At 46.7% G+C, this 115343-nt stretch carries 94 protein-coding genes, 4 pseudogenes and 1 riboswitch (2 of these 99 running past the window's edge); of the genes and pseudogenes, 16 read left to right on the top strand and 82 right to left on the bottom strand.

Translation table 11 applies throughout. From position 1 onward, the window contains the following. The 10 genes from J2X61_RS18340 to J2X61_RS18295 form a co-directional block, all read right to left on the bottom strand. Positions 1-2006: the 5' portion of a YjhG/YagF family D-xylonate dehydratase gene (locus J2X61_RS18340; RefSeq protein ID WP_396135463.1), read on the bottom strand. Its footprint begins 28 nt before the window's first position; the window shows 2006 of its 2034 coding nt (coding positions 1-2006); its start codon is at positions 2004-2006; its stop codon lies off the left edge, out of view. A gap of 24 nt (positions 2007-2030) precedes the next feature. Next, positions 2031-2816, bottom strand: coding sequence for an SDR family NAD(P)-dependent oxidoreductase (locus J2X61_RS18335; protein ID WP_274470479.1), 786 nt, complete (start codon positions 2814-2816; stop codon positions 2031-2033). A gap of 26 nt (positions 2817-2842) precedes the next feature. Then, entirely contained in the window at positions 2843-3814 is a 972-nt protein-coding gene (locus tag J2X61_RS18330) for a sugar phosphate isomerase/epimerase family protein (RefSeq protein ID WP_310189600.1), read from the bottom strand. Positions 3815-3838: 24 nt separating this feature from the next. Then, positions 3839-4600: an SDR family NAD(P)-dependent oxidoreductase gene (locus J2X61_RS18325; protein ID WP_310189599.1), complete on the bottom strand. Its 762-nt coding sequence runs from the start codon at positions 4598-4600 to the stop codon at positions 3839-3841. 165 nt (positions 4601-4765) lie between these two features. Continuing rightward, entirely contained in the window at positions 4766-6403 is a 1638-nt protein-coding gene (locus J2X61_RS18320; protein ID WP_310189598.1) for a response regulator, read from the bottom strand. Positions 6404-6409: 6 nt separating this feature from the next. Then, positions 6410-8182, bottom strand: coding sequence for a sensor histidine kinase (locus J2X61_RS18315; RefSeq protein WP_310189595.1), 1773 nt, complete (start codon positions 8180-8182; stop codon positions 6410-6412). Positions 8183-8247: 65 nt separating this feature from the next. Further along, positions 8248-9534 (bottom strand): ABC transporter substrate-binding protein, encoded by a 1287-nt coding sequence (locus J2X61_RS18310; RefSeq protein ID WP_310189593.1) that lies wholly within the window; start codon positions 9532-9534, stop codon positions 8248-8250. 134 nt (positions 9535-9668) lie between these two features. After that, positions 9669-10511, bottom strand: a complete 843-nt coding sequence (locus J2X61_RS18305) for a carbohydrate ABC transporter permease (protein WP_274470487.1) — start codon at positions 10509-10511, stop codon at positions 9669-9671. Positions 10512-10529: 18 nt separating this feature from the next. After that, the gene (locus J2X61_RS18300; protein ID WP_274470488.1) at positions 10530-11411 is read right to left on the bottom strand and encodes a carbohydrate ABC transporter permease; all 882 of its coding nucleotides are present in this window, start codon (positions 11409-11411) and stop codon (positions 10530-10532) included. 43 nt (positions 11412-11454) lie between these two features. Further along, positions 11455-12804, bottom strand: coding sequence for an ABC transporter substrate-binding protein (locus J2X61_RS18295; protein WP_274470489.1), 1350 nt, complete (start codon positions 12802-12804; stop codon positions 11455-11457). Between the two features lie 60 nt (positions 12805-12864). Between J2X61_RS18295 and J2X61_RS18290 the strand changes: the two genes are divergently transcribed. Further along, a complete protein-coding gene (locus tag J2X61_RS18290) occupies positions 12865-13125 on the top strand; it encodes a hypothetical protein (protein WP_274470490.1) in 261 nt (86 codons plus the stop codon). Between the two features lie 37 nt (positions 13126-13162). Here the strand turns inward: J2X61_RS18290 and J2X61_RS18285 are convergent, their stop codons facing one another. The 17 genes from J2X61_RS18285 to J2X61_RS18205 all read right to left on the bottom strand — a co-directional run bounded on the left by J2X61_RS18285 (position 13163) and on the right by J2X61_RS18205 (position 31408). Further along, the gene (locus tag J2X61_RS18285; RefSeq protein WP_310189591.1) at positions 13163-13888 is read right to left on the bottom strand and encodes a glycerophosphodiester phosphodiesterase; all 726 of its coding nucleotides are present in this window, start codon (positions 13886-13888) and stop codon (positions 13163-13165) included. A 62-nt stretch (positions 13889-13950) separates the two neighbouring features. Then, positions 13951-15321: an ABC transporter substrate-binding protein gene (locus J2X61_RS18280; protein ID WP_310189589.1), complete on the bottom strand. Its 1371-nt coding sequence runs from the start codon at positions 15319-15321 to the stop codon at positions 13951-13953. Positions 15322-15398: 77 nt separating this feature from the next. Beyond that, complete coding sequence (locus J2X61_RS18275) at positions 15399-16223, bottom strand: carbohydrate ABC transporter permease (RefSeq protein ID WP_310189587.1); 825 nt, start codon at positions 16221-16223, stop codon at positions 15399-15401. Continuing rightward, entirely contained in the window at positions 16220-17149 is a 930-nt protein-coding gene (locus tag J2X61_RS18270; protein WP_274470924.1) for a carbohydrate ABC transporter permease, read from the bottom strand. Before J2X61_RS18270 ends, J2X61_RS18275 begins: the two co-directional genes overlap by 4 nt. Before the next feature lie 370 nt (positions 17150-17519). Then, a complete protein-coding gene (locus tag J2X61_RS18265) occupies positions 17520-17969 on the bottom strand; it encodes a VOC family protein (protein ID WP_310189585.1) in 450 nt (149 codons plus the stop codon). Between the two features lie 174 nt (positions 17970-18143). Next, complete coding sequence (locus J2X61_RS18260) at positions 18144-18809, bottom strand: YoaK family protein (RefSeq protein ID WP_310189584.1); 666 nt, start codon at positions 18807-18809, stop codon at positions 18144-18146. Between the two features lie 46 nt (positions 18810-18855). Beyond that, positions 18856-20469 carry an ATP-binding protein gene (locus J2X61_RS18255; RefSeq protein ID WP_310189583.1) on the bottom strand — a complete coding sequence of 538 codons (1614 nt, stop codon included), beginning with the start codon at positions 20467-20469 and terminating at the stop codon, positions 18856-18858. Between the two features lie 264 nt (positions 20470-20733). Then, complete coding sequence (locus tag J2X61_RS18250) at positions 20734-20913, bottom strand: hypothetical protein (protein WP_310189582.1); 180 nt, start codon at positions 20911-20913, stop codon at positions 20734-20736. Next, positions 20897-21691, bottom strand: a complete 795-nt coding sequence (locus J2X61_RS18245; protein ID WP_310189581.1) for a helix-turn-helix transcriptional regulator — start codon at positions 21689-21691, stop codon at positions 20897-20899. Before J2X61_RS18245 ends, J2X61_RS18250 begins: the two co-directional genes overlap by 17 nt. A 122-nt stretch (positions 21692-21813) precedes the next feature. Continuing rightward, positions 21814-24018, bottom strand: a complete 2205-nt coding sequence (locus J2X61_RS18240) for a hypothetical protein (RefSeq protein ID WP_310189579.1) — start codon at positions 24016-24018, stop codon at positions 21814-21816. An 81-nt stretch (positions 24019-24099) separates the two neighbouring features. Next, positions 24100-25890: a type 2 periplasmic-binding domain-containing protein gene (locus J2X61_RS18235; protein ID WP_274470501.1), complete on the bottom strand. Its 1791-nt coding sequence runs from the start codon at positions 25888-25890 to the stop codon at positions 24100-24102. A 42-nt stretch (positions 25891-25932) separates the two neighbouring features. Beyond that, positions 25933-26901 carry a carbohydrate ABC transporter permease gene (locus J2X61_RS18230; RefSeq protein ID WP_310189577.1) on the bottom strand — a complete coding sequence of 323 codons (969 nt, stop codon included), beginning with the start codon at positions 26899-26901 and terminating at the stop codon, positions 25933-25935. After that, on the bottom strand, positions 26898-27821 hold the full coding sequence (locus J2X61_RS18225; RefSeq protein ID WP_274470503.1) for an ABC transporter permease subunit: 924 nt from the start codon (positions 27819-27821) through the stop codon (positions 26898-26900). Before J2X61_RS18225 ends, J2X61_RS18230 begins: the two co-directional genes overlap by 4 nt. A 353-nt stretch (positions 27822-28174) precedes the next feature. Further along, positions 28175-28444: a dockerin type I domain-containing protein gene (locus J2X61_RS18220; protein WP_310189575.1), complete on the bottom strand. Its 270-nt coding sequence runs from the start codon at positions 28442-28444 to the stop codon at positions 28175-28177. Between the two features lie 541 nt (positions 28445-28985). Then, positions 28986-29198: a twin-arginine translocase TatA/TatE family subunit gene (gene tatA / locus J2X61_RS18215; protein ID WP_274470505.1), complete on the bottom strand. Its 213-nt coding sequence runs from the start codon at positions 29196-29198 to the stop codon at positions 28986-28988. A 21-nt stretch (positions 29199-29219) separates the two neighbouring features. Continuing rightward, positions 29220-29780: a RidA family protein gene (locus J2X61_RS18210; RefSeq protein ID WP_274470507.1), complete on the bottom strand. Its 561-nt coding sequence runs from the start codon at positions 29778-29780 to the stop codon at positions 29220-29222. Between the two features lie 20 nt (positions 29781-29800). Then, on the bottom strand, positions 29801-31408 hold the full coding sequence (locus tag J2X61_RS18205) for a flavin monoamine oxidase family protein (RefSeq protein ID WP_310189574.1): 1608 nt from the start codon (positions 31406-31408) through the stop codon (positions 29801-29803). A 223-nt stretch (positions 31409-31631) separates the two neighbouring features. Here J2X61_RS18205 and J2X61_RS18200 point away from each other — a divergent pair, with 223 nt between their 5' ends. From J2X61_RS18200 to J2X61_RS18190, 3 genes are all read left to right on the top strand, one after another. Further along, positions 31632-31868, top strand: a complete 237-nt coding sequence (locus J2X61_RS18200; RefSeq protein ID WP_167064274.1) for a MerR family transcriptional regulator — start codon at positions 31632-31634, stop codon at positions 31866-31868. A gap of 28 nt (positions 31869-31896) precedes the next feature. Next, a complete protein-coding gene (gene tatC / locus J2X61_RS18195; RefSeq protein ID WP_310189573.1) occupies positions 31897-32661 on the top strand; it encodes a twin-arginine translocase subunit TatC in 765 nt (254 codons plus the stop codon). 81 nt (positions 32662-32742) lie between these two features. Next, on the top strand, positions 32743-33669 hold the full coding sequence (locus tag J2X61_RS18190; RefSeq protein WP_274470511.1) for a LysR family transcriptional regulator: 927 nt from the start codon (positions 32743-32745) through the stop codon (positions 33667-33669). Here the strand turns inward: J2X61_RS18190 and J2X61_RS18185 are convergent. The 3 genes and pseudogenes from J2X61_RS18185 to J2X61_RS18175 form a co-directional block, all read right to left on the bottom strand. Then, positions 33614-34972, bottom strand: a complete 1359-nt coding sequence (locus J2X61_RS18185) for an APC family permease (RefSeq protein WP_310189572.1) — start codon at positions 34970-34972, stop codon at positions 33614-33616. The genes J2X61_RS18190 and J2X61_RS18185 overlap by 56 nt on opposite strands. 1510 nt (positions 34973-36482) lie before the next feature. Beyond that, positions 36483-36815: pseudogene (locus J2X61_RS18180) on the bottom strand (ABC transporter ATP-binding protein); the annotation flags it as partial. 291 nt (positions 36816-37106) lie between these two features. Beyond that, positions 37107-37298 (bottom strand): annotated as a pseudogene (locus tag J2X61_RS18175) (hypothetical protein); the annotation flags it as partial. Positions 37299-37410: 112 nt separating this feature from the next. On the opposite strand from J2X61_RS18175, the pseudogene J2X61_RS18170 reads away from it, so the two are divergent. Then, a pseudogene (locus J2X61_RS18170) lies at positions 37411-37564 on the top strand (peptide-methionine (R)-S-oxide reductase); the annotation flags it as partial. Between the two features lie 21 nt (positions 37565-37585). Further along, positions 37586-38128 carry a peptide-methionine (S)-S-oxide reductase MsrA gene (gene msrA / locus J2X61_RS18165; RefSeq protein WP_310189569.1) on the top strand — a complete coding sequence of 181 codons (543 nt, stop codon included), beginning with the start codon at positions 37586-37588 and terminating at the stop codon, positions 38126-38128. A 193-nt stretch (positions 38129-38321) separates the two neighbouring features. On the opposite strand, the gene J2X61_RS18160 is transcribed toward msrA, so the two are convergent. The 3 genes from J2X61_RS18160 to pdxR form a co-directional block, all read right to left on the bottom strand. Then, positions 38322-38993: an NAD(P)H-dependent oxidoreductase gene (locus J2X61_RS18160; RefSeq protein WP_310189567.1), complete on the bottom strand. Its 672-nt coding sequence runs from the start codon at positions 38991-38993 to the stop codon at positions 38322-38324. A 150-nt stretch (positions 38994-39143) separates the two neighbouring features. Further along, positions 39144-39794 carry a peroxiredoxin-like family protein gene (locus J2X61_RS18155; RefSeq protein WP_274470517.1) on the bottom strand — a complete coding sequence of 217 codons (651 nt, stop codon included), beginning with the start codon at positions 39792-39794 and terminating at the stop codon, positions 39144-39146. Between the two features lie 398 nt (positions 39795-40192). Further along, entirely contained in the window at positions 40193-41602 is a 1410-nt protein-coding gene (pdxR, locus tag J2X61_RS18150; protein ID WP_310189564.1) for a MocR-like pyridoxine biosynthesis transcription factor PdxR, read from the bottom strand. Between the two features lie 293 nt (positions 41603-41895). On the opposite strand from pdxR, the gene J2X61_RS18145 reads away from it, so the two are divergent. Both J2X61_RS18145 and J2X61_RS18140 read left to right on the top strand, forming a co-directional pair. Continuing rightward, complete coding sequence (locus tag J2X61_RS18145; protein ID WP_274470519.1) at positions 41896-42597, top strand: Crp/Fnr family transcriptional regulator; 702 nt, start codon at positions 41896-41898, stop codon at positions 42595-42597. A 324-nt stretch (positions 42598-42921) separates the two neighbouring features. Next, a complete protein-coding gene (locus tag J2X61_RS18140) occupies positions 42922-43266 on the top strand; it encodes an MmcQ/YjbR family DNA-binding protein (RefSeq protein WP_274470520.1) in 345 nt (114 codons plus the stop codon). A gap of 317 nt (positions 43267-43583) precedes the next feature. Here the strand turns inward: J2X61_RS18140 and J2X61_RS18135 are convergent, their stop codons facing one another. The 8 genes from J2X61_RS18135 to J2X61_RS18100 all read right to left on the bottom strand — a co-directional run bounded on the left by J2X61_RS18135 (position 43584) and on the right by J2X61_RS18100 (position 51837). Beyond that, positions 43584-44339 (bottom strand): thioredoxin family protein, encoded by a 756-nt coding sequence (locus tag J2X61_RS18135; RefSeq protein WP_310189562.1) that lies wholly within the window; start codon positions 44337-44339, stop codon positions 43584-43586. A gap of 209 nt (positions 44340-44548) precedes the next feature. Further along, the gene (gene trxA, locus J2X61_RS18130) at positions 44549-44860 is read right to left on the bottom strand and encodes a thioredoxin (RefSeq protein WP_310189560.1); all 312 of its coding nucleotides are present in this window, start codon (positions 44858-44860) and stop codon (positions 44549-44551) included. A gap of 56 nt (positions 44861-44916) precedes the next feature. Next, a complete protein-coding gene (trxB, locus tag J2X61_RS18125; RefSeq protein ID WP_310189558.1) occupies positions 44917-45846 on the bottom strand; it encodes a thioredoxin-disulfide reductase in 930 nt (309 codons plus the stop codon). Between the two features lie 382 nt (positions 45847-46228). Then, a complete protein-coding gene (locus J2X61_RS18120; RefSeq protein ID WP_310189556.1) occupies positions 46229-47326 on the bottom strand; it encodes a GerAB/ArcD/ProY family transporter in 1098 nt (365 codons plus the stop codon). Positions 47327-47365: 39 nt separating this feature from the next. Continuing rightward, on the bottom strand, positions 47366-48454 hold the full coding sequence (locus J2X61_RS18115) for a Ger(x)C family spore germination protein (protein WP_274470526.1): 1089 nt from the start codon (positions 48452-48454) through the stop codon (positions 47366-47368). A 20-nt stretch (positions 48455-48474) separates the two neighbouring features. Further along, positions 48475-49974 (bottom strand): spore germination protein, encoded by a 1500-nt coding sequence (locus J2X61_RS18110; RefSeq protein WP_310189554.1) that lies wholly within the window; start codon positions 49972-49974, stop codon positions 48475-48477. Positions 49975-50311: 337 nt separating this feature from the next. After that, a complete protein-coding gene (locus J2X61_RS18105) occupies positions 50312-51553 on the bottom strand; it encodes an MFS transporter (RefSeq protein ID WP_274470528.1) in 1242 nt (413 codons plus the stop codon). Positions 51554-51606: 53 nt separating this feature from the next. Continuing rightward, entirely contained in the window at positions 51607-51837 is a 231-nt protein-coding gene (locus tag J2X61_RS18100; RefSeq protein ID WP_310189552.1) for a hypothetical protein, read from the bottom strand. A 437-nt stretch (positions 51838-52274) separates the two neighbouring features. On the opposite strand from J2X61_RS18100, the gene J2X61_RS18095 reads away from it, so the two are divergent. Beyond that, positions 52275-52967, top strand: coding sequence for a Crp/Fnr family transcriptional regulator (locus tag J2X61_RS18095; protein ID WP_274470530.1), 693 nt, complete (start codon positions 52275-52277; stop codon positions 52965-52967). 188 nt (positions 52968-53155) lie between these two features. Here J2X61_RS18095 and J2X61_RS18090 read toward each other — a convergent pair whose 3' ends face one another. From J2X61_RS18090 to J2X61_RS18080, 3 genes are all read right to left on the bottom strand, one after another. Next, complete coding sequence (locus J2X61_RS18090; protein WP_310189550.1) at positions 53156-53794, bottom strand: FMN-dependent NADH-azoreductase; 639 nt, start codon at positions 53792-53794, stop codon at positions 53156-53158. 226 nt (positions 53795-54020) lie between these two features. Then, positions 54021-54683 carry an NAD(P)H-dependent oxidoreductase gene (locus J2X61_RS18085; RefSeq protein WP_274470532.1) on the bottom strand — a complete coding sequence of 221 codons (663 nt, stop codon included), beginning with the start codon at positions 54681-54683 and terminating at the stop codon, positions 54021-54023. Positions 54684-54910: 227 nt separating this feature from the next. Further along, a complete protein-coding gene (locus J2X61_RS18080) occupies positions 54911-55609 on the bottom strand; it encodes a peroxiredoxin-like family protein (protein WP_310189548.1) in 699 nt (232 codons plus the stop codon). A gap of 204 nt (positions 55610-55813) precedes the next feature. Between J2X61_RS18080 and J2X61_RS18075 the strand changes: the two genes are divergently transcribed. After that, positions 55814-57337 carry a redoxin domain-containing protein gene (locus J2X61_RS18075; protein ID WP_310189546.1) on the top strand — a complete coding sequence of 508 codons (1524 nt, stop codon included), beginning with the start codon at positions 55814-55816 and terminating at the stop codon, positions 57335-57337. An 84-nt stretch (positions 57338-57421) separates the two neighbouring features. Here the strand turns inward: J2X61_RS18075 and J2X61_RS18070 are convergent, their stop codons facing one another. Further along, positions 57422-58081 (bottom strand): HD-GYP domain-containing protein, encoded by a 660-nt coding sequence (locus tag J2X61_RS18070; RefSeq protein ID WP_274470536.1) that lies wholly within the window; start codon positions 58079-58081, stop codon positions 57422-57424. Positions 58082-58267: 186 nt separating this feature from the next. Here J2X61_RS18070 and J2X61_RS18065 point away from each other — a divergent pair, with 186 nt between their 5' ends. Beyond that, complete coding sequence (locus J2X61_RS18065) at positions 58268-59173, top strand: LysR family transcriptional regulator (RefSeq protein ID WP_310189544.1); 906 nt, start codon at positions 58268-58270, stop codon at positions 59171-59173. A gap of 524 nt (positions 59174-59697) precedes the next feature. On the opposite strand, the gene J2X61_RS18060 is transcribed toward J2X61_RS18065, so the two are convergent. The 27 genes and pseudogenes from J2X61_RS18060 to J2X61_RS17925 form a co-directional block, all read right to left on the bottom strand. Next, positions 59698-60606: a DMT family transporter gene (locus J2X61_RS18060; RefSeq protein ID WP_274470538.1), complete on the bottom strand. Its 909-nt coding sequence runs from the start codon at positions 60604-60606 to the stop codon at positions 59698-59700. Positions 60607-60641: 35 nt separating this feature from the next. After that, positions 60642-61274, bottom strand: coding sequence for a DUF1054 domain-containing protein (locus J2X61_RS18055; RefSeq protein WP_310189541.1), 633 nt, complete (start codon positions 61272-61274; stop codon positions 60642-60644). Positions 61275-61501: 227 nt separating this feature from the next. Continuing rightward, entirely contained in the window at positions 61502-62101 is a 600-nt protein-coding gene (locus tag J2X61_RS18050; RefSeq protein ID WP_274470925.1) for a nitroreductase family protein, read from the bottom strand. A gap of 165 nt (positions 62102-62266) precedes the next feature. After that, on the bottom strand, positions 62267-63211 hold the full coding sequence (locus tag J2X61_RS18045; protein ID WP_274470541.1) for an NADP-dependent oxidoreductase: 945 nt from the start codon (positions 63209-63211) through the stop codon (positions 62267-62269). Positions 63212-63997: 786 nt separating this feature from the next. Next, a pseudogene (locus J2X61_RS18035) lies at positions 63998-64424 on the bottom strand (sigma-70 family RNA polymerase sigma factor); the annotation flags it as partial. Between the two features lie 24 nt (positions 64425-64448). Then, positions 64449-65405: a formylglycine-generating enzyme family protein gene (locus tag J2X61_RS18030; protein ID WP_396135462.1), complete on the bottom strand. Its 957-nt coding sequence runs from the start codon at positions 65403-65405 to the stop codon at positions 64449-64451. Positions 65406-65487: 82 nt separating this feature from the next. Then, positions 65488-65667, bottom strand: coding sequence for a chromate transporter (locus J2X61_RS18025; RefSeq protein WP_274470542.1), 180 nt, complete (start codon positions 65665-65667; stop codon positions 65488-65490). A gap of 70 nt (positions 65668-65737) precedes the next feature. Beyond that, positions 65738-67066, bottom strand: coding sequence for a sulfatase family protein (locus tag J2X61_RS18020; RefSeq protein ID WP_310189538.1), 1329 nt, complete (start codon positions 67064-67066; stop codon positions 65738-65740). A 5-nt stretch (positions 67067-67071) separates the two neighbouring features. After that, entirely contained in the window at positions 67072-68712 is a 1641-nt protein-coding gene (locus tag J2X61_RS18015; RefSeq protein WP_310189536.1) for a sulfatase family protein, read from the bottom strand. Positions 68713-68725: 13 nt separating this feature from the next. After that, entirely contained in the window at positions 68726-70273 is a 1548-nt protein-coding gene (locus J2X61_RS18010; RefSeq protein WP_274470545.1) for a sulfatase family protein, read from the bottom strand. A gap of 38 nt (positions 70274-70311) precedes the next feature. After that, a complete protein-coding gene (locus tag J2X61_RS18005; RefSeq protein ID WP_274470547.1) occupies positions 70312-71166 on the bottom strand; it encodes a carbohydrate ABC transporter permease in 855 nt (284 codons plus the stop codon). 1 nt (position 71167) lies between these two features. Further along, positions 71168-72124, bottom strand: a complete 957-nt coding sequence (locus J2X61_RS18000) for an ABC transporter permease (protein ID WP_274470548.1) — start codon at positions 72122-72124, stop codon at positions 71168-71170. Positions 72125-72146: 22 nt separating this feature from the next. Next, complete coding sequence (locus J2X61_RS17995; RefSeq protein ID WP_310189533.1) at positions 72147-73661, bottom strand: type 2 periplasmic-binding domain-containing protein; 1515 nt, start codon at positions 73659-73661, stop codon at positions 72147-72149. 111 nt (positions 73662-73772) lie between these two features. After that, positions 73773-75230: a sulfatase family protein gene (locus tag J2X61_RS17990; RefSeq protein ID WP_310189531.1), complete on the bottom strand. Its 1458-nt coding sequence runs from the start codon at positions 75228-75230 to the stop codon at positions 73773-73775. Positions 75231-75388: 158 nt separating this feature from the next. Then, positions 75389-77584, bottom strand: coding sequence for a glycoside hydrolase family 3 C-terminal domain-containing protein (locus J2X61_RS17985; RefSeq protein ID WP_310189529.1), 2196 nt, complete (start codon positions 77582-77584; stop codon positions 75389-75391). Between the two features lie 149 nt (positions 77585-77733). Further along, a complete protein-coding gene (locus J2X61_RS17980; protein WP_274470552.1) occupies positions 77734-79533 on the bottom strand; it encodes a cache domain-containing sensor histidine kinase in 1800 nt (599 codons plus the stop codon). Then, positions 79530-80546 carry a response regulator transcription factor gene (locus tag J2X61_RS17975; RefSeq protein ID WP_310189527.1) on the bottom strand — a complete coding sequence of 339 codons (1017 nt, stop codon included), beginning with the start codon at positions 80544-80546 and terminating at the stop codon, positions 79530-79532. Before J2X61_RS17975 ends, J2X61_RS17980 begins: the two co-directional genes overlap by 4 nt. A gap of 241 nt (positions 80547-80787) precedes the next feature. Beyond that, the gene (locus J2X61_RS17970; RefSeq protein ID WP_310189526.1) at positions 80788-81462 is read right to left on the bottom strand and encodes an ABC transporter ATP-binding protein; all 675 of its coding nucleotides are present in this window, start codon (positions 81460-81462) and stop codon (positions 80788-80790) included. A gap of 69 nt (positions 81463-81531) precedes the next feature. After that, positions 81532-82233, bottom strand: a complete 702-nt coding sequence (gene sigK, locus J2X61_RS17965) for an RNA polymerase sporulation sigma factor SigK (RefSeq protein ID WP_274470555.1) — start codon at positions 82231-82233, stop codon at positions 81532-81534. A gap of 222 nt (positions 82234-82455) precedes the next feature. Next, positions 82456-84129 carry an ABC transporter permease gene (locus J2X61_RS17960; protein ID WP_396135467.1) on the bottom strand — a complete coding sequence of 558 codons (1674 nt, stop codon included), beginning with the start codon at positions 84127-84129 and terminating at the stop codon, positions 82456-82458. A 48-nt stretch (positions 84130-84177) separates the two neighbouring features. Beyond that, positions 84178-85188 (bottom strand): ABC transporter ATP-binding protein, encoded by a 1011-nt coding sequence (locus tag J2X61_RS17955; protein WP_274470928.1) that lies wholly within the window; start codon positions 85186-85188, stop codon positions 84178-84180. Between the two features lie 85 nt (positions 85189-85273). Beyond that, positions 85274-86386: an extracellular solute-binding protein gene (locus tag J2X61_RS17950; protein WP_274470558.1), complete on the bottom strand. Its 1113-nt coding sequence runs from the start codon at positions 86384-86386 to the stop codon at positions 85274-85276. 73 nt (positions 86387-86459) lie between these two features. Further along, the gene (locus J2X61_RS17945) at positions 86460-87278 is read right to left on the bottom strand and encodes an MBL fold metallo-hydrolase (protein WP_310189524.1); all 819 of its coding nucleotides are present in this window, start codon (positions 87276-87278) and stop codon (positions 86460-86462) included. A gap of 20 nt (positions 87279-87298) precedes the next feature. Further along, positions 87299-88441: a GntR family transcriptional regulator gene (locus J2X61_RS17940; protein WP_274470560.1), complete on the bottom strand. Its 1143-nt coding sequence runs from the start codon at positions 88439-88441 to the stop codon at positions 87299-87301. An 814-nt stretch (positions 88442-89255) separates the two neighbouring features. Beyond that, a complete protein-coding gene (locus J2X61_RS17935; protein ID WP_310189522.1) occupies positions 89256-91124 on the bottom strand; it encodes an S-layer homology domain-containing protein in 1869 nt (622 codons plus the stop codon). Between the two features lie 55 nt (positions 91125-91179). Further along, positions 91180-93771, bottom strand: coding sequence for an Ig-like domain-containing protein (locus tag J2X61_RS17930; RefSeq protein WP_310189521.1), 2592 nt, complete (start codon positions 93769-93771; stop codon positions 91180-91182). Positions 93772-93796: 25 nt separating this feature from the next. Continuing rightward, entirely contained in the window at positions 93797-98542 is a 4746-nt protein-coding gene (locus tag J2X61_RS17925; protein WP_310189520.1) for a pectinesterase family protein, read from the bottom strand. A 421-nt stretch (positions 98543-98963) separates the two neighbouring features. Between J2X61_RS17925 and J2X61_RS17920 the strand changes: the two genes are divergently transcribed. Then, positions 98964-99368: a VOC family protein gene (locus J2X61_RS17920; protein ID WP_274470566.1), complete on the top strand. Its 405-nt coding sequence runs from the start codon at positions 98964-98966 to the stop codon at positions 99366-99368. 3 nt (positions 99369-99371) lie between these two features. Further along, positions 99372-99509 carry a hypothetical protein gene (locus J2X61_RS17915; RefSeq protein ID WP_310189518.1) on the top strand — a complete coding sequence of 46 codons (138 nt, stop codon included), beginning with the start codon at positions 99372-99374 and terminating at the stop codon, positions 99507-99509. Positions 99510-100033: 524 nt separating this feature from the next. Here J2X61_RS17915 and J2X61_RS17910 read toward each other — a convergent pair. From J2X61_RS17910 to J2X61_RS17870, 9 genes are all read right to left on the bottom strand, one after another. Beyond that, positions 100034-101020, bottom strand: a complete 987-nt coding sequence (locus J2X61_RS17910; RefSeq protein ID WP_310189516.1) for a LacI family DNA-binding transcriptional regulator — start codon at positions 101018-101020, stop codon at positions 100034-100036. 24 nt (positions 101021-101044) lie between these two features. Beyond that, complete coding sequence (locus J2X61_RS17905) at positions 101045-101800, bottom strand: SDR family oxidoreductase (protein WP_274470570.1); 756 nt, start codon at positions 101798-101800, stop codon at positions 101045-101047. Between the two features lie 20 nt (positions 101801-101820). Then, positions 101821-102648, bottom strand: coding sequence for a phytanoyl-CoA dioxygenase family protein (locus tag J2X61_RS17900; protein ID WP_310189515.1), 828 nt, complete (start codon positions 102646-102648; stop codon positions 101821-101823). Between the two features lie 118 nt (positions 102649-102766). Further along, positions 102767-104305 carry an extracellular solute-binding protein gene (locus J2X61_RS17895; protein WP_310189514.1) on the bottom strand — a complete coding sequence of 513 codons (1539 nt, stop codon included), beginning with the start codon at positions 104303-104305 and terminating at the stop codon, positions 102767-102769. Between the two features lie 97 nt (positions 104306-104402). Next, positions 104403-105263 carry a carbohydrate ABC transporter permease gene (locus J2X61_RS17890; protein ID WP_274470574.1) on the bottom strand — a complete coding sequence of 287 codons (861 nt, stop codon included), beginning with the start codon at positions 105261-105263 and terminating at the stop codon, positions 104403-104405. Then, entirely contained in the window at positions 105257-106117 is an 861-nt protein-coding gene (locus J2X61_RS17885) for an ABC transporter permease (RefSeq protein ID WP_379240391.1), read from the bottom strand. The genes J2X61_RS17890 and J2X61_RS17885 overlap by 7 nt, the downstream gene beginning before the upstream one ends. 230 nt (positions 106118-106347) lie before the next feature. Continuing rightward, a complete protein-coding gene (locus tag J2X61_RS17880; protein WP_310189512.1) occupies positions 106348-108099 on the bottom strand; it encodes a sensor histidine kinase in 1752 nt (583 codons plus the stop codon). A 43-nt stretch (positions 108100-108142) separates the two neighbouring features. Further along, positions 108143-108931 (bottom strand): response regulator transcription factor, encoded by a 789-nt coding sequence (locus tag J2X61_RS17875; protein WP_310189511.1) that lies wholly within the window; start codon positions 108929-108931, stop codon positions 108143-108145. 171 nt (positions 108932-109102) lie between these two features. Continuing rightward, a complete protein-coding gene (locus J2X61_RS17870) occupies positions 109103-109834 on the bottom strand; it encodes an MBL fold metallo-hydrolase (protein WP_274470929.1) in 732 nt (243 codons plus the stop codon). Positions 109835-109934: 100 nt separating this feature from the next. Between J2X61_RS17870 and J2X61_RS17865 the strand changes: the two genes are divergently transcribed. The 3 genes from J2X61_RS17865 to J2X61_RS17855 all read left to right on the top strand — a co-directional run bounded on the left by J2X61_RS17865 (position 109935) and on the right by J2X61_RS17855 (position 114218). Beyond that, the gene (locus J2X61_RS17865) at positions 109935-111683 is read left to right on the top strand and encodes a sensor histidine kinase (protein ID WP_274470579.1); all 1749 of its coding nucleotides are present in this window, start codon (positions 109935-109937) and stop codon (positions 111681-111683) included. Between the two features lie 74 nt (positions 111684-111757). Next, positions 111758-111856, top strand: a riboswitch (purine riboswitch). 58 nt (positions 111857-111914) lie between these two features. Beyond that, positions 111915-113348, top strand: a complete 1434-nt coding sequence (locus tag J2X61_RS17860; protein ID WP_274470581.1) for an NAD(P)/FAD-dependent oxidoreductase — start codon at positions 111915-111917, stop codon at positions 113346-113348. A 519-nt stretch (positions 113349-113867) separates the two neighbouring features. Then, entirely contained in the window at positions 113868-114218 is a 351-nt protein-coding gene (locus J2X61_RS17855; protein WP_274470582.1) for a LytTR family transcriptional regulator DNA-binding domain-containing protein, read from the top strand. Between the two features lie 827 nt (positions 114219-115045). Here the strand turns inward: J2X61_RS17855 and J2X61_RS17850 are convergent. Beyond that, a protein-coding gene (locus J2X61_RS17850) for a hypothetical protein (RefSeq protein ID WP_310189510.1) crosses the window boundary here: on the bottom strand, positions 115046-115343 show its 3' portion. 110 nt of this gene lie beyond the right edge of the window; the window shows 298 of its 408 coding nt (coding positions 111-408); its start codon lies beyond the right edge, outside the window — the gene reads right to left on this strand; its stop codon occupies positions 115046-115048.

The following is a 115343-nucleotide window of genomic DNA, read 5'->3' as shown; positions in this document are numbered from 1 at the left end:
TTACCGCCTCCGCTATTTTTCCGCTCGCGTTCCAGCATGTCCAAATACGTATGTCCGGCATTTAGTACTTCAATAATGCGATCGACATCGTAAACGCTCCCCCGCCACGTCCCCCCGCTTGCCGCTTGCAGCGCTGCCCATAGACGAGTATCATCCGGCAGCTTAGGATCAGGCGAGAGCTCAGGGTGGGACGAACGTTTGGCCAGTATGGCAGCTCCCTCCTCAGGACTAAAGCGCTCTTCTCCTTGACCGATAAAGTGGACGGTTCCTTCCAGCCGGGTTATATCGATTTTCACTTCTAGTAAATCCCCGTTACACAGCTTTCCGATCGGTCCGCCCGCCAGCGCTTCAGGACCTATATGGCCAATGCATGCCCCCGTCGATACGCCGGAAAACCGGGCATCCGTAAGCAATGTGACATATTTGCCGAAGGGCAGATGTTTTAATGCCGAGGTAAGCTGATACGTCTCTTCCATGCCTGTACCGGACGGCCCTCTGCCGATTAGCACCATAATATCGCCTTCGGAAATGCGGCCGTCTTTTATCGCTTTAACTGCCGATTTCTCCATTGTAAATACTTTCGCGCGTCCGGTATGGTGGTATACACCGTCTTCTCCTACAACTTCAGGGTCAATGGCGGTCGATTTAATGACTGAGCCCTCAGGAGCAATATTTCCGATAGGAAATGTCACTGTGGACGTAAGCCCCCTGCTCTTGGCCTTGGCTGAGCTCATAATAATATCATCCGCATCAATACCGTCCGTTTCCTTCAAATGCCGGCGTATCTGATGACGCCGCTCCGAGGATTCCCACCAATCCAAGAGGACGCCGAGGCTCTCGCCAGCCACCGTTGTCACCGATTCATCAAGCAGCCCCAGCTTCCTTAAGTGAAGCATGACTTCCGGCACGCCTCCAGCCATAAATACGCGAACCGTCGGGTGATATTCCGGACCGTTCGGCAGCACGCTTACGAGGCGCGGCACACTTTTGTTGATTCGGTTCCAATCGGTCACGTCCGGGATGCGGCATTTTGCCGCATGGGCAACTGCCGGGATGTGAAGCAGCAAATTGGTTGAACCGCCAAACGCAGCATGAACGACCATTGCGTTGTTGATGGCCGCATCGGTTAGGATATGGCTCATATGGATGCCTTTCGCCTGCATCCAATAGATGGCTCTCGCGGACTGTCTGGCGATATTGCGCCAGAGCGCCTGCCCTGACGGGGCCAGCGCTGAATGCGGTAAAGACATGCCAAGCGCCTCCGCCACGACCTGCGCGGTCGCTGCCGTTCCAAGGAACTGACAGCCGCCGCCTGGGGTGGCGCAGGTACGGCAGCCCATATCCGCCGCTTCCTGCAGCGAAATCTGCCCTTGCGAATAGCGGGCGCCAATCGTTTGAATCTTGGCGGCATCTTCACCGTTGGTGGGGGGCAAAGTTACACCCCCAGGGACGATAATGCCCGGCAAATCATGAATACCGGCAAGAGCGATCATGGTAGCAGGAAGCCCTTTGTCGCAAGTCGCGATGCCGATCACACCGCTGCGTGTCGGCAAGGATCGCACGAGCCTCCGGTACACGATAGCGGCATCGTTGCGATACGGCAGCGAATCGAACATCCCCGTCGTGCCTTGCGAACGCCCGTCGCAAGGATCGCTCACATAGCCTGCGAACGGAACTCCGCCAAGTTCGGTAATCTCTAGCGCCGCCTCTTTCGTGAGAAGACCGACTTCCCAGTGGCCGGTATGATATCCAAGGGCGATAGGCGTACCGTCCTCTGCGCGTAAACCGCCTTGTGTGCTGAGAATGAGCACTTGCTTCCCGTTCAAACGGTCCGGCTGCCAACCCATGCCGACGTTCTGGCTCAAGCCGAACAAATCGCCGCTCGGCCAGTTGAGCAGCATGTCGCTCGTCAACGGCAGCGAGCCTTGGGGACCCGCTGCATGGGTTTGCAATCGGTAGCTTTCGTGATCTTCCTGACCCATAATATATGTCCATGCATCACTCAACGCAATCCCCCCTCGCTCAACGCATTATTTCCAACAAACAATCGTCTCGCCCGTTAACGCATCGGATTGCGGGCCGCACAGGAACATGACGATATCCGACATATCCTCAGGTTGGGCAACTTTCTGCAAGCGCGAGCGGTCATCTTGCTCTGTGACCGTTCGCGTCGCCAGAAAACGAGCCGTGTAGGTCGGAGCTGGAGATATACAGTTAACGTTCACGTCGTACGGCCGCAGCTGCTCAGCTAAACTGCGCGTATATTGCGAGATGCCCATTTTGGCTGCTGCATAAATGATCCCCTCGCGAACGGGAAGATGACCGGCAATCGAGCCAACGTTCACAATTTTACCGCAGCGGCGTTCACGCATATGGAGACCTGCGAATTTACACGCATACATGGTTGACAGTAAATTACGATCTACGACGGAACGAATATCCTCCACAGAAATATCCAACGCATCATTGGGATCCGGACGCGGCGTACGCATGCCGATGTCTCCCCCGGCATTGTTCACTAAAATATCCAGCGAGCCGAGCGCTGCAATAGATTGCTCTATGAGCGCTTTGACTTGCTCCGGATCGGACAATTCCGCCGCGATAAAGTGTGCCTTCACGCCATGCTTAGAAGCGATTTCCTGCGCTACGGCACTGCCGGACGGCGCCTCATTAAAGCGCGCCGCTGCCGCTTCATTCACATCATGAATAATGACATTAGCGCCCGCACGCGCTAAATCAACAGCGTATTGCCTTCCAAGACCTCTGCTGGAACCGGTTACAAGAGCATTTTTACCTGTCAGATCGATCCATGTCATCCTGATCACCTCATGGGATTAGTGCGTTATGCATAACGCTTGATGATGCTCGATAAATAAGTCATGCCGGCATTCAATTCTTCCAACTCGTATGCGGCGATGACATCAGCCGGTGCGCCCTTCTCGAAAGGTGTTTGCCAATCCCCATTATTTCTCGCATGATTCTTGACAAACCGCAGCAGGCCAGTGAGCTGACGTGCCGAACGTTCCGGGTATTCGTTCCAGAAATCTTCCTGCAGCACACGTACATGCCTCGCTTCCAAAGCACCGTGTTCGACCGACATCGTAACCTGCGGATTCACTTCGTCAAAAATTCCCAGCAATTCGGGAAAGTTGATAACCCCTTGCCCTAACGGCTTCCGCACTAAGCGGTATCCTTCTTCGGAGGAATAAATGGCATATTCCTTGAGATGGACATTCTTCACATAGGGGGCTACCCGGCGAAAAAATTCGACCGGCTCCTCGGCCGTGGCCAGCGGATTGCCTGTATCGAGCGTGATGCCAAATTTCTTCGAACTGATGTTTTCGCATAACCAAAGCAATTCCTCAGAAGCCAAATCCTGGTGGTTCTCCACAGCCAAATTAGCGCCTGCCGGGTTTGCCGAATCCATCACTTCCTGTAAAGAACGAAGGATAGATTGCAAGAAAGGCTGCCAGGAGCCAACCATATGTCTGCGGTCCCCGCCGAACTTCGCCCCGCCCACAACCGTTCTCACCGTAAGGGCGCCAACCCGGTCAGCCATCTGCAGCGCATCCTTGAGGTGGCCGGGATCAAATCCTCCGGTGGCAACGTTTATGAACAGCCCTTTGTCACGTGCATATTCGGCCGCTTCGTCGGCATCGGTGCTTTGCAAAATATCATACGGAATTTCGCTGCCCTGAAGCCCGTATGACTCGGCCATCTGCAGCAGCTCTTTCGCCGTAATGCGTTTCCGGTCAGCTGCCGGGTGAATGCCCATCGCATAAACAGTTCCGTAAGCCGTAAGTCCGAATCTCATATGCATATGCCTCCTTTTGGATCCTTATTCAGATGTCCAACCGCCGTCAATCACGATCGCCGAGCCCGTCATGAAGCTGGACAGATCTGAGGCCAGATATACCATCAGCCCTGTTAACTCCTTAGGCTCCCCCCAACGCTTGATTGGCAGGTGATCCAAGAAAAATCGATTTGCTTCCGGATTGTTAATGACAGCTTGGTTGATGTCCGTAGCAAAAGGCCCCGGGCAAACGGCGTTGGCCGTTATGTTATGCTCAGCCCACTCAAGCGCCATGACCTTCGTCAATTGGATCAATCCGCCTTTGCTGGAGCAATAAGCGGACCGTTCAGGGAGGGCCACCGTCCCCAGCATGGAGGCAATATTTATAATTCTTCCGAATTTTTGTTTGATCATTTGCGGAACGACCGCTTTGGCGCACAAAAAAGGCGCTTTCAAATTCGTCGTCTGAACAAGATCCCAGCTCTGTTCGTCATAATCGAGAATCGGTTTGCGCACATTAACTCCGGCATTATTAATCAAAATATCCAAACGCCCGAAGGTGTTCACGATTGTGTGAGTTATAGCTTCCATTTGCCGAAAGTCCGTCACATCTGCGGCAAGCCCCAGCGTGTCTCTGCCTGTTTCCTTGCGAATCGCATCCGCTGCCGATTGCGCTTTGCGCTCATCCCGGCTTGTCACAACGACACTTGCGCCTGCATCCGCTAACGCACGAGAGAACTCCAGCCCAAGTCCCTGGCAGCCGCCAGTAATGAGTGCAACCTTCCCATTCAGCTTGAAATCACTCATAGGTTTATACATCCCCCTCACATACGTATTTCTTCTCGTTTTTAATTATAATCACGCGGGGATTGAGACTGAATGGAATATTTTTGGGCACATCCGTAAATTTTTTTGAATCCATACAATAAGAAAAACCCTTGCCTTCCTCCTGGAAGTTAAGGGCTTTGTTCGTCATGGTTGAATGATTTTGCTTGGGACGATTTGAAACTTCTTTTTGAAGCACTTGCTAAAATAGTAGGGATCCGAGTAGCCTACGCTTTGCGAGACGTCGACAATTTTAAGCGAGACCAGCCCTTCGGGCGGCACATCTCTCAGCATCTCCATAGCGCGATCCAGCCGCAAATCGGATAAATATTCCGTAAACGATTTTCCTGTTTCCTTTTTGAAAATATGGCTTAGATAGCTCGGGTTGGCGCATATACTGCGAGCTGCTTGCTGTAACGTCAACGACTCCTCGGCAAAGTGCTCTTCAATATACGCAATGGCTTTACTTACGATATCGGAACCTTTGAAATTCGCCAAATAGTTATCCAGCTCTGTAAACACAATTTGTTTAAAAAAGAGCTGGAGCCACTGCTGCAACCCGGAGATGGTTTCCAGGCTATGCATCTGCCTAAACAACGGATGACGGTCCGTCATCCATCCGCTCGGCAGCGTGCCCCCACGTTCCAGAATGACGGCGCTGCCGAGCGAAACACACTCCATCAAGACGAATACAGCGATCTCTTTGCTCGCCTGAATGATGACGAGTCTTGAACAAATCTTGTCGATTTTTTCGGCAATCGCTTCCCGATTCTTATTACGAATGGCCGTTATCCATTCCGTTCGATCTATTGGAAGAGAGAAGACGGCTTCTACCGGTTCTTCTTGATTTTGCGCGTATGTGATAACCCGGTTGCCGCCTTTCGTAAATTTATATTTTAAGACATACACCGCCTCCGAATACGAGAGGTGCACTTGGCTTAAACTTTCATACGTTTGCCCCAAAGCGAGCGTAACGCCAAGATGCATTCTTTGATCGATGAAGCTGCGGGCTTGGTCGCAAAGCTCAATTAACGCTTGGTCCTGAGCATGGCTGTGCCCGACCAACATTGCAATCTTTTTGTCCTCTCCGTCGATCACCGCGCAATAAATACCCGACGCTTCGAAGGTATCCTGTAAAATGTTCTTAACCACAAATCGCCACAGCTGCCGCTCTTGTTCCTTGGTATAACGTACATTTAGCTCATCGATTTCGACGACAAAGGCGGCATATCCTTGCGCATGCTGCGGAATGTCATAATACTGGGCATGCCGATACAGCGTCTCCGGACTGTCTGACGGCTCATAAAGCAGAAGTTGACGGACAAAATGGTCTCTTAACAAGGGTTTCGATCGTTCTACTTGTTCCTTCAGATCTTTAACGTTAAGAGAGGATTGCATGTCCTGTAAATGCTCTTGGCGAATTTCCGTTAAAGCTTGGCTAAGCTCATCTTCATCGACGGGCTTTAGCAAATAGTAAGACGCCCCTAACGTTATCGCAGCCTGTGCATACTCGAATATATCGTAGCTTGTTATAAATATCACTTTTGTCGCAATATGCGAAGATCTTAATGCTTCTACGAAATCTAATCCAGTCATGCCCGGCATGTTAATATCAGCGAGGATCAAATCATATTGCTCTTGTCGTGCAAGCTCCAGAGCTTGGGAACCGTTCTCTGCTTCTTGCTCGATGGTGTACCCGAGAGCCTCCCAATCAATCAAATTGATCAGAAGCTTACGGAAATAATATTCATCATCAACGATCAATACGCGTAATTTCGGGTTCATAGAGAGCTACCGCCTCTCCTCAAGCTCAGATTTTTCGAAGAAAACAGGAATCCGCAGCTGTACTTCGACACCTTCTCCCGGTTGCGAGATCATCGTGATACCGAATGGCTGCCCGTAACGAAGCCTGATACGTTCCTGTATGTTGTTGATGCCAAAGCTGGACAAACCATGATGGGATGGCTCGTGCCGCCAAATTCGCTGGAGTTTCTCCTCGTTCATGCCGTTCCCGTTATCCTTCACCTTGAAACATAGGACCTTCAAGCCATTCGTCTCTTCCATGCCACCGGTAATCTCACAGAGAGCGCCATTCTGCTTTTCTCTCAGTCCGTGGTAGATCGCATTTTCCACAAGCGGCTGCAGCAGCATATTCGGAATCCAGCATCCCTCGATTCTGCTATCGAATTCAATCCTGTACTGCATATGCTGGTATCGGATGGTTTGGATATAGAGATAGCTTTCGAGATGCTTCCTCTCCTGAGACACCGGAATGATCTCTTGCCCTCGATTAAGCGACATCCGGTAAAAATCGCCGAGCGATTTGACGACCTTGCCGATATCATGAGCTTGTTTCATTAAGGCCATAGATCGAATCATTTCTAAAGTGTTGTATAGAAAATGCGGTTTAATCTGCGAATATGATAATTGGAGCTCCAGCTTTCGCTTTTGCTTCTCTTCATGATTAATGGTGTGCATCAGGTCTTGAATCCGGCTTACCATTTCATTAAATTTATAAGCCAAACGGCCGACTTCATCGTTCGAAGCAACAATTGTCCGCGTATGCAGCTTGCCGTCTCCAACCGCTGTCATTGCTCTGCTTAGCTGCATAATCGGATTAGTGAGCCACTTGGAAAAAATAGTGGAAAGGATGAGCGCCAAAAGCAATCCTGTCAGGCCAAACCCTAAAATAAACAAGGTAATTTCCCACTGATCTTTCATCAATTCCTTGGTTGGAACCACATAGACGGCTCTCCACCCGTTCTTATCCATAGCTTTAGAAGAAACAAGCAGATTCGTCTTTCCATTATTGAAAATCGTTGAGCCGTTTCGATCCACAATCATCCGGCCAAACAAGTCATGCGTAGACTGGTAAACGATATCAGCATCATTAGCCGAAAGGATCTTACCTTCGGCGTTGACGATCATAATATTGCTCCTTAGGTCGTCATTGCTGTAAATATGGGATAACTTTCGCTCGTCGATGTTGATATAGATATAGCCCATGAGGAGCCCATTATCAATATTGATAATTCGTCTGCCTATAGACAGTAAGCTCTTATGCTGATCATTCACAAGAAACGTACTCTCGAAGGTTTCAATCCAGACTGCTGTGCCTTTCGCATCGATCAGCTGTTCTTTAGGATAGTCATTCATCGAGGAACCGGTCACATTCGACATATTGTCCGAATAGAAAACTTTTTCACCACTCGTCGATTGAATGACAACGGAGTCAATGTAAGGGTTGGATTCAACCATTGCATTCAAGCTTGCATACATCGATTGTATGTCGTCGAGCTTCTGAAGCTCGCTGTTCACATCATTCGTGTCCATCAATACGGATTGGTACGTTTTATTGATCATTGAGAGCTTTGAGAAATTTTCAATATCATTAAATAAGGTGTTAATCGTGTTCGTTATGTGTCCAATCTTTTGTTCCGAGCTGCGAAGAGCCCGCTCCTCTGCTTGATGCAGCGTCATTTGATAAAGCGTTATGGTCAGAAAAACGATACTGGGTAAAATGATGATCACATTAATGAGCTGAATTTTTTTGCGAATCGGCATGTCTTGAAAATATCGGAGCGCTTTAATACCTATCCCCTCCAGAAAAATCGCGGTGAACCCTCCGCTTACGGCTTCCTCATAATTTGCTCCATACTTTCTGTATACTGCGAAGATGACAATGTTCCCGTATACAATTTCTGGTTCAAATCCCGATACTCTTCCCCCTTAGACGTTGTCATTGTACTATACCAATACGATTGGATGAATTTGAAGTTTTTGAAATCCTTCACATACTCCGCATAAGCATCGTTGATTTTTCCTTCTGTTTTCGCTTCCGATTCTGCATAAGGAGCTTGACCAAGCTTGACGAGTTCGTGATTGATTTTCAGCGAATACCGGATTGCGAATTCCTTAGCTTGCGGCAAATGCGGGGATTGGACATTGACGAACAGCCCGTAAGGCGAGCTGCTTCGCTCCCCGGTGTTCGTAGAGAATGGATCCGCTGCCGCTCCTGTCTGGGGAAACTTGATATATCCCAAATCGTCGCCTAAGCTTGAGATGGCTTTATTGAAAATCCAAGAGCCGTTGATAAGCATTAGCGCTTTACCTTTGTAAAACAGATCGCGAGCTTCAAGATCGCTATGATTTAAAAATCCTTGCTGAAACGCGTCTGCCTGCACCAACTTAATGACTTTGTCGGCGGCATCTACAAATGGCTTATCGGTGAATTTGATCTCATGTTGAAGCGCTCGGTTGAAAGCATTCGGATCCTCGCGCAGCACTAATGTATTGTAGATGATATCTCCCGGCCAGCGGTCTTTGCCGCCTAAGGCGATCGGAATCACTCCGTTGCGGTTCGCAGCATGAATCACGGCAAGAAGTTCATCCCATGTTTTCGGTGGCTGAATGCCGAGACTAGCCATAAGCTTCTTATTATAGACAACGACTTGCGAATGCTCGGGACGGTAAGGTACGGAATAAATGCTCCCGTTCCCCGATTGAATCAAACTCCCTTGAGCAAATTTGGATTCCAGCCCTGTTGAGGCCAACACATCATTTAACGGAGCCGCCACATTGGCATTCAGAATTAATTCCCGTTCCGATTTACCTAAGTATTGCGAGAATACATCAGGCAGCTCGTTTGCCGAAATAGCTACTTTGATTTTGGTCTTATACCGTTCGGGATTAATAAATTCATAGTTCAGCTTAATGTTCATCTCTTCGGCTACCTCTTCGGCAGCCGGCTTCAAATAAATATCCGTATTAAACATCCATAAGGTCAAAGCTCCGCCTTTATTCGTTTCGTTCGCAGCTCCTAGAGCCTGATTGACGGAATCGCCATTACCACAACCAGACAAAAATACAAGACCAATCATCAACAAAGAGAAGAGACTTTGCTTCTTATGATTCATGTAAAATCCCCCAGAGATGTTGTATTGTGGTACTGCTTCATATAGCTATATTATAAGCTCATATTTCAGAGAATCATAGAGAAAAAGGTCAGCCGGATTACTCCGGATGACCTGACGTACAGGAACCCTATAGCTTAGTATTTAGCGCCTCCGTCAGTAAGTCCGCCGATGACAAAGGTTTGGGCGCCGAGATACAAAATTAAAGCAGGGATTGATGCGATCACCGAAGAACTCATGAGCAATCCCCAAATGAAGGAATCGGAGAATTTAAAACCTGCAATACCAACCATCGCCGTCAGCTGGCTTGGACTCGTCGTAACAACGAGCGCATACAAGAACTCATTCCAAGACATGGTGAAGGCGAAGGTCGCCACCACAGCTATACCTGGAGCAGCAATGGGGAAAATAATCTTCCATAACGTTTGCATTCGTGTGCATCCGTCGATCAGTGCCGCTTCTTCCAAAGAACCTGGAATGGCTTTGAAGTAACTAAGGAGCATGTAGCAGCAATAGGGGACAATAAAAGTCGGATAAATGATCAGCAAACCATACTTGTTGTCTGCAAAGCCGAGCTTGCTGACCAGTACGTACATCGGGATAAACAGCACCGCTGCCGGCATCAGATAGCATATAATAATGCTTCTCGTAATAAATTTCCTACCGCGAAACTTAAGGCGGGTCAGGCTGTAAGAAGCGAAAATACTAATGAGCAGCGAGATCAACGTGGCAAGCAGGGAAACGATTAAGCTGTTTTTCAGGTTGGTCATAAACTCCGTTTGGCTAAATAGATCCTTATAATGCTTCGTGGTTACCTCGGTCGGGATCAAGGAAGGTTTGGCATCGTACATAAGCGCGTCGGGGGTGAACGATGTTTTGACCATCCAATAGACCGGAAACAATGTCCAAATTAAGCCGATAACGACGATTGCATAGATCAACACTTTTTTACGAACGGCACGTACGGTGGATGCTCTCATCCTCGCTGCCTCCTCCTCTCAATCTTCCTTGGCCAGCTTTCGGGTCATAAAGAACATCAGCACCAGCAAGATCGGAATGATGGATCCGGCCACACTGAGCGATTTGCCCATATCATTTTGGAGAAAGGCGGTTTCATACGTATAGACAGAAATAACCGCCGAATTATACAAAGGTCCCCCTCCAGTAATCAAATAAATATTTTCGAAATCATTAAACGTCCAAATGGAAGATAGCATGGTCGTAATGACGAGCACCGAACTGATAGAAGGGATCGTGACCGAAAAAAACTGGCGAATAGGACCCGCTCCATCAATTTTTGCAGCTTCGTACATCTGCTTGTCAATCGTCTGCAAACCACCCAGGATGCTGAATAAGAAGAAAGGAATCCCTCGCCAAATGTTAACGATAATGACGGAGACTAATGCTATTTTAGGTCCGCTTAACCAAGCGACCGGATTTTCAATCAAACCTGTATCGAGCAGCAATTGATTGATGATTCCGTAAGAATCGTTGTACATCCACTTCCACGTCAGCGCCGACACCAGTCCGGAAATGGCCCACGGTACAAGGAACAACACCCGTACAATGGATCTGCCGAAAAACGCCTGATTCAGCGTCAAGGCAAAAATCATCCCGATCACCAGTTTAAAGAACACATCCGTCATAAAGTAAATGAACGTATTTTTGAGGACCTTCCAATACACCGGATCTGTGAATATTTCGCGATAGTTCGCAAAGCCTATAAAATGCGCTTCGGCTCCTACGGTTTTATCGGTTAAGCTTAGGTATAGCGCATTGATAAAAGGAATGCCGATCACCACGAAAATAACGATGATAACCGGCATGACCGACGTATACCCCAAAACCATTTCACTTCTTCGATTGGATGTTTGCAGCATGGTTTCACCTTCCTATGGGAAAGTACGCCTTTAATTTCATCTCTTATTTTTTCTCGTAAACTCGCTTGTAGTTTTTCTCGATTTCATCCAGCGCTTTTTTCGGATCTGTATTATTAACGACGATGCTTTGAACGGCCTTAGGAAGAATGTATTCGCTGATTACTTGGGAAGCGCGCGCATCCGGAGGTCCCGGGTCACCCAGCGGAACAATATTTTTTGAGGCGTCGAACCAGCCTTTGTTTTCCGGCTTCTGCCAAAACTCCGTATTTTCAAATCCGTTCAATACCGGCACAGCCAATCCATTCAACTTCTCGATCAGCTTTCCATAGAAATCTTTGTTGAAGAAATAATCAATGTATTTTTTAGCGTTATCAAGGTTTTTGCCTTTGTTGAACATGACGAACACGGTTCCGCCGCCTGAACCAAATTGTCTCTTTGGACCAGCTGGCCAAGGCATGACCTGCGTATTGTTAAGCAGCTCCGGCTTCTCTTTTCTCATCGCCGCATACACGCTGCTGGAGTTAAAAATGATTCCTACTTGACCGTTCAAATAAGCCGTATTGTTCCATGAATCATCGCCTGTTACCGCGCCTGGCGGCGTCAATTTCTCAGTGAAGAAGCTGGTGTCAAATTTGATGGCTTCCAAAGCCTCCGCTGTATTGACCGTAACTTTGCCGTCCTTATCTACCAAATCCGTGCCGTACGTTCGAATTAAGTTTTCGATACGACCATTCGAATCTCCGCCGCCTCCAAGCTGGAATCCAAGCCCATAGAAATTATTTTTCGGATCGTTTATCGCAAGTGCCACTTTTTTTACATCATCCCATGTTTTCGGAAGCTCAAGCTTCTTTTCGGCTACTTTATCTTTTCGCACATACATAACGTTCGGATTATGATAAACCGGAACCTCATACCAACCCTCTAATGCATAGGCGTATTTCTTGGAATCTTCCCTGAAATCATATTTCTTCAAAATATCCGAAATTTCCACCAATTGATTGTTGCCGACGAATTGCTTCGCGACAAAATCGTCAGCCAGCAGCAAGTCCGGCGGGTTCCCCGCTTCCACTGCCGCAAGCAGCTTCGTTTTTAAATCAGCCGGCGGAATCGCGACATACTCCACATCGACATTGAATTCCTTGGAGAATTGCGCCACTCTCTCTTTTTGCGAGTCATTGTATTCCTTCACATATTCCGATTTGTCCCAAAAAACCAATTTCGTCTTTTTGGTACTGCTCTGCTCCCCCGCATTTTGTGTAGTTGGAGCCGTCGTGCTGCCGCTCGCTGGAGTCGCACTCGAACTGGCACTGTTACTCGGACTGCTGCAGCCTGCGGCTGCAAAAACGAGTGAGAAAATAACCGGCAATGACATCGCTTTTTTTAATTTGGACATGTAGCTCCTCCTTAATGAATCCGTTTACATTTCTGATTATAGCCTGATGGGGGAGGCTGGATGAATGGATTATTTTTGGGCGCACCCGTAAATATTTTGTGGAAGAGCCACACTGGTATTCAGATTCATGAAATTATTTGCAAAAATCCCCTCCATTTTATATGGGCTGAACCGAAAATGTTGCATGGTGTAAACTTATATGGAAATGGATTTTCTTTAATAGGAAGGCAGAACAAATGGAGTCGAATTCAATTGGGGGTTGACGCTCCAAAACAAGAAGGCTCATTTCAGGTCCCCATTTCTCCAGATAATGAAAAGTAAAACCCCGGGGAACCGGGGCTTTACGCATAGAAAGTTATTATAGGGAATCCCGGTCTTGCAGCAAAGCTTTCAGCCTGCCAGGGAAATCCGTAATGATGCCCGAGACCCCCATATCAGTTAACTTCAGCAGATCTATTTCTTCGTTGGCCGTATAAGGGTAGACATAAAGCCCGTTCTCTTTCGCCTTCAGCACATCTTCGGCATCCAGCATTTGAAAGTAAGGATGAAGCGAGTACACATCCACATCAAAACTTCGAGCATAAGCGGTTGGATCCAGTAAATTGGATTGATACAAAAGCCCAATCTTGACTTCCGAATCCATTTGTTTGATCCTTCTGACACACTTATGGTCAAAAGATGAAACGATAACATGATTCAAACGCTTACGTCTTCGCAGAAATTCAACTAATTTACGCTCCATTCTGCCTTCGTATGCGTATTTTACTTCCACGTTAATCATAATGCTCTCGGGTACTAGATCAAAGACTTCGTCCAAAGTAGGCACGGTCTCCCCTTTGAACTCGTCGCCAATCCAGAGACCAGCATCATAGGTTTTGATTTCCGATAAGCTTTTCTCCACGATCAGACCTTTCCCGTTTGTAGTCCGGTCTAATGTCATATCATGGCAAACGACGATTTCCTCATCAGCGGTCAAATGAACGTCAAGCTCAATCCCTTCGCATCCCTGGCTTAACCCAAGCCGGAAAGCAGCGAGCGTATTTTCTGGGGCCATTCCTTTAGCCCCACGGTGTGCAATAATCATCGGTTTGTTAATAAGCATAACTGTTTCCTTTCCGGCTACTGAACTGGAGCCTTCTCACATCATTATTTGACTGTTTTGTTGTATGTTTGAATTTTTGAAGTGATTTCTTTTTCCGCTGCATCCAAAGCTTCCTTCGGAGTCTTCTTGTTGTTGAGCACTTCTTCGATTGAGACTTCAACAATTTGTCTTGCTTCAGGGAATACACCCATTACCGCACCCTGTGTTGCCGTGTTCAACTTCGTTTGGTGTAGTTGATCAATCGCCGTCTGGAACTGAGGGAACTTTTTCAGGTTTTCTTTTACAATGTCTTCGTCATAGGCTTTTTTGGTAATCGGGAAGTATCCCGTGTTGACGTGCCAGTAAGCCTGTTCCTTAGGTGTAGTCAAAAATTTGATGAAATCCCAAGTGGATTTCTGCTCATCATCTGGGCGGTTATTCATAACCCACAAGCTGGCTCCGCCGACAATAACACCGCCTTCTTTCGCATCTGCCGGCTTAGGTAAGGTGCTGGTCCCAACTTCGAATTTACCGCTTGCACTGTCAACTAGCCCCTTAAGCGCTGCTGTAGATTCCAGAATCATACCTACCTGACCTGCGGAAAATGCTTTTTTGGAATCGTCCGTTTTGCGTCCCAGATTGTTAGCCGCTTTGGTGTCGATAAGATCCTTCCACCAAGTCAGTACCTTCACACCTGGCTCCGTATTCACCAGCGATTGGGTTGCAAGAGAGGTCCGACCGTTTCCGTTGTTTACATATTCAGCACCTTGATTAGCAAAGAGCTGCTCCATGAACCAACCATAGATCGCAAAGTTTGCCCCCGTCGCTTTACCTGATTTGGTAATTGCATCTGCTGCAGTTTTCAATTCCTCGAAAGTTTTTGGAGGCTTCGCAGGATCAAGACCGGCTGCTTTAAACAAATCTTTGTTATAATAAAGGACCGGATTCGACGTGTTGAACGGCATTGAGTAAAGTTTACCGCCCAGTGTATAATAACCAGCAATGTTCGGTTCCAGCTGTGAAGAATCCCACTTATCCGAATCAATGAAGTTTTGCATCGGTGTAATTGCTTTGGAATCGATCATGAAGCGGCTCCCGATCTCATACATTTGGACAACCGAGGGGCCTTCTGTTGTACCCATCGACGCTTTCAGTTTGCTAAGCAAGTCGTCGTAGCTTCCTTGATACACCGCTTCTACTTTGATTTTATTCTGAGAAGCGTTATAATCTGCGACTAGTTGATCAACAACTTTCGTATTTGCTCCACCCATCGCATGCCAGAAAACGACTTTCTTAGGTCCGCTTGCCTCAGCTGCTCCAGATTTCGTTGCCTCTGGCTTCTTACTTTCTGTACTTTCCCCCATATTTATGCTGCATGCCGAAAGGAAAACCATTGTTGCCGCTAAAACTAAACCTGTTAATCTTTTTTTCCCCATTGTTTCTATCTCTCCTCGCTCAATGTAGATAAATATATATGATAAGCCTGTTAGGTAACAGACGGATCATCGCTCGCTTAACCTTTTACAGCGCCTGCGGTAATTCCACGTACTAATTGTTTCACACCTAAAGCCAATAAAAGGAAAGAAGGAAGCAGAACTATCGTAACTCCCGCCAAAATCAAATTCCACGACATAACTTCAGCATGCTGCAGCATAGAAACTCCGATTTGCACCGTTCTCATGGACGCCCTATTTGTTATTAATAGAGGCCATAAATAGTGGTTCCAGTGCGTAAGAAAGACATAAACCGCCAAAGTAGAAAGCGCAGGACGGGATAGCGGAAGTACAATCGAGTAAAAATTCCGGAGATGTCCGCATCCGTCAATTTTTGCCGCATCAAACAGCTCATTAGGTAGCTGAAGGAAAAACTGGCGAAGCAGGAAAACTCCGAAGGCCCCAGCCATAAAGGGAACGATCAGCCCCTGGTAACTGTCCATCCATCCCCAATTTTTGATGGTCAAATAATTAGGAATAATGGTGACTTCCCACGGAATCATCATGGTCGAAAGAAAGATGGCGAACAATACTTTCTTTCCTTTGAAATTCAGGAACGAAAAAGCGTAAGCGGCCAAACTGGACGTGATAACCTGACTTACCGTAATCCCCGAAGATACAATAAAGCTGTTCAGGATAAAGCGCACGATTGGAAAGCCCGAAATTGCGTTCTTGAAGTTTTCAAGATACAACTGAGAAGGAAATAATGGCGGTGGGAAGTTAGAAACTTCCTTCTCTGTCATGAACGACGAAGATACCGTAAATAACAGCGGATACAAAACGACAAGTGCCAGCACAATTAGCAGCAAGTAATTCAGGGTGGGTGCGATCCTTTTCGCAATCATTGATAATGCACCTTCTTTTCCAAAACTTTAAACTGCACCACAGTCAAGATCATGATAATCACAAAGAGAACCAAAGCCTGTGCACTGCCGATTCCGAAACGGAAATTAACAAAAGCGTCCTGATAGATGGAATAAACGATCACATTGGTTGAATTCATCGGACCACCCTTTGTCAAAATATGAATTTGTCCAAAGGCTTGGAAAGCGCCGATTACAGACACGATAAGGGCAAAAAATATCGTGGGCGACAGAAGCGGCAGAACGATTTGGATAAATGTCCGCGTCGGGCTTGAACCATCAATTTTAGCGCTTTCATAAATTTCTTCTGGGACCCCTTGAAGACCGCTGGACAGCACAATGAACAGAAACCCCATATTCATCCATATCGTCAACAGCGAGATCGAAACCAGCGCCCACGAAGGACTCGTTAACCAAGGGATCGGATCAATATGTGCAATGCTTAAAAAGTAATTCAGCATGCCTGCTGTCGGATGGAACAGCAAAAACCAGATAATCGACCCCGTACCTACCGAAATTACGATAGGCAGAGAAAATATGAACTGGAATACTTTCATGCCCCGCAGTTTGTTGTGGGTGATCGCTGCCAAAAACAGGGACCATACGATTGAAGTAGGTACCGTAAACAAGATAAACAGCAACGTCACTTTTAAATTCGAATAAAACTGTCCCGAGGCAAGTAAATCGCTAAAATTATCAAGCCCGACAAATTCAACGACCCTACCGCGAGGGTCAGTAAGCGTCATGCTCAGGTATACAGATTTGACCATCGGATAAAAAAGGAACGTAGCAAACAAGACTAAGGAAGGTGCAAGAAATAAATAGGCTAATATGTTCTCCTCCCACTTCTTTTTCCTTACTGATACACTTTCAGGTGTCCCCAGGTTTAAAGCGCTTTCATTTACCATCAAATAGCATACCCCTCTCTTTAAAAAGTTACATTTTCACGCTAAGGGCATTCGGTTTCCCTGTATCGCTTTTGGTAACTCGTTATTTTCCGTCTCGCTCATTTGGAGGAAACGGGTGAAAAGAGCGAAAAAAAATCACATAAATTGCCATGCCCGTTGACATGCAATCTACGTGAATCTCCTTGTCTCCATCACAATTATTAACTTGTTCATATCATACATGCTAGTAACGGATACTGTCAACCAAGATTTTCCACGAGTAATAATTTATTCAATTAGAGCAACCGTCGTGGCGTCTAAAGTTGACACTACCTATCCGTTCGCAATTCGGGACGTATGGAACGTAAATACTTCAGGCTTCTGCCCTCGATTACTTGAGCTGCTCGCTCAATCCGACAATGATGCCTTCGGGACCGCGGATGTAGGCGAGTCGATTCGTGTCCCCATATTGCACCACTTCGCCGACCTGTTCGGCGCCATGTGCCAGCAGGCGCGCGACCACGTCATCGATGTCATCGACGGCGAACATGATGCGGCGAATCCCGAGTTCGTTCACCGGAGCCTTCTCCGGTCCAGTTCTAATCGCATCCGGCGTGTGGAACTTGTCCAGCTCGATCCGTCCTTGGCCGTCCGGAGTGCGCATAAACACGAGGGTAGCATGGACGTTCTGAAGGCCAATGAGACGATCTACGGAGGAGCCCTCGACGGTCGTTTCGCCCTCCAACTCGAACCCGAGTTGGAGAAAGAAGGCTTTAACGGCTTCGAGATCGTCAACGACGATAAGGACGTTGTCCATTCGTAGTAATTTATTTTTTGCCATAGTTTTATCTCCTTGATGAAGAACAAGACTAGCAGCCAGTTAAGGCTTGCCGGAAAGGTGATTCATTGTGAAACAATCACTAGCGCAATCGCAGGAAAAATGAATAAATATGATTTTGGCCCTAGCAATTTTGTCTTCTTCATGCATACTCCTTTTGTATGAGTTCTACTATTTTTAACGGAAGCGAATTGCCGCCATTGTCACAAGTCCGACCAACAGACCGACCGGTATCCATATGGAAGCAAATAGCGCGTGCGGTTCCAAAATAGCGGTAATTACCGCACCCAGGCAATAGATCGCTACCGCCCATGTGCGTAACCATGCGTCTGCAGTAAATGGGGTGACTCCGCGAAAATGGGCAATCGTATCCTCGATGACATTCGCGAGGTTATTGGTCAAAACGGTCGTCGAAATCCCAGCCACTTTCAAATGCCTGGCGACTGTCGTTTGCATGCCCATCCCCACGCTCAATAATAGAATGAGTATATATAAATACCTGTCGCTGTCTCCCGCATAGGAGAGCAACGCTGCAATAAATAGCAGAAGACCTTCGATGCCTAATGCAATCGTTGCGCCTCTGGACCAAAGCTGATCTTCCCGATCTCGCTTCACAATCACAGTTGCGAGCGCAATACCAGCGATAAAACCAATAAACGCAAGAATTGATCGAAGCACAGCCAGCGGTTTTGCTTGTCCAATCGCGATTCCGATTAGCACAAGATTTCCTGTCATATTAGCAGTGAATACATGTCCCAGTCCCAAATATCCGATCACATCAACGATGCCTGCTATCAGGCAAAGTACCAGGACTGATCTGTTAAGGTGTGTACGTGTGGGCATAATACATCAATCCTCCCATCTATTAATATGGCTAGGATCTGTTAATTCATGCTTGAAGTAACGGCAGACGAATTTCTACTAAAGTCCCTTCATTCATTTTGCTTGAATAGGTAATATTTCCTTCATGCTGTTTAATAATCTTCTTGCAAATCATTAAACCAAGTCCAGTTCCCTTCTCTTTTAAACTATAAAAAGGCTCCCCTAACTTCGGCAATAGCTCCTCCGGAATCCCGCAACCGTGATCTTTAATGGATATCACACCATGATTCTCCCCGTCTTTGCGCAGACAAATTTGAATCTCTCCGCCTTCCGGCATCGACTCCATAGCATTCTTGATAATATTCAGAAACATCTGTTTTAACTGATTCTTTTCCCCGGTGATCGGGAAGTGTGTCGCTTCGTAACTCAATTGGATTTCAATATTTTTAAGAAGTGCTTCAGGGGATAAAATCTCAGTCGTGTATTCCACCAGATCACGCAGGTCTGTGACTGTAAGTTGTGTCAATTGAGGTTTGGCTAATGAAAGAAACTCGCTGGTAATGGCTTCAATCCGTTCGAGTTCGGATAACAACAAATCATTGTGTTTTCTCGAGTAATTTCCTTCTTTGTATACTTGTAGGAATCCTTTTATTGTCGTTAAAGGATTTCGAATTTCATGCGCAATCCCTGCCGCGAGCTCTCCGACAATTGAAAGCTTTTCTGACTGTAATAGAATTTCTTCCGCTTTCTTGCGTTCGGAGATATCGCGGCTGATGACGATGACATAACTGCTACCTTTGACGGGCTGGCAGCGCGATTCAAATTCCTTCCAATGTCCATCTTTATGTTTGAGGCGAATTTCCAATGAATAGCCTTCCTGCCCCCCAAGCAACTTCGAGATCGTTTGATTAAAAATTTCCAAGTCCTTCGGGTGCACTAGCCTGCACAATAGATTTCCTTCTAATTCATGGTGTTCAAACCCTAACACAAGTTCATGAGAGGGAGAAAAATAACTCACCGTATGGTTTTGCTCCATAACCATGATCAAGTCAGAAGTATGATTAGCGATCAGCTTGTAATTCGATTCGCTTTTTTCCAGCGTCGCTTCCATATATTTATTTTGCTTATTAATTCTTAAAAGTCGATCATTTGATTCAATCAGCAAACCGCCCAAAATGACGCCTAACATGACAAACAGGACATATTGCAAATGAAATAACGGCTCGTTCAACAAAATATGAAATGATAAAATCGTTATCAAATATCCCGCCACATAAGCCATGAAAAGTGAACCAGTTTTTCTGGTTTGTGAGCTGCGAGCCATATACTTATATACAACACACAAAATGGTCATATTGATCAGCCAACCAATGATTGCCGGGGCCCAATTACCGCCCGAAATAAGGCGTGTAAGCAGCGAGAATAACCCGGTTATCACCCCAGGGATCGGCCCAAAATAAGCAAAAACAAGGATAACGGGCGCATATCTAATATCGTAGGAATACCCCTGCTGCTTGATAGACAGAATGACGAGAATAACCGAAACAACCCCAGCATAAAGGCTCGCCCACAAACTAAAATACTTGATCGGCGTTTGGTGAATAAATGAGCGGATGACTAGAGGCGTACTGACAAGCAGTGAAAATATAGCAATATTGACTATGAAGTCAAATAAAATCATAACACCCTCACTTGTGTTAAATTCTTAAACTTGTTTGTGTATACTTCATATATTAAACCAAATTTGGAGCTTCTACCAGTAAAATAACAAGTTATGGGATTCATGTTTATTCACACGAAAAAGCCCATGAGCAAATCATGCTCATGGGCTTTAATCCAGTTTCATTCTGCTAGTGATATAAGGTAAAGTAAACGCCTTGCAGGACGACGACCAACCACCACCACCACAGGATTTACGTTCTTCTGTTCGGAGTCCCGGTCCTCACTACCCAACCTCGCTCAACTTCCCGTCCCGAAAATACACAACCCGCTTCGCCTGCTGCGCAATCGCCAGGTCGTGCGTAATCAACACAACCGTCCTTCCTTGCTCGTTTAACCGCTTGAATATATTTAAAATCTCTTCGCCCGTCTTGATAAATATCCCCTTTTCAAGTTTTAGCCCCACTCTTAACAGACACACTTTCCATCTGCTTGTGAAACTTTCTTGGCGTAATGCCCGTAATCTGCTTGAATTGACGGCAAAAGTGCTCCACGTTGTTATACCCACAGCGTAAAGAGACCTCCGCGATGGATAGTGAACCATGCAACAAATATTCCTTAGCCTGGCGGATGCGACTTGTAATCACGTCATCCATACAAGAAATCCCGAAAGTCTTCTTGTAAATTGCCTGTAAATACCCAGGACTGATGCGAATAGAGTCGGCCATTCTCGGAACCGCCCAATCCTGGCTAGGATTACTATAAATGGCGGTCCGAAGCGTCAACAAATTGTAGTATTGAGGCGTAATTACTTCTTGAAAGTAAGATTCCAGAAGCTTGTTAAACAGGATCCTTAGTAAGCAGTCAATGGATGATTCTTTATAATTTTTTTGAAAAGAGTGTTCGCTGACAAGGAGTTGGAAAATTTTATGGATATATTCAGGGTCATTTAACGAAAAGGGCACTCCGAATGGAAGCGAAGTTTCCATTACGTATGATTCTTTGGATTCAAAACGAATCCAGTCGTTCTTATACTGTTCCGCACATGCCCGGTAATAAATTTTTTGGTGAGGATGGAATAGAACCCCACTATGCGCTGGGTACTCCTTCAATTCTCCATTAACCCAAAACAGGGCAGGTGTATGGGTCACGACGAGCAGCCAACAATGATGGCCCTCTGGGATATCGAACACAAAATTGCTTGCGTGAGCGGCATCATACTCAACATAAAAAATGTTGGTCATCATGATCCTCCAGTATCCAAAAAATAACATTGCATCAATTATTTATTAGCATATATTACTGATTGAAAACAGTCAACGAAGCAAAGTAACGACGCTTGATCGGCGCTGTTCTGGTCAATGTGTCAAGAAAGAACGCCCCTTGTATAGGTATCATAGATGCGGTTTTTCTTCACCCGCTCCTCTGTACTGAGCTTTTGCGCATCTGCAATTTCGTAACCTCCGAAGGTGTCATACAACCTCGATGAGGGATCGACTTCCACATAGGTACACCACGGTAGCCAGTGGTAGTGGCTTTGCAGGGTTTGAGTCGTAAAGTTGCCGCTTTCATGACCCAAGCCGGGCATGACGTATCCGGCGCTGCCATCCACGTCGCTCGACTGCCTGGTATTTTTATGGATGAACTCGGCGAAGTCGAGATAATGTTCATCACCTGTAATGACATACAACCTGTAATAGGTGTATGAGCAAGCGGCCATATATACGTCGGCCCCCCCTCCGATCGTGATAATGCTTTGACCGCTGATCGAATAGTGGTTGAACGGATGTTTCGGCCAGAGTGTGCGTACTGGGAATGACCAGGCATAGGTCCACGTCTCGGTATAATCAGCGGCGCCAATCGTTCCTTCCAGCCACTTATCCTCGCCGGTCAGGTCGTATAGGGCAAGGAATCCGAATAAAGCATAAATGCCAGCCTCTTTATCCTGAATGTCGGAGTTGTCGCAGGTACCACCCCGATACTCCATATTTCTGTAATTACAATCAAAAGACCAATTTCCGGCACGGATCGCTGCGGCCTTATATCTCTCATCTCCGGACACAAGGTAGAATTGGACCAGGAAACGAATCACGCTGGGCGTATTGGCCTTCGAGTCCATACGGATGGAACTGTCGGTATGATAAGCCCGGTAATAGCTGCCGTCTTCGTTCTGTATTTGCACAAGCCAATCGGCCGTTTTTCTGCAAAATTCCAGCCAAGACGGTCGCAGGTCTCCTTTTCCGCGCAGGTAGAGAAAGGCGTCCAGGATCGGCTCGATCCCATCGGCCAGCATCCGGATGTAGTGGGGATACGGCTCAAATCCGTTGATGTTCGGGTTATAGCACATTTGCGGCAGGCCCGAATCCGTCATAGCCGTTCGCACCCAGAAGTCGATTACATTCACGCCTTTCTCAAACGCCTCAGGCACGCCATCTTTATCACCATAACGAAGCAACTGATATCCGATCCCGGGCTGCTGCCCAACGAAGCCGAACTGGAAAGAAACGCTAGAGATATCCATGTTGGGCAATTGGCAGGAAAAAGGCAAACCATACGAATCCCCGTATTGACGCGTAAATTTAGTCAGAATATTCATACAATTATGGAAATGCAGTTTATTATCTACCTCGAATAACTTGTCGCGCAGCCGGGAATAGGTGTCCCGCCAAATTTCCCTCATCATCGACTGGAAGCTGCCATAATGGCCAAATTGAATGCCGATGGCGTAATTTTGTTCAAAGCCAACCTCTACGGGATGGTTAATGCGTTGAAACCTCTTCGTTTTCTGACTGTAGTCCAGACCCTCATATTGATTTTTTCTAGGCATCTCGCCATCGCAGCCCGGATACACATAATCGATCGAAAGGCCGTCAATCTCTATCTCTAACGCCTTGCGTACACCAAAACCGTAATATAAATAGTTCAGTGTCTTGCTCTCCGGCTTGCTCATTCCAATGGCTCCGATGGTACACTTCGGGTCCGTGTTATTCTCGGACCTCACGATGTCCGAAGACTGCATGGTTACGTCCGCAGCCCAGCGAGAGAGAGCCGCAGCTTCTCCTGAAGCGATGTGTTGCATCGCGAACAACGGCAAGGCATAATTGGTTTCCATCCGCCAGAAATATTCGTTGTTCAGGTCTTTGCCCATTGCGTAATCAGGCGCGAATTCGTTCTGCTTATACCACACACCGGGTGCGAAACAGTGATAGTCATGAACGTCATCCGATTCCGCAATCGTCAAAGAAATCTTGGTAGAAAAGCCAAGGTCGTCTCCCGCTTTCAACACCTTGACATTCCTGCTTACCTTGAACCCTGTGTTGACCACTTCATATACGTCAGAGAAAAAGAATTCTGAGCCCGTCGGGACAATTAACGTACCTTCAGCCACGATTTTATCACCGTAAGCGGTGATTTTGGCGTATGCTTGGTCGTAAAACTCGTTGATGGCAAAGGCGGTCTTTACCGTTACGAACATCGGCCGCTTGTTATAATAGAGCCGCTTGCCATTTTTCTGAATCTCAACGCCACCCTCTTTGGAGATCAGGATATAGTTGCCGAATTCCAGCTTCATGAAACTTCCTCCTTAGAATTAGAAAATGAATAAGGGATATATAAGATCCTACATATCCCTCACTCATTAAAATTAGTTTTTTTACTTTTTAGCTAGTGCTTCAGCACGCATTTTAATAATCTTTTGTGCTTTTTCCGTATCTGAGGCAAAAACATCATTCCAACCTAGACCTATTACATCTTTCTTCATCATTTCCCAAAGTTTATCGAACTCTGCTTGATTCTTCGCAAATACCATTTTCCAAGATGTATTCTTTACATAGTCAGAAATCTGGCTGCGTTTGTTTTTAATTTCGGATGAATCGCTGCCCAGACTTGTATTGATATTGGGGACGATATCGATCATCTTATTTTTCAGGTAGTAGTCCGTTGCGTTTTCTGCTTTATAGGTGTTTTGCCACTCTGTCGTTAGCGCTGTCTTATTCGCTTCAATTGTTGCAGCCCAGTAATTGCTATTATAAAACTCCCCTGTCAATGGATCTTTGGCAAAATCGCTGATGATCATTGTATTGAGCTTGCTTTGTCCGTCCTGATATCCGCCTCCTCCGTACTGATCCGGAACAGGTGTATTTTTCTGGAATGCGGTTTGACCTACTTCGGTCAGCTTAAATTTGCCATCTGCCGTCTTTTCGTAATTGAAGCCTTCAAATCCGTTCACATAGTAGCGCAAGCCTTCAGGAGAGGCCAGCCAATCCATGAATTCCATGATCCGATCGGGATCATTGGCTTTGGAACCGATAGCAAACGCTCTTCCGTTACCGTAATAGGCATCGCTTGATTGAATGATGTGCGTGTCAGCGATCGGAATAGCAACATTCCCGTCACCCTTTTTACCTCTTTCAATCGTATTGTAGAACCCTGTTTCCCACGAGTACCACAAAAGAAATACCTGCTTGTTGGTCAGCTTTTCCGATACTTTGTTCCAATCCTGGGTCGGCGAGTCAGGGTCAACCAACCCCATCTGATTGGCCTTAAAATAGAATTGCAGAATTTTCTTGTACATACTGTTGTCATCGATGAGGGGAACGACGTCGCCTTTTGCATTCAACTGCATGGTCGTGGTTCCTTCAGGCTGCTCATAACCGTACCAATTGCTCAACCAGCGTGCATTTTCCATAGTGCCTCTGCTGTCCCAATCCTTCCACAACGTGATTGGAGCGATCGCTTTACCGTCCGGAGTCTTCGGATATTTCTCATGCATTTGTTTCAGTACATTCAAAAGGTCATCCAAATTGTTCAGCTTGGGAGCCCCGACGCCCTTATAATAATCCCATGGCATTATTGGGCTTGAGTAAGGGATTTGTTCCGAGTATGTCGTTGGTGAAGTATCAGCCTCAAAGGTCGGCAAAGCATAAATCTTGCCACTAGGATTTACCTTTTGGAATGCTTCATTGAAAGGTTTGAAATGATTGTCCACATATTTGGACAGGTTCGGCGTACTCTTGATCTTATCCGAGAGGTCCATAATCAGACCGGCTGGAATTAATTCTTCCAGCTGATTGTTGTTGACGATCAGGAGGTCGCCCAAATTACCTGCTGCCGATCTTGTCTTGTATAGCTGATCGCCGGCAATCTGCGGAGCAAGAATGTTCAGAGTGATATTGAACTTATCCTTAATAAGCTTTCCGTACCACCCTTTCTGCTCTCCTTGATAATTTGCTGCATTGTCAAAAACAGTGATGGTCAGCGGTTTACTGTGATCTAATGCCTTGGATGCAGCTTGAGTACCGGAGTTCGGTGACTTACTTGGTTCCGTTGATGCAGTCTTATTGCTAGATTCATCTCCACAGCCGGTCAATGCGATCGATACCATGAAAAGGCTAGCAAACAATAACAACGCCGATTTTTTTATTGCTTTACCACGTTTACGCATACTCAACCCCCATAATTTTTCAATTTATTAATCCGGTGCAAATTATCCTTTCACTGCACCGATCATAATCCCCTTGACAAAAAACCTTTGGAAAATCGGATATACCAACAAAATAGGCGCTACAACAATAACAGTCACCGTCATTCGAATGGAAGTCGTGGTTTGCTTCGTTGCCAGACTTGACATCGCTGTCGAACCGGCATTCTGCAGGTTTACCATGCTGGATAAGGAACTTGCCTGATTCATATAGTTATAAAGAATAAACTGTAAGCTATAAAGTTTGCTCTCCGTGACTAACAACAACGTGTCCTGGAAGGAATTCCACTGATCCACCGCTGCGAATATAGCAACTGTAGCTAATATGGGTTTACAAATAGGCAACATGATTTTGAAAAAAACGGTCATGGCCCCGGCACCATCGATACTTGCCGCGTCCTGCAATTCCTTCGGCGTTGACTCCACGAAAGTCTTTACAAGAATAATGAAAAATGGTGCTACGATTGTCGGCAGAATATAGGCCAAGAAATTGTTAGTCAGATGCAACGACCTCATTGTCAAATACCACGGAATAACCCCGGCATTAAAAAACATGGTTAAAACGGTATAGCGATACCATAACTTCCTCTTCCACATATCCTCCTGGGTAAACATGAATCCCAGAAAGGCGGATGCCCCTACCGTCAAAGCGGTTCCGACCACGGTTCTTGCTACAGATACAACGGCTGCATCCAACAGTCCCGGTATTTTAAATGCATCCACGTAGTTATGGAATTGGACTTGCACCGGGTAGAAGATAACATCTCCTTTGGCACTGATATCGTTTGCGCTTATGGTATTAATAATGATGGAGTAAAATGGGTATACACAAACAAAAGCATATAAGGAAAACAACACATAGATTAAAATAGTAATCATTTTATCTGTTGGACTGACCTTGACTTTGATTTTCCTAGTGAGATGGCGGCCAGGCACTTTATCATTCTGCACCAGCTCTGCTGCTGTATCACTCATACAATACTCTCTCCCCTTAGTCTTTTTGATAGTCCGTTCACAGAAAAGAGAAGTACAACACTAATCAAGCTCTTAAGCACACTGATCGCTACGGAAACGGAATAGCTGCCGCCTCCCATTGCAAGGTTGTACACGTATAAGTCTAAAACCTGTATGGAATCCTTGTTAAATGCATTTTGAAATACAAAGTATTGCTCCAAGCCATTATTCAAAAAACTCGCAATTTGCAGCATCAACAAAACGAAATAGGTCGGCACCATACTCGGCAATATGACATGCCAGATTACCCTCATCCTTGTCGCGCCGTCTACATAGGCCGCTTCATATAGCGAATCATCTATGCCCATAATGGCTGCTATATACAATATGGCTGACCAACCCAACGTTTTCCATGTTGTCCATATCCACATCATCATCCAAACATGGTCGGAATTTTGAAGAAGTAATATCGGGGAATCAATCAATCCAAGTTGTTTCAAAAGGCCATTAACTATACCTTCACTAGAGAACATTGAAAATGCCAGTGAATAAACCAATACCCAGCTGATAAAGTTCGGCAAGGTTGTTACCGTCTGTACAAACCTTCGGAACCGTACGGATTTGATCTCCGTCAGGAATATGGCAAAAATCATTGGAAGCCAGGAGAATAGCAGATTTAAGCCACTCATTCCAAATGTATTTTTGAGTATTTGAAGGGTTTGATCGATCTTTACTTGGTTTTCGACCAAGGTATGAAACCACTTCAAACCGACAAACGGCGATTGGGATAGCGGAATCGGCGGCGTATAGTCAAAGAATGCATAAACCCAACCATATAGCGGGTAATAGGCAAAGATACCAAGCAAAATCATAAAAGGGAGTATATATAGAAATTTTCTTATTGAACTGCTGGTCAGGCTGTTTTTTTGTACTTGCACCATGCAACACTCCCTTATTAATGATATATTCAACGTAATTATTGACACATTACGATATCTATAAATATATATGGAATGCCGAAATGGCAATTTCCTCTACTGTAGTGCAACAGGTCAGAGCGCAACAGGTCAATCGGTAGATTAAAGGATGCGCCTTCTGTTGACAGCGTTTTCATTCCGTTTCGTTAAAGCAATTATAAAATATCAATTTTTTCAAAACAATGACTTATCCTCATCGATTATTGATCTATTCTCATATAGCTCGGATTAGGGCTTCCACAACAAGCACAAAAAAAAGAAATGGCGGTCCAAAGTTAACTTCAACTAAGGCCACCATTTCTTTTTAATTCAGAATTTTACGTGCCAAGAATCGAGATATCAACGATGTCAATTGTGCCGCCGCCACTCAAATCCACCGCCTTGTACTGATTCCAATCTGAATCTTCTTTCTTTTTACCATAAGCAGAAGCAATAATCGCAAGGTCACCAATACTTACTTTATTATCGTTATTGAAATCTCCATCGATAGCTTTAATTCTTGAATCATTAAAGCTTTGCAGTGCCGCATTCAGGCTCAGGATCGCCTCTTCAATTTCAGCCTGGCTTACTCCCTGAGTCGATGCCACAACTTGAGCGGCATTGATTGCTGCCTGCAGGGTTGCTTTCGAACCTGATGGATATTGGCCAGGATATGTGCCTTCAGTTGGCGCATCATGCGCACTTTGCGCTTCCGCGATCAGCCGCAGTAAGCCGCACAGGGTCTTTTACACGCACCAGTACATACAGGTTATTATTGACCTATAACACTTTACCTGAGCCGTCTGTCGGACCGTTCGCCATTTTGTTATCTTCTGATTTGCTACATCGCGTACAACGGAGAGCAGCACTGCACCAACAAGTATAAGTCGAATATGCCCCACTATTTTACTTAAATCCTCCACGTAGCCCATGATAGCTCTCCAATCGAATGAATTATTACTTTAATAATTCCCACGCTGATTGAATTGCATTCATTGAACTAACGCCCTTTGGTTCCCATTCAAACAAAAAGAAGCCCCGCACCGGGGCTTCCTCTCTTTTTTCGATCATTTATTCACATTGGAGTTATACAAATTGACCGTATTAACGAGAATCAAAGGTACAGGTTTGTGTCATTCAACCATCCAATTAGGCTTTCGCCTTGTCAAGACGCTTATCATCCGGCTCCATATGGTCAGCCGATTCTTTGCCATCGGAAACTAGTTCCCTGGCTGAGCTCTTGAATTCGTGCAGCGTGCGGCCTACAGCGCGACCCAGCTCCGGAAGCTTGGATGGACCAAACAACACCAGAACAACCACTAAGATTAACATGAGACCTGGGAAGCCAATATTTTGCAGCATAAGATCATCAACTCCGTTTCATTAGTTTTGGTTATGATGCTTCGGATATACCGCCACAGCTTCGATTTCAATCAGCCAGTCAGAGCTGACGAGACCTGCAACGCCAACCGTGGAACGCGCCGGTTTAACAGGGTTCGCTTCCGTTCCGAAAAATTGGGCATAGGCATCAAACCAACCTTGAAAGTCGAACTTATTGTCTTTGGCTGCATCCGCCGTTACATACACACGAAGATAAGCGACATCGGCAAGCGTTAAGCCTTTCTCCATTAATTGCTTCTCAATTTCCTTCAAAATACCGATACCTTGCGTCTTGGTATCCCCATAGCGCTCATAAACCGTTTTGCCTTCTTTATTAATGACAGGCGGCACGGTTCCGCTTGTGAACAAATAAGAGGATCCCGAAGGGACGGATACGCCTGCAGCAATCGAGGAGGAAGGGTTTCCATAGAACTCGACTTCATTAATCGGCTCTGATGCATATTTGTTCGTCTTTTCGGTTCCCGCAGCATAAGCGCTAACACAAATGAGGCATGAACCTATGGTGGCAGCTGCTATTGTTTTCACTTTTTTAGTTAAGATCATCGTTCATCGCTCCTCTTTGTCTACTCTTTCATGACGCGCTCATGAATCTCGGTGACTACTTTTCTTGCAGACTCAATAGCACCTGCCTGCCAAGCGGTAATGTAGCTGATATGCTCCCCAGCCAAATAAATACGGCCATCCGGCTTGCATAAGGTCGGGTAATAATTTTTACGGTCATCCGCTGTATACGAAGCCCATCCGCCAAGGTTGTACTTGATCTTCTTCCAATCGACGGAGAACGAAGCTTCGAACTCTTTATAATACTGCGGATGAATTTTGGCGCCTTGGCTTAACGCGTAGTCTTCGCGCTGGGCCGGTGTCATTTTGCCGAGTTTATCCGCATTTCCGCCGAAGGCGTAGTACCCGAGCAGAAGCCCTTTTTTCGCAAAATAGTCGGTAGGCGGGTAATAGATGCTGGAAATATCCATATTCGTGAGCGTGCTTCCGCCGTAAATAAACTCATCTTCCTCCCAGAAGCGGCGCTTGAACTGAAGACCGATTTTGCCCGCGGAGGCATATGCGATCTTGGAGATAGCCGTTGACATTTCGGCGGAGAAATCAGCCTTAATATCTTTAAGAACAGGGAGCGGAATGGTGCAGATACAGAAGTCGCCTGAAACCTCTTTGCTTGCGCCCGTGTTCAAATCCTTATACAGAATGCGCACGCCTTCCGAAGATTGCTTAATTTCTTGAACTTCGGAATGGAACTCAATTTTATCGCCAACACGCTTCTCAAAAGCTTTCGCGATCATATCCATACCGCCAACCGGGTGGAACATCATCATTTGCTGATCATAGGAATATTCACTGCTAAAAAATTGTCCAAAACCGGAATTAATGATAGCTTTTAAGCTGAATGGATCTTTGCGGACGCCTGAGTCGAATTTACCGCCTGGCTCCTCCGTGTACCCGGCCCGTTCCGAACCTTTGTAGAACAGATCCGCATTCAAATCCCCTTCGGATTTCAAATACGCAACGAGTTTCGCTTTTTCTTCCGTTGTTAAGGGGATATCCAGCGCCTTTTGATTCACTGCTTTAGCCAACATTTCAGCCACGTAGCCTCTAACATCCGCTTTCGCTTGGCGTTTCGGAATTTTCACGCCTGACAGTTCGCCCACATTTTCGTTATAGTAGTAGCCGCTTTCGTTCACATTGTTAAATGGCTCGATCGCGACACCAAATTTGCGTGCATAGTCCAAAGTCACGTGAAACTGCGGGATCCTCATCGGTCCAGCGTTAAAATACATGCCATTATCAAAGCGTGCGACTTGTTTGCTTCCTCCTATTTCTGCAACCGTCGTTCCTCTGCGAACCGACCATGCCCTGCCGCCCACTCGAGCTCTAGCTTCTAAAATGGTACATTGATACCCCGCGTTTCCAAGTTCATAGGCAGCAGTTAAACCGGCAATCCCTCCGCCTAAAATGATAACTTTCTTGCCATTGCGATTCGTTGAGGTGAGATCCCAGCCTGAAGGAGGCGTATAGTCGGCAGCTTTCATTGTCTCTGGGGATAACAATCCTAACGTTCCCATAACACTAAAAAGTGCGGCTGAACCTCCTACTTTTCCGACAGTAGTCAAAAATTGTCTACGTGTAATTTGATCTTCTTTAATCGGTGTCTTCTCCATGCTCCCATCTCCTCGTTCATGTTTGGATAAACCGCACATTAAACATATCAAACGAAAAATGGTTTCGTCATTAGTTTGTGTCAGATTACATTACATAATTTAAACTTATACCAAGATAAAAATGGATTATTTGATCTAATTTTACCGTAATGATAGAGTTTACTTATATTTACGTCACGTACATGTTAATTTAACTAACATAAACGGAGGTTGGATAACGATGATGACGAAGATGACACAAAAGAAAGTGATCCAAATCGGTGTGGTCAGTGAATTGACCGGATTATCGGAAAGGCAAATTCGCTACTACGAAGATCGGAAACTTATCTTTCCGGAGAGAAGCAAAGGGGGCGTTCGCAAATATTCATTCGAAGATATTGAAATGATTATGGATATACATATAAAAATGACGAACGGCTTCCACACCGTCGAGCTCAAACGCATGTTGGCAGGTTCGTAAGGCAAACAGAGACTTGGAGGTGCCTTCTATGCAAATAAAAGAAATGATGTCACTGGTGGACCATTTATCCGAGCTCCGAACCCGCATTATTCGGGTCTTGATTGTTCTTGTTCTAACAATGATTGGCGGATTTTTCGCTGCTCAGAAAATTCTTCTATACTTCAAAGAAACTCCCCCGGCATCTAGCATGAGCTGGCACGTGTTCTCCCCTATGGATGGCATTCGCATCTATATGATGATTGCTTTCGTGATTTCGCTTACGATCACATTGCCTTTTATTCTTTTCCAAGTATGGGGCTTCGTGAAGGCAGGTCTTACCAAAGAAGAACAAAGCGCCACACTCCGCTATATTCCTTATACATTCCTTTGCTTCATGATCGGGCTTTCCTTTGCCTACTTTGTCGTCTTCCCCATGTGCATGACTTTCACGATTCGCATCACAGAAAATCTTGGATTGACCCAAACCTACGGCGTTGCTCAATATTTCAGCTTCATGCTCAACATCGTGCTGCCTTTATCCATCGCCTTCGAATTGCCTATCGTCGTCATGTTTCTGACGCGTATCAAGCTTCTGAATCCGAAGCTGCTGCACAAATTTCGCAGATATGCCTATCTTGTGCTCGTCATCACGGCAAGCCTTATATCGCCGCCTGACCTCATCTCCCACTTGATGGTCGCCGTGCCCTTGTTTGCTTTATATGAAATTAGCGTAGTGCTCTCCCGCTTCATATATAATGCACAAATTCGCGAGAACAACAAAATGAACGCTGAAGCGACTGCAACTTCCTATTAAAATAGGCCTTCACTATCATTGTCTTCCTTTGCCGTATGGGATATATTTACACCAATATATCCATCAGGGGCAGGGTGAAGTATGCGGATCGAACAACTACTGTATTTGATCGAGATTAACCAAACAGGATCTATTTCATTGGCAGCCGAAAAACTGCACGTTTCCCAACCGAACATCTCCCAAGCGATCGTCTCGCTAGAGGAAGAGCTTGGTGTCAAGCTTTTTAATCGATCGCGTTTTGGCGCCGTACCGACTGATGATGGCAAACTGATTATAAGTAAAGCTGAAGAAATTATTAGCAAAGTAGAGGAACTCCGGGAATCCGTCGGCCATCATGCCAAAGAGCTTTCCGGGCTCCTCTCCATTGCATCCGTACCAAGCTTGTGCCTAAGCGTACTCCCCCCAGCACTAGCGATTTTCAAAGAAAAGCACCCTGGATTAGAGCTGGAAATGCTGGAACTTGACTATCAGCAGATCAAGCAAGAGGTGCTTTCCGGAAACGTCGATATGGGCTTAATCGCTGTTTCGAGGCAGTACGAAGAGACCAATAAACAGTTAACCGTAGAAAAGTTAATGGATAACCGCGTTATGGCCTGTGTAGGCAAAAATTCGCCCTTTTCTGACCGGACAAGCATCTCCATTGAGGAACTTGCGAAACAACCGATCCTTCTAAACTCCGATTATTTGATTGAGAAGCTCAAAAAGCACGGGGAACCGAATATTTTATTCAAGTTGGGCAATTCGGAAGCGGCAAAGCGTGTAATAGCCGAGGGCATTGCAATTGGCTTTTATACAGAGCTCGGCTTAAAATATGACCCCTATATTCTCACCGGCAGCATAGTCGCCTTAGAAATTACCGGAGAGGACATGGATGTGTCCTTCTGTTCCATTAGATTAAAAAATCGGCATCAGTCCATCGCGTGCAGAGAGTTTACTAAAGAGTTGAAAGCCATTATTGCGACAAATGAATCTCGGATCTATCCCCCACAGCATGCTTGTCATTCGTAGGATCGAACTTTCGTCTCCCTACAATCTTTACATATACGATGAAACCTATGAACAGCACCATGTTTCCAACAATTAAAGGCGCTGATAACCGGCTGAGCAATAAATAACCTTGATAGACCAACAAAATGACGGCAACGGAGACCACCATATACAGAAGGGCAGGTTTCATGGTGAATGGCGCTTTACGATAAAGCTCAGGGTACTTGCGCGGAAGCTGTACTGCCGAGAGTACGGGGAAAATGCTGGAAAAAAGCAGGATGCCGACACCTAACTGGGAAATCGTCGTTAAAGATACGCCCGTCACAATCGGCACGACTCCGAGAATGTAGTAAAACGTCAGCAGCCAGTGCGGTGTGCCAAATCTGCGATTGACAGCGCCAAAGGCAGCTGGCAGCCAACCATCCCGGCATGCAACGAGCATCCCCCTCGTCACCCAGGAGAACGTCACGTTTAGCGTTGAGGCCAATGCGAACATCGCTCCCCCAACAATAAAGAACATAAACAACGGATTCGGCAAAATGGTCCTCGCAACATCTGTAAGTGATTCCCCAGCAACCTCACTAACCGGCAAAACGCCAGTCGCTACAATGCCAATGCCGATATACAGCAACGCGACGATACCACTGCTGATCAGGATCGCAAGCGGAATATCCCGATGAGGACGTTTCATCTCCCCTCCCAGTTCAACAACCGCATAAGCACCGCCAGAGGCGAAGGAAGTCATTCCTACTGCCGTAAGTAAGCCCGTCCAGCCATGAGGCATCATCTCAGCAGGTTGAAACACCGCGTAATCCACCTCTGTAACTCCCCAAGCGATAAAGACAAGCAGAGATATCAGTTTAATCACGACCAACATTTTACCCAATGATGACATGAACTTCACGCCGAAAAGATTAATCAAATAGAAAAATGTGAGCATGACGAACGCAATCAGCATAATGGGAGCTTCCGGCACAAGCCCCTGTAAATATTGCGCGAAAGAAATGGCATACACCGCTATGGTCAAATGACCGAACGTGAATAAGAGCAGATAAACAAACCCCGCGTTCGGAGACAGCAGCCGACTTGTGTAGGTGTACATGCCCCCTGTCGTTGGAAGCACAGAGCCTAGCACTGCAAGAGGGATCGTAACGATGAGCATAAAAATCGAGGAAAGCAGGAATGCGAGCGGAACCCCAGTTCCGGTTAAACCAATGGCGATCCCTGTAATGGACATGATGCCTGCTCCAATAATTTGACCAATTGCAATGCCAATCGCATCTTTTAACCCTAATACTTTTTTCAAATTCGCCTCATCATTCATCACGATGCCCCCTCGCAATTTCGATCGTAAAGTTATCATCCCAATTCTTCATGGATCTGAGATTCCCTGCTTATTTTCAGAATATTTATTATTTTTGTAATTTGGCATAAATCTCGCCCTTCTTTGCAAAGTTTATATAGTTGCTTCATATTGAAAGCCGCATGAAACTTTTACAGAAAATCATTTTGACTTGGGAAGGGAAGTTGATTTCGTATTCTTACACTTGAGCAAACCGAACAGATTGAAGCTGGTTGACCGAATCCGCAAGACGCCATTATTATCACCCTGCTCACTGATGGCATTGAGGCTCACGAAATTGTTTATTTGAAAAAGAGTGCCTTAGACGCAAAAAAGCAACTACTCACAGTCACGGATTCCTTTGGGGCGAAAAGACATGTCCACATATCAAGGAACGATTTTTCATACTCGTTTTGTGATGAATTTCATGAGCAATGAACAAGGCTACCCATCGTTTCCGATGCAGCCTTGTTCAAGTTCGTTATTCAATATCGTTTCTCCATAGTTTAATAAAGACGGACTACATGTGATAGATTGAATTCTTCATCGTCTTAGGCACCAGTACAATCAAATAGTTATTTACCCACATAGCATGAAATACGGTTAAGTTTAAACTTCATAAAAGGAAGTGGAATTCAATGTTTTTTATCCCACAACCGCAGGTGTACATGAGACAACCGCAATCTCCTCCACCTGCATTTATTCCCCCAAAACCTGAGGTATCCTATGTAGTTGACTGTTTATATGAATACACATATGTCTGGCTTCTGAATGGAGACAATTTCTGGTTTTATCCGACTCGTGTAGAGTACGGTGAAGTTTCAGGTTATAGGTGGAATGGAGTGTTTTGGATGTTTTATGGCATTGATCCAAGAATTATTGATGTCGTTGCGTGCCCCCCAATTCCTACCCTTTACTAAAAGATGATTATTATGGAGTTTCTGCACGACCTCCTGCCGAGTAGGAAAAGGCAGCCGTCCAAACTGTATCGGCTGCCTTCCTTGTTTATTCAGCTATCGTGTCCCGATAGTTTAATACTAAACGAATATCCAGAAGTATTTACTTCAGTCGTTTTTATCTTGATAAGCTTTTATAAGAGGAGCTATTGTCTCATACGCTTGGAGGAAATGAAATACAATCAAATCGAATTCTTCCTGTGATTATTTCGATTTCTTTACAAAACAACTCAATGTTTTCACTCTCATAATCATAAGCCTTATTTCGATAACTGCAATATCTTCATAAGGGAGTCGCTGCCGACCGCGGCGAACTGCTCCCTTAACTTTCCACTATCGTTCTCCTTTAGCTTAGTTGTCGTTTTCTTTCCGGTTTCGTTTTAATATCATTAGTAACGTAATAATTACAAACAACACCACAGAAATGATAGCAGTAACATTGAGGATTTCACTCGTTTTTTTCAACTCAGCTATTTCTTCAAGGTCATTACTAGCGAGTGATAATTCTTTTGTTCCTCCGCACCAAGTATCTGTCGCTAATCCCTGAAATACACAACCCGCTTCGCCTGCTGGGCAATTGCCAGGTCGTGCGTAATCAACACAATCGTCCTGCCCTGCTCATTCAATCTCTGGAAAATCCCCAGAATCTCCGTCCCGGTCTTCGAATCCAACGCCCCCGTCGGCTCATCCGCCAGAATTATCGCCGGATCCCCGGCCAACGTCCGGGCAATCGCCACCCGCTGCTGCTGTCCGCCGGACAGCTCGGACGGCAGATGCTGCCTGCGGTCCACCAAATCAACGGCGTCCAGCGCCTGCATCACAAGCGGCTCCCGCTCCTTCCTGCTCATCCCCCGGTAAATGAGCGGCACAAAATCCCATCAGCAGGAGGACGCTCAATTATGAATTTTAAATTTCAGGACAAACAAAATAGACTAGTTGAAAAAAATTAAGCTTTCAATTTGTTTTACAGAATGAAGAAAGGACGTCCCAAAGTCATCTATGACTTTGGGACAGCCCCATTCTGGTTTATTGCCGCTATGTACCAAAATGCTCCACATGGCTGTTACCGCCTCCGCTATTTTTCTGCTCGCGTTCTAGCATGTCCAAATACGTATGTCCGGCATTTAGTACTTCAATAAATGCGATCGACATCGTAAACGCTCCCCCGCCACCGAAATACGGCCGTCTTTTATCGCTTTAACTGCCGATTTCTCCGTTGTAAATACTTTCGCGCGTCCGGTATGGTGGTATACACCGTCTTCTCCTACAACTTCAGGGTCAATGGCGGTCGATTTAATGACTGAGCCCTCAGGAGCAATATTTCCGATAGGAAATGTCACTGTGGACTCCAGAATTCCAAAGTAGGAGCCCCTTTCTTTTAGCTAGATATTACTATTTTTTGCCTGTAATTGTTCATGAATTTTCCAATACGGATTTGGGACATGCTAGACAAGGAGCATCGAGTCCTATGAGATGACAAGGACCGAGGTTAGATCCACTCACGGCGACAGCCATCTCGGTCACATCTTCCCGATTAGCTAATCGAGGTGGCCTACGCTACTGCATCAATTCCGCGTCGCTCCGATTCATCCATCGCGACGAAACGGAGAACGAGGGCACGACAAATATCTCGATCAGATTGAGGAGGTTTAATATGCATCAGCGCGCAGTACTCGCTGGGGGATGCTTCTGGGGAATGCAGGACTTAATCCGCAAGCTTCCCGGCGTCGTCTCGACTCGCGTCGGCTATACTGGCGGTGACACTCCGAACGCGACCTATCGCAACCATGGCACTCATGCGGAAGGGATCGAAATCGTCTTCGATACAGCAGAGACGAGCTATCGGCGCATCCTGGAGTATTTCTTTCAAATTCACGATCCTACGACGCGGAACCGTCAGGGCAACGATATCGGCACAAGCTACCGTTCGGCGATCTATTATACGAGCGACGAGCAGAAAAAGGTGGCGGAGGAGACGATCGCCGACGTGAACGCGTCGGATCTGTGGCCGGGCAAGGTCGTCACCGAAGTGATGCCTGTCGGCGACTTCTGGGAAGCAGAGCCGGAGCACCAGGACTATCTGGATCGCTATCCGAACGGCTACACCTGCCACTTCCCGCGCCCCAACTGGGTCCTTCCAAGGCGGGAGGCCGATGGCGCCCCGTCAAGTAGACAACAATGAAATAAGAGCACAAAGCAGCCTTAGTCCGGTACTCCGCCGGACTAAGGTTGTTTAATTTTTATTAAAAATCGCTTGTGGTTGCCCAAAAAATCCTACCTTTAAACACCATAAAAAAGGAGTTGCCGAACCCACAGCAACCCCCACTTTTTTAACTCAACAAGCATCTGATAACGAAGCATGTCCACTGATGCATTTATCGCCATTCAACAATCTCGTCGAGATGTTGTCTTGTTTGTGGACGTTTGGGATCTTTTTGACGATATCCGAAAGCGACCATACAGGATACACCGAAATCGTCGCCGTCAATGATACCTTCATTTTGTAAAATAGAAGTCACCTGCTTTTTATCAAAACCTTCGATCGGACAGGAATCAATACCAATTTGAGCCGCGGCTGTCATCATGTTCCCCAATGCTATATAGGTTTGTCTGATTGACCATTCAAAGATGAGACGGTCATTATCTTCGAGTTCTGTTTCCACGAAGTTCTTGTAGAAATCGGACCAATCTTGTACAACTTCTTCAGGCATATGATGTATGTCTCTAAACATTTTGTTCACGTGAACCGAGCCAAGCCGTAAGCCTTTTTCTCTTCTGGCCAGTATAACTACAAAATGGCTGGCAGTGGGCAGTTGTCCCTTGGCGCCGCCAGATACAGGGGATAATTTTTCCCGAAGAGCTGCATTCTGGATGATGACAAACTTCCATGGCTCGAAGCCAAATGAACTTGGAGACAATCTTCCTGTCTCCAAAATAAAATGAAAATCTTCATCAGAAATCTTTTTGTTGGAATCAAACACCTTGCAAGCATGTCTGAACTGGTAAGCTTTTAAAATTTCTTGTTTTTTACTCTCTGTTTTTATCATGTGGAATCAACCTTCCTTCTATTTTACTCTCTTTGATAACCGACCTTGTAATCATCACAACCAGTTTGTGGATTTATGTCTATTAAAGATACTAAAGCAGCAATAAGTCAGCATTTGATGAGATCTCCAGCTTGTCCCTTTCCCCGCACGTTAAAGCTTTTTTAACTCTCGCAAAATTTCCTCCGGGCTTTGACGCTGCATGAAATTCGGATTGACATAGGAGGAACGAATAATGGCGCTCTCATCAATCATGAAGGTAGCCGGAACCGGCAAAACCCATTGCGAAGTATTGTTGTATTCCGCAAGATCGACTCCGATACCTTCCATGAGTTCCCTTACTCCCGTCGGAACATCGAAGAGCAGATTGTACTTGGCCGTTACCAAGCCGTTCGGATCGCTAAGGACTTGAAATTTCAATCCTTCTTTTTCCTGAAGGGATAACGAATGATCCGGCTTTTGTGGGCTAATCGCTATAAGCTGCGCTCCTATGGCCTGGATTTCCGGTAATATCTGCTGGTATGCCCTTAATTGCATATTGCAATAAGGACACCATCCGCCTCGATAGAAGACCAGCACTACCGGTCCTTTCGCCAACTCTTCAAATAAAATGACATCCCGCCCTAGTGCATTTGTTAATTTAAAGTCCGGCGCTTTATCACCTGGTTGTTTTCCGGAAGCAATCCCCGATTTCTGAAGTTCCTCAATCATTTGACCGATCTTGATCTGCGCTTCAATCGGTGCATTGGCCTTAAACTGCTGAGCAGTTGCTTCCAACTGTTCGGTTAAATTTTGGTTGCTCATGTTCTTAAACCTCCAATTTCGAATGATAACTTGATTATAAATTTAAAAATATCGGAGTTATGTAATGTAGTTTACAATTCTCCATTTTTATTTTTGAGATTGGGTATACAGGCAAAACTGTATTAAGTATCGAGAACATGAAACCTAATATACTGTTGAATCACTACTGTCGCACCTAAAATGCTGAAAGATTCCCGGTTTCTATAACAATCGGAATAACTCAACTGTTTAGTAGCATTTGACTTCTTATCGTTCTGAAACCTCCAAATATGGATTGGATAGATCGATTACAGTTCTAAAAAAAAAAAAATGGAGTTCTGTAATGTTAATTACTGAACTCCATCGTATTTTGAAGTATGAAATTGAAGTAGATTCGGAAACAATTTCGATCGGTATGTTTATGACATATGTCTTAAGACACTCGCAATCGCCTTGATTCCCTCGAAAATGTTGTTTTCTTCCACATTGCCAAATCCCATAATAAGTCGATCTTCGTACTTCCCTTTAGTGATTGTGTATTTTTGTACGGGATATACTTTAATATGAAGTGCCTCAAGTTTAGCGACTACTTGGGAGTCGCAAACGCTTCCGGCCATTTCCGTAACCAGATGCAGTCCTGCGGCATCCCCAGATATTTTCACGCTGTTGCCGAAAATGTTGGACAAACCGGCGATGAGACATTTTCGTCTTTTGCTGTAAATGCGCTTCATATGGGCGATGTGGTGTTCTAGGTGGCGTTCGGCGATAAATCTTGACAAAGTGATTTGCGGTAAGATCGGACTGTGCATGTCTGTCAGATGCTTTAAACGAAGAAGAGGAGTTATCAGTTCATGCGGAACTACCATATAACCAATACGCAACGCAGGGAACAAGTTTTTACTGAAAGTCCCGACATAGACAATACGTTCCGAGTCAAGCTCTCGTAGAGCATGTACCGGCATTCCTGTATAACGGAATTCGCTGTCGTAGTCATCTTCGATAATATAACATCCGTTTTGACCGGCATAATCTATAAGCTGCAAGCGCCGTCCAATGGAAAGAATGCTGCCTAAAGGAAATTGATGTGAAGGAGTAACAAACACACATTTGGGGAGCCGATGAGTCGGTATCTCGTCAACGCGCAGGCCATGTTCATCTACCGGAACTGGTATAATATCAGCACCTGTCGATGCAAAAATCTGTTGAATGAAGGTTGCACTAGGATCTTCTACGACTACTGCGTCCCCCGGTTTCAATAAGAGCCGGGACAGCAAGGCTATGGCTTGAGTCGCTCCGGCGGTTATGATCACCTGCGAAGGTAAGCACCTAATCCCCTTGGTATGCAGTAAAAACCGACAAATATTCGCTCGAAGTTGCCAATGGCCTGCAGGATCATCGTCATAGCCAAATTCTATTGAATGAATATCTGCATATGCGGCAATGGCAGTTTCTTTCCATCTCTTGAAAGGGATGTGCTCTAAAGCTGGGAAACTTGGGCGAAAATCAATGCCCTGGAAGCGAGCCGGGGGTTCCGGAACAGTCGTTTCACAGGAATAATCGATTTCTTGGAGCTGAGAAGGGAATTGACGTTTACTTCCGCCTAAATCAACGACATAGCTGCCAGAGCCATGACGGCCCTCCAAGTACCCTTCAGCGATTAGCAGTTCAAACACGTCCACAAGGAGTGCCCGCGATACTCCGAATTCGTTTGCCAAATCCCGCGTGGATGGGAGTTTAACACCGGCTGCAAAAATACCTTGAATTATCTGTTCGCGCAGTAAGGAATAGATTTGTTTGGTTTTTGTTGCTGACAACGTGCGTCGGGGCATAAAACATGCCTCCCTCATTTCTATAAGTGGTATGCTGATTTTCAAATAAAAGTGGATCTGATGGAATCCAATTTTACATGCTAATGTGGATATTGCCAATGCAAAGTTTCAGATAGAAGATGAAACCGATGAACCTTACTTATTCGGACCCGTGAACGGAATGCGCGGCCGACTGGCTTCCAATCGCCGAACTGAAATATACGAAACCCCTCTTTTATGTTGGTTTATAAACAACCATGGTATCAAGGATCCGTATCCCGCTGGCTATCACTCATTTGGAGGCTCGATATTCAATGAACAAGCTTTGGTATTTATCGCAAATCAGCATTTTTGAAGAAATGTCGCGAGAAGAAATGAGAGAGATCGATCAGTTAGATACCATCCATCATTTCAATTGGATCACAAAAAACACATTGGTCCAAACCCCGGAGTCCACGCGCGAGGGACTTTATTTCGTCAAGGAGGGCAAGCTTAGACTCTATAAACTGAACGACAGCGGAAAACAGTTCACACTTGGCATTCTCACAAGAGGAAATATATTCGGAGAGTTAAATTCATTCTCGTTCGGAACTAGGCGAGTTTATATTGAAACGATGGAATCGTCGCTTCTTTGCACCATGTCCGAGCCTCAGTTCGAACGACTGATGATCAATCGACCTCAGCTCGCGTTCAAATTTCTTACAGCACTCAGTGACCGGCTAAAGGAGCGCGAGGATCAATTGGAACAGCTTGCGCTTCATGGTCTTAGAGAACGCGTGCTCCATCTCCTTTACACACTGAGCGTAAAATTCGGAGTCATTCAAGACGGATATGCCCTGATCGATCTGCCTCTTTCCCATCAAGAAATTGCGAATATGCTCGGTGCTAGCCGCGAAGCGGTCAGTGGCGTGATGAGCGAGCTTGCCAAGGAGGGCGTAGTTAAGACATCACGCATGTCTATTCAACTTGCTGTTACAATACTTGAAGAAAATCATTCCCGAAACTCTACACATTGATATGCAAAGACCCCCCGAGTTCAGGCAGTCTTTGCTGGATCATTCAATGGGACCGGACTGAGGCAGCAAGGGTTGACAGGCGGTGTTCGAGGGCACGCCTTTGCGGATCATCTATGCGAAGCAGTCGATCACTGGAAGGTAGTTGGCATACGAATAACTCAACAAGGTGTACTTGCGGAATCGGCAGCTTTCGATAAATAAAAGGATTCTAATTAAAAATTGGGAACGTTCGTTTTATAAAATAAAGATACTGAAGATGCTTACCAACCGTTTAGATAAACGGAGTGGACTATACGTTTTCATTTACCAGGGAGATGAGTCGATTTGTATAATAATATCATGGAATACTGTCTAAACAAAAAAGGAGCGAACTTAGATTATCCTTTGGGTGCGGGAACTGATCCAGTAGCGATAAAAATTGCAGGTAAAATATTTGCTCTTATTTATGAGAAAAAAGGGTATTTGGTCCTAAAATGCGACCCGGTGGCAGCGGAAAACTTGAGAGAGCAGCATGTAGACGTTCGACCGGGGTATCATATGAACAAACAGCACTGGAATACCATTAATCTCGAGGGTTCTTTGCCAGTCTCGGATATCTTTGAAATGATCGATCACTCTTACGATTTGGTTGTTAAACGTCTTCCTAAGAGCACCCGGGAGTCTATTTAGTTTTACCTAAGTCGCACTTCAAAATGCCCAAGTTAATCACAAAACATTTTTTTGGTTTTAACCAACTACTTTCATCATCTTCCGAAAAACTTCCATTTTTTTCACCGCTAGTATTTGTGGCCGTAGTCTTCGAGGCAAAATAAAGCTCCCCTTCCTGTAACAGGCTTTGTAGTTTACCTGTTAACTTTAAAGGGGAGCACCAGTCTCGGCGATCTGTAACTATTAAAATATAATTTTTGCATGAAATGACTGAAATACAAACAGTGCTATGTCGGCTCTTCGATCCAAGCATTTAATCCCATCAATCGGGAAAAAATTCACGAAGGGAAGGTAGTAAACAAATCTTTTAATTCATGAAGTATAACCCCCTGATATTCGTTGCCAGTATGATAGATCTCGCCGATCTCCCGATATATTTGGTTCAATTTCTCCTTATAATCAGGTTCCTGTTTATTTGGATTGTTCTTTTTAAACCTCTCCATCACGGCCTGAATATAGGCTGGACGCGCTCCCCATCTGCCTAGAACATCACCGGACCCATTCAAGAAAACAGCGATCGGCTGTGCCCGCCCTCCATCCGTGAGAAAGAGATCCATAGTTTCCATATGCTCTTCCATAAGCAACACTTCAGTCGAAATGTGACACTGCTCCATCACTCGAAACAGTATTGGGACGTTCCAGATGACGTCCGGACACCAGTCCGTGCATAGAATCAAACAGTGCAGGTCGGAGCGATTGTTTAATGCAGTATAGAATGCTTTCTTGTCTTCATGCGTCCATGCGAAATTATCGTAAACGGAGAAAAACAGATCTTTGGTATTCGGGATATTACTGAGTTCCATCGAACGAATCTGCATGTGATCCATGAACTGTTGAGGTGAAATCCCTTGACCGATTTTGTGTGCTAAATTCAATCGTGATTCCATTCCTTCATGCACCCTTTTCATTATTTTTGGGATATTGCGAACTGAGGATCTCCATAAAATAGTCTTTCGAAGAATCATTTTCAAAAAAACGAGTCCGATTGAGGCTTGATCCTGAAAGCCTTCAAGTTCTCCTTCAATCTCAGGCATTGCATAATACAAAGTGGAACATCTTCGACCGAACAGCTATTTATTACCATAATGATTGTATCATACCCACGTTACGATGAAATTCATGCAGTAATTTCACAACATATATTTCAAACGGGAGCTAATGTCCCTACCGTATATTTTTTTAATTCTGCATGTACACTGCTATTTGAATGGAAATATGGTGTATGGGTGTTGTTTACTGACTCTCAGGCCTGCTCGATAGCAGCCTTCAATCGATCTTTCGGCTGCACGCCGACGAGTTGGTTCACGACTTGCCCGTCTTTGAATATTAACAAGGTAGGGATACTCATGACGTTATATTTGGCCGCGGATTCCGGATTGTCATCCACATTGATTTTTACGATTTTGGCTTTATCGCCGATCTCGGCGGATAATTCGTCCAGTACCGGAGCGATCATTTTACATGGTCCGCACCAAGGCGCCCAGAAATCGACGAGCACGGTGCCCGCTGCGGTCTCATTTTGGAAAGTAGCATCTGTTATCGGTTGAATTGACATGGCATTTGCCTCCCTTTTGAATGGTTGAATGATTGAGATTCAGTTATGTGAAAATATTAAGCGTACTGCTCGGACAAGAACCGTTCCGCATCCAACGCGGCCATACAACCGCTGCCAGCCGACGTAATGGCTTGGCGGTAAATGCGGTCCTGCACGTCGCCGCAGGCGAACACGCCAGGGATAGCAGTTTGGGATGTGCCTGGAATGACTTGCAGGTAACCGAGCTCATCGGTTGGCAGCTGCCCGCCCAAGAAGCCTGTATTCGGCGTGTGGCCGATCGCCAGGAAAATTCCGTCGGCTTCCAGCAGCTCCTCTTCGCCCGTTTCGTTGCTGCGCACTTTCAGTCCGCTGACGCCCATCGGCCCCGCCGTTACTTCGAGCGGTGTCCGGTTCAGGCTCCAGGCAACCCTCTCGTTGCCGCGCGCGTGATCCTGCATGATCTTCGAAGCCTTCAGTTCATTGCGGCGATGCACGACGCGAACCTCGGACGCGAACCGGGTCAGGAATTGCGCCTCCTCCATCGCGGTATCTCCGCCGCCAATCACGATGATTTTCTTATTGCGGAAGAAGAAGCCGTCGCAGGTTGCACAGGTGCTCACACCTCTGCCGATATTCTCGGTCTCGCCGGGGATACCCAGCTTCTTGGCCGATGCGCCTGTCGAAATAATCAGCGAGTCAGCTGTCAATTGACCGCCGTCCTCCAAGAACAGCGTGAACGGACGCTTGGACAAGTCCACTGCCGTCACCCGTCCTGACTGAATCGTAGCGCCGAAGCGCAGCGCCTGCTTGCGCATGTTATCCATCAGCTCAGGACCCATAATTCCGTCCGGGAACCCCGGGAAGTTATCGACCTCGGTTGTTGTCGTCAATTGGCCGCCGGGTTGAATTCCTTCAATAATAAGTGGAACAACACTCGCTCTTGCCAGATAGATCGCCGCGGTTAGACCCGCCGGACCCGTACCGATAATAATCGTTTTATAATGCATAAGAAGGCCTCCTCTTGCGTTTTTAATACAACTTTCGTTCATTCCTATTATTAAATTACCACTCAATTCTCTGATTATCTGTAAAACAGATTACAATCGGCAAATACAATAGCGGTTATCCTCGAATCTTACTCGTCTAAGCATTTCATACGAACGGAATTCGACGTAAGGAGGGCCTCCTAGCGAAACTTTCCCCTCCCTCGACCCGACTTTCATCGGTTAAAAGATGCATGCCTCGTGAAATGAGAAAAAGAGCCTCGGTGGCCCATCATTCGAATCATTCTCAAAGGATGATCAACCACCTTGTCCCGTTTTTGAGTAATTACTTAACAACCTGGGTGTACTATTATTCATTCGTTTAAGGCTTCTATCAGCTGTATGATTACCCCTTATTCCATTTTTTCCTTACTTGTGTTGCAACGAACATAATCGGGATATATCCATAAATAAAATAAAGTCCGACGTCAGCATAAAACTTGGACATCCATCTAAATATACTGCGATCCTGCAAAAAATACTCTAATATCAGAATTCCGAGCAGAAAAATAAGCAAGCTCACACGCGGTTTGATCTGAAAAATGTTTTTCATTCCGCGGCATGCACTCCACAAGCTTAAAGATATACCAGACAAATTTTTAAGCAACCACAATGAAATCGCTAGATATTCTATTCTCTGGAACACTGGTCCTTCAACTATCTTGAGCATATTAAGCGTAGGCCAAGTGATTTCGCGCAGCTGCCCTTCACTGAAATACATAAACGTTATGATTATTACCATCAAATACAATAATGTAACAAAAAATATCATCAAATGTGCCCACTTTTGAGATTTTTCTGGTGATTTAATGAATGGGTAAAAGAGTAGAAGAGCTTCAAATCCCAAGAATTGATATAGCATACTTTTAGAAGAGAGTAATATATCGGTTATTGAATGGTTAAAAAGAGGCATCAAGTTTAACGGATGTGTATACGGCAAAACTGACATATTCTCTGGAATAATAAAAATAAGTGCCATTAGGAATCCCAAAAAACTTAGTCCTGTAACGCTCCGAAACCCGCCTGATACGGTATAGTATATAAACGATACCAAAAGGGTGCTTATGGGTAAAATTTTCATTGATGGAAACATCCAGACTTGTATAACTTCAATATAGGCTTTGAATTCAATATAAGCCCCGAAAAAAAAATAAAGAACGATTGCGAAATTGATTATGTTTCCTGCAATTTTCCCGAAACATGTTTTGTTGATTGCAGTTACATCTAGACCTTCTTGATTAGAACTTAAAATTTTATAAATCATCCATAAGATTAAATGAATGCTAATCCCCACTAAAACAACAGAGATATAAGCATTATATCCGGCATGTTCGGCCACTTCACGTTGGAAATTCAGAACTCCGACCCCGACCATACTGACATACATTAGAGGAACAATTAAGAAGGGAGATATTAGGTATTTTTCGTCAACAGCATTTTTCATTTACGAAACACCTCACTAAACTGTATTTCCAGACATCGTTCAAGCATTACCAGTATTAGCAATTTTAACTTGAACACTTACAGTTGTTTTTATTACTTGATAAATTTTTTCAAAATCTTGGGCACTCCAATTCATAGACCGACTTCTTACTAAGTCGCCAAAGCCGACTGGATCAACCTTATTTTCTTTCAATAGTGAAAGGAATTTTTCAATTTCTGTTTTTAAATAAGAACCCATCGTTTTTTCAAGCTGTGTAAGCTGCTCTTCTGATCTCAAATCCACCCAATCCGGGACATTCTGAAGTTCCGTCACCAATTTCAACCTAATTGAAATAGAAGGGATTGGATTAACATTGTTCACAATATAGTTTACATTTGAATGCATGCTTCTCAATAAAATAAAATCTTCACTCTGTTTGTCTGATGTTTTTCCTGCAACTGGAACCTTGTAGTCCCCGTTCTTCGAGTTCTGAATAAGCATTTTTAATAAGAAAGCGTCCTTCATGCTGATTTCAGTTATCTTTTGATCACTTCTAAATAAAGCCAGGCCATCGATTATTACTTCTCCGTGATCTATTTTAAAATACGGTAAAAACATGTCTCGTCCTTCACCATAATAATTAAACAAGGATACATGAAGGTTCATCATCGGTAAATTTCCGTTTCTCATGTTTTGCTCAATCATATCCGATAAAAAAAACGGTTCATGGGTTTTTTTGATGATTTCCAACAGTTCCGAAGCATCCCGATCCACGACTCCAAGCTGAAGCCTCGATGAAATTTTAGGATCGCGAAGAAAATGATGGATTTCAGCCCCAATCCCTTTTTCTGCACTCGTTTTTCCGAATAACATCATCCTTAGCTGTCCCCTTTCAAGGGGATCATTTGTCCGCGTATTTAGTCGTGGCAGAGCGCCAATATTAGAGTTGGATTCCGTATGTAGAACGTCTAGTTCTGTTTTTCCCTGTTCTTTAAAGTGAGAAATTAGAGCAGCGCTTTTTTTGCCATTCGCAACGGTATCAAAGCTAATTGCATGGACAAGACAAATCTGATTCACAATTTTTTGATCGGAACATGCCGATAAAACTGCACACAAAATAATAATTGGAAAAATTTTTCTCCTATCCATAATGGCCCTCTTTCCATAATTTATTCTTCATCTAAGACATTTTTCCGTTTAACTGGTTTAGGCAAATACTTAACTGAAGATTTTGGTCTTAAATGTTGAGGTCTTTTATTCAGAATTTGAAAAGATGAACGTATAAAACTGTCTTTAAAAGACATAATCCTGAAAGGAAAAATCGGAACAGCGTAAGGAGAGCCTAGTGATTTCAAACGAATAATATGGACGAACAAAATACCGATCCCGATAAATATGCCAATTCCCCCCCATATCGCTGACAGAATGATGATAGGAAAGCGTAAAAATCGTATCGCATTTGACATCTTATATATCGGTGTCGTAAATGAGGCTAAAGCCGATAGCGCGACAACAATTAATAAAATATTACTTGTTAAAGCTGCTTGGACCGCGGCTTGACCGATAACAATTCCTCCGACAATACCTAAGGTTTGGCCAATTTTTGTAGGTAATCTGGCCCCTGCTTCCCGAAGAAATTCAATGGTTATTTCTAAAAAAAGCACTTCAAAGAAGGGCGGAAATGGAACGTTTTGTCTGGAAAAAATAAGGGGGCTAAGCAAATCTTTTGGAATGACTTCATAATGGAATGTGGTTATCGCAACATACATTGACGTGGCAAACAACGAAAAAATAACACCTAAGATTCGAATCAATCGAAAAAAAGAACCTAATATCCATGGCAAATAATAATCTTCCGCGGAAATAAAAAAATCAAACAATGTAGAGGGTCCCGTCAGAATATAAGGTGATCCGTCGCTAATGACCGCGACTTGCCCGCTAATAAGTGAATACACCGCTCGGTCCCTGCGTTCCGTGGATACAAACAATGGAAATGGTGTCAAAGAATTATCTGACATCATTTGGTCCAGTAAGGACGAATCAAACACGAAATCGTAATCAATATCAGTAAGCCTTTGCTCAACAGTTTGAATATACTGTTCATTTGTCAACCCATCGATATAAATGATTGCGACTTTTGTTTTTGAAGTTGTTCCAAGGATAATTTCTTTTATAATCAAGTTTGGGATATTGATTTCTGCTCTTAGCAAACCGATGTTTGTATCCAGGTCCTCTACGAAACCGACTTTAGGGCCGACGACGCTAAACTCGTTTTCCGTATCATTGTTTTCTCGCATTCCATGATTGTCGGCTAAATTAACCAATGCACACTTTTGATCATTTTCATGAAGTTGAACGATCGCATAACCTTTCAGCAATTTGGATTGAATATTTGTTAACTCGTCGGTAATCTCTACATCATTAATGGGGATCCAAGCCTTTATATCCTCGATTTCCTTGATTTCGGAATCCAAAGCGCGATTTTGCATCACAAGAATCAAATGTTGCTGCATCCATTTCGTATCGATTAGGGTAGTAAAATAAAAAATACTCACTTCTTGTTTACCAAGTAAAATAACTGTTTTCTTAAAGTCACTCGATTTTCCGGATAATTTTAATAATTGATCGAGGTTTTTAAACTCTGTATTCATTGCAAATAAATCCTTCATGGCCAAAATCTCCCAATGCTCATTATTTTTCGTGTTATATTATGGAAAGAACGCCTTTACTATACATGAGGGAATAACAACATAAGGATAACCGAGAATTCAGGCAGGCTTCTACAGCTTCAAAAGGTTTAGAGGGAGTAAACCTGGTGCTCTCGGATGGGTTTCGCTTAAGAAATTTTCCTAAAGGGCATCAATAATCAAAAAGCGCAAGTTCTGAGGTGAATTTCCCTTTTGAACTTACGCTTTTCTTCGTGACTCGTAGAATAAACAACCTCATTCTTAATGTTCAAATGAGAAGTAGGTAATCAGAACGGAGATTATCCCCCGCGCTCATCCGTCAGGATTGCAAGGCCTGCGAACTCATCTTGGATGGAAGACCTTCCGCATGAGTATGCGATCCGTTTCTAGCGGAATAGAACCGCGCAAACCTTACGGAATAACCCAACATATAGATCACCACCAGGGAAGCGAGAACATTCAGGATAATCAGAGACACGTACAAGCCAAATAAGTAGCTCAGTAGACCAACGCCCACGATTGGAACAATAAACCCGATGTAACCCGCAAAGTAGAAAGTCGATATCACCTTCGCCCGCTCTGATGCATTCGGAAGCTCGCCGGCCAGCCGCAAACTGATCTGGAACGTCCAACCACTGCCCAGCGCCTGAACCATCACCCCGATCCACATTAGTCTTATGCTTTCCGACGTCCCTGATAGAACGACAAGCCAGGCTCCGCAAGCCAATAAAGCGATACCGATACGGAGGCGTACAACCGGTTGTTTGAACCAAGGCAGCATTTGCATCATCGTACCACCTCCCATTAGTAACAGAATCAGTAGACCAGACACGGCAAGGTTGGAAGTATGAATCACGTTTTTTACAAACGAAGGAATCAAGGAGAGAACGGTTCCGTTCAAGGTAAATAGCGTGAAAAAGGGCAGCGCACTAAAAGACCAGAAATGAGGCTTAATGTCGGTAGGCACCACAAGTGAGATCGATGCCGGCACCGTTCGACTGTGTTCCTTCCGCGCTTGAAAATCCTTGTCCTGCAGCGTCTCCAAGCCAACCCAACCGCTCAGTAACAGAAGGGTCAAAACCCAAAACGGCGTACGCAGGGGCATCAGATGCAGATACTGGATGATTAAACCTGCCAAAGCAGGACCTAGACCGAAACCAACTGAAACGGCCATACCCGATAACAGAATCGCTTTGCCTGCTTCCTCTTTAGACGATTGCTTTAGCAAAAACGCGACTGCGGTGCCCGTAAAGCTGCCGTAAGCAACTCCTTCCAGCATTCTCGCCACGTAAACGAGCCAGGCCTGCTGGCTTGCCATAAAGAGAAGAGTGGCCAGGATCGACAACAGGATGCTGATACGAAGAACCCGTTTCAGCCCCCAACCGCTACCTCTAGAGCCGACAATGAGCAAAGAGGGCAGAAGAAAGACCGCATATACGGCGAATAAAATGGAGATTTGAAGACTGCTTAATTGGTACTGCTCCTGATACAACGGAAATAAAGGCGAAGTAAAGGAAGTTCCGGTAGACATCATGAGAATGACCCATAACATTTTTTTCATTTAGAACGACCTCCTTTTTTTGAATTTTTCAATGCGCGGTTGGTTGAGTAAAATCAACCAATCCACAGCTCTTTAACTTCATCAAATCTGAAATTCAACGTTTGAGCTTTTAATTGCAGATCGTGTGAATCACCGACTTCATACCCTTTGTACTCAAGGTAGTCACGCATCTGCTCATTGGTATAATGAATTTGACCGATCCTGATCTGTGCTTCAATCGGTGAATTGGCCTTAAACTGCACAGTGGCCGCTTCCAACTGTTCGGATAAATTTGGGTTACTCATTGTTCTGATACCTCCAATATCGAATGATAGCTTGATTGTAATTCTAAAAAAATCCTAGTTATGTAATGCAATTTACAGTTCTCCATTTTATTTTTGAAATCGAGAAAAGAGCAGAATAATGTAAAGTAAATTACAGAAAGCTATTCGGTTGTCATGTTAATCTACAAAAACCAAGAAGCCTGCCATGGACAGTAAGCTATCAATTAGCTGCCAAGTGGGAGAATATTCTCTTATTCAAAAGAAATAAAACGTGAAAGGAGAATACGAATGTAGAAACTCGGTTTAGGAGAAACTACGTTATTGATCGCAGGCTGGTTGGTCTATTACCCGCGGAAGATCATGATATGACCATTTACAAAACAACCATGGGAGATGCATGTCAACTTATCAAGAATCCTTTTCCCGTTGGCTAATACTATTTGGAGGATACAAATTCAATGAACAAGCTCTGGTATTTATCACAAATAAGTATTTTTGAAGAAATGTCACGAGAAGAGATAAGAGAGATCGATCAATTAGATACCATTAATCATTTCAATTGGATTACAAAAAACACATTGGTCCAAACCCCGGAGTCCGCGCGCGAGGGACTCTATTTTGTAAAGGAGGGCAAGCTTAGACTCTATAAACTGAACGATAGCGGAAAACAGTTCACGCTTGGCATTCTCACAAGAGGAAATATATTTGGAGAGTTAAATTCATTCTCGTTCGGAACTAGGCGAGTTTATATTGAAACGATGGAATCGTCACTTCTTTGCACCATCACCGAGCCTCAGTTCGAACGTTTGATGCTAAATAGGCCTCAGCTCGCGCTCAAATTTCTTAAAGCACTCAGTGACCGGTTAAAGGAGCGAGAAGATCAATTGGAACAGCTTGCGCTTCATGGTCTTAGAGAACGCGTGCTCCATCTCCTTTCCACACTGAGCGCCAAATTCGGCGTCATTCAAGACGGATATGCTTTGATCGATCTGCCACTTTCTCATCAAGAGATTGCCAATATGACCGGTGCTAGCCGCGAAGCGGTAAGTAACGTGATGAGCGAGCTTGCCAAGGAGGGTGTCATTAAGGCATCACGTCTATCTGTTCAACTTGACGTTACAATGCTTGAAGAAAATATCCCTCCACATTGATAAGCAAAGACCACCGGATTTCCGGTGGTCTACCCAATTTTAGATTGCTGATTAACTACCGGTTAAGCTATCTGACATATTCTTAAATCCAGTCTTCTTTGCAAACAAGACGAGTTAGCGCGGCTTGGCGCCAATGGAGCGATCAACAAAAAAATCCCCTAGACAGGGGATTTTTCGCGTCCGGTTCATTACCAGGCCGCGGCAATCTTGACGGCCTGTTCCATTGCTGCCTGGACGATCTCTTTTGCGCGTTCCGGTTGAAAATCATGGCCTTCCACATACAATGCTTGTACGTCGCGAATCCCGACGATGCCGAGCACCTGGCGCAAATAAGGATGGCTGTGATCCATGACCGCTGCCGGCCCTGCGGAGTAAATTCCGCCGCTCGACTGGATGTGCAGCGCTTTTTTGTCGTGCAGGAGACCGACCGGCCCGCGTTCCGTGTAATAGAACGTTTTGCCGACGATAACAAAGGCATCGATGAACGCCTTGAGCCGAGGGGGAATCCCCCAATTCCACATGGGGGAGACGAACACGTATTTATCGGCACGAATCACCATTTCGGTAATGTCGTTGAGGGCATTAACTTTCTGCCGTTCCACGGGACTCAACTCGGAGAAGTCAAGGCGTTCTTTTCTCAATTTCTCCCATGCCCGCACGACATCACCGTCGACCGTTTGAAACGCTTCTTGGTAGACATCAAACAACCGTACGTCGTCGTTCGGATGAGCTTCCCGATAAGCTTGAAGAAACGCCTGTCCGACCTGTAGGCCGACTGAACGGTCCGGCGACTTGGGAGTAGCGGTAATATATAATAATTGAGTCATTTGTTGCCTCCTAGATTATAATGGGATTTGCGGTAATCTCCGAGTGCTCCATCGTAAATGTGAGAAAGGCGTTTAACGCAACCGGCGTCAGAGGCCCAATGTTTGTCCGCAGCCGATTCTGGACCCATTGACAAATTCACACAGTTACACAAAAATGGTAGTCCCCGGATTAGTTTGAACCCATTTCTGACATGCTTGCGAACCCTACAAATGCCGTCATATTATGTTATTTGACCCACTTCACAACATCATCAAACGGAAGCCGTATTCTCGGTCCCGGCTCTTTTTTACGATAACCGAAGGCAATCATAACCGAGATTGTAAAATGTCCGTCCTCCAGCAGCTCTTCCTCGTTCAACAACTGATTGATTTTCTCAATGTTAAAGCCTTCGATCGGACATGAGTCAATGCCGATTTGCGCCGCAGCCGTCATCATGTTCGCAAGCGGTATATACGTCTGCTTGATGGCCCAGTCAGTAAGAAAACGCTCATGATCTAGGAGCTTGAAATCATTTCTCTGGAACTCTTCAAAGATTTCAAGATGCCTTGCCAAGCGTTCCTCCGGAACGGCTTTAGATTGCTGCTCCTTCTGGTAGGCAGAGTCATATCTCATATCCAGCGGGGTCCGGGCCAGAATAATGACGAAATGACTAGCCTCCGGAAGTTTGCTGGCCGCACCATACGAAGCATTTTTTATTTTGTTCCGAAGCTGTTCGTTCTGAACAACAACAAATCTCCAGGGTTCACTGCTGAACGAGCTGGGCGAGAGCCGGCCCACTTCCAGTATAAATTTAAAGTCGTCGTCGGAAATGGTTTTACTAGGATCGAATTGTTTGGTTGCATGCCGAAAATGATGAACTTCCAAAATTTCTTCCTTGGTCATTGTCATGATAATATTCTCCTTTTTTAACTAACAGTTAATGCTGAAATTCAAGCAGCTTCTATTATAGGATGCACCGATTGTCGCTAAGCTCAGACATATTACTTACTCCAGTATCACCATGTTATATGGATATGCCAGTATTACCGTACGGATAATACAAGCGATATCCAATCTAAAGCCTCGGTTATTCAGAGTTAATTGATGATTCTGCTTACAAATGAATGGTGAAAACGTTACAGCTTTTTAAGTTCTCGCAAAATTTCCTCAGGACTTTGACGCTGCATGAAGTTCGGATTGACATAGGAGGAGCGGATAATGGCACTCTCATCAATCATGAAAGTAGCCGGAACCGGCAAAACCCATTGTGAAGTATCGTTGTACTCCGCAAGATCGAGTCCGATACCTTCCATGAGTCCTCTTACTCCCGGAGGTACATCGAAGAGCAGATTGTATTTTGCCGTTACCAAGCCGTTCGGATCACTAAGGACTTTAAATTCCAATCCTTCCTTTTCCTGAAGGGATAACGAATGATCCGGCTTTTGCGGGCTAATCGCTATAAGCTGCGCGCCTATCGCCTGAATTTCCGGCAATATCTGCTGGTAAGCCTTTAATTGCATATTACAAAAAGGACACCATCCGCCGCGATAGAAAACTAGCACAACCGGCCCTTTCGCGAGCTCTTCAAATAAAATGACATCCTGTCCTATTGCGTTTGTTAATTTAAAGTCCGGCGCCTTATCACCTGGTTGCTTCCCGGAAGCGACCCCCGATTTCTGAAGTTCCTCAATCATTTGGCCGATCTTGATCTGCGCTTCAATCGGTGAGTTGGCCTTAAACTGCTGAGTGGCCGCTTCCAACTGTTCGGTTAAATTTGGGTTGCTCATTGTTCTGAAACCTCCAATATCGAATTGATACCTTGATAATAAATCCAAATGAAAGGGGAGTTCTGTGAAGTAGATTACAAATCTCCATTTTTTTGAAATTGTGTAAAACGGCAGAACAATGTAATTTAGATGACAGATCCCGATTCGGTTGGCATGTTAATCTGTAAACTAAACCGCCAACTAGTTTTGTCCTCGATGGCAGGAGAAAATTCGCTCAATTAATAAGAAGTCAAACATGAAGGAGGAATATGGATGAAGATACTCGTTTTAGGAGGGACAACGTTTTTCGGTCGCCGTTTAGTCCAATTATTACTCGGGGATGGCCACGATGTGACCATTGCAACAAGAGGTCGGACACCGGATGATTTTGGCGACGCCGTGACTCGAATAAAGGTTGACCGAAAGAATCAAGAGGCCATGATGGAAGCGTTCGGAAATTGTAATTATGATGTCGTCTACGATCAAATCTGCTTTAATCCCCAAGATGCCAAAATTGCCTTGGAAGTGTTTAGAGACCACGTTAAGCGATATGTATTAACCTCAAGTATGGCGGTTTATAGCAGTAAAGATACCGAAATCACTGAAGAAGATTTCATGCCGGAACAATACAGCTATGATTTAGACGCTCAGAAATATGAGTATGCCGAAGGAAAACGCCAAGCCGAAGCTTATTTCTTCCGGAATGCGGTATTTCCTGTCGTTGCGGTTCGCGTAGCCATGGTCGTATCCGGAACCGACGATTATACAGGCCGTTTTGATTACTATGTGAGGCATGTTGCTGAACATAAGTCTATCGGTGTGTTGGAAGCCGAACATCCTATTACTTATGTGACAGCGTGGGATGCGGCCGAATTTCTTCATTTTATCGGAGCCAAATCCGACTTTGCCGGACCAATCAATGCGGCGAATAGCGGTTACTTAAGCATCCAAGAACTCTGTTATGAGATAGGGGACTGCTTGAATATGCCCCCGATGTTTCATGTAGGCCGACATGAAGAACAAACTTTATCCCCCTACGCCATGTTTCCTTATACTTGGAAGATATTAAATGCCAAAGCAGCATCTTTTGGATTTGAATTCCCGCCAATTCAACAATCGATTTCGCTAATGGTCCAGGACAGTGTTTCTCGATGGGAAAAAAGCTTAAAAGATGAACTTGATGCATTTCAGGCTCAACATCATATGTCGCCAGATGCAGCGGCTACATTTGCCAGATTGATTCAGGACCTTCGAGATCAAGGTGCAGGCAAAGGACTGAATATCGGAGATAAGGCTCCCGACTTTACCTTGGAAGATGCTACGGGCAAACTTGTCACATTATCTGAAGAACTAGCCAAGGGCCCCGTCATTATTGTGTTTTATCGGGGTGAATGGTGTCCGTACTGCAATTTGCAATTGAAGGCCTATGAGCGCATCATGAATGAGATTAAAGCTGCCGGTGCTCAATTGATTGCCATTAGCCCGCAAACACCAGATCATTCGCTTTCCATGAAACAAAAACATGAACTGAGCTTCTTCGTCCTTACCGATGCGAACAACAAAACTGCGGAAAACTACAATCTTAAATACAAGCTGCCTGACTTCATGCAAGCCGTTCAGAAACGATCTGGTATTGAGCTCCATCAATATAACGGTGACCATACGTTTGAACTTCCCGTCACAGCCACATACATTATCGATAAAAATGGAACTGTAATAGCAGGTGCTTCAGATTTAAACCATAGAATGCGTATGGAACCGTCAGAAGCCTTAAAAAAAGTCCGTTCACTGCAATAATGTTATGCAACTAATCGATGATGTGAGATTCTTTAAGAGATTCAATTTCTATAGTCATTGACTTGAACTCGAGCCCAATCGCTTCTATTTGGAATTACCGGTAAATACTTTACGTTCTTTCGTGATTTCTGAGCGGTTATAGAGAAAAGATTTGAGATTGTACGTGTAATTTCTATTGAGTTTGTCATCGTTTTTAAGTAAAAATTCTATAATCTCTTTGTCACTTAGACAATTTGAGCGGTAGCTACGTGGTAACTTTAATGCTGAATAAATATCAGAGATGGCAGCAATACACCCAATTTCACTCTGATTTGTCGTGCCTTGAGGATAGCCGCTGCCATCAAGTCTTTCATGGTGTGAGTAGCAAAAATGAAGGATATCCGAACCAAAGTCAAGTTCTTTTAACGTGTCATGCCCAACCTTCACATGTTCCAGAACCAACGATCTTTCTTCAATGTTCAGACGATGTGATGATTTCAAAATGCCATCCGGCATTGATAATTTTCCTATGTCATGTAACAAACCGGCGAGAAACATTCGTTCTGGATTACAGGAGGTACGACGAATGTGCCTAGTTAAGTTGTATGCAATAAATGCAACAACCAGTGAATGATTCGCGGTAGCCTGATCACGGCAATTCATGGAAACGAACAGTGCCCTGCCTTTCTCCCATTCCTGATCACCTTTGTATTTATTGAATAACTGAAGAAGCAAAGATTGAGAGTCCAGCAAAACATCGTCCATGTGTCGCCTCCTATCAAAAATATAAAAAATATTCTGCCACATCTATGAACCCTAACCTGAAAATTTTATTAATTATTTTCGAATAGGAAATTTCTCAAGGATTCGTTTGATCCCCAATCAAATATTACAATACATCAAACCGTAGATAAAATGACTATAACTTATTAGGAGCATACCAACTTTGATATGAATAGAGGGCTAATGCAATTAATTGTTAAGATTTCCGATACGAGAAACTTCACAAAAGCAGGAAAAGAACTCTATATGACGCAGCCTGCAGTCAGCCGTGCAGTGGCAGCACTTGAAGCTGAATTGGGGGTAAAGCTTATTGCCCGCAATCGTCGTCATTATGGCGTTCATTTCACTGATATCGGGGAACGTATTTTGGGATTTTTCAAAGAGATATTGCCTTACTTTGAGAGAATTGATCAAGAAATTGCTCGTGAAAAAGGACTTGATACTGGCATTGTAAGGATCGGTGTTTTTCCCTTAGCCTCTTCCTACTTCATTCCCAAAATCATAAGAAGTATTGTAGAGAAGTATCCGAAAATAGAATTTACACTTCATGAGGGAACCATTACTGAAATAAAGGAAATGCTTGAATCCGGAGACGTTGATGTTGGACTTATCGTACCTTCTGTCCATCACGATGAACTCATAACATTCCCTTTATACCGGGAAGAAATATACACAGTATTTAAGGAAAATCATCCTCTTTCCGCGAAGTCTGTTATTCAGGCGCGCGATCTCATGGATCAACCCTTGATTATTTGTAAATCCGGTTGCAAGCCTCCCGTAATGGATTGGTTTGAGCAATCCGGAATACAACCCAACATAAAATATGTACTCAATAATTACATGACAACAATGAATATGGTCCAAGAAGGATTAGGTATTGGTATCATGTCTGAACTGTCTACAATGAATCTTCCTTCTAACGTAATTTTTCGTAGGTTGGATCCGAAGTGGCATCGTGAAATTCATCTTGCCGTATCCTCATTAGAGGAATCTTCGATTGCTGTCCAATTGTTTATTAGAATGGCGCTTCAACTATTCGAAAGTCGCACAGGCCTCGATGTGAATCTACAATGACTTTAATATCAGGATGTGGAACCCAGTATCTTCTTTCTTCTAATTACAGTGAATTGCCCTTCTCCGTCAGCGAAAAATTTGAAAATCAAAAAAAACACCGGCCTATTGGTACTAGGACGAGTGTTTTTTTTGATTTTATGATTTGATATAGTCAACCTGCTTACATATTGATCCTTAGTGGTGTAGGAAATATGGTGATAATGCTTTCCCGTTAATGATTTGGCTGAAAGGCATGTATCATACGATATCCGGTCCATGTGCCACAATACGAGATCAACATTCCCCGCTAATTGTACCACAAACCACTAAGCAGGCTTGTGGATAAGACTTGGTTGTCAAAGGTGCAATGTCCGAAAGTACCACGAACAAATATATAAAGGAAAACCCGCTCCTAGGTTAATCATAAAGAGCGAGTCACTAGTGTTTTAATACTTACTGGTCAATCTTAGTTCGTCAAATTTAAATCGGTGCTGTAACAGCACATCCAGTCTTTAAGGATTTTAAGTTGTTTCTTTTGGACTTAGCTATTGAGAGGCGTGAGCGGTTATTTGTAATACCTGTTTCCGCTTTATTGCAATTAATAACATACCGGCAATCGTCATGAGTCCCCCGAGCATCTGCGACATCTCCAAAGCATGTCCCAAGGTAACCGAAATAATTGCTGTAAAGACAGGAATCAGATTCATCGTTATGCCGGCCTTGGTCGCACCTAGTATCTTAACTCCTTGATTCCAAAAGATAAACGAACCGACTGACGGGAACACTCCCATGTATATAACCCCTACGATCCCCAATGAAGTGATTTTGTCGGAGTGAATCGGCTGGAAAAGTAAAAAAGGAATCATCAAAATAGCACCGACCAGCGCAATCATCGCTACCAATGTTACAGGTGGAATACCTCTTGCTTTTTTTAAAAGCAATGAATAAGCAGTCCAACATAAAACGGCCAATAGCATGATCGCATCGCCCTCGTTAAACTGAGTATGAAACAACTGCAATAGGTTGCCTTTGGTCAACACAATCAGAACACCAATAAACGAGGTGATTAATCCAAAGAACTGAAAGACACTTACTTTGTCTCTTAGGAAAATCAACGAAAAGAGCATAATCAAGCCAGGAGTAAGGGTAGTAAATAGAGCGCTGTTCGTCGCAGATGTGAACCGCAATGAAGCATACGATAGATAGGTGTAGAGTACGATGGATAAGGCAGCCAGCAAAATGATTAACACCCAGTTATTCCTCCATAATTGCCCCCATGAAGGCTTCTCAATAAATTGAGCAATAGGAATAAGAAGTATTAGTCCGACGACCCACCTTAGAAAGACTGTCCATTCAGAAGGTAATTCACCTACAATCAATTTTCCAAAAATGATATTACCGGCCCAAAATAGATTAGCCCCGATCAAAAATGCCCATGCCTTAAACTTCACCATATTTTTCACCTTTTATCTTTAAAATTTTATTCTCACTATGATGCATCTACAGCCAGCTGATACAACAGGATGAGCTTCTCGAAGGTTTGTGTGACCAGTTGTTTGAACTCATCGGGCTTCGTCAACACCTGATCTTGGAAGTGTAGGTTGCGGCCGATCAGTAGTTCCGCCTTCTTCACATCCCGGAAATGAGCCAGTGCTTCTGTCCAGCCGCTGTTGTCCAATTCCGCTACAGGTGTGACGTCTTTTTTCATATGGTCAAACGAAATGACGAAGTTGGAAGGAACTTCCTTACGGATCTGCTCGAGATGCTTCATATAAGCAGTGGCTATGTTGCTTTTGTTCGGCAGCTCGTAAATCAAAGCAAGCCATATAAAGACTCGGTCATCAAACAGTCCAACCTGAAAGTGTGGGACTTGTTTGTAGCCCCGTTTGTTCGGGCAGATGGCCATCCAGGTATCCACAGGAGGATTAATTTTGCGGCGCAAATGTTTGGCGATATGCAAGTACATCTCGGTTCCGGCAAAGCTCGAGAGATCTTGCGTCAAAGAATCCCCTAGCTCCTTGAATTTTGGTTGAATGCGTTCACGTATTGCTTCCATCCGGCCATCAAGATTGTCTATGGCAAAGGTGTCAAAATCATGCTGTTTAAATCCGGTAAAACTCATAGTGGTATGCCTCATTTCACTTACGTTTATTAATATTTCAAGTGCAGATCCAGAAGCCTTCAGAAGAATCAGTAGACTCAATAATATGTTTAATGATGAATGACGTTCACAGCTTCATCATGTCTTTCGGGAATCGGCCGAAGTTAATGCGATATCCTTATTTATAAAAATGGGATATTATGCCATTAAATAAAGAGACTGTCATTGACACAGTCTCAAGGTTAAGTCTATTTAAAAACTTTTATACGTTCTTGTACGGGATTAAATTTCTTTTCACCTGCTGAGGCAGACGGTTTACCGAACGGCATTTGAGCAATCAGTTTCCAGCTTTCCGGCAGCTTCCATTCTGCTATTACCCGATCATCAATCAATGGATTGTAATGCTGTAGGTTTACACCTAGCCCTTCAGCTTCCAGTGCCATCCAGATCACCAATTGGTGCATTCCATTTGTTTGTTGTGACCAAGTCGGAAAGTGTTCTCGGTAAGATGGATATTGTTTCATAAAACTTTCAACAGTTGACTGATCTTCAAAGAAAAGAACTGTACCGTATCCGTTCCGAAATCCGTTCATTTTCTCCTGAGTAGAAGAAAATTGTTCGTCAGAAACGACTGCTTTGAGAACTTCGGTCGTAATATCCCATAACTTGTCATGTTGTTCACCCAAGAGCAGAACAACGCGGGTAGTTTGGTTGTTAAACGCCGATGGTGTATGTTTAACGGTTTCCTCGATTATTTCTTGGATTCTTTGGTCCGAAATTGGTGATTCTTTGCTAATTCCATAAATAGAGCGCCGTTCACGCAGTGCAGCGAATAAATTTTTCTCCAAATCCTTCATGATACCACTCCTTGACCTATTTTTAGATTTTCATCGACTGAATCCGGCGGTGATTTCCGAAGTGGAAGAGTTGCACCAGAAAGTATCGATTAATGTAAAGACTTAAGTGCAAATGATAACTACCCTACAAACATGGATGCACATTTTCCTTGTGCCTCACGGACGAACACGGATGATTGTCTTCCCCTTGACCCGGTCGGTAGAGTTGAAGGCGGCGATGGCATCGTCGAGGGTAGCGATTTTGCCGATGTTCATCCGCAGCCGTCCGTCACGCACTCGCTGGGCGATTTCACTCAATTGGGCGCGATCGGATACAACAACGAAGTCTACCGCCTTGCCGTTGGCGGGCAGTACCTCGGGCGGTCCGGCGACAGTCACCAGCATTCCTCCGGCTCGAACAAGACCCGCAGACCGATTCCCGATCTCGCCGCCGAAGACATCGAAAACCAGATCAACGCCACCGACGTCTTCCAACGAGTCGTTCTCAAGGTCAACGAACTCCTGTACGCCATAGTCGATCGCCGTCTGACGGTGGGCAGCACGTCCTGTGCCGATAACGTAGGCGCCGGCCTGACGTGCGAGCTGTGCCGCCATCGAGCCGACTGCTCCGGCCGCACCGTGCACGAGGACACTCTGTCCAGCTCGGAGGTGACCGTGCTCGAACAGACCTTGCCAGGCGGTCAGGCCCGTCATTGCGACTCCCGCGCCCACCGTGAAGTCAACATCACTCGGCAAGGGCGCGAGGTTTCGGGCCTCGACGACTACATACTCCGCGAGGGATCCGTCGCGCGTCCAGTCCGTAAGCCCGAATACCCGCTGTCCCACCGACAAGCCGGTTGTACCATAGCTAAGGGCGGTGACCACTCCGGCCACTTCGTGGCCGGGGATCGACGGCGTCCGGTCCCGCCCGAAGCGATCGATCCATGTCGAAGGCCACATCAACTCATCCCAGGTGAATCCCGATGCATGAACCTGAACAACGACATCACCGTAGCTCGCACCCGAGAGGCTGGCAAGCCTAGCCACGTCCGGCTCCGGCCGCTCCACCAGCTTCATCCCGGCCGTTCCCGCGGCCTCGTCCGTCACCACAATCGCTTTCATTTGGACACCTCCTTGTATAGTCTTTCCTTTTTATCGAATGTTTCCATGATAGGTCTCCTTACCATATTTTTCTTTTTCCAACTTTTTAAAGTCCCTAATCCAACACCATCTACTGTCTGTTAGAGGCTCCTTAATGTTTATCAGTCCTCTTTTAAGAACTGAATTTATTGTAACCATTACAAAAAAAAAGGTATGTAAAGTAAATTACATACTTGTTTACAATGATACCCGGATCATATGGAGTATTTTGAGCACAGTCCCTGTCAAGGAAGTAGCTGTAAAATTCAGTTTGAATTAGAATTTCAAATTATCCAACAATGACAAGATTAACTAGCACCAAAACTAAAAGCAGACCCAGCGATATCTCGTTAGGTCTTTGTATATGACGGAACATGTCTTATACCGTATTTGTGGAATCTGATACTTCCGGGCCATCGATAACATCGATCATACCAATAGCCTGAATGCTGATAGCACCCATTTTTCCTAGCTTTTTCACGTAGGAACCATTATCAGTTCTGTTTACTTTGTTATATTACACCACGCTTCCTTCCAAAATTACACTCAAATCCATGTAGTTTGGCAAACCAAAAACCGGAACCCCATCGGAGTCCCGGCCCTCACTACCCTACCTCGCTCAACTACCCATCCCGAAAATACACAACCCGCTTCGCCTGCTGCGCAATCGCCAGGTCGTGCGTAATCACAATCGTCCTGCCCTGATCATTCAATCCATAGTCCCCACGATCCGCAACATCCAAGCACCCCAAAATGTTCATCAGCGTCCAGCTCCTTCGCAATTTCCCGCTGCGTCCGTTCTTCCCCTCCGAGCTCCAATCCGAACCGCCCGACAGCAACTTCCTTCTCGCGGTCATCCAATATATCCAAATTCCGATAAATCTTACTTTTCTCTATCTTGAGCTGAACCTTATCCACGACATCGCCCTCTCGTACCGAGGATGTCGATGAGCGTAATTTCATTCCCCTCTTTGTCCGTTCCGATGGGATCATGCAAGGACACGCCCTTGCGTGTTTTCTTCAGCGAGCGCAGATGCATCAAGATCTCATTCTCGATACAGCGCGCCGCAAAAGTCGCCAGCTTCGTCCCCTTGTTCGGTGAAAACGACTCGATCGCTTTGATTAGACCGATCGTGCCGATCGAGATCAGATCCTCGAGATCTTCACCTGTATTATCGAATTTTTTGACGTTGTGGACACGAAACGATGTAGATTCTCCTTAATCTACTTGGACAAAGTCAGCCGCACAACGAAAACCCATGTTTCCCGTTGAACTGTCCGGGGTATTCTTGCTTCGGGCAGCTAAACGGTAACGGTTGCAATATGATTTATGGCATAGATACGAGCCGCCGCGCATTACACGGCTTGACCCGCTGGATGGACCGACAGGGTTTACCCGCGGACCGTTCACATGAAAATTCGGACTAAACCAATCCGAGCACCATTCCCAAACGTTACCCGAAATTTGATATAAACCATACCCATTCGGCTCGAATGTCTTTACCGGCGCCGTTCCGATAAAACCGTCGCTTGCATTGTTCTTGACAGGGAACTTCCCTTGCCAGATATTGCACATATGATTGCCCTCCGGCTTTAGTACATCTCCCCAAGGATATCTTTTTTGAACCAAGCCCCCGCGGGCCGCAAACTCCCATTCCGCTTCTGTTGGGAGCCGTTTCCCTGCCCATTGGCAATATGCCATCGCATCGTTCCAAGACACATGAATAACCGGATGATCCGGTCTGTCTTCGATTGTTGATCCAGGACCTTCCGGACTGTTCCAGCAGGCGCCTTCAACAGCAAGCCACCAAGGTGTTTGTACGGTAGAGCCCAGTATCTTGACTCCGTGCGCAGAAACAAACAGATGAAACACGAATGACCATCCAAACTTCTCCGCATCTGTCACATAACTGGTAGCATCAACAAAGCTCTTGAACTCCAGGTTTGTTACCGTACATGGATCGATATAAAACGGATCGACAGTAACGGAACGAACGGGTCCTTCTCCATCCGAAGGAAAGCCATCCTTGTCATCTGTGCCCATAAGAAACTCTCCGCCAGACAAATAAATCATCGAGCCAAACAACTTTGGTTTTTTTAGCTCCATGGAGGTGTTCATCAAAGCGTTATTTCTGGAGACAGAGCAGCAAGATGGTTTTGTTATTGTATCGGTCATAAAATGGTCTCTCCTTATAGTATAATCACAGCCATTGGGTGCATTCTATATTTCATTACACCTACTATTACACCTCCGATGATCATGAGGCCAACGAAAGTTTTCCAAGTATAGCCTCCCAACTCCTCACCTGAAAAACCGAAATCGACGGCAGCTGTATTACCGGAATCATGGCATAGCCGCCGCCAAATGTGGTTGGTCCGATTTTCAGAAAAGTCCCAAAAATTTCCCAAGGTCGATTCATTAAAGCCCTGGCCATCATGACCATCCTCCTTTCAACTAAATGACTTAAAAAGGTCAACCAGATTGCTCTGAGTGACCTTAGTGCTTCCCTACCTTTTGGCTACTTTCCCCCAGTTACTCTCCGGATCATCAATAGCTTGCCGAGTGAATCCGCCTGTAGCATCCCACCACGTTTGAACGGCCTGGCGCAACCCTTTTCTCACTTCCTCATTCGTCGGTTGTCCAGCAATGTTGATAATTTCATCGGGGTCAGTTTGAAGGTCGTACATTTCTTCCAAATTATCTTCAAGGTAATAGACATACTTCCACTGCTTCGTCTGCACACCTATCATCGGATGGCGTCCCCAATAGGCTTTATAATGTTCGAAAAAGACGCGTTCCTCTGCCGGAGGCTCCTCATGGTCCAGAATGGGAAGCAGCGTTCCTCCTTCGCACTCTTCGGGAACTGGGATCCCGGCTGCGTCCAGAAGTGTCCCCGTTACTGCCGCAGTAGAAATGAGGTCCGGAATGACTTTTCGTTTCGGTGTTACCCCTGGCAAATAGAGCAGCAGCGGTACATTATATAGCTCTTTATAAGGAATAACGCCTTTCAAACGCAATCGATGCGCACCCTGCATGTCTCCATGATCACTTGTAAATAGAATGACCGTATTCTCCAACATGCCCTTCGACTCGAGCTTATCCATCAAACGTCCCAGATTGATATCCATAAGGACTAGCATCGCCCGATACCGCTGGGCATCCCGCCTCACAAGCGCCTCCGTCAGTTCAGACTCCCCTTCGGATGCCCGTTCTCTTTGGAACGGCGGTTTGGTAGATAAATCGTCCTCATAGAAGCTGCGTGGAATTGGCATATCTTCAAGCGGAAATTGTCCTGCATAACGCTCGAGCAACTCGAACGGCTGATCAACAGGGGAATTCGGATGCGGCATATACCAGTTCAGCTTCATGAAGAAAGGCTTCGCGCCGTCGTAATCGTCCAAATAATTTAGGGCTTGTGTGGTAGTTATCGCATCCTTGTGACTGTGAAACCGCGGGTCTTCGTTCGCTCCCGCCAAATCCAGCCCGTCCGTGCGATAATCTGTAATTTGGAACTCGTGCGCACCAGGCGACAGGCCCAAATGCCACTTTCCAAAATATACCGTTTCATATCCCGCCCGATTGAATTCCTTAGCGATCCCCCATTCTTTAGGATCAAGCACATGCCCAATCTGATAAACGCCTACCTGATGGGGATACTTACCGGTCATCCAGGTCGAACGTGACGGGGAACACTGTGCGGATGTGCTGATGGCCGCAGTGAATCTGACGGATCTTTCGACCAGGTTGTCAAGATTGGGGGTTGAGTAGCTGGCATCCACACAGCCCATGGCATTGACTTGCTGCTGATCGGTTGAAATCATAATGACATTTCTCATAGGCTCTAACTCCTTCTCTCGATTACATACGATGCAGCCGCTTCCTCGCTGTCCTTATAACCAAGCCGAACCGCCTTGGCGCGGATCAAAGTTCTGCCATTTGTTAATGTAATAGGTCCTGTATATAGCCTCCATCGTGGCGCAGACCCTTCTTCCGTCGTATAAGCAATGGAAGCTCCTTGAGTAGCGGAATGCAGCAGAATGGCCGTAGGTTCATCATATTCAAAGTGAGCGGCTGGTTCGATGCCCGGATTTCCCGAATTGATCGCTATGAAGATGGGAGCAGCGGTTTGGGGCTGAACGCCGTTCGGCCACATCTGTCTAACCATCTGTTCTTCCGGCACATCTCCCCAGACATCATACTTATCCCGCCATGCATCCATTTCGGTTCGCAGCCGTTCCAGCTCCTCACGATAGTTGGGATCATCAGCCAGATTGCGAAGCTCGTAAGGATCGCTTTCACAGTCGTACAATTCCTCGACTGGACGGTGGGTCTGCATCATGATTCGTTCGTCTCCCTCAAGCTGACCTGCAAGCTCCAGTCTCCATAATTCTTGAAACATAGCATGTTGATGGCTAAACTTAATCCATTGGAGGTAGGGATTCAGCGGATAGTAGTTGCGGATATATTTAAAACGTTTATCTCGTACAGCTCGAACCATATCATACGATTCATCGTATCGGTCACGGGTGGCAAAGATGTACTCTCGAGGCTTCATCCGTTCTCCCAGGAACGGCTGACCTTGAAGATGATAAGGAAGTGGCGTGCCCGTTATGGACAACATCGTGGGACCAAGATCAATCAGACTAACCATCTGATCGCTGATTTCTCCAGCTTTTACAACACCTGGCCAACGAACGATTAGCGGTACATGGATGCCCGCATCATAAGGCCATCGCTTGGCTCTGGGCAACCCCTCACCATGGTCGCTCCACAGGATGACAACCGTGTTATGCGCTAGCCCATCTTCCTCCAGCTGCCGCAGAAGATTACCCACTGCACAATCCGCCTCTTCAATCAAATCATAGTGCTTCGCAAGTGCTTCACGCGATTTAGGCGTATTCGGTATATACGGAGGAACGGTAACCTTGTCCGGATCGGTTACAGGCGTCAAATCTTCAGTCAACCCGTAATACTTACGTATCTGGTCGCCCCACATGGCACTTTCGTGTGTCAGAATATGATTAAATACGGCGAAGAACGGCTGTCCAGGCTCACGGTGGCGCCAGTGTGCCTCCATACCGTCTACGTCCCATGCCGTAAGAGGAGAGGCAAATTGATAATCAGTTTTGAAATTATTAGTGCAGTAATAACCCTCAGACCGTAAATACTCCGTAAATGTCTTGACATTGGCGGGAGGAACCGCGAAGTAAGGCGTAGGCAGCTCCGGCGTATATTTATTTGTGTGCTCTGTCCGCATATGATGTGTACCGATCGCCGTCGGATACATACCGGTAATCACTGCCGAACGGCTAGGGGAACATACCCCTGCCGTTGCAAAGGCGTTGCGGTAAAGGGTCCCCTCCGCCGCAAGCTTATCTATATTCGGTGTCCGCGCCAGCTCGTCGCCGTAGCAGCCGAATCTAGGGCTTGTATCCTCAAGCGAAATCCATAAAATATTAGGTCTGCCCACTGACGGATTCATATGAGACACCTCCCTATTTCCCCGCCATTCTGGCGCCAATCTTCGCTTGAAGCTGACCCAGGAAGGCGTTCGGCTCCTGCACAAACTCTTCCGGATGCCTGCGAACCAGTTCAGGAACGAGATGACCCCTACCCGTCTCTTCCAATCGCTTGATGTATCCTTTTAAGTAGCCTTTCGCGTGGAAGGGCCCGCCCTCCTGCATAACCGTCCACAGCGGATCGACGGCGTCACTGTTTCGGCGCATCATATCGTCATGCCACTGATTGAGATAATAAACCGCTTCCATACAAACGCTGCGATTATCGGCAGCGACATTATGCTGCTCTTTCGGATCTTCAGCAAGATTATAGAGCATCTCCTCATCAAAGAGATGGAAACCGTCATGATAGGAACGGATATAGATCCAATCTCCGAACCGCACGCTGCGCTGAACCACATGCGCGCACTGTGAGACAACCAGAAACTCGCGTCCGCAATCGGAGCCGTCTTGTAATGCAGGGGCGTAGCTTCTGCCGTTCCATTCTGGGAATGCGGGCTGACCAAGCATATCAGCAAAGGTCGGCAGTAAATCCAGGTGATAGTGAAGACCTTCGTCCACGTGTCCCTGCTTCATTCCTGGCCATCGGATAATCATCGGAATACGGCAGGTGCCTTGATCGGCCGTGGCATGCTCGCCATAGATGCCCAATTGTCCCATATTCTCGCCGTGATCGGCCGAAATGAGGATGATCAAGTCTTCCATAACGCCCTGCTCCTCCAAAGCTGCGAATAGACGTCCCAGGTGCTGATCCATATAACGGATTCCGCAATCGTAGCCATCAATCATTTCTCTCATGTCATCCATATTTTGAATCTCGCCGGGGTGGCGAGGGAATGCAGCAGGCCGCTGGTTATCATAGGTCTTATTCTGGTAATCGATATTCAACTCATTCGCACAGTGGGAACCGACCATTTGCTTATGCCGCTCCAGCACGTCGTCCGTCAACCACGCCGGAAGCGGCTCGTTCTCAAACGGATTGCCGAAATCCATCGGCGCACGATAAGGCGTATGCGGGTCCCAATAATTGATGTATAAGAACCAATTATCCTTATTCGCATTGCGCTCGATCCAATCCAGCGCAACCGGCGTGACATGCTCAGCAGACTCGTTGCCATATCGGCCCGTATTCAAAATCTCATTGAAACCGGCGTAGAAATGGAAAGTTGAATGTCTTTGGGCAAACGGACTGATCAGCACGGTGTTCATATCTCCCGCTAACCCGAGGTAGGTCGGGAGCGAGCCTCCGCGCGAAAGCTTGCCCATCAGCTCGCGCTCCTTGCCCTCAAGCTTCATATCCCCAGCCGTTCCGCCATGACCGACCAGGCCGTTAATAATACCGAACTTTCCGCTCATGAGCGCCGTCCTTGAGGGAGCACAAGGCGCGTCGGATGTATAATAGTTCGTAAAACGGACGCCCTCCGCAGCGATTTTGTCAATATTAGGTGACGTATTGCGATGATACCCGTAGCAACCTAGGTGATCCGGGCTTGTTGAGTCCAAATCTAGAAACAATATTCGCATATGACCCATCCTTTCGGTTTCCAAGTGCAATAGAGTTCTTAGCCTTTTACAGAGCCGACCATCATGCCTTTATTAAAATATTTTTGTAAAAACGGATAGCAAATTAACAGAGGTAATGCTGTTGCAATAACGGCGGCCATTTTAACGGGAGGTCCGTATTCGAATCCGCCCACGTTTGTCAACATGCCGCTGTCGGAATCGAGCAGGAACTGCCTCAGGAACGTTTGGATCGGCCACTTATTCGCATCGTTTAAATACAATACGGCTTGAAAATAATCGTTCCAGCGGGCAACACCGTACATAAGGCCGATCGTCACCAGCGAGGGCATCGACAAAGGAAGAATAATCTTATAGAGCAGCCTCCACTCTCCGCATCCGTCAATTCGAGCCGCTTCTTCCAGTTCCACCGGAATGTTCGAGAAAAAGCTTCGCATGAGAATCAATAGAAAAGGAAAAATAGCTCCTGTCAGGAAGATCGCCCAATAGCTGTCGATCAAGTGCAGTTGACGCACAACCAGATAGGTGGGAATTAATCCGCCGTTAAAAATCATTGTAACGAGCACAAGCATATTCATTGTTTTACGTCCCCACAGCCAGCCTTTGGACAAGCCATATGCCATTAGTATCGTAAACACCAGGCTGATCGCCGTTCCGCAAATGGTGATGACGAAAGTATTCTGATAAGAACGCATGAAATTATCGTTTAACAGCAGGTATCCGTAGGAGTTTAACGTCCAGTCATGCGGGAAAATAAAAAATCCGCGTGTTAAAAACTCAGTCTTCGAGGAAAAGGAGCTAAATAAAATATAGGCAAACGGAAAAGCGATAAAGAGAAATATGACAATCATCAAGAGATAGATAACGCTGTCAAACAATTGGTTAGACTTTTTCATTTTAATAGACTCCCTCCTCTCCGAATTTCTTCGCCAAACGATTGAACGTCATGACAAGCACAAGTCCGACGACTGATTTAAACAAGCCTACCGCTGTCGAATAGCTGAATTCCCCCTGCTGTACCCCGTTGCGGTAGACAAAGGTGTCAAAGACATCGGAAACCGCTATATTCAGAGGATTTTGCAGCAACAAAATTTGCTCGAAGCCTACGTCCATGACGTGCCCAATCCGCAAAATAAATAGGACGACTGCAATATTCCTGAGACTAGGCAGCGTGATATGCCACATTTGCCGCCAGCGTCCTGCGCCGTCCACGTGCGCCGCTTCGTATAGGCCGGGGTCTACAGAGGCTAGCGCAGCAAGGAACAAGATACTGTTCCAACCCATTTCCTTCCAAACGTTTTGTGACAAGAATAACGCTCTGAAATACGAAGGATCCGTCAGAAGCTCGAATCGGGCAACGCCGTGCTGCGCCAAGAACATATTGATGCCGCCATCCTGAGTTGCGAACAGGAGCACCGTAATCCCGGCTACAACCACCCATGACACAAAGTGAGGAATATAGATCGTGGTTTGCACAATCTTCTTCACCCATGGCTTTCTGACTTCATTCAGCAGCAGGGCTACGACGATCGGAATTGGAAAAAATAAAAATAAATTAATTGCACTTAACAAAAAGGTATTGCGCATGATCATCCAGAAATCAGCATCCGTAAACAGTTCTTTGAAGTTTGCTAAACCAACCCAAGGGCTGTCGGCAAATCCCGTAATGGGATCATAGTCCTTAAAAGCCAGGACCAGACCTCCCATGGGGATGTAACGGAATACCAGAAAATAAAGCACTCCCGGAAGAATCATCAGATAGATCGGCCAACTCCGGTTCCCGAATAGCTGCTGCTTGATACCTTGCCTCTGAAGCGCCGTATTGCTCCCTTTTAATGTTCGCTCCATATTCATGTTGGTTGATCAACTCCAGATCTTATTGATGAAGCTGTTTATACTGCTCGTTGTATTCTTTAGTGATTTGATCCCCGCCATTTTTGAGATACTCCGCCGCGGCTTGCTCGACGGCTTCGACCGGAGATTGCCCCATAATAATTTTTATAATCGCTGACATCCACTTCTGCTCCGCCGTTGGGCCGAGCTTGGATTGTGCGTCGGAAACCACCTCCGCGCCAGCATTGGGCCAAGGATATTTCGCATTGTTATCAATCCATGTTTGAAGCTGCGCAACAACCGTTTGATCATCCCATTTATGCATTTGAATCAGCGGGTCGAATTTGCGGAAAAACCAAGTGGACAGCAGCTGCGGACGTTCTTTATCGTAAGCATCCAGTTTCACATATTTCCCGTTGTCCGATTTATAATGAATGCCTTCAATCCCATTCTTAATTAAATCGTAGCCCTCGTCCGATACCATGTAATCCAACAACATCAGAATGCGCTGCTGTTTCTCTTTATCAATGGCATTATTAATTACAATTTTGGCCATCGTCATTGGATTAGTTTGCGATCCTTGCTTGCCGTCAGGACCTTTAGGCGGGATAATTTGGGCGATCTCTGCAGTTGGCTGTGCCTTCTTCAAAGCCGGGAACGAAGTGGTCATCAGTTCGCCAGGCACATATTCCGCGATTCCGATTTTACCGGATGAGAACTTGTCCTTATGATCGGTCGCTTTATTGGTTGCGAAGTCTTTATCCAAGCTGCCGTCTTGATACATTTTGTTCAAATAGGTTACAAATTGCTTAAGCTCCTTGGTCTGTGTCCGGTAATTGACCAATTGTCCGTCTTTCAGAATCCATTCGTTTCCAAGGCCGAAAGCGGCCTGAATCGGCTCCAAACCACTAAACCGATTGTTTACAAAGCCAAACGATAACCCCGTCGTATCCTGTTTGCCATTGCCATCCGGGTCCTGCGTCGCGAACGCTTTGGCGACTTGGGCAAATTCATCCACCGTCGTTGGCATTTTCAAGCCAAGCTTATCAAGCCAATCTTTGCGAATAACCATGGAATCGCGTGTATCTTGGATATAGTATGGGAAACCGAAGTACTTATCCTTCGGATTATTCAGTTGCAGTGATTCCGGTGTTAGGTTCTTCGCAAGATTCGGAAAGCTGTTCAGGTAAGGCTTGATATCCATAAATACATTTTTGTCACGCCATTTAACAAATTCATTTTGCTGGATCCAGAACACGTCTGGAAAGCTGTTAGAAGCCGCCATCACGTTTTCTTTTTGAGCTACAGCATCAAGGGGAACCCATTGGATTTTCAAGTCGATATTCAGCTTCTCGTTTAGCTTCTGTATGACCGCATTGGTGTCTGACCATCCTCCGCCCGCCGCGCTGTACGCCATTAACTCGATCGATAACTTTTTGCTTATATCGTTACTTGCTGCTGCCGCCTCAGGCTTTGGCGTATCCGATGCCTTTCCGCATCCGACAAGACTTGCGATAAGTACAGATGACAGTGCAATTGTAGTTATTTTTCTCTTCATTTGTTTTCCCCTCTTTCTCATCTGGTGATCAAGATCACACCCTAACTATACGCTAAGGCCTGCTTTCATTTCGTTACTTAATCTTATTGTTTCTTGTCTTATCTTTTTACGCTAGCGACTTCTCCCAATAATCGGTGCCCACTGCAGTTGAGCTGGAGGCGTTCGATCAAGGACATACGCTCTCCTCCTGCGGCACCATTCGGCCGCCTCCGCATAAGCGGGGTTATTAATTACATTATGAACCTCGTTAGGGTCTTCTCGCAGATCATACAATTGCTCCGGGACCTGGTCCGGATCGTCGTATCTCAGATATCGAATATACTTCCACTCCGAGGATTGGATCATGTGCCACTCTCCGAAGCATTCGGAGAAGGCATAGTCTCGTATCTTTTCGCTTTCGCCGGTAAGGATAGGAAGGAGTGAGCGGCATGGTACCCGATCATGGAAGGCTGGCCAATCCTTGCTAAGCGCCTTCTGCGGATCGATGCCTGCAGCATCCAGTATCGTGGCGGTCAGATCAATCAACTCACAAGGCAGATCGTTAATGATCCCGTGCAAATAATCCGGGTGGCGAATCGCAGTGGGCACAACAGCGGATGCACGGTAGGGAGACTGCTTTTGAGCGCGCCCATGATCCCCCATCATTTCGCCGTGATCGGCTGTGAACAGGATGACCGTCTCGTCCAAAATGCCCTGTTCTTCAAGCTTGGCCAATATGCGCCCCACCTGCTCATCGATAATCGTAATCATTGCTTTGTAGGAGCGACGAAGCTTGAAGAGACGCTGCTTAGTTTCTTCCGTAAGCGAACCTTCCGGGCCCGGCAGGAAATCGTCTATTTCCTCATAAGCTACCTTGTCCAGATACGATTGAGGAGCATCGTACGGCGGATGCGGACCGACAAATGAACCGAAGAGGAAGAAGGGCTGATCTTTCGGACGATCCTCAATTGCCTTGATAATATGGTCGCCGATGACGATGTCCATGTAGTTCTCCTCGCCGAATGGGAACGGCTCTCCCGTAAAATTCTGCGTCTCGGCCAGATTGGTATTCATGCCGCTGCGGGTATTAAATTCCCGGTATTTCTCAAGCAAGCCCTGACGGTCTAGATGCTCTGCATAATCACAATAATTGCGGCTCACGAGTTGCTTCCCGGAAGCCTCCCAAACTTCGTGGAATCCGAATTGCTTCATGTCCTCTTTGATGCTTGTCAGCGGATGTCCTTGGCCGATCGGGCATCCGAATTTCCATCCCTGCAGCCAGTGAAATTTGCCGATGCCGTAAGTCCGATAACCGTTCTCTTGCAGCGCCCGAGGATACGTCGGATGCTGCAGGGACAAATCGCCCGACATCGCGGTCATTCCGATTTGGTGCGTGTACTTGCCTGTTAAGAGCGCCGCCCGAGCCGGTGTGCAGACCGGATTCACAGAGACGCAATTCGTAAAACCGACGCTTTCCGCTATTCTGTCTATGTTTGGAGTATCCAATTTGCCGTAACCGTGATAGCTCGCGTGATCGAGCCGATGCTGGTCCGTCATAAGCAAAACGATATTCTTTTTCCTGTGAGACATGTCCAACCCTCCAGCGGTGTTAAAGTCATTACGAACAACACTATACACTAGGCAAATACGTTTGGATTTAGCGGATTTTTTTATTTCTTAACCAATCTTATTGCTCCCATAGCATAGAGAAGAGGGGTCTGTTCTCGTAACAGCCCCCTCTTAATGGTTTATATTTTCATAAATGCTAAATCAGTGAAACTTTCCGATTCAAATGCGGCAAACAACTGGTCAGCTTTCTCCTGCGAAAATCCCAAGCCTGGAAGAAACATCAGAATCGTGCGTATCGGCATTCCCAGGAATAAAGGATACATGGGACTATCGGATTCTATTCTCATTTCACTCAAAACATGTCTGACCTTATCGGAGTGCCTGTCGTCCTTCAACCACGCTTGCAGCGAATGCTCCATTGTCAATGGTTCACGTACGTCTTCAGCAGCTTGAAAATGAACGAGCTGTGCCAAACGGATGTCGCGCGACGATGCGCCTACTAGAATTTCAAATTCTCCCGATTCAACGGCGAATCTTCCCAAATGGTTGACGAAATGGGAGAAGTCCCGCTCTCTCAGCTCGAGTTCCACCGTTCTTGTCTCCCCGGGCGCCAGCTCCAGCTTGGCAAAGCCCTTTAGCTCTTTATCAGCCTTAGGCACGGATGAAACAAGGTCCCGCACATAGACCTGTACAACCTCTTTGCCTGCGCGGCTCCCAGTATTCGTCACGTCGACTCTCACCTTCAGCGTATCTCCGCTTCCCAAACGATTTGCAGACAGTTGTAAGTTCGTATATACAAATTCTGTATAGGAAAGTCCATAACCAAAAGGATATTTAACCTCAAGCTTCTTTGTGTCGTAATAGCGATAACCGACGAATATCCCTTCCGCATAGACGGCCTGCTTCACATTGCCTGGAAAAGAGAGGTACGACGGATTGTGCTCAACAGCCATCGGGAAGGTTTCCGACAACTTGCCCGAGGGGTTAACCTCACCGAAAAGGATGTTAGCAATTGCGGCTCCGCCCGCTTGACCAGGCAGCCATGCCTGCAGCACGGCTTTGCACATCGTGTCATACGCACCGATATCCGTTGCGGACCCGCTGTTTACTACGACGACGACGTTAGCGTTTACTTTTGAAACAGCCTCAATTAATCTCGTATGACTGCTTGGAATATTAAGGTCGGTTCGATCATAACCTTCACTCTCAATCCTTTCTGTAGTCCCTGCGAAAATAATTACAGCATCCTGTCCCGCGGCAATTCGGCAGGCTTCATCAATTGACGCCTCGCTTTCTGTCTCATCCATGCCCGCTGCATAAGAAGCTTGCGCAAACCTGGAAATTTCCTCAAATGGAATATCCAAGCGAGCAGGGTTCATATGCGAGCTTCCGCCTCCTTGGAACCGCGGCTCTTTGGCGAATGGTCCCAGCACCGCTACTCTGGATTGCTTAGAGAGTGGAAGTAGTCCCTCGTCGTTCTTCAGAAGAACAACCGCTTCTTCCGCAACCCTGCGCGCCACTGCATGATGACCATCGACATCGAGGACAGGCACATTTCTCTTCTGTGTATGTACCTTCTCCACAACGTTCAGGATACGTAGAACATGCTCATTTATCTCCTGCTCCGTAATCCTTCCCTGACGATATGCTTCCAATACCTCGGCATCACGTGTGCCCGGGCCGGGCATCTCCAAATCAAGTCCGCCTCGAACGGATGCCGCCTTATCAACGACGGCTCCCCAGTCGGACATAACGAGGCCGTCGAATTTCCATTCTTCCTTCAGGACTCCGTTTAATAACTGGCCGTTATTTGCCATATGCGTGCCGTTCACGCGGTTATAAGCACACATTACTGTCCAAGGAGCGGCATCCTTCACCACCATTTCGAACGGCAGCATGTACACCTCTCTGAGTGCTCGCTCTTCTACTTCTGAACTCACTACCATACGGTTCGATTCCTGTTCGTTCGCAACGAAATGCTTAATCGAGGTGCCGACTCCACCTTGCTGAACACCGATGACGAAAGCTGTTCCCATCTTGCCCGTCAAGTAAGGATCCTCAGAGAAATACTCGAAGTTGCGCCCGCCTAGCGGAGAACGCTTTCCGTTGAGGCCGGGTCCCAACAAAATGCCGACATCGTAATGTTGGCATTCCTCTGCCATAACCGCCCCTGCCTCTTGAATTAACGCCTCGTTCCATGTAGCTGCCATTGCAGCTTCAATCGGAAACGCTGTAGCCGGCTTTGTATGCGATAGCATATCGCCCATATCCGTGCCTGTCGACAGCCGAAGTCCATGGGGACCATCTGTAAGCGTAATGGATGGAAGCTGAAGTCTTTCGATTTCCCTCGTCGTCCAAAAGGATGACCCTGCCAATAAACTAATTTTCTCCTCTATCGTCAGTTGACGAATTAAATCTTCCGTTGGAATAGGAAACGCCCTCCCTCAGTTTTGGGGTATGTCACATCCCCTACTATACAATTCGAGGGAAACTTTATCCTTACTCTATTTTTTTATTTGTTGACCTATCTTTCACTTGCGTTTTCGATGGACAATAAGGGGATCCGTACCGAAGTTACAGTCCCCCGTCCCGGAAACGAATGAATAGCAATGCCATAGCCTGCTCCATACTTCAATCGAATGCGATTATGAACATTGGGTAATCCAAGCGACTCGCGGCCGTGAATCGTGTCATCAGCCAGACTGACTTGAAATTCCTGATGGTAACTTCTTTGCTTCGCTTCATCAATGCCAGGACCATTATCGGCTATTTCAATAATAAGATCTTGTCCCTCAGCGAACGCTGTTACAATAATCGCGCCGCCTCCGCCACGAGCTTCGACACCATACTTCACCGCATTCTCGACAATGGGCTGCAAGGTCAGCTTCAGAATTCTACAGTTCAGGTATTTCTCATGAATTACCACTTTACTATCGAACCTTCTAGGAAATCGGACATGAATGATGTCTAAATATTTTCTGAGAATGGACAGTTCGTCGCTAAGTGTTACTTCCATATTTGAAAAACTGGCCGCATACCGATATATATCCGCAAGGTTTTGCGAAATGGTCCCGATTAACGGGCTATCCTCAATTGAAGCAATACCGCTGATGATCCCTAATGTATTGTAAAGCAAATGCGGATTAATCTGATTTTGAAGTGCTTGAATGGTCGCCTCCTGTTGGTGAAGCTGTAGTTTCACTTCTTTCACTTCCAGCTCAGCTACCATCTGGATGTTCTCATTCAGTTGATCAACCATTTTATTGAAACTATGACTGAGACTTTGGAATTCATTAATATCGGATATTTGATCTACCCGAATAGACAAGTCACCTCGTGATACGCGCTCCATCGCCGACTTCATTTTTTTGACCGGCTCGATGAATTTACGGAGCACTAATGGAATGATTCCAACCAAGCAGATAATGATGATGATCACTGTGATTATGGAAGAGTTGATAGCTGAATTCAAACCGCTTGCAATTTCTTGATACGGAACGATTGCGACGATATACCAGCCAGTTTGTTCAGACTTTATTACATCCACAAGCGACTTGCGGCCGTTCCACCATTGAACGCTCGAACGTCCCGTATCCCTCAAATCCAGCACAGCCAAATCCGTCTCCTGAAGCGGCTGACCTAGCCAGCTTTCTTGCGGGTAATAAACCACTTCACCTTTGTCAGACAACATAAAGAAGAAACCGTTAGAACCTAAATTGGATTTCATGAAGGTGGATTTAACTTCAGCTAAAGAAAACTCGATGACCAGATTGCCGATTAACTTCACATCCTGCGTACTGTACACGGGAATTAACATACTCATCACAGGCTGGCCATTATCCGTACGATAGGTTGGCATCGTTGCCGATTTGCCTGTGGGAGTCTGCTGAAACCAAGGTTCATGCGAATAATCGTTATTTTTGAGCGGATTCAAAGCAAAAACGCGTTTATCCGACGATACAAGGTAAAGGTTAACAATTTCACGGAAATTGAACGAGATATACATTTCTAAGGCTCTATGCAAATCATTAACATCCTGGGAGGTGAGCGGACGTTCCCCCTCCAACCAGTCCTGAGTCAACGAATTCGTGATCATCGTGCCAGTAGATTGAGCCATTTGTTTCAAATAGAATTCAAGATGATAACTGAGTCGTTCTGAAGCTTCACCTGTTATCGTTTTAAAATCATGCTTAACAGCTTTATTGTAGAAATAAAATGAGAAGCTGGCCATCAAAACAACGACAAGAATGGAAAGGCCAAAGAAAAGCGTGAACATTCTTGCCGTGATCGAGGAGTTTTGGATGAACTTTAATCCCCGCCTCATAATCCCAAGCTCCTCTTATATTCGTTTGGAGAGTGTCCGGTTACCGATTTGAACAACCGGTTGAAATATGGCAGAGTGGAAAATCCCACCATATCAGCCACTTCATAAATTTTCAAGTCCGTCTCTAACAACAGTTGCTTCGCTTTATCAATTCGAACTTGATTGACATAATTAACGAACGAATCGTGATACTGCTGTTTAAAAATCACACAAAACCTCGACACACTGAGATCCGCAATCTCTGCGATCTGAGAGAGCGTAATATCGTTCATATAGTTTTTTTGCACATATTCTTGAACCTTTTTGATAATCAGTTGCTTATTGGAATCTGGCGACTTTTCGACATTTCTGAACCAGTTTTCCAATAGACCATAAAAATATTTCAGAACTGACTCTTTATCCTGCACATGAATCGTGAAAACTTCAACTTCCCGCAACTCACCTTTCGAGCGCATTTGGTCTGTCATTTTATCTGAGAGGATGCGGAGCATCCCGGTTTTCTCCGTTGGAAGAGCCGTTTTAATATTTAAAATGGATTTGATTAGTTCGGATAGTTCTCTCCAAGCACTCGCTTGTTCCATGGTATCTAACTTATGTGAAAACTCATGAACCGAGAGAAAATAATCACGGAACCTATGTGTTCGTTCCATGTGGCGTACGGATTGCTCCAGCGCGTCTTTGATTTTGTCCTCGGAGAGGGGCTTTAGTAAATATTCGGATATACCGAATCGTATGGCCTGCTGAGCATAAGAAAAATTATCATAACCACTAATAATAATTGGTGAAATCGAGAGATTATATTCATAGATTCTTTTTAGTAAAGCAAGTCCATCCATTTGAGGCATCATAATATCCGTAATCAAAATATCCGGCCATTGCTCATTGATTAGCTTCCAGGCCTCTTCCCCATCCTGTGCTGCCCCAATTACTTTGAAACCCTGTGTTTTGTCCACAAGTTCAATAACTTGATTCCGTATCCAAAATTCATCTTCAGCAACAAGCACTTGATACATAGAAGCACCCCTCTTAGAAGAAAACAAATCTGAAATCGCTTTCAATTGTTGATACACAGCTAACTTTATTTTGCACAATTATTAGAATTCTAAGTATACCTTGTTTGTTCTAAATACGCATTATCCTGCTTTATTGTTTATTGACTTATTTTTTTGTTATATTGAATCCATCAGAGTACATCCATTGTAATGAGATTCACGAAATCCAAAAACCGGAACCCCATCGGAGTCCCGGTCCTCTCTACCCAACCTCATTCAACTTCCCATCCCTGAAATACACAACCCGCTTCGCCTGCTGCGCAATCGCCAGGTCGTGCGTAATCAACACAACCGTCCTGCCCTGCTCATTCAATCTCTGGAAAATCCCCAGAATCTCCGTCCCGGTCTTGGAGTCCAACGCCCCCGTCGGCTCATCCGCCAGAATTATCGCCGGATCCCCGGCCAACGTCCGGGCAATCGCCACCCGCTGCTGCTGCCCGCCGGACAGCTCGGACGGCAGATGCCGCCTGCGGTCCACCAAATCAACGGCTTCCAGCGCCTGCATCACAAGCGGCTCCCGCTCCTTCCTGCTCATCCCCCGGTAAATGAGCGGCAGCTCCACATTCTTATACGCGTTCAGCCGTGGCAGCAAATTAAAGCTCTGGAAGACGAAGCCGATCTTTCGGTTCCTTATTTCAGCCAGCTGAGAATCCTTCAGCCGATTAATCGCCTTCCCATCCAAAACATAGTCCCCACGATCCGCAACATCCAAGCACCCCAAAATGTTCATCAACGTCGACTTCCCCGACCCTGACGGCCCCATAATAGCCACGAACTCACCGTGGTCAATCTCTAACGAAACATCGTCGAGCGCTCGAATCATTTCTCCGCCCATCGCATAATTCTTGCTCACATGCTCCAACTGGATTAAAGTCATACGCTTCGCCTCCATTATCTGAAACCAAATAAATGAAGTATGCGACTCATCCGACACGCCAGACCAACCCTACCGCTTCGCCTTATAAAACTCATGATACAGCTTCATGAGCGCCCGCTTCTCAATCCGTGAAACATAAGAGCGGCTAATCCCCAGCTCCTTCGCAATTTCCCGCTGCGTCCGTTCTTCCCCTCCGAGCTCTAATCCGAACCGCCCGACAACAACCTCCTTCTCGCGTTCATCCAATATATCCAAATTCCGATAAATCTTACTTTTCTCTATCTTGAGCTGAACCTTATCCACGACATCGTCCGCTTCCGTACCAAGGATGTCGATGAGCGTAATTTCATTCCCCTCTTTGTCCGTTCCGATGGGATCATGCAAGGATACGTCCTTGCGCGTTTTCTTCAGCGAGCGCAGATGCATCAAGATCTCGTTCTCGATACAGCGCGCCGCAAAAGTCGCCAGCTTCGTCCCCTTGTTCGGTGAAAACGACTCGATCGCTTTGATTAGACCGATCGTGCCGATCGAGATCAGATCCTCGAGATCTTCACCTGTATTATCGAATTTTTTTACTATATGGGCAACTAACCGTAAATTGTGTTCAATCAGCTTATTCCTTGAATGATCGTTGCCTTCTGCCATCAGTCTAAGATGCTTTTCTTCCTCTTCTTCCGTTAAAGGTTGTGGAAACGCGTTATTTTTGACATAGGATACAAGTAACGTTAACTGCTTAATCAACACAGCAATTGCACTGAAAATCCCAGGCACTCCAGCCACCCCCTTCAATGTTTGCGGATCTTAGCTGCTTCGGAAGCCTCCGCTTTCAAGACTAGTATTAGTCTATGTGGGTTTGTGCCTAGAAGTGCCTGTACGGAAGAAGTTGCTTGAATTTCGTCAGCGAAACGAAGGGGAGCCGAAAGCCTCGGGTCAGCAAAAAACCTCCCTAAGGAGGTTTTAACCGTTCCATATTTGATCCGGCCGCTGTTAGCACTAGCCTTTACTTCTTCTGCCGTATACAAAATATAAAGTGAGGGTAGACATAACCATCAAAACGACAGAATAGACCAGGGTCAGCGCTTTGGTATCCGCTACCGCATCTGCGTCCGTGCTATTTTTGATAACGATCCCCAACGGCTGGTATAGAGGGTGATACAGGAATACGGTCAGGTCATAATCCGCTAAGATCCCGTTGAAATTCAAAGCTAGAACAGCCAGCGTAGAGGGAAGAATGATAGGCAGAAGTACCCTTCTGAACGTATAAAAGGATTTGGCCCCCAAATTTTTGGCTGCATCCTCAAGACTGCTGTCAATACTGAAGAAGGACGCCTTCACCATACGAAGGGTAAATGGTATGTGGACGATCACATAGGCAATGAGCAATAACCATGCGGATCCGACCAACACGTAATTGCCAATAATAAGCCTCGGTGTACCAAAGGTAACAATCAGGCCTATTGCAATTAAGGTTGAAGGCAGCATCCACGGGATCAGAAGGGAATATTCCAGCATACTGCTCCAGGCATTCTTATATTTATGCAATATCCGGGAAGCCATTAAAGCCAAGGCCACGACGGCGACTGACGCTGCAGCTGCATAGCAGACACTTACCAAATAAGGTTTAAAAGCCGAAAGACTTGAAAACACATGGATGTAATTGTCCAAGGTCAAACTGCTGAAGGTAATCGTTGCTTTTGCAATACTTTGGGCATCTGTGAAGGAAAAAGCAATAATAAGAATGACCGGGATGATATAGATCAGAAAGAGCAAATAGGCTGCGGCATGGGTAAGCACATTCGCAAGCTGATGATTAATTTTTTGTTTAACCATCTCGGATTTAACTTTGGATACCGACATGAAATTTCCTTTTCGTTCAAATCGGATCATGATTGAAAGCAGTACCATTGTTGCCAAACCGAGAACGAGTGCGAGCAGTGCAGCTAAATCTTTGGAATACGTGCTGTTCGCGAAGGCAAGAATCATAGGCGTAATGGTTTGAAACTCCGTCCCCCCCAGAATCAGAGGCGCCGACGTTGCCGCCAAACCTGTAAGAAAGAGGAGGATCGTCAACGCATAAATGGTTGGTTTTAGCACGGGAAGAACGACGCGTCTCAGAATATAAAAGGGTGACGCCCCCATGTTTTTCGCTGCTTCGATCGTTTGGAAATCCACTTTGCGCATAGCATTGCTTAGAAAAAGGACATGGTTGGACGTACAGGCGAACGTCATAACGAAGAGGACCGCCCAATAGCCGTGAAACCAATTCGTATCAAAGGAAGGAAATACAAAGGACAAAACTTTCGTCATAAGTCCCGTTTCACCGTAAATCAATTTGTAACCGGATACCAACACAACGCCGCTGTAGATAAGAGTTGTAAAATAACCAAGCCTTAATATTTTTGCGCCTTTGATATCAAAGTATTCGACCACCAGAACCAAAAAGATCCCGACAAGGTTTACCGTGAAAATAAGCGAAACCGCCAAAATAAAGCTGTTGTACAAGCTTTTCATGGCACGGGCGGAGGATAACAGCTTTTGAACGGGTTCAAATGAAAAGCTTCCCTTACCAAAAAAGATTTCGTAATAAACATTAAGATTCGGATAAATCAGAAAGGCGATGACAAACCATGCTATCAAAGCATAGAAAATCAATGTTGACAAAGCCACGGACGGCCGTGCTTTTTTAGTATTCTGAACGTTCAACAAGGTTACCCCCTAGTACTGCAAAATATCGCTGGCGTGCATAAAGATGTCAATCTCATCTCCTGTTTGGTATTGATCATGCCCTTTTTCGGTTTCGACGGTCTTCAGGACCCCGCCGCCTGCAATCTCGACCGAATACTTCGTATATATGCCATAAAATTCCTGATCCACAATTTTCCCTTTTAATTGAACGGCATTTTTATCGGGAGCTATTGGTGTTAGGCTTATTTTCTCGTTTCGGATATAAGATTTCTTATCAGGGTCAATTAAATCCTTTAAAGGTGAGTTATGAATAATCGCTGGTTGAATCCGATTAATATCGCCGATAAAGTTACATACAAATTCCGTCTTAGATTCATTGTAGATTTCTCGCGGTGTGCCTACTTGTTCAACAATTCCCTTGTTAAATACTGCGATTCGATCCGATAAAGTCAAGGCTTCTTCCTGGTCATGCGTTACATACACAGTTGTGATTCCGAACTTCTTCTGAAGATCCTTTAACTCATTACGCAGCTGCACTCTCAGCTTGGCGTCCAGATTGGACAAAGGCTCATCCAATGCGAGAATGCTTGGCTTGAGCACAAGAGCTCTGGCGATAGCGACACGCTGCTGCTGACCACCCGATAACTCGGACACTTTTTTGACAAGCTGTTCCTCGCTTAAATCGACTTTTCTGGCAATCTCTCTAACTTGCTTATCTACTTCGGCTTTAGAGAATTTCTTCACCCGCATGCCAAAAGCAATGTTTTCGTATACGTTTAATGTGGGAAACAGAGCATAGCTTTGAAAGACCATGCTGATTTCTCGCTTTTCTATCGGCACTTGGGTAATATCCCGGTCATTCAACAGGATCTGTCCGCTCGCAGGATTGATAAAACCGACCAAACTCCGGAGAATCGTCGTTTTCCCGCATCCCGATGGCCCGAGAAACGTAAAAAATTCTCCTTCTCTGATGTTGAGATTGAGGTTCTTGATGGCATGGAAATCACCGAAATGAATTTGAACATCTTGGAATGTAATCATCTTTACCCTCTGTAAAAAGTATTTTTTTAATAACAGGCTGCATCCATGGCAAAATCCCATCATGCAGCCTGCATCATTCATAACCTTATTTCATAATTTCCAATTGAATTTTTTCTACCCATTTCCCGAGATTTCCTGCAACAAAAACCCAATCAAAAGCTATAGGCTTAATCGAAGCATAAAGGTCCTGTACATCTTTGTTTGCTTTTGCAGCAGCTTTCGTATTCGCAGGCATCGCATTGAACTGTGCGGCAAATTGTCCTTGCACGTCCGCGGAACCGATCCAGTCGATAAACCTTTTCGCCGTTTCCATCTTCTTGGTCCCATTCGCAATGGCCGCATGTTCTACAATCATAGGTACTCCGGCACTCGGACTTACAGTTCCCGCTTTAACCCCATATTGTTTCTCTTTTGCCTGCAGAGTGCCCGAAACGACAGCCCCGATCGGAGTTTTCCCGTTGACCATATTCTGATAGAAGTCTTCCCCTTTAACCGCCGGGACGCCGTTGTCATACAGCTTCTTGATTTCATCCCAGCCTTGTTTGGAAATTCCGTACTGGCCATTGTCGTCTTTGTATTTGGTCAAAATGCTCGCCACGATGAGCTGCGGCGTAATTTGATCCAGCTGAGTCGGAGTCTCATATTTCCCCTTGAACTGCGGATTGCTATACACATCAGACCAATCCTTCGGTGCTGTATCCGGCGTATAAGACTTTGGATTATAGCCAATCAGAATCGCTTGCTTGACCAAACCGTGGTAATATCCTTCTGTGTCGTTCAAGCCCGCTTCAATTTCCCCCGCCCATGCCGGGGTATATTTGGCAAGCACTTTTTCTTTCTTTAAATTTTCATACAGCATGTTGTTCAAGCCATAAATGACGTCCGCAACCGGATTGTTTTTCTCGGCTATTAAGCGATTCGTTAAGTTGGCTCCGCCAGCCCCGACAATATCGATTTCAAAACCGGCTTCTTTCGCCTTTTGGATTAACCAGTCGCCTCTGCCATCTGAATTCGCATTGGTGTATACGATCAATTTTTCATTCTTGACCGGTTCTTTCGCAGCCGGCGCAGATGCAGAGGGTGTACTGGCCGGTGCGGCAGTCCCTGCCGTGTTACCGTTCGTATTGCCTCCACCGCAAGCCGTTACCGCTAAACACAGGATGGATATCAAAGATACGCCTACCATTTTTCTTATCATTTACATGACGCTCCTTTAGGTATAGGGTGGGTTATTTGTTAAAGAGACATGATAAACATTCGCAACTGTATTTCTAAATATTAAGGATCAATCCGTCATAGGCCACCACGACCCCGGCGGGTTTGAAAATTTCGTCAAATTCATCGTGAAGCAGTTTGGAATTATGGCTGAAGTGCGTGACGACGATCTGCCCTTCCTCTTTCAATATATGCTCTTTCCGGAACTCACGCTGAGCCTCCAGCACCGTCTCAATACACATATGATTGCGGTCGCGGGAATTCCCCGTGTATCCGTGCGTGCAGTCGAGTATGGCGCAATCCAGATTTTTCCCCTTCAACCATGCCCATGTAGCTTCTGGAAACCAGCCCGAATCATGACCGTACAGCAGCTTTTTGCCTTCCTTTTCGACCACGTACAACAAACAGGTTTCCATCCGGTCATGATCCGCAAGGAGCGGTGTGACAAGTGCATCACCTACCTGTATCGTCTCGAATGGGCGCAGCAGATGAAATGCAAACCTTTCTCCTTCAAAGCGGCCGATGGCGACACGCGTGTGGTACATCACGGCATCATTCCCATAGATATGCAGAGGATTCTGAAGCTCGTGAGCAATTCCCGCTCTCCGGCATTCCAAATCATAAGCATTGAAATGATCAGAATGCGTATGAGTGACAAGCAGGTGCTCGATAGCGCCCAAATCAATGTTGTCTCGAAGCGCCTGCATATAAGAATCTGGCGAATAATCGAATTTGATGACATCGTCAATGATGGCGGATGTTCGTGTGCGTATGTTTTTTCCCCCGAGCTTCCGTGCCTTGAGGCAATACTCACACCGGCAAAATGCATTCGGAAAGCCCTCTGCTGCTGCGGTTCCAAGAAAATGAATTTTCATATAAACTCCTTCTGTCAATCCTAAAGAACGGATTTCCTCTCTACGATCTTCGTTTGAATTTTAATGGTAATCTGTTTCTCCTGCGAATGATGGATGCGCTTCATAAGAAGATTAAGAGCCGATTGGGCAAGCTGCCCGGTATCCTGTCTGACCGTTGTAAGCGGAATCGGTGTTAACGCTGATAAATGGATATCGGAGAACCCAACAATTGAAAGCTTATCGGGGACAGAGATCCCCATACTCAAAGCTGTATATAAGGTTGAAATGGCCACATGATCATCCCCGCACATGAGGGCCGTCATCTGCGGATTCTCCTGAATAAACCGTTCCTGTTCGGGGTCGCTCTCGTTAATACGGCTCGGATTGCACGGCACACTTTTGAAAAGAATAGATTGGTTCTTGACTGGAATCGCATGATCGAGCAGCGCCTGAATATAACCTTGGTACCTCTCCTCCCTGCTGGTGATATTATCTATCGAGTTCGAGGTGTATCCGATTTCACGGTGCCCTTTCTCGATCAAATATTGGGTCATCTGGTAAGAGCCTTGATAATGATCGTGATACACGCAATCAATCTGAACCTCACGAAAAATACGATCGATAATCACAATCGGAAACTGCTGTAATTTCAATCTCAGCACCTGATCACTGCAGGTCTTGCGCCCCTGAGGAAATAAAATGATGCCGTCGATCCCCCCTTCAACAAGCCTCTGCAGGCAGCGATCCTCATCATCTTTATCCTTGCTTATTTTCAAAATAAGATCACAATCGTGCTTTCGCACTTCGTTCTCCGCTGCCGCAATAATTTTTGAAGTGTAATCAGATAGATGGGGCACTATGAGCGCTACCTGATTACTCTTCTCCGCTTTTATTGGAAGCGCTTTATTAATTGGCGGAAGCACGCCGTTGTTAGGCTCTCCATCCCTTTGTTCGGAAAGGAAGGTCCCCCTTCTCGGCAAACGGTACACCAGCCCCTGCTCGACCAACCGTTCCAGCGCCAGCTTACTCGTCATCCGGCTAACACCGAACAGCTTCGCAAGTTCTCCTTCCGAAGGGACTGGATCATGCGGTTGAAGCCTGCGGCTCTGGATAATGCCTATAGCCTTATCGGCTATTTGCAGGTACAGTAGACTCGATTTCTTTGACGCCTGTGCATTTTTCATTACTGGTTATCCCTCGTTCTAATCAAAATCATGACGGCAGCATTGGCGGCTAGTTCATCATTCCCTTGTGTGATTCGTATTGCCATCTTGCTATGAGAACACTTAGTTCAGTGATCTATATTGAGCTTAATTCATGTCACTGACATATTCAATGACATATCTCGTTAAGTTTTTGTAAAACAAGCATTTTACCTGAAGAGTTCAAGATGCATGAACAATATGTATATCAATGCTTGCGTTTTAGAATATCGATCAAAAAAGGCTGATGTCAACTGCTGCTGAATATGTTTGCAAAGCATTAATTATGCTGCAGCTTTGCTCTTTCGTATGCAGCATGGAAACAGGGACCAGCACCTTTTGGTGGTAGTCCCTGTTCGTGGTTGGGGCTTTTTCGGCGGCTGGACTTGCTGGAATTCCGGATCGCCGTGCAAGCAACCAACCGATAAATGGAAAAACTCCTGTTATTCCGCTAACAAAATAGCTCGCTCTATTGGATAACTGGAACATCTCCCGTTAAATCTGCGATAAATGACCGAATGGCGGCCATTTCACTGCGATTAGCGGGAGATTTTCCAGTTATGACGCCGGTTGAAGCTAGATATCGCGAAATTAACAGGAGAAATTCCAGTTACGCTCCCGCTTAGCTAGTTCGTCCTCCCCCCATACGCAATGTGATACTACATCTTGTTGGCGAGGAAATTGGCTGCTTCGTTTCAACTGTTGCTTCACGCTATCCAATCTGCAGTCCAAGCAAAAACACCGATAATCGAATGGATTATCGGCGCTTAAGCCACATGAACTATTCTTATTTTATTTAAAGCTTATTAAAAATCCTGTACATAATAGCGGCAGTCTCGGCACGGGTGGCATTCGCGCGCGGATGGAGCAGGCTTCCGTCCCCGCTCACGATTCCTTCCCTCACCATGGCCGCGATATCTTCTACTGCATACGAAGCTATATCCGTTTTATCGCTGAAACTCTGAATATCATCCGCTTTGCCTTGACTCGTCAAAATGCCTGCGAGCGTCAGTGCTCTTGCGCTGAGAACCATCAAATCTTGACGGGAGATATTTTCCTTGGGATTGAAGGTATTCGTACCGGTTCCATTCGCGATCCCGAGCTTTTTCGCAATACCCACTGCTTCATAATAATAGTCGGATGGACTGACATCGCTGAAATTGTCGCTGAAATCCGCCGTTAACCCCAACGTTTTGATCAGGAGAAGCACGAAGTCCGCTCTTGTAATTTTCTCTGCCGGACGGAACTCAGACTCCGTGATCCCATTAATGATTCCCTTGGAGGCTAACACTTCGATTGGCGCTTGTGCCCAAGGGTAAATACCTGCATCGTCGAAGGTCTTCATTCCATAGGAGACAGCATATGTACTGAAATGGGACGTACGGAAGGTTACCGTTCCTGTTGCCGGATCGTATTTGGCATTCGGAACCTTGACCGCTTTCCCTGCTCCGTCTATATACCAAACTACCAAATGTTCAGGATTCTCTTCAGGCCGAGGGGTATACTTGACGGATACCTGGACGGGTGCATCCTTGTTTTCCCAGCTCATAACCTTGCCGTCAGCTAGCAAATTCAATTCTACGATTGGCCTGTCACCAATGGCTTCTCTCATTTCCGGATCAACAATCGTTGATAGGTCAACTGCTTTAATCGAAACGGAAATGGTGGTACTACCCGTTCCTGCTGATTTTACCATATTGCCCGGCAACTTGATGTCTCCCACAGGTGTATGAATGGCAATGATTTGTTTGCTTCCACCTTGAACCAACACGCTTGCGGGCAGTGACAGTTCGTAAGCCTCGGCGTCGTTAATGGGTTCCAGATGGATGATGACTGTTTTGACGCCTTTCTTATCGGCAGCTGCCTGGGCGAATGCATGGTTGACAGCTTCTTGTGCGACTTCTGCTTTGGCTGCAGCTGTTGAGCTATCCAGCTTGGACGGCACGGTTATCGTCGAACTGTTGACCGTTGATGTCGAGCCATTATTTGACGTTGTACCGCCGCTGTTCGTATTGTTATGCCCGCTCCCGTTATTGCTGTTATTGCCGTTGTTGTTATTGTTATTGCCGCCGCCTGCACTGCCATCGCCGACCTTGACAGCCAAACTCACCGTTTGGCTGCTTCCATTCACTTTACCGATCAGCGTATACTGACCGTCTCTGTCCGTTGTCGGTACGTTCATCCACTGAACACCGATCTCGCGATTGGCTCCATCATCGAAGACGGCAACGACGGAGCTTGGCAATACGAGGACCGCGCCTTTGGCTGCTGTTATCGGATTCAACGACCGAAATCCGACGATGCTCTCTTCCTTTACGATACGGAAGTCCTGAAGCATCACCTTCTCATTGCTCGCGGAGCTAACAAATCCGCTGTATTCACCCTTCGGCAGCAAGGTGCTGAATGTGAATTCCCCATTTGCAAGAACCGCTTGGTCCGTGTAGACCACGGAGTTCGTCTGCTTTTGCATGACCAATATGGATACCGCATCATTTGACGTTACGGCATCAACAACTTTAAATTCCGCTTTATTATTCTCTAAAGTCTGACTAACGGTTAGCGATGTGTTGGCGAATACTTTCACAGGGCTTGCTTGGAGAATCATCGTTGAGAATAACAGCACGGCCAACAGCATTCGCAAGCAGCTTAAACGATTGGTTGTCATATCTTCGCCCCTAATTTAGATTCCATAACAAGCTCAAATGGGTTTCGAGCTCCGATTAATGAACCGACATTTCATTCGAAATTCTCATGCCCTCTGTCAAACTATTGACTACGAATGCTTTTAATTGGAGTCCCACCACGCCTATCGGAGTGCTGAACCCAGCTTTCACCGTCTTGGTTTGCCCGGCATGGAACTGTGACTTTACGTAGGAAGTGCCCAGCACATGATCGTTCGAGTCACAAAGCTGAATCGCAATGACAGCATCCTGAACCGCTATAGAATTCTTATTTATTGTAACTTCAGCGACCGCATTTAATCCTGGCGTAAGACCGGTCCGTGCATTCCCCCATAAATCAGTAACCTTGATATCCTGCACGACAAATGAATTCGTGAGCTGGATGTTGGAGAATTGGGCCGTATTGTAATAAATATTAGCGATCGACGGCTGAGAGGCATCTACGGCGAAACCGATATAGGCCTCTTTCCCCATAGCCACCTCCTTCCTTGCAAGCTCCTTCCACGCATGACCATCATTCGAGGTGTAGGCAATTATCGTATTCTCCACACGCTCAATTTTCAACCAGACGGGCATGACGTGGTCCGTTAATGCCGGCAAATAATCTTGCGGATAATCACTGCTATTGAGTGTTTGGGCTGTTTGGCCTTTGTTCATTCGGGTTGAAAAATAAGTCGCATAATACGTGTCATCTTTATCGCCATTTAAATTCTCGTCTCGGTCAGCCTTCACGATGGAAGTACTGATGATCGCCTCAGCGGCATCGGAATCCAGGCTTTCCCGTATCATGAGACCGGAAATCGCATTATTATCCAACAGGGCAATCGAATCCAGTCTCGCCGTCAGTGCGGCATTGCCGCTGATGGGCTGGTAAACGAAGTGGAAGCTATCCTTTGTACCGGTTATTTTACCCGAGCCCTTAACCGTCAAAGTACCGGAGGCATCCAAGCTTCCGCTTCCTTGTACAGGCGTACTGCCAATATCTGTGGAAATCCAAGGCTCCTGTACCTCTGGACCGTTCACATGCACCGGCATAGAGGTCGATTGGGTTGCATTCCCTAGATGATCGTACGCTCTGGCAGAGATATAATAAGTACCTGCAGCAGCTTGATCCAACGTATAACGATAAGGAGCTTCCGCGTCTTCTCCGATCTTCTCATCATTCTTATAAAATTCTACTTTCGTGATGCCATCCGCATCTGTCGCCTCCACATCAATTTCCATGGAGCTGCCTTCAGCATACCGGGCATTATAGGTTGGGGTTGTCACCTTGACTACCGGATTATCCTGAAGTGAATTCAAATCGGTCAAGCTGTTGAGATAGACCTCCAGATGGCTGTAGCCGGAAGCCGTGATGGCCTTGCCGTCCGATGCATCATTCTTATTCAAGCTATGCGCATCTTCCCAAGCATCGGGCATACCGTCATGATCCGTATCTGCCGGAACGGCCCCTGTTTTCAATTCCGGGTATCCGCCTACTTCATATTCCCGATTGATGATTCTTCCGGTGCCGCCGATGACATCCTGAATGACTCGGGCATCCACCGCATCCCGTTTGGGCAGGATGGCGCCGACCTGACGAATCACTTTCTCATAGGCAACTTGAGCATCTTCTACTTGCAGCAGCGTATACCCACTGTCAGTAAATGGCGTACTGGAGATTTGGGCGGTCGCACTCTGGTCTTGAATCCCTTTGCTGTTATCTGCGCTTGCCGTCGGATTGCCAACCATGAAATTACCTTTCACATGGAACTCCCCGTCGCTAGGGTTAACGATTCTCCCTTTCACCGAACTGAATGTCGAAGGACCCGGCTTATAATAGTTATTGATAACATTGGTGCTTAGGCCAGCTGTTCCCCCATACATGTTATTGAAGCCCCAGTTATAGATCACGTTGTTAGCTATCGTCACAATGCCCGGTGTAGTACCGTTACCTACCCTTGCCATCCGGCTCGTATGCGTGGAGAACAGATTGTGATGGAAGCTAGTCGCATTGCCTCCCCAGATGCCGCCATATCCATGCTTCCCTTTATAGTGGCCGGATAAAGTCAAGCTCTCACTGATCAAGCTCCATTGAATGGTCATATTGTTGTTTTCATAAAAAGATAGCGATTCGTCCGTGGACCAACCCGCGGATACGTGATCGACCATCACATAGTTGGAGCCTCTGCCCCCCAGAGAGTCCGGTTCACTCGCGATATTCGCAGCACCGGGTCTGAACCGCAAGTACCGAATGATGATGTTATAAGCATTGCTTACGTCTGTATTGTACCCGGCAATGCAGATTCCGTCTCCCGGTGCCGTTTGTCCCGCGACGGTGATATTTTTCCTGTTCGCGAAGCTCAAAGAACTTGCTAACTGAATGGTTCCCGATACACGGAACACAACCATTCGATTATCCGCGCTGATGGCATCTCTTAAGGAACCTGGACCGGAGTCATTCAGGTTCGTAACTTCGTAGACGTCGTAGCCGCGTCCGCCGCTGGTATACATGCCTCCGCCCTCAGAGCCGGGAAAAGACGGGATGGTTGAAGGTGCTGCCGCACCTTCAGCCTGAACCGCCCCTTCCATAGGCAGTGATGATAAACCTACTACAGCACACATCACAGCCAAAATAAGTTTCTTTTTCATGTGTAGGTATCCTCCCCATTTAGCCTTACTTCAGCTCGATTACATCGGATACAGGTTGCATATGGACGACATGATCCCAAATGAAAACTTTTAACGTATACCCGCTCACATCATCAGGAAGCTTCATACGTGCAGCGAATTGCTCAGCATCTCCATTGGCTACAGTCTCCGCCGTACTTATGAACTTAATCAGGTTGTTGTGCTCATCATAGAGACCGGTAAACATCACAGCGTCTTTCGTGGGAGCAATGAAATTATCAACCTGCCCCATAACAACAATATCCTTACCTGGCGCCAATTTTGTAACGACTTGTCCGTTGTCATCATAGAAGTTGATCGTCGTTGCTTTATACGTATAGGTAACCTGATAGTTCGTTGTCGTTACATAACCGTAGTCATCAGCCGCTTTGATTTCGATCTCATTCATGCCAGGCAGCAAAATCAAAGTGGCGTTAAATGGTTCATCCTTCTTTACGTGCAGACTTGTTTGTTCACCAGCCAGCTTAACGGGCACTCCATTATTCGTAATGGTTAATGTGCTCTGTTTGTTTACTTTGCCGCTGATAGGCAGCAAAGCGCTATACACTTGGCTTGCCGGTTCTGCGGAAGTCATCGTAATGACAGGGGGCACGGAAGCGGAAGCCGTGGGAACGACACTTACTATCGCGGACGGAATGCTCTCCCCGCTTGCATTGCTTGCGGTTACGACGAAGTAATGCGTCTGTTCGTTAGCCAGACCTTTAATTTCCGCTTGATAGGTGGAATCGGTAACTGTTTTGGCAATTGTAAAAGGCCCCTGCGGATTCGCGCTTTGTTTGACGGTATAAGACGTTGCTGTTGGCAGTGCATCCCATGTGATGAGCGCACTCGCATCATACGGCTTAGCGGCAACATTCTTCGGAGCGACCGGCTTCCCTTCATTCGAATCAAAAGCAACCGTTCCATCCGCCATCACAATTCGGACATCTTCAAATGTCGCTGTAATACGCTTGCTTGCATTCGCTGAAGTAGCCAGCAAGCCTACGTAAAGCTCCTTGGGATTACCATTGGCGTCCAAACCGAGGTTCGTAGCAGTAGCAGAGCTGATAATCAAGGAATCGGATGCAATGGGCTCCTTAGGGATGGGAGAGGAGCTGATAATCGATGTGATTTTATCTCCAACCTTGGTTAATTGCAGATAAGCCGTACCATTAAGCGGGAAGTTATTATTGGAGCCATTTGAAGAACCGTTGTACCGGAACATTTTTCTCCCGCCTACCGCTGTGCTGGCATATTGCTCTAATTGTGTAAAGTGATAACTGTTGGGATCAAGACTCTCCCTGATCGTCAATCCTGGATTGCCGTAAATCCCCGGTCCATAGCCGACGAATGCAGCTTTTGCACTGATCGTATAATCACCTTTGATCTTAACGGCTTTTAGATAAAACTGGTCGAGTCCGGTGGCGTTTTTATTAATACCCGTACCTGAACCGGTGAGCGTGAATACATTCGTATCATCGTCAAAACTCGAAGAACCTGCGAGCGCCGGACTGCCCACATCCGCACCCATGAAATCCTCCGGCTTGATTCTTGCATGGCTCCCCGGAGTTACGCTTACGATATTCGAAGCGGCACTTTCTCCATACTCGTTGCTTGCCGTCACAACGAAATTGTAGGTTGTTCCATAGGTTAAACCGGAATAGGTATAGGAAGTTATTGTCGCATCGTTGACCGTTTGGACCATTGGATAGACACCGCTGGATGTACCGCCTTTAATCTGATACGATGTTGCTCCCGGTACGGCGTTCCATGTAAGCTTTGCCGAAGCTCCCCCCGCTATTGCATCGATAGAAGGTGCGGATGGCGCAGTCCCTGAAACGCCGGGTGTTACGGTCACGACATTTGAATTTACGCTTCCGCCATAGCTATCGGATGCCGTTACGATAAACTGATAGGCCGTTCCGTTCATCAGACCGGAGTATGTATACGAAGTAACAGTCGGATTATCCACCGAGTAGACCATGTTATAAACCGTACTGTCCGCCGTCCTCCCTTTCACCGTGTAGTAAGTGGCGCCTGTGACGGTAGTCCATGTAAGGGTAGCATTTCCGTTTCCGGCATATGCCGTAATGACCGGTGCGGTCGCGCCGGGGGTATAATACTTCGGCAGCCAATCGCTGCCCAAATAATCAGTTACGTTAGTAACGGCGGTGTCAGCGGTAAGCACATATCCTCTTCTCGATGATGTATCCACCGGCTGACCGTTATAAGTCGTGTTATATTCATAGAAGCTTGCGTTCTCCGGCGTAGAGTTGCTCATCGACGTCCAGCCCTGCGGGGCAATTAAGGAGCTGTCTTGAAGTCTCGTATCCAGAAATTTCACTTTGGCCTCTTGTCCCCAAGGTCTTCCGAAATAACCGGGCGCCTGGATCTTGCCTTGTGTACCGGTTATCGTAGCTCCCTTGAACAAATAGCCGAAAAATTGCGGATTGCTTGCCGCAGAAGGCTTGGCCGCCGTAATGTAGCCTCCTGACCCTGTATCGCTATATCCAGTAAAGTTCAAGATACAATTATCGAATACCGCATTGCCATCACCGAAAATATAGTCCGTATTCCCCTCTATGAAACAGTCTTTGTAATACTGATTCGTTACGGAATTACCGGTATACAGGGTATCCTGGCTTGACAGGAATTTGCTGTTATAGAATTCTACATTATCGGCTTCAACCCCCACAGCCGCTGCTCTTTCCGTTGCTGCTCGGGAAGTGGCATCCATCCCCATCGTTCTTACGGTAAGATTCGTCGGCGTGCTGATCGTCGTCACTTGTACGCCGTCATCCAGCTCCTCCTGCGTAACATATTTATTGAACGAATTCTCGAAGACGATGCTTTCGGCTCTAAACCCTTTGGCGGCGCTCGTTAAGAAAACGGTAGCTCCCCACTTGAAGTTGCCTGGGTAGCCTTTGGCATATTTGTCGAAGGCGCGGTCTTCGTTATAGGAACCATCCGGTCCTGCACTGTAGTAATCATAACCGACGCCGTAGTACCAGGTGATTTTGACTTCCTTACTCGGATCTGTATTGACAAAGCTAATATAAGGAGTGGTCACTTTCAATTGTTCCCGGTAGACGCCGGGTGCAATATGGATCGTAATTCGCTGCGCTTCACTTGCCGGATTCATCCGCGCAGCAGTCGCAAGCGCTTCCCTGATCGTGGTGAAATAGTTTGCCTTGGTGCTGTCTCCCACATAGAGATCGCCGACCCATGGAAGTGCAGAAAGTGGCGTTGTTGTCGAAAATTTCACATTCTTTGTTACGCTGCTTCCGCTCACCACGACATGTCCGATCGTCGAATAGGTGGGATCCGTGCTAGTGGCCGATACGGCGTAGGCGCCATCTCGAAGGCTAACTGTGTATCCCCCGTCTATCCCATTGCCCGAGCCGGTCACGGTACCTGGATAGCTATAACCGTCATCCACATTCGTAAATGTCATGCTGGAAACGGCAACAGTCGGCGGCAGCCCTACGAAAGCACCCGTTGCCATATAAACCGCTTTCTTGGCAACCGTAATATCTTGCGTCATGTTCGTGCTTGTATGGACGCTGCTTCCGCCCGTAAGCTCATAATCGTTCACCCCAGAGAGCACGGTTGAGTATGCTACGCCTGCTCTGACATCGACAGAGTACGTCATACTCGCCTTATTGAGATCAGCCTCAACGGCCGGAGCGAGACTTCCTTCTGGCGGGTTGAATGTGATTTTGAAATGATCCAAGTTATATCCGCTATCAAAACCCGCGATGCTGCCACTTACTGTCGACATGGGGGTTTGGGCTACGTCCAAATGATGATCATTGATACCGCTTACAATTTGTGCAGTCGAAGTGATCAAGGTTTTCGTAGTGTCGGAAATCGAATACTCCGAATTGACGCCTTGCAGAACAGCCGTGTACGTATAATCGGCATTCAGAGTCGCCTCATAAGTCCCGTCCGGGTCAAGCGTTGCCTTGAGAATATCCCCGGTTGATTCGTTCTGGAAAACAAGCGAGTGCCCCGAAATCGCATATCCATTCAGATTCAGCATGCCGCTTACCTTAACGCCGGGCGTTCTGACGATTCTTGCGATATTCGGTTTTACACTTGCCGTGGAATTTGTAAAATAAATTTTCAAGCTGCCGGAATCTTTCGCTAAATACGTCACTTTCTTGCCGTTTTGATCCACGGTATCCGTGCCTTTTTTCGTTGTTCCATTCGATGTACTGGTCAAATCAAAATTAACATTGGACGTGCCGGTACCGTTCGTCACAAATCCATAAAGCGTAATGGTATCTCCTGCCACCACATTGTCGAGCTTGATATACTTCGTGGTATCGTCCCCGTTACCGGCTGAGTAGATAGAACCTTTGGACACATATCCGTCGCTAAAGGTCTTGCTTGTAGGATTGCCATACGATAATGCACCGTTCGCGCTCCCGTCGTAATAGTAAAGTCTGTTATGAGTGCCGGATGTAAATAAAGTTAAATCGCCGAACGGTGTATTCGCCTTAAACACACCTTTAGCGGGCGAACCTCCCGTGGAAACATAGTCGGTTAGTCCATTGAGCAGGCTGACCGTGATCTGGTTGACATAGGCTTCCTCAGGAGCTTCTGCTCCACCGAAATCCCACACGTCAAAGCTTCTGGTATTCGTCGTATCAATTGCCAGAACTGTGCTGCTGCCTATACCTAATAACGTAGTGGACAGCATGAGAAACACCATTAGTTTGCTGATGCAGCTTTGTAATCGTTTGTCCATTTCATTCTCCTTTGTCGTAGTTTGGAAAATTCGATTTCGATCTGTCCAGCCTGCATAGCCGCAACTTTCCTACCCCTGATTTCAACTATGCAACAATAGTTCTCCCCCTAACTTATTAATATTTATTTATTATGGCCTCTACGGCCAATGCCAGGCTATAGCTATTAGATAACCTCTTGGGCTGATAACCTTATTAACTGCGTAATAGCTTCTAATTAACTTCATGTGCTTGATCGTACAAAGCCCGCTGGGCGCCCTCCCCGTACCTTAATTAGGATATCGAATAGCTACTGACACACTGTTGTCAGCAGCGTTTTTTTATAATTGGAGTAAGTCAGGAGTGGGTGTTAAATGCAAAGAATTTGGGCCCCAAATGATAGGACACGTATTGTATTATTTGTTATAGGAAGGATGTTATCTCGTGAATTTTGCTTCAGTACGTATCATTACCGACGACGTGGATCGTCTCGTCGAGTTCTATGAGAAAGTCATGGGGGTTTCGGCGGAGCGCCTCGCGCCCGTCTTTGCTGAACTCATTGTGCCATCGTGTACGCTGGCGATCGGCCACTCCCAGACGGTGCAGCTGTTCGGCGCTGGTTCCGCAGCGGCAGCCGACAATCGCACGGTCATCATCGAGTTCCGCGTCCACGATGTTGACGCCGAATACGAGCGCTTGAAGCCGATTGTCAATGAGTGGGTCAAGGAACCTACTACGATGCCGTGGGGGAACCGTGCTACGCTGTTTCGCGATCCCGACGGCAACCTGATTAACTTCTTCACGCCGGTGACTGAGGAAGCGATCAAACGGTTTAGCGGCAGGCGGTGACGGGTGACACGGCGACTGCAGGAGGTGGAGGAGCGCTATGAAAAAGCGGTTAAGGTTCTTGGTGAGAAAGAACTCGAAATAGAAATCCTCCGAGAACTATTAAAAAAGAAAAACCCCGCTTATCAGAAAAATTCGAAGTAGCAGACCCATTCATTAAGCGGGGTGAGCCAGCAGCAGTTGTACTGCGCATCCTTGGGTTATCGGAGTCAACATACTACGAACGTAAGAAAAGAGCGACTTGTAGGCAGACCGAACATCCAACAGAATGTCACCGCCGGGGACGCCCTGTTCCAGGCTACTCTTTTACAGTAACAGGTGAGAAAGTTAGCGATGAGCAAATTAACGAGTGGCTGCTTGAGCTCGTTGAAGGCGAGGAACACGTCTATGGATACAAGCTGCTGGCGAAATGCATCCGCGACAAGCACCAGGTGAAATTGAATAAAAAGAAAGCACATCGTCCGAAAAATCATATACATTATCGCTTGGGAGCTGCTGCGGGTGAGACGGGGGGTTTGTGCGAACACGGGGATCTAGCGGTATTGCTGAGCTGATAGCCGCTCGGTCTAAGCCCCCTCCGCGGGTAAGCTTCGCTTACCCAAAACAAAAAAACCGGCCTCGGCCGGTTTTTCGCATGATCCTATTTAGCTTGCGGAGCCAAGCCTATCTCATCCTTGCGTAGAACCCCGAACAATCAATTCACCCGCGAATAACGGCTGCTGAATCTCTTGTCCTTCGATCGTGTCCAGCAGCATTTTCATGGCGGCTTCCCCCATCTGCGGACGGGGATAATGAATGACCGTGAGCGGAGGATCAGTCTGAGACGACATCAGGATGTTCTCGCACCCGGCAACGGCAAGCTGCCCGGGAACCTGCACGCCCGCTACGCGGCAAGCCGCCAGACAGCCGGCCGCCATCAAATCGTTGGCGCACACCAGCGCACTGAATCTGGCCGAGCCGCTGCTCCATGCCGAAGTCAGCGCTCGTTCGGCCTGCTCAAACTTGCCGCCGCCAACCAGCAGATCCTCTGAGTGCCACTCGCAGCCCATTTCCTTCAACGCATGAAGGAACGCCTGCCAGCGGACGCCATAATGCTGCGCCTTCTTTCCGCCGCCCATGAAGCCGATCCGCGTGTGGCCCTGCTGCTGCAAATGACGGACAAGCTTCACCATCTCCGCTTCCCAGTCCAAATCGATATGAGGAATCTGCAGTTCTCCCCCATCCGGCTTCAGAACGGATGCGACCGGAATACCCAGCGACCGGAAGTGGTCCACCAACTGCGGCTGCAAGGACTGGCCCAGCAGCAGGATTCCGTCCACCCGTCCCATGAACAAGCTCTTCAGCTGCTCCTCTTCCTCTTGGCTGTACGTTTGGAAGAAAACGAAATAGCCCCGGTCTTTCGCCTGTTGTTCGATACTAATGAGAAGACCGGCCTCGAACGGATTGCCGAGATAGTTAATCAAGACGGCGATCTGCCGCGACTTTTTCGTTTTCAAACTCTGCGCCAGCAGATTCGGCTGGTAGCCCAGCTCACGCACGGCTTCCAACACTTTCTGGCGCGTCTCTTCCTTCACAATCTTCCGATTGTTCAATACATAGGAGACGACCGCGGAGGAAACCCCTGCGCGGTCGGCTACGTCTTTCCTGCTTACCATGCTTCTTCACCCTAACAGGATTAATCAAATGCCGAACGTGTTGCCTCCGTTCACGGATAGACATTGTCCGGTAATAAAGGCCGATTCCGGCGATGCCATGAATACGACGGCTGCCGCGATATCCGCCGGCTCTCCGACCCGCCCCAGCGGCACGCCTGCGCGGTAGCCGTCCGTGTTGGCCCCGGCATGCCGCTCAACGGGAATCCATCCGGGAGCGATCAGATTGACGCGGATGCCGTGCGGCCCCAATTCGCTGGCCCAGGAACGCGTCATCCCCACCATCGAGGACTTAGCAGTTACATAGCTGGAGAAGTTGGCGTTGCCGATCTGCACGACTTCGCTTCCGATGTTAATAATACTTCCCGCTCCCGCAAGCTTCATACCCGGCAGCACCGCTTGGGTCAGCAGCAAAGGCGCCTTCACGAAAAACTCCAGCTGATCCATGTACGTTTGCCAGGTGCTCTCCTCAATGGATACCATCGGCTGCGGCCCTGTCGCATTATTGACGAGAATATCGATATGGCTGCCGAAATGCCGCTCCACACGCGATACGAGCTCCGCCACTTCCGCCTCATTCGTGACGTTCGCGCGGAACGCGGCGGCAGTGCCCCCCGCAGCGGTGATCATACGCACCGTTTCCTCCGCATCCTGGATGCTGTTCGCATAGTTGACGGCCACCTGAGCTCCCGCTGCTGCAAGCGCAGCTGCGATATGGCGTCCCAGTCCGCGGGAAGCTCCGGTGACAAGCGCAATCTTGCCTTCCAGCTTGGCTCCTTGCAAGGCGTTCCCCTCCAACATGGTTATTTGTAAACACTTTGTCCAGCGTCATGAATATAGAACTCCTTCAATGGTACCATAGATTCCTGCGGAACATAATACTTGAACGGATTATCGTCGATAACGCCCAGCAATTGCTTCCGGTAGGGGGATGCAGTCGCCAGCAGCCTGTCGGATGCGGTGCGGTAATCGATCGGTCTCATCCAGATCGGACTGTAGCCCAGGAACAGTTGGCGGCGAGTGAAGTCGGAATGGTTAGGCGCTCCGGCATGCCACAGATTTTGCGGGAAAATGAACACGTCGCCAGGCTTTCCGCACACTTGAACCTCGCCGTCCACCTTGCCCCGAACGTCCTGGCTCTCCGGTTGAAACGGTTTGTTATGCGAGCCCGGGATCACTTTGGTATTGCCGCGGTCCGGCTCCGACATATCACTCAAAATGTAGCAAGTCTTGATGTAGTACGTAGAGGTAATGCCGTTCTGCTTAGGGAATTGCGGGTGCGGGCCGTCCTGGTGCCAGTTGATGAAGCTCTGCGACTCGGTCTTCACATCGTTCGGATTCGGCTTCCGAATCGTTAAATGCGAGATATGCAGTTGAATGTTATAACCCAGCAAATTCACCATCAGCGGCAGCAGCGTCGGTTCGTCGATGAGTGAAGCAATTTCATCGTCGCGTTCCACACTGTTATAGATATTGTAAGCCAGCGTTTCCGGCTCCTCAGCTACGATTCGGTCGATGGCTGCGTTCAGCCGGTCCACTTTCTCCTGGGATAATACGTTTCGCAGAATGAGATACCCATCCTCGTGAAATTGTTTCGTTAATGCGGCAATATCTAAGGTTTGTTGCGTCATGGTCAATCGCTCCTTTTATAAAGTTTATGATGTAATCCCATCATACCCGTTTAATTTACACGTGTAAATAGTTGTTTAAAAGGGGGAAGGAAGCACAAGCTCCTTCCTTCCGTCCCGTTTACTTCACATATCCGAGTTCTTTCACTCGTTTCTCCGCCGCATCCAAATAAGCTTTATAGTTCATTGATCCTTCCAGCGTTTTGAGGAAAGCGTCATATTCGCTGAGCGGACGTTTGCCATAGATGAATTTGGAGAACTCCTCCTCAATATACCGGCCTGCATCGGCAGCGTTATACCCATTCGGCAAATCAACAAAGCCTGCCAAACCGTCGATATGCGGCTGCTTACTCGCGAATTCCATAAATTTAGCTTGAGGCCCGAATTTCACCGTCAAATATTCCATTTCCGGACGGCCGGCGAACTGATACAGCCAGAAATATCCGCCTTCTTTGCCCATCAAATCGGTCGGAACCACTTTATTGCCATCGAGATTATAGTGCTTGCCTTTCACGCCATACTGCACCAGCAAGGAGCCATCCTTGGATGACACATAGTTGAGCAAATCGATAACCTTTTGCAGCTTCTCCGGATTTTTCTCGAGCGACTTCGGAATGGCATATAGCGCAGCCGCCCGGCCAATATCGTAGGCGCTGGCATATTTGCCGCCAGGTCCTTTAATCGCATCGACCTGCACCCATTTGGCATTCGGATTCACTGCTTTAATCTGCTCGACGAATTGATCTTTCGTCACATTCGGCCAATCCAGATAGACGATTCCCGCCTGTCCTTTGATCGCCTTCTGCTGATGCTGGAGACCCGTGTTGGCTAGAAGCTCAGGATCCACCGAGCCGGAAGCGATCATTTTCTGCACGAACGCAAGCGCATCCTTCATCCCTGGGTCATACAAGGAATTGACGACTTTATTATCTTTGACATATACGGTTGGCGTGCCGCCGTCCATCCCGACGCCATAAGCTCCGAATACGGTGTCAAATGCGCTGAGCTTACCGCCTGTAAGGCCATACGTATCTTTCTTGCCGTTACCGTCAGGATCTTTCTCCGTGAATGCTTTCGAAACCTCCAGCAGTTCCTCCGGTGTCGTAGGAATTTTCAAGTTCAGCTTATCGAGCCAATCCTGGCGGATCCAATACGTATTGTAAGGAACCTGCGGGGATTTGGCGATGGCGTATGTTTTGCCGTTCAGCATCCCTTTCTTCAAGCTGTCAGCCCCGATGAAATCCTGCACCGGTTTCAATTTATCCAAGTAAGGCGTAAGATCGAGCAGCAATCCTTGCTCGGAGAACTGTTTCAATTGCTGGCGGTCTACAGCGAATAAATCAGGGAAATTAGCGGAAGACATCCGCACGTTAAGCTGATTTTTGTAATCATCGCCGGATGCGTATACAGTCAAATTCAGATCCGTATTGAGCGCTTTATCTAGCTCCTGCTTAATAATATCCTGATCCGGAGACGGCAAGCCATTGCCGGTTTCGATAATGTCGAGCTTGACAGGCTTGGTGCTGGCCGCCGGTTTGCCGCTTTCCGCCGCTTTGTCAGCCGGCTTGTCGGCCGCAGGCGTTCCGCCGCATCCGGCAATCAAGGTGCCGCCGGCGAATGTCATGGCGAGAAGAATTGGTACGAGCAATTTCTTTTTCATTGATACCCCTTCTTTCTGTGGATAATGAAAGTTGCTTCTATTGTCGCCGAGAGCGGAACGAACCAGGCTGCAGTCCTGACGAATTCCGCAGCCGGGGTCAACCTTTGACAGAGCCCATCAGCATGCCTTTGGTGAAATGCTTTTGAATGAACGGATACACGAGAATGATCGGCAAGCTGGCCGCAACGACGGATGCCATCTGCATCGTTTCGGTTGGCAGCATATTTTCTGCATTTTCCAGCGGTTGTTGGGTCAACATAAGAATTTCGCGAATAATGACCTGCAACGGGAACAAATTACGGTCTGTCACATACATGATCGCTTGGAAAAACTCATTCCAATGGCCGACCATATAGAACAGGCCGATCGTCAGCATCGACGGAATCGAGAGCGGGAGCACGATTTGCCACAAAATCCGAAATTCCTTCGCGCCGTCCATCCGAGCGGATTCGAACAGCTCTTCCGGCAGGTTCTCGAAGAAGCTCTTCATAATCAGAATGTTAAAGCTCCAAATCGCATTCGGCAAAATCATAGACCACACGGAATCGAGGAGTCCTAATGACTTGACAATCAAGTACGTCGGGATAAGCCCCCCGCTGAACAGCATCGTGAATACGACCATAAGAAGGAAGAAGCTTCTGCCCGGAAGATTGCGCCGGCTAAGCGGATAAGCCATTAGAGAAGTCAATATCAGGTTGACGATTGTACCAACGACTGTGATGAAAATCGTGATCCAGAACGCCCGGGGAATATTGGTTTCAGTGAACAGCTTGTGGTAAGCGGTGAACGTGATCGATTTAGGGATGAGAATAAAGCCACCGTTCTTGAGCACCTCGGAGAACGGCGTGATGGATACCGACACGACATACATCAGGGGTAATATGGCCGCCAATGCCGTCAGTCCAAGGACAACAACGACGATCGTATTGACGATCCTGTCCTCCCAGCCTCTTACCATATCCCATCCCCCCATTTCTTGGACAAATGATTGGAACCGAGCACCAGCACGAGTCCGATCACCGATTTGAACAATCCGACGGCCGCCCCCAGCGAGAAGTTCAGCTGCTGCAGACCTGTGCGGAACACCCACGTGTCGAGAATATCCGCAACTTGATACACTTGAATGTTATACAAAATATAGATCTGATCGAAACCGGCATCCATGATATGGCCCAGCTTCAGAATCAGCAGCAGCACAATGACATTCCGAATGCCCGGCAGTGTAATATGCCAAATCATGCGCAGCCGGCTTGCGCCATCCACACGGGCCGCTTCGTACAAGGTCGGATCGATCGCCGTCATCGCCGCTAAATAAATGATTGCGCCCCAACCGAGATCTTTCCAAACCTCGGAGCTGACCAGAATCGTCCGGAAATAATCAATCGATGTCATGAAGCCGATCGACTGCCCTCCCGCATCTTCAATCCAGCGGTTGACGATCCCGGAGTTTTGCGACAGCAAAGCGATTAATATGCCGTAAATAATAACCCACGATAAGAAATGCGGCATATAGGTCAGCGTTTGGACCGCCGTTTTAAACCATTTCAGCCTGCACTCATTGAGCAGCAGCGCCATAATGATCGGCGGGGCCATCCCGAACACCAGCTTGTAAATGCTAATGACGAACGTGTTGACCATCAGCTGTCCGAAATAAGGCGAATTGAAAAACGTTTGGAAATGCTTGTACCATGGATCCGCCCACCCGCTGCCCATAATGCCGTCCAAAATTTGAAAATCCTTGAACGCAATGATGACGCCATACATCGGTATATACTTGAAAATCACATAGTAGATAACGCCGGGCAACAGCATGAGATAAAAAGCCCGAAATGCCCAAACCTGCTTGGTGGATAATTTAAGTCTGGATGCCTTGGTCTTGCTCCCGGCTTTCGTTTCCTGTCCGACTACGATTTGCTGTTCCATTCGACCACCTCTTTCCGTCTGATCCCTTGCTTCCCACCGGGTTGACTTTAGTATAGCAAGCGCTTACAGCGGAAAATATACAGGGATCCAGTAAAAATGTTCGAATTTTTGCAAACGCTTTATTCTTCTTTTCCTGCATGCTCCACAGCCGGCAGTTCAATTCGAATCATCGTGCCGACCTCCGGCAGAGAGAAAATCGATAACCCGTACCCCGCTCCGAAATGGAGCCCGATTCGCTCGTGCACGTTCATAATGCCAATTCCGGTAAATCTGTGCTTGTTCGGCGCCTTATGACGCTCCGTGAACAAGCTGTCGAGCTGCTCCCGGTTCATGCCCAGTCCGTTATCCCTGATCGTAATAACCAGCTTATCCTTTACGCATTTGGTCCGAATCCGAATCGTTCCGGTCCGCTTGAGCGGAACCAGCCCGTGGAAAATGGCATTCTCCACTAACGGCTGCAGCGTTAACTTCAGCATCGTTTGGGAGAGTGTCTCCGGTGCGGCATCGATCTCCATCGTGAACTTATCGCCATAGCGGACCTTCTGAATATAGGCGTACATGCGCAAACCTTCCAGTTCGTCCTCCAGCGTAACGAATTCCGTACTTTTATCGAAGCTGAAAGATAGCAGCCCGACCAGCGCCTTGATCGTTTCCCGCACCTCGACGATTTTGTGCTGCTTGGCCAGAGAGCTGATGCAGGCGAGCGTATTGTACAAAAAGTGCGGCGCGATCTGACTTTGCAGCATCTTCAGCTCGAATTGCTTCTTGCGGCGCTCCGCTTCCTTCGTCTCGTGCATGAGCAGATGAATCCGCTCCATCATCGCATTGTAGCTTCGCGCCAATCGGCCGATCTCGTCGTTCCCGGTGGCGTGGATGCTATGCAGCACCTCCATATCGCGAACCCGGTCCATCTTCGCAACCAACGTGCGGACAGGCAGTGTAATGTAACGGCTGATCATATAGGTGCTGGCCAGGACGATGAAAATCCAGAACACGCCTGCCGTGCTGAAATTTCGGTACAAGCTGCGTATATTTTGATAGAAAAAGCTATTTTCATAGAAAGCGATGAAATGCCAGCCCAAATTATTCAATCCGGATTTCACAGCAACCAAATCGCCTTGCGGTCCTTCAATCTCTGATGCGCCAAGGGGCAGCTCCGCTATTTGCTCCACGAAGCCGGTATCCAGCTCCGGCGGGAAGACGGACGTATTGTAAGGCAGCAGCCGGTAGGAGCTGAGAGGAAGTCCGGAATCGAATGAGTGGACGACGTTTCGTTTATTGGTAATAATGGCGAACGTTTGATTTTTGGTATTCATGAATTGAGCGAGCAGGTTCGTCAACTGGACGAGATCGATTTCCACGACGGCGATCCCTTTGAGCGACTTCGTTGACCCGGACGGAATGGGCAGAACGAATGCCACCGTTTTCCCCGACATCGGGGATTGGTACGGCTCTGTGATGAACATTCCGTAAGTTTGCTTGGCTTTGGCAAGCAGCAGCGGAATTTGGGGGTTGCCTACGATCTCGAACGTGGTTTGTGAATTGGATATGACGCCGCCGTCCGCCCGGACCAAATAAATCGATTTATACAGCGTCCTGTTCATATTCGCATACGAGCGCAGCACGTCCGCAGCTTCCTTCTCCATCCCTTCGTTCAGCAAATCATCCCGAGTAGAGATGAGCATAAGAATATTTTGCACATTATCCAAATAGGCATTCATATACAAATTCGTTCGGTCAATGATGATTTGAGCGTCCGACACGACCTGCTTCCGGAACAAATCCTCCGCTTCACGCAAGTTGATCCAGCCAAGCCCGCCTAACAGCACAAGCGTACCTATGGATAGGAATAGAAAGTGTTTGGCCACCATGCTCCATCGGCCAAACCATGAGATAAGCGCTTTCAATTTGTCATCAGCCCTTTTTATAATCTGTTGGCGCAACGCCGGTCCAATTGCGGAACAGCTGCGAGAAATAGCGGTAACTCGGAATGCCCACCTGCTCGGCTACCTCGTACACTTTCAGCGGTGTAGACTGAAGCAGATGAACAGCCTTCTCCATGCGCAGCCGGGTCACATAATCGTTGAAGGATTCTCCGGTTTCTTCCCGGAACAGACGGCTTAAATAGTACGAGCTCAGCCCCACCTCCTCGGCGATCGAAGTCAGTGTAATCGGTTCTCCCAGCTTCGTCTCGATCAATCCTTGCGCAAGCTGAACTTCCTTCCGAATCTTCTTATTGTCGCCCGCTTCCCCCTTGGACGATTGGGAGGCGTCCCGGCGCTTCCGTTCCCGTTCATATTGTCTGAGATCGGTCTCGCGTCGGATCGCTTCCCGTGCCTTCTCGACCGCTGCTTTGATGTCCCCTTCGTCGAACGAAAGCTTCGTAAAATAGTCTAACGCTCCCAGTTTTAGCGCTTCTTGGGCATAATGGAAATCGCTATGGCAAGTTAGCAGCACAAATTGGATCAGCGGATCTCTTTTTTTGACAATTCGAAAAAGCTCCAAGCCGTCCATAATCGGCATCGTTATATCCGATATCACGAGATTCGGCTTCAGGGACTCGCACAGCCCGAGAGCCTCCTCCCCATTCTCGGCTTCTCCCACAAGCTCCGCCCCGAAGGAAGACCATGGCATCGACCTCAGCTCCTGCCGAAGCGGCAGTTCATCGTCAATGATTAACACTTTTACCGGTGTAGTCGACATGCAGCGCACCACCTTGTTTATGAATTATGCTGCTTATTTACGACCATAATACCATACCTGCACGCATAGCGGACCGGACCGCCGATTTTTGTTCCTGCCGCGCAAGCCAAGAAAGCTCCCCAAAAGCAGATGGCTCTGCTTTTGAGAAGCTTGGGTACATCGTTTCTTCCCTCAGAACATATACGTCCGCAAAGGCTCCGCCAAGCGCAGCTTCCGTCCTTCATGAAACCGGTCGCGCGCTTGCGGCTGCACATAATCGTCGACATAATGCATCAGCAGCATCTTCTCCTGCATAGACTCCGGCAGCGTCAGCAGCTCGTCCAATGACGTGTGCGACGGGAGTTGATCGTCCTGCATATGACACTCATGGAAAATCGTTTGTACAGATCCGGCAATTTCACGAAGAAACGGCTCGTCCAAGCGCGTATCCCCGCTAAAGTAGAAATAAGGTCTGCACAACAGCCCGTAGCTGAGCATGTCCGGCACATGCTGCGTCCGAACCAGCTCGAAGCGCTCCCCTGCGATTTCGAACGAGTCCTCCACGCACACCACGTCGAAATAGTCCTCCAGACTCCGCTTCCCTCGCGTAGTCAGCTCCAGCCCATGGCGCATAATCTGCCATAGATCGCTTAGCAGCCCTGTCGGCACGTACAGTCTGGGCTTCGTCTTGCCGGGATAGACCCGATGGTACAGCCCCAGCTTCTGCAGGCCGTTCACATGATCCTCATGCAAGTGAGTGACGAAAATATGCTCCACCTCATTCAGCTTCATACCAAGCTGGTGCAGCCCCCCATGATTCGATTCCGGAAAATCGATGCACAGATTCGTGCCGCCGAACGCCAGCAGCGCGCTGTTATGTCCCTGCTCGACACTGAAGCCGTCGCCGCAGCCCAAGAACGTCATTTTCACACAAACGCCTCCCTTTATCAGTGAAATCAACCCCAATTGCTGCTTTATTTGTAATATGATAGCTGTAGTAAGCTGAACATTCTAGGAGGACACCATGAACACCACAAGTAAACCCAAGCTCAAGCCAAAGATTCCCTTGCGCTCATCACTCTTCATCCTCATGATTTCGCTCATTATTGTACTACTTACCGACAGCGTATTCTACTATTATACGAAACGCATGCTGACAACCGAGCTGGAAACCAAGCTGGGACTGATAGCCAATAATGTCGCCATATCTATCAAGCATTCCAAAACAGGCGAGAGATATGTGGAAAATTTGATCGGACAAAATCTGCGTACAGCGGCATTAGCGGCTCAGTATAAGCTCGATCCCGATATTGAGCAGGTGACCAACGAGGAGCTCGTTAACCTTAGTCAAGAGCTCATGATCGATCATATTACACTTATGAAACGCAGCGGCGACGACATTATCGGCTACAAATCCTCCGAACCCAAAGAAATCAACATGAGCACGAAGAACTGGAGCCGGGACTGGTTCAAAGCTTTCAATCAGCTGCTCGATACCAAAGAGACGAACGTCCTGAGCGGCCAGGCATTGCCCCATTACTGGTCAGGCCCGATGAATACGTCCATGTCCGACCCGAAATTCGTAGACAAATGGGGTTACTACTATGACGGCCGCACGAATTATATTGTCGATCCATACGTGCACGATACCTATTTCCGGGATTATCAGCGGGAAACGGGCGTAGATGCCGTTATCGACGAAATGATTCATGGCTACACCGACCATGGCGCCACAGAGATCGCCGTCTTCAACCCTCCGATATTTCTCGGACAGCAGGAGCAGTACAAGAAGGAAGGGTACACCTGGTTCACCGACCGGGAAGTTTTATTCGGCTCCTATACGATGCAAGACCCCCGGGATCGGCAATTCGTTCAATCGGCGCTGGCTTCGAAGCAAACCCAGCAAATGATGGCGACGATCGAAGGCAAATCGTACCTCAAAATGTTCATCCCGCTCCAGCTGGACATCCCTGTCGTCATCGGCCTGACAGCCGATTATGAGCAGGTGCGCAATTCCATCAAGCGGCAGCAGACGAATCTTCTGCTCTTGATCGGTTCAACCGCGCTCATCGCCTTCATCCTCGTGATTCTCAGCGTTCGTTTCATGAACCGGAATCGCGAAGCGGCGGCTGAAAGTGTACAAGGGGTCTACGTCGATCATATCGGTTCCTTGTTCCGTTCCATGAAGGAGCAGCGGCACGATTTCAACAATCATGTGGCGACCATCCATTCCTTGGTCCATCTGCAGCAATACGAGGAATTGAGCCGGTACACGTCCGAAATCATCGGAGAAACGACCGCTCTGAACGATATTATCCAGATCAATGTGCCCGCCATCAGCGCCATCGTTCAGTCCAAGGTCATCCAAGCTGTCGAACGCAAAATAACATTCGAGCATGAAATCGCCAATTTGAAGGATGTGCAGCTGAGTACCGTGAAAGCCACCGATTGGGTCCGCATCATCTCCAATCTGATCGATAATGCGTTCGATGCCGTCTCCGTATCGGACCCGAACCGCGATAAACTCGTTCGCCTGGAAGGCCAAGTGCAAGGTCATGCGCTCGTGTTCCACATCAGGAATGCCGGCGATCCGATTCCCGGAGACTTGATTGAGCGCATTTTCGAGCCGGGTTTCTCCACCAAAAAGCAGGATGCCGCACATGCGGGCTTGGGACTGAGCATCGTCAAACAGCTCGTGGACAAGTACGGCGGAACCGTTCGCGTCAGCTCCACGGAAAGCGAAACGGTATTTACGGTATCCCTGCCGCTATAAATCTAATTTCGCGAACATTATCCGATTGACAACTCCGAATGTTCGTATTATGATATTCAAGGCAAGAAGAAATAGCCACATACGTCATGATCGTTCGTATATCCTTGAGAATTGGCTTAAGGGTCTCTAGAGGAAGCCGTAACTTCCTAGCTACGACGGGTACTTGTTTACGCATACCCGTGTGGCTAGGTTTTTTTGCGTCCAAAAATGAATGTTCCAGAGGAGATCGCAATGAACGCTTATGATTTTATCGTTGTCGGTGCAGGACCTGCCGGTATTTTTGCCTGTTATGAAATGACACTGCTTCACCCTCACGCTAAAGTTTTGCTCGTCGACAAAGGCCATGATATTTATCATCGCAGCTGTCCGATCCTGGAAAGTAAAATTAAACTATGCCCGCCGCCTGCAGGTAAAAAAGAGTTCTCAGGCTGCCTGCCGGCATGCTCGATTACAGCTGGATTCGGCGGCGCCGGCGCTTACAGCGACGGCAAATTCAATATCACAACCGAATTCGGCGGTTGGATGACGGATTATTTGGCCCCGAGCAAAGTTCTCGACCTGATCCGGTATGTGGATCGAATTAACCTGGAGCATGGAGCCACGGAGATGATAACGGACCCGACGACGGAAGCCGTGAAAAGCATCGAGCAGCGCTCTTATGCAGCCGGACTGAAGCTGCTTCGTGCTCAAGTGAGACATTTGGGCACCGAACAAAACCTGATGATTCTGAAATCTATTTACGAATATTTGAAAACCCGCATCGACATGCAGTTCAAAACCGAGGTTGACGATATACTGACGATCAAACGCGAAGATAAGCACGTCATCCAAGGCATCCGCCTGAAAGACGGCACCGAGCTTCATAGCGATCACGTCATGCTCGCGCCGGGCAGAGACGGTTCGGCTTGGCTGACGCAGATCCTCAAGAAGCGCCGGCTCAAAATGTACAACAACCAAGTCGACGTTGGCGTGCGCGTCGAAACGTCCGATGTCGTCATGCGCGAGATCAACGAGCATCTGTACGAAGGGAAGTTCATCTACAACACATCCGTGGGCACGCGGGTCCGGACCTTCTGCAGCAACCCGTCCGGGCATGTTGTCGTTGAGAATCACAGCGGCGTCATGGCGGCCAACGGCCACTCGTACAAGGACCCTGCACTTGGGTCCAGCAATACGAACTTCGCACTGCTCGTCTCGCATAAATTCACGGAGCCTTTCGATAAACCGAACGAATACGCGCGCGAAATTTGCAAACATGCGAACGATTTATCGAGCGGCGGCGTCATCGTTCAGAAATTCGGCGATATCATGCGCGGACGCCGATCGACTGCGGACCGGATTCGCGAAGGCTTCCTTGAGCCGACGTTAGCCGAGGCCGTTCCCGGCGACCTGGGACTTGTCCTCCCGTACAATACGATGAAAAGCTTGATCGAAATGATTCATGCGCTCGAGAAGGTTACGCCGGGGATCGCTGCCGAGCATACGCTGTTCTACGGCGTCGAAGCGAAGTTCTATTCCGCACGTCCGAAGCTGAGCGAAAGTTTCGAAACCGAAATTCGCGGCTTGTTCTGCGGCGGAGACGGCGCTGGCATTACGCGGGGCTTGGCGCAGGCTGGGGCTGCGGGCGTCTGGGTGGCGCGCAACGTGCATCAGCGGTTTAAGTAGGAATTGGCTTCAAGTAATAGTCCAAACCTTTTAAGCAAACAATTAGTTCCATCCTTGAAGTAGCAACAGCTCCAACCTTTCAAATAAGCAACTAGTTCCATCTTGAAGTAACAACTAGCTCCAACCTTTCCAATAAACAATAAGCTCCGTGCCTTTAATGTAAGCAACTAGTTCCAAGCCCTCAAGTAAGCAACTAGTTCCAAGCCCTCAAGTAAGCAACTTTGCGTACGGGCTTCCAGATAATAAATAGAACCAGACTAGACTGCGGGCACCACTGGTGCATTAGCATTAACGGTGTTAATTATTTCCTAGGAAATAGACTGAAAAATCAGCCTTAGCCATTTCCTGCTTCCCGGAGGAGGGAAGGCTCGTATAGACACAGTAACGATGGATCCCCCCTATCTGGTAAAGGGATCCATTTTTTATTGAAAAGACTTGGATTCTCACTTGAAATATGATAAGATGTAACCGTTCTCATTGTGTGTAAGCGTTATCATTTTGAAAAGGGGGATTTTAAAAATGACTGTAGCGCTCGAAACAAGAAACAGCTATGAGGATTTCGTACTGGAGAAGGACATTATGTACTTCCGCGTCGGAGAACATGGGCTTGTTTCTTTCCATGGGAAAAATTTTCACATCAAAAAACGTATGACCACCGAAGAAATTACAGAGATAACGACGGGCGGTACCTTTTTCAAGGTAAATACGGATTGCTATGTGAATACGAAGAAAATCGTCCAAATTCAAGACGGTAAAGTGTTTTTCGAGCTCAAAGGCGCGGATTCCAAATTCACTTCAATTACGAAGCTCCGCCAATACCGTTTGAAAGAAATCGTACAACAACACAAAGCGGAAGCCTCCGCGAAGTGATTAGCTAGAGAAATAAAGCTTAACGAGATACTTATCTCGTTAAGCTTTATTTTTTTGCCGTTAGCGGCATGCTGCAGCGGCTAACGGACACCGCGGCCCTTATTCTTCCGATTTGTGCCGCTTTGAGCTTCTAACGGACACCAGTGACGTTATTTGCCCGTTCCGGCCTGATTTCGCCTCGGAATCGGCAAAATAAGCGCACTGGTGTCCGTTAGCTCGGACGCATGGCGATTATCGAGGCAATAGCGTCCGTGGTGTCCGTTAGCCGGGGCTGCCTTGGTGACGCGATCAAAGACGACAGGTGCAGGAGAGTCCCGCACCGCTCACCGCTGGATCTCGACGAAGTCACAGCGCTCACCGGCTGCAAGACGACTCGTTGGCTACTGCGTCCACCTGCAGCTAGTTCGCTCGATGGCCACTGCACCCACCCGCCGCTGGGCCGCTCGAGCAACAGTGCCCAGTCACCCAGTCAGGTACACAGCACCCAACCCAACAGGCCGCGAATTCCCCACCGCTGCATCACGTCATGTCCCGGCTTCCTGAGCCAATGGGATAGTGCTCAAAGCGGAAGCTTCTGCGAAGTGATTAGCTATTTACCCGCCGCTAGGCCGCCCGAGCCACAGTGCCCAGTCACCCAGGCAGGTACACGCCCCCACCCCAACAGGCCGCGAATTCCCCAGATCTGCATCACGCCAAGTCCCAGCTCCCTGAGCCAATGGGATAGTGCTCATAGGCACGCACCTGAGCAACGCCCTCCCCCGGTCCAAGCACCTCTCCGCCAAAAAAAGAAGCAAGCGATTACATCGCTTGCTTCCTTTTCCAGAAACCTATGATATTTTGGCAAGCGTCTCTTGTTGATGTTCGCGGATCAAAAAGCGTATGTAGTCGACGGTCGTATCTTTGACCTTTTTGGCTTCTTCGAGAGTAGCAAAGCTATACTCCGCGTAATCCGTACTTCCGAATCTCTTCAATTCTTCGTAGTTCATGCCGAGCGCAGAAAAGTTGTAGACGAGCTCATAGGGCGTTTTCGCATCGACATTTTGGACGAAAATGTCTCTCGTAAAGAAGGAACCCTGCTTCTCTACTTTAAAAATCACACGAAACGGCTTGTCCTTATCAGACACA

The sequence above is a fragment of the Bacillus sp. 3255 genome (assembly GCF_031456485.1).
Lineage (GTDB): Bacteria > Bacillota > Bacilli > Paenibacillales > NBRC-103111 > Paenibacillus_E.
The sequence above is the reverse complement of the archived record's forward strand: the minus strand, read 5'-3'. Positions and strand labels throughout refer to the sequence as shown.

Bases quoted from the DNA above. Each gene is read 5' to 3' on its own strand.
- J2X61_RS18225 (WP_274470503.1), bottom strand. From the start codon at position 27,821: ATGGTGCAAGTACAAAAAAACAGCCTGACCAGCAGTTCAATAAGAAAA.
- J2X61_RS18190 (WP_274470511.1), top strand. From the start codon at position 32,743: ATGCGGATCGAACAACTACTGTATTTGATCGAGATTAACCAAACAGGA.
- J2X61_RS18335 (WP_274470479.1), bottom strand. From the start codon at position 2,816: ATGACATGGATCGATCTGACAGGTAAAAATGCTCTTGTAACCGGTTCC.
- J2X61_RS18060 (WP_274470538.1), bottom strand. From the start codon at position 60,606: ATGGTGAAGTTTAAGGCATGGGCATTTTTGATCGGGGCTAATCTATTT.
- J2X61_RS17930 (WP_310189521.1), bottom strand. From the start codon at position 93,771: ATGAAAAAGAAACTTATTTTGGCTGTGATGTGTGCTGTAGTAGGTTTA.
- J2X61_RS18045 (WP_274470541.1), bottom strand. From the start codon at position 63,211: ATGAAAGCGATTGTGGTGACGGACGAGGCCGCGGGAACGGCCGGGATG.
- J2X61_RS18200 (WP_167064274.1), top strand. From the start codon at position 31,632: ATGACGAAGATGACACAAAAGAAAGTGATCCAAATCGGTGTGGTCAGT.
- J2X61_RS18110 (WP_310189554.1), bottom strand. From the start codon at position 49,974: ATGAAGGATTTATTTGCAATGAATACAGAGTTTAAAAACCTCGATCAA.
- J2X61_RS18010 (WP_274470545.1), bottom strand. From the start codon at position 70,273: ATGCGAATATTGTTTCTAGATTTGGACTCAACAAGCCCGGATCACCTA.
- J2X61_RS18290 (WP_274470490.1), top strand. From the start codon at position 12,865: ATGAATGGATTATTTTTGGGCGCACCCGTAAATATTTTGTGGAAGAGC.
- J2X61_RS18070 (WP_274470536.1), bottom strand. From the start codon at position 58,081: ATGGACGATGTTTTGCTGGACTCTCAATCTTTGCTTCTTCAGTTATTC.
- J2X61_RS17980 (WP_274470552.1), bottom strand. From the start codon at position 79,533: ATGAGGCGGGGATTAAAGTTCATCCAAAACTCCTCGATCACGGCAAGA.
- J2X61_RS17945 (WP_310189524.1), bottom strand. From the start codon at position 87,278: ATGAAAATTCATTTTCTTGGAACCGCAGCAGCAGAGGGCTTTCCGAAT.
- J2X61_RS18160 (WP_310189567.1), bottom strand. From the start codon at position 38,993: ATGATAAAAACAGAGAGTAAAAAACAAGAAATTTTAAAAGCTTACCAG.
- J2X61_RS17910 (WP_310189516.1), bottom strand. From the start codon at position 101,020: ATGGTAAGCAGGAAAGACGTAGCCGACCGCGCAGGGGTTTCCTCCGCG.
- tatA (WP_274470505.1), bottom strand. From the start codon at position 29,198: ATGCTGCAAAATATTGGCTTCCCAGGTCTCATGTTAATCTTAGTGGTT.
- J2X61_RS17950 (WP_274470558.1), bottom strand. From the start codon at position 86,386: ATGATAAGAAAAATGGTAGGCGTATCTTTGATATCCATCCTGTGTTTA.
- trxA (WP_310189560.1), bottom strand. From the start codon at position 44,860: ATGTCAATTCAACCGATAACAGATGCTACTTTCCAAAATGAGACCGCA.
- J2X61_RS18235 (WP_274470501.1), bottom strand. From the start codon at position 25,890: ATGCGTAAACGTGGTAAAGCAATAAAAAAATCGGCGTTGTTATTGTTT.
- J2X61_RS18330 (WP_310189600.1), bottom strand. From the start codon at position 3,814: ATGAGATTCGGACTTACGGCTTACGGAACTGTTTATGCGATGGGCATT.
- J2X61_RS18265 (WP_310189585.1), bottom strand. From the start codon at position 17,969: ATGGCAAAAAATAAATTACTACGAATGGACAACGTCCTTATCGTCGTT.
- J2X61_RS18030 (WP_396135462.1), bottom strand. From the start codon at position 65,405: ATGACCGATACAATAACAAAACCATCTTGCTGCTCTGTCTCCAGAAAT.
- J2X61_RS18295 (WP_274470489.1), bottom strand. From the start codon at position 12,804: ATGTCCAAATTAAAAAAAGCGATGTCATTGCCGGTTATTTTCTCACTC.
- J2X61_RS18210 (WP_274470507.1), bottom strand. From the start codon at position 29,780: ATGATCTTAACTAAAAAAGTGAAAACAATAGCAGCTGCCACCATAGGT.
- J2X61_RS17900 (WP_310189515.1), bottom strand. From the start codon at position 102,648: ATGACGCAACAAACCTTAGATATTGCCGCATTAACGAAACAATTTCAC.
- J2X61_RS18115 (WP_274470526.1), bottom strand. From the start codon at position 48,454: ATGGATAGGAGAAAAATTTTTCCAATTATTATTTTGTGTGCAGTTTTA.
- J2X61_RS18000 (WP_274470548.1), bottom strand. From the start codon at position 72,124: ATGAATATGGAGCGAACATTAAAAGGGAGCAATACGGCGCTTCAGAGG.
- J2X61_RS17865 (WP_274470579.1), top strand. From the start codon at position 109,935: ATGAACACCACAAGTAAACCCAAGCTCAAGCCAAAGATTCCCTTGCGC.
- J2X61_RS18120 (WP_310189556.1), bottom strand. From the start codon at position 47,326: ATGAAAAATGCTGTTGACGAAAAATACCTAATATCTCCCTTCTTAATT.
- J2X61_RS18325 (WP_310189599.1), bottom strand. From the start codon at position 4,600: ATGAGTGATTTCAAGCTGAATGGGAAGGTTGCACTCATTACTGGCGGC.
- J2X61_RS17935 (WP_310189522.1), bottom strand. From the start codon at position 91,124: ATGACAACCAATCGTTTAAGCTGCTTGCGAATGCTGTTGGCCGTGCTG.
- J2X61_RS18275 (WP_310189587.1), bottom strand. From the start codon at position 16,223: ATGATTGCGAAAAGGATCGCACCCACCCTGAATTACTTGCTGCTAATT.
- J2X61_RS18310 (WP_310189593.1), bottom strand. From the start codon at position 9,534: ATGAATCATAAGAAGCAAAGTCTCTTCTCTTTGTTGATGATTGGTCTT.
- J2X61_RS18280 (WP_310189589.1), bottom strand. From the start codon at position 15,321: ATGGGGAAAAAAAGATTAACAGGTTTAGTTTTAGCGGCAACAATGGTT.
- J2X61_RS18320 (WP_310189598.1), bottom strand. From the start codon at position 6,403: ATGAACCCGAAATTACGCGTATTGATCGTTGATGATGAATATTATTTC.
- J2X61_RS17925 (WP_310189520.1), bottom strand. From the start codon at position 98,542: ATGGACAAACGATTACAAAGCTGCATCAGCAAACTAATGGTGTTTCTC.
- J2X61_RS18185 (WP_310189572.1), bottom strand. From the start codon at position 34,972: ATGAATGATGAGGCGAATTTGAAAAAAGTATTAGGGTTAAAAGATGCG.
- J2X61_RS17890 (WP_274470574.1), bottom strand. From the start codon at position 105,263: ATGGTAAGAGGCTGGGAGGACAGGATCGTCAATACGATCGTCGTTGTT.
- J2X61_RS18245 (WP_310189581.1), bottom strand. From the start codon at position 21,691: ATGACCAACATTTTTTATGTTGAGTATGATGCCGCTCACGCAAGCAAT.
- J2X61_RS17855 (WP_274470582.1), top strand. From the start codon at position 113,868: ATGACTGTAGCGCTCGAAACAAGAAACAGCTATGAGGATTTCGTACTG.
- J2X61_RS18020 (WP_310189538.1), bottom strand. From the start codon at position 67,066: ATGAGAAATGTCATTATGATTTCAACCGATCAGCAGCAAGTCAATGCC.
- J2X61_RS18015 (WP_310189536.1), bottom strand. From the start codon at position 68,712: ATGAATCCGTCAGTGGGCAGACCTAATATTTTATGGATTTCGCTTGAG.
- J2X61_RS18145 (WP_274470519.1), top strand. From the start codon at position 41,896: ATGAACAAGCTTTGGTATTTATCGCAAATCAGCATTTTTGAAGAAATG.
- J2X61_RS17875 (WP_310189511.1), bottom strand. From the start codon at position 108,931: ATGTCGACTACACCGGTAAAAGTGTTAATCATTGACGATGAACTGCCG.
- J2X61_RS17860 (WP_274470581.1), top strand. From the start codon at position 111,915: ATGAACGCTTATGATTTTATCGTTGTCGGTGCAGGACCTGCCGGTATT.
- J2X61_RS18240 (WP_310189579.1), bottom strand. From the start codon at position 24,018: ATGAAGCTGGAATTCGGCAACTATATCCTGATCTCCAAAGAGGGTGGC.
- J2X61_RS18135 (WP_310189562.1), bottom strand. From the start codon at position 44,339: ATGCCTGAGATTGAAGGAGAACTTGAAGGCTTTCAGGATCAAGCCTCA.
- J2X61_RS18005 (WP_274470547.1), bottom strand. From the start codon at position 71,166: ATGAAAAAGTCTAACCAATTGTTTGACAGCGTTATCTATCTCTTGATG.
- J2X61_RS18205 (WP_310189574.1), bottom strand. From the start codon at position 31,408: ATGGAGAAGACACCGATTAAAGAAGATCAAATTACACGTAGACAATTT.
- J2X61_RS18270 (WP_274470924.1), bottom strand. From the start codon at position 17,149: ATGGTAAATGAAAGCGCTTTAAACCTGGGGACACCTGAAAGTGTATCA.
- J2X61_RS17995 (WP_310189533.1), bottom strand. From the start codon at position 73,661: ATGAAGAGAAAAATAACTACAATTGCACTGTCATCTGTACTTATCGCA.
- J2X61_RS18025 (WP_274470542.1), bottom strand. From the start codon at position 65,667: ATGATGGCCAGGGCTTTAATGAATCGACCTTGGGAAATTTTTGGGACT.
- J2X61_RS18090 (WP_310189550.1), bottom strand. From the start codon at position 53,794: ATGACTCAATTATTATATATTACCGCTACTCCCAAGTCGCCGGACCGT.
- J2X61_RS17885 (WP_379240391.1), bottom strand. From the start codon at position 106,117: ATGCTGTTGCCCGGCGTTATCTACTATGTGATTTTCAAGTATATACCG.
- J2X61_RS18255 (WP_310189583.1), bottom strand. From the start codon at position 20,469: ATGATTTTATTTGACTTCATAGTCAATATTGCTATATTTTCACTGCTT.
- J2X61_RS18085 (WP_274470532.1), bottom strand. From the start codon at position 54,683: ATGACAATGACCAAGGAAGAAATTTTGGAAGTTCATCATTTTCGGCAT.
- J2X61_RS17975 (WP_310189527.1), bottom strand. From the start codon at position 80,546: ATGTATCAAGTGCTTGTTGCTGAAGATGAATTTTGGATACGGAATCAA.
- J2X61_RS18105 (WP_274470528.1), bottom strand. From the start codon at position 51,553: ATGAAAAAAATGTTATGGGTCATTCTCATGATGTCTACCGGAACTTCC.
- J2X61_RS18055 (WP_310189541.1), bottom strand. From the start codon at position 61,274: ATGAGTTTTACCGGATTTAAACAGCATGATTTTGACACCTTTGCCATA.
- J2X61_RS17990 (WP_310189531.1), bottom strand. From the start codon at position 75,230: ATGTCTCACAGGAAAAAGAATATCGTTTTGCTTATGACGGACCAGCAT.
- J2X61_RS18315 (WP_310189595.1), bottom strand. From the start codon at position 8,182: ATGCCGATTCGCAAAAAAATTCAGCTCATTAATGTGATCATCATTTTA.
- J2X61_RS17895 (WP_310189514.1), bottom strand. From the start codon at position 104,305: ATGAAAAAGAAATTGCTCGTACCAATTCTTCTCGCCATGACATTCGCC.
- trxB (WP_310189558.1), bottom strand. From the start codon at position 45,846: ATGCATTATAAAACGATTATTATCGGTACGGGTCCGGCGGGTCTAACC.
- J2X61_RS18155 (WP_274470517.1), bottom strand. From the start codon at position 39,794: ATGAGCAACCAAAATTTAACCGAACAGTTGGAAGCAACTGCTCAGCAG.
- J2X61_RS18260 (WP_310189584.1), bottom strand. From the start codon at position 18,809: ATGCCCACACGTACACACCTTAACAGATCAGTCCTGGTACTTTGCCTG.
- J2X61_RS18065 (WP_310189544.1), top strand. From the start codon at position 58,268: ATGAATAGAGGGCTAATGCAATTAATTGTTAAGATTTCCGATACGAGA.
- J2X61_RS18075 (WP_310189546.1), top strand. From the start codon at position 55,814: ATGAAGATACTCGTTTTAGGAGGGACAACGTTTTTCGGTCGCCGTTTA.
- tatC (WP_310189573.1), top strand. From the start codon at position 31,897: ATGCAAATAAAAGAAATGATGTCACTGGTGGACCATTTATCCGAGCTC.
- pdxR (WP_310189564.1), bottom strand. From the start codon at position 41,602: ATGCCCCGACGCACGTTGTCAGCAACAAAAACCAAACAAATCTATTCC.
- J2X61_RS18095 (WP_274470530.1), top strand. From the start codon at position 52,275: ATGAACAAGCTCTGGTATTTATCACAAATAAGTATTTTTGAAGAAATG.
- J2X61_RS18285 (WP_310189591.1), bottom strand. From the start codon at position 13,888: ATGATTATTGCACACCGTGGGGCTAAAGGAATGGCCCCAGAAAATACG.
- J2X61_RS18305 (WP_274470487.1), bottom strand. From the start codon at position 10,511: ATGAGAGCATCCACCGTACGTGCCGTTCGTAAAAAAGTGTTGATCTAT.
- J2X61_RS18230 (WP_310189577.1), bottom strand. From the start codon at position 26,901: ATGAGTGATACAGCAGCAGAGCTGGTGCAGAATGATAAAGTGCCTGGC.
- J2X61_RS17955 (WP_274470928.1), bottom strand. From the start codon at position 85,188: ATGATTACATTCCAAGATGTTCAAATTCATTTCGGTGATTTCCATGCC.
- J2X61_RS17940 (WP_274470560.1), bottom strand. From the start codon at position 88,441: ATGAAAAATGCACAGGCGTCAAAGAAATCGAGTCTACTGTACCTGCAA.
- J2X61_RS17880 (WP_310189512.1), bottom strand. From the start codon at position 108,099: ATGGTGGCCAAACACTTTCTATTCCTATCCATAGGTACGCTTGTGCTG.
- J2X61_RS17970 (WP_310189526.1), bottom strand. From the start codon at position 81,462: ATGACTTTAATCCAGTTGGAGCATGTGAGCAAGAATTATGCGATGGGC.
- J2X61_RS17870 (WP_274470929.1), bottom strand. From the start codon at position 109,834: ATGACGTTCTTGGGCTGCGGCGACGGCTTCAGTGTCGAGCAGGGACAT.
- J2X61_RS18100 (WP_310189552.1), bottom strand. From the start codon at position 51,837: ATGAGTAACCCAAATTTATCCGAACAGTTGGAAGCGGCCACTGTGCAG.
- J2X61_RS18300 (WP_274470488.1), bottom strand. From the start codon at position 11,411: ATGCTGCAAACATCCAATCGAAGAAGTGAAATGGTTTTGGGGTATACG.